This window comes from Micromonospora sp. WMMD712 (assembly GCF_029581295.1).
Lineage (GTDB): Bacteria > Actinomycetota > Actinomycetes > Mycobacteriales > Micromonosporaceae > Micromonospora > Micromonospora carbonacea.
In genome coordinates this window covers 7,563,211-7,678,553 of the sequence record NZ_CP120743.1, presented here as the reverse complement: position 1 = coordinate 7,678,553, position 115,343 = coordinate 7,563,211, and the positions used below count along the sequence as shown (strand labels likewise).

The 115,343-nt window shown below is 76.5% G+C and carries 79 protein-coding genes (1 of these 79 running past the window's edge); 30 read left to right on the top strand and 49 right to left on the bottom strand.

Translation table 11 applies throughout. The annotated features are described in order from the left end of the window. Nucleotides 1–53 precede the first annotated feature (53 nt). Nucleotides 54–2,153, top strand: coding sequence for a cellulase family glycosylhydrolase (locus tag O7633_RS32490; protein WP_282325141.1), 2,100 nt, complete (start codon nt 54–56; stop codon nt 2,151–2,153). Between the two features lie 124 nt (nt 2,154–2,277). Here O7633_RS32490 and O7633_RS32485 read toward each other — a convergent pair whose 3' ends face one another. Then, entirely contained in the window at nt 2,278–3,105 is an 828-nt protein-coding gene (locus O7633_RS32485) for a PIG-L family deacetylase (RefSeq protein WP_282325140.1), read from the bottom strand. A 73-nt stretch (nt 3,106–3,178) separates the two neighbouring features. Between O7633_RS32485 and O7633_RS32480 the strand changes: the two genes are divergently transcribed. Then, a complete protein-coding gene (locus O7633_RS32480) occupies nt 3,179–3,892 on the top strand; it encodes a hypothetical protein (RefSeq protein ID WP_282325139.1) in 714 nt (237 codons plus the stop codon). A 120-nt stretch (nt 3,893–4,012) separates the two neighbouring features. Here the strand turns inward: O7633_RS32480 and O7633_RS32475 are convergent, their stop codons facing one another. Continuing rightward, nucleotides 4,013–4,831 carry an IclR family transcriptional regulator gene (locus tag O7633_RS32475; RefSeq protein WP_218107437.1) on the bottom strand — a complete coding sequence of 273 codons (819 nt, stop codon included), beginning with the start codon at nt 4,829–4,831 and terminating at the stop codon, nt 4,013–4,015. A 131-nt stretch (nt 4,832–4,962) separates the two neighbouring features. On the opposite strand from O7633_RS32475, the gene O7633_RS32470 reads away from it, so the two are divergent. Together O7633_RS32470 and dmpG are read left to right on the top strand one after the other, a co-directional pair. After that, nucleotides 4,963–5,898, top strand: coding sequence for an acetaldehyde dehydrogenase (acetylating) (locus tag O7633_RS32470; RefSeq protein WP_282325138.1), 936 nt, complete (start codon nt 4,963–4,965; stop codon nt 5,896–5,898). Further along, the gene (dmpG, locus tag O7633_RS32465; protein ID WP_282325137.1) at nt 5,895–6,908 is read left to right on the top strand and encodes a 4-hydroxy-2-oxovalerate aldolase; all 1,014 of its coding nucleotides are present in this window, start codon (nt 5,895–5,897) and stop codon (nt 6,906–6,908) included. The genes O7633_RS32470 and dmpG overlap by 4 nt, the downstream gene beginning before the upstream one ends. Before the next feature lie 26 nt (nt 6,909–6,934). On the opposite strand, the gene O7633_RS32460 is transcribed toward dmpG, so the two are convergent. The 6 genes from O7633_RS32460 to O7633_RS32435 form a co-directional block, all read right to left on the bottom strand. Continuing rightward, complete coding sequence (locus O7633_RS32460; protein ID WP_282325136.1) at nt 6,935–7,765, bottom strand: hypothetical protein; 831 nt, start codon at nt 7,763–7,765, stop codon at nt 6,935–6,937. Further along, nucleotides 7,762–8,271 carry a sigma-70 family RNA polymerase sigma factor gene (locus O7633_RS32455; protein ID WP_074478772.1) on the bottom strand — a complete coding sequence of 170 codons (510 nt, stop codon included), beginning with the start codon at nt 8,269–8,271 and terminating at the stop codon, nt 7,762–7,764. The genes O7633_RS32460 and O7633_RS32455 overlap by 4 nt, the downstream gene beginning before the upstream one ends. A 103-nt stretch (nt 8,272–8,374) precedes the next feature. Continuing rightward, nucleotides 8,375–9,028 (bottom strand): hypothetical protein, encoded by a 654-nt coding sequence (locus O7633_RS32450; RefSeq protein WP_282325135.1) that lies wholly within the window; start codon nt 9,026–9,028, stop codon nt 8,375–8,377. Nucleotides 9,029–9,183: 155 nt separating this feature from the next. Continuing rightward, nucleotides 9,184–10,806 (bottom strand): PucR family transcriptional regulator, encoded by a 1,623-nt coding sequence (locus O7633_RS32445; RefSeq protein WP_282325134.1) that lies wholly within the window; start codon nt 10,804–10,806, stop codon nt 9,184–9,186. Between the two features lie 74 nt (nt 10,807–10,880). Next, nucleotides 10,881–13,613, bottom strand: coding sequence for a molybdopterin cofactor-binding domain-containing protein (locus tag O7633_RS32440; protein ID WP_282325133.1), 2,733 nt, complete (start codon nt 13,611–13,613; stop codon nt 10,881–10,883). Further along, nucleotides 13,610–14,443, bottom strand: a complete 834-nt coding sequence (locus tag O7633_RS32435; RefSeq protein ID WP_282325132.1) for an FAD binding domain-containing protein — start codon at nt 14,441–14,443, stop codon at nt 13,610–13,612. Before O7633_RS32435 ends, O7633_RS32440 begins: the two co-directional genes overlap by 4 nt. A 352-nt stretch (nt 14,444–14,795) precedes the next feature. Between O7633_RS32435 and O7633_RS32430 the strand changes: the two genes are divergently transcribed. The 9 genes from O7633_RS32430 to O7633_RS32390 all read left to right on the top strand — a co-directional run bounded on the left by O7633_RS32430 (nt 14,796) and on the right by O7633_RS32390 (nt 22,962). After that, entirely contained in the window at nt 14,796–15,467 is a 672-nt protein-coding gene (locus O7633_RS32430; RefSeq protein WP_282325131.1) for an NTP transferase domain-containing protein, read from the top strand. Beyond that, nucleotides 15,460–16,569, top strand: coding sequence for an XdhC/CoxI family protein (locus O7633_RS32425; RefSeq protein ID WP_282325130.1), 1,110 nt, complete (start codon nt 15,460–15,462; stop codon nt 16,567–16,569). The genes O7633_RS32430 and O7633_RS32425 overlap by 8 nt, the downstream gene beginning before the upstream one ends. 259 nt (nt 16,570–16,828) lie before the next feature. Further along, entirely contained in the window at nt 16,829–17,335 is a 507-nt protein-coding gene (gene uraD, locus O7633_RS32420) for a 2-oxo-4-hydroxy-4-carboxy-5-ureidoimidazoline decarboxylase (RefSeq protein WP_282325129.1), read from the top strand. After that, the gene (gene uraH / locus O7633_RS32415; protein WP_282325128.1) at nt 17,322–17,675 is read left to right on the top strand and encodes a hydroxyisourate hydrolase; all 354 of its coding nucleotides are present in this window, start codon (nt 17,322–17,324) and stop codon (nt 17,673–17,675) included. Before uraD ends, uraH begins: the two co-directional genes overlap by 14 nt. A 3-nt stretch (nt 17,676–17,678) precedes the next feature. Then, nucleotides 17,679–18,533 (top strand): factor-independent urate hydroxylase, encoded by an 855-nt coding sequence (pucL, locus tag O7633_RS32410; protein ID WP_278134123.1) that lies wholly within the window; start codon nt 17,679–17,681, stop codon nt 18,531–18,533. Between the two features lie 4 nt (nt 18,534–18,537). Continuing rightward, on the top strand, nt 18,538–19,893 hold the full coding sequence (locus O7633_RS32405) for an 8-oxoguanine deaminase (RefSeq protein ID WP_282325127.1): 1,356 nt from the start codon (nt 18,538–18,540) through the stop codon (nt 19,891–19,893). After that, nucleotides 19,890–21,206 (top strand): allantoinase AllB, encoded by a 1,317-nt coding sequence (allB, locus tag O7633_RS32400; protein WP_282325126.1) that lies wholly within the window; start codon nt 19,890–19,892, stop codon nt 21,204–21,206. The genes O7633_RS32405 and allB overlap by 4 nt, the downstream gene beginning before the upstream one ends. Next, the gene (gene alc / locus O7633_RS32395; protein ID WP_282325125.1) at nt 21,203–22,288 is read left to right on the top strand and encodes an allantoicase; all 1,086 of its coding nucleotides are present in this window, start codon (nt 21,203–21,205) and stop codon (nt 22,286–22,288) included. The genes allB and alc overlap by 4 nt, the downstream gene beginning before the upstream one ends. A 125-nt stretch (nt 22,289–22,413) precedes the next feature. After that, a complete protein-coding gene (locus O7633_RS32390) occupies nt 22,414–22,962 on the top strand; it encodes a hypothetical protein (RefSeq protein ID WP_282325124.1) in 549 nt (182 codons plus the stop codon). Nucleotides 22,963–23,100: 138 nt separating this feature from the next. Here O7633_RS32390 and O7633_RS32385 read toward each other — a convergent pair whose 3' ends face one another. From O7633_RS32385 to O7633_RS32375, 3 genes are read right to left on the bottom strand one after another with little or no spacing between them, the layout of a single operon-like run. After that, nucleotides 23,101–24,297, bottom strand: a complete 1,197-nt coding sequence (locus tag O7633_RS32385) for an ABC transporter permease (protein ID WP_282325123.1) — start codon at nt 24,295–24,297, stop codon at nt 23,101–23,103. After that, the gene (locus O7633_RS32380) at nt 24,294–24,974 is read right to left on the bottom strand and encodes an ABC transporter ATP-binding protein (RefSeq protein ID WP_282325122.1); all 681 of its coding nucleotides are present in this window, start codon (nt 24,972–24,974) and stop codon (nt 24,294–24,296) included. The genes O7633_RS32385 and O7633_RS32380 overlap by 4 nt, the downstream gene beginning before the upstream one ends. Next, nucleotides 24,971–26,185: an efflux RND transporter periplasmic adaptor subunit gene (locus tag O7633_RS32375; RefSeq protein WP_282325121.1), complete on the bottom strand. Its 1,215-nt coding sequence runs from the start codon at nt 26,183–26,185 to the stop codon at nt 24,971–24,973. The genes O7633_RS32380 and O7633_RS32375 overlap by 4 nt, the downstream gene beginning before the upstream one ends. Before the next feature lie 178 nt (nt 26,186–26,363). Between O7633_RS32375 and O7633_RS32370 the strand changes: the two genes are divergently transcribed. Further along, a complete protein-coding gene (locus tag O7633_RS32370) occupies nt 26,364–27,053 on the top strand; it encodes a response regulator transcription factor (protein ID WP_282325120.1) in 690 nt (229 codons plus the stop codon). A gap of 11 nt (nt 27,054–27,064) precedes the next feature. Beyond that, on the top strand, nt 27,065–28,864 hold the full coding sequence (locus O7633_RS32365; protein ID WP_282325119.1) for a HAMP domain-containing sensor histidine kinase: 1,800 nt from the start codon (nt 27,065–27,067) through the stop codon (nt 28,862–28,864). An 85-nt stretch (nt 28,865–28,949) separates the two neighbouring features. Here O7633_RS32365 and O7633_RS32360 read toward each other — a convergent pair whose 3' ends face one another. Beyond that, the gene (locus O7633_RS32360; protein WP_074478758.1) at nt 28,950–29,555 is read right to left on the bottom strand and encodes a YdeI/OmpD-associated family protein; all 606 of its coding nucleotides are present in this window, start codon (nt 29,553–29,555) and stop codon (nt 28,950–28,952) included. Nucleotides 29,556–29,620: 65 nt separating this feature from the next. Then, nucleotides 29,621–30,037, bottom strand: coding sequence for a helix-turn-helix domain-containing protein (locus tag O7633_RS32355; RefSeq protein WP_178064322.1), 417 nt, complete (start codon nt 30,035–30,037; stop codon nt 29,621–29,623). Nucleotides 30,038–30,114: 77 nt separating this feature from the next. Between O7633_RS32355 and O7633_RS32350 the strand changes: the two genes are divergently transcribed. Beyond that, complete coding sequence (locus tag O7633_RS32350; protein WP_282325118.1) at nt 30,115–30,909, top strand: SDR family NAD(P)-dependent oxidoreductase; 795 nt, start codon at nt 30,115–30,117, stop codon at nt 30,907–30,909. 12 nt (nt 30,910–30,921) lie between these two features. On the opposite strand, the gene O7633_RS32345 is transcribed toward O7633_RS32350, so the two are convergent. From O7633_RS32345 to pcaH, 7 genes are read right to left on the bottom strand one after another with little or no spacing between them, the layout of a single operon-like run. Next, nucleotides 30,922–32,031, bottom strand: coding sequence for a Gfo/Idh/MocA family oxidoreductase (locus tag O7633_RS32345; RefSeq protein WP_282325117.1), 1,110 nt, complete (start codon nt 32,029–32,031; stop codon nt 30,922–30,924). Next, nucleotides 32,001–32,711, bottom strand: coding sequence for a ThuA domain-containing protein (locus O7633_RS32340; RefSeq protein WP_282325116.1), 711 nt, complete (start codon nt 32,709–32,711; stop codon nt 32,001–32,003). Before O7633_RS32340 ends, O7633_RS32345 begins: the two co-directional genes overlap by 31 nt. 41 nt (nt 32,712–32,752) lie before the next feature. After that, entirely contained in the window at nt 32,753–33,139 is a 387-nt protein-coding gene (gene pcaC / locus O7633_RS32335; RefSeq protein WP_282325115.1) for a 4-carboxymuconolactone decarboxylase, read from the bottom strand. After that, entirely contained in the window at nt 33,136–33,933 is a 798-nt protein-coding gene (gene pcaD, locus O7633_RS32330) for a 3-oxoadipate enol-lactonase (protein WP_282325114.1), read from the bottom strand. Before pcaD ends, pcaC begins: the two co-directional genes overlap by 4 nt. Beyond that, a complete protein-coding gene (pcaB, locus tag O7633_RS32325; protein WP_282325113.1) occupies nt 33,930–35,282 on the bottom strand; it encodes a 3-carboxy-cis,cis-muconate cycloisomerase in 1,353 nt (450 codons plus the stop codon). Before pcaB ends, pcaD begins: the two co-directional genes overlap by 4 nt. Then, the gene (gene pcaG, locus O7633_RS32320) at nt 35,257–35,829 is read right to left on the bottom strand and encodes a protocatechuate 3,4-dioxygenase subunit alpha (protein ID WP_282325112.1); all 573 of its coding nucleotides are present in this window, start codon (nt 35,827–35,829) and stop codon (nt 35,257–35,259) included. Before pcaG ends, pcaB begins: the two co-directional genes overlap by 26 nt. After that, nucleotides 35,822–36,577 (bottom strand): protocatechuate 3,4-dioxygenase subunit beta, encoded by a 756-nt coding sequence (pcaH, locus tag O7633_RS32315; RefSeq protein WP_282325111.1) that lies wholly within the window; start codon nt 36,575–36,577, stop codon nt 35,822–35,824. The genes pcaG and pcaH overlap by 8 nt, the downstream gene beginning before the upstream one ends. 279 nt (nt 36,578–36,856) lie before the next feature. Here pcaH and O7633_RS32310 point away from each other — a divergent pair, with 279 nt between their 5' ends. From O7633_RS32310 to O7633_RS32285, 6 genes are all read left to right on the top strand, one after another. Continuing rightward, nucleotides 36,857–38,029: a 4-hydroxybenzoate 3-monooxygenase gene (locus O7633_RS32310; RefSeq protein ID WP_282325110.1), complete on the top strand. Its 1,173-nt coding sequence runs from the start codon at nt 36,857–36,859 to the stop codon at nt 38,027–38,029. Between the two features lie 223 nt (nt 38,030–38,252). After that, on the top strand, nt 38,253–39,215 hold the full coding sequence (locus tag O7633_RS32305) for an ABC transporter substrate-binding protein (RefSeq protein ID WP_282325109.1): 963 nt from the start codon (nt 38,253–38,255) through the stop codon (nt 39,213–39,215). Nucleotides 39,216–39,287: 72 nt separating this feature from the next. Beyond that, the gene (locus O7633_RS32300) at nt 39,288–40,088 is read left to right on the top strand and encodes an ABC transporter permease (RefSeq protein WP_282325108.1); all 801 of its coding nucleotides are present in this window, start codon (nt 39,288–39,290) and stop codon (nt 40,086–40,088) included. Then, nucleotides 40,085–40,909 carry an ABC transporter permease subunit gene (locus O7633_RS32295; RefSeq protein WP_282325107.1) on the top strand — a complete coding sequence of 275 codons (825 nt, stop codon included), beginning with the start codon at nt 40,085–40,087 and terminating at the stop codon, nt 40,907–40,909. The genes O7633_RS32300 and O7633_RS32295 overlap by 4 nt, the downstream gene beginning before the upstream one ends. Beyond that, a complete protein-coding gene (locus O7633_RS32290; protein WP_278134078.1) occupies nt 40,902–41,711 on the top strand; it encodes an ABC transporter ATP-binding protein in 810 nt (269 codons plus the stop codon). The genes O7633_RS32295 and O7633_RS32290 overlap by 8 nt, the downstream gene beginning before the upstream one ends. A 26-nt stretch (nt 41,712–41,737) precedes the next feature. Beyond that, entirely contained in the window at nt 41,738–42,625 is an 888-nt protein-coding gene (locus O7633_RS32285; RefSeq protein ID WP_282325106.1) for a PaaX family transcriptional regulator C-terminal domain-containing protein, read from the top strand. Here O7633_RS32285 and O7633_RS32280 read toward each other — a convergent pair. The 4 genes from O7633_RS32280 to O7633_RS32265 all read right to left on the bottom strand — a co-directional run bounded on the left by O7633_RS32280 (nt 42,549) and on the right by O7633_RS32265 (nt 46,467). Then, nucleotides 42,549–44,075, bottom strand: a complete 1,527-nt coding sequence (locus O7633_RS32280; protein WP_282325105.1) for a long-chain fatty acid--CoA ligase — start codon at nt 44,073–44,075, stop codon at nt 42,549–42,551. The two genes, O7633_RS32285 and O7633_RS32280, sit on opposite strands and share 77 nt — an antisense overlap. Before the next feature lie 87 nt (nt 44,076–44,162). Continuing rightward, the gene (locus O7633_RS32275) at nt 44,163–44,615 is read right to left on the bottom strand and encodes a MaoC family dehydratase (RefSeq protein ID WP_278134070.1); all 453 of its coding nucleotides are present in this window, start codon (nt 44,613–44,615) and stop codon (nt 44,163–44,165) included. Nucleotides 44,616–44,632: 17 nt separating this feature from the next. Continuing rightward, complete coding sequence (locus O7633_RS32270; RefSeq protein ID WP_282325104.1) at nt 44,633–45,514, bottom strand: amidohydrolase family protein; 882 nt, start codon at nt 45,512–45,514, stop codon at nt 44,633–44,635. Nucleotides 45,515–45,540: 26 nt separating this feature from the next. After that, nucleotides 45,541–46,467 (bottom strand): SDR family NAD(P)-dependent oxidoreductase, encoded by a 927-nt coding sequence (locus O7633_RS32265; protein ID WP_178064307.1) that lies wholly within the window; start codon nt 46,465–46,467, stop codon nt 45,541–45,543. 82 nt (nt 46,468–46,549) lie between these two features. On the opposite strand from O7633_RS32265, the gene O7633_RS32260 reads away from it, so the two are divergent. Beyond that, complete coding sequence (locus O7633_RS32260) at nt 46,550–47,029, top strand: MarR family winged helix-turn-helix transcriptional regulator (RefSeq protein WP_178064306.1); 480 nt, start codon at nt 46,550–46,552, stop codon at nt 47,027–47,029. A 22-nt stretch (nt 47,030–47,051) separates the two neighbouring features. On the opposite strand, the gene O7633_RS32255 is transcribed toward O7633_RS32260, so the two are convergent. The 3 genes from O7633_RS32255 to O7633_RS32245 are packed head-to-tail and all read right to left on the bottom strand — an operon-like array spanning nt 47,052 to nt 49,167. Then, nucleotides 47,052–47,792 (bottom strand): IclR family transcriptional regulator, encoded by a 741-nt coding sequence (locus O7633_RS32255; protein WP_282325103.1) that lies wholly within the window; start codon nt 47,790–47,792, stop codon nt 47,052–47,054. A 29-nt stretch (nt 47,793–47,821) separates the two neighbouring features. After that, complete coding sequence (locus tag O7633_RS32250) at nt 47,822–48,127, bottom strand: 2Fe-2S iron-sulfur cluster binding domain-containing protein (protein ID WP_282325102.1); 306 nt, start codon at nt 48,125–48,127, stop codon at nt 47,822–47,824. Then, the gene (locus O7633_RS32245; protein ID WP_282325101.1) at nt 48,124–49,167 is read right to left on the bottom strand and encodes an aromatic ring-hydroxylating dioxygenase subunit alpha; all 1,044 of its coding nucleotides are present in this window, start codon (nt 49,165–49,167) and stop codon (nt 48,124–48,126) included. Before O7633_RS32245 ends, O7633_RS32250 begins: the two co-directional genes overlap by 4 nt. Before the next feature lie 266 nt (nt 49,168–49,433). Between O7633_RS32245 and O7633_RS32240 the strand changes: the two genes are divergently transcribed. Next, entirely contained in the window at nt 49,434–51,122 is a 1,689-nt protein-coding gene (locus O7633_RS32240; RefSeq protein ID WP_282325100.1) for a ricin-type beta-trefoil lectin domain protein, read from the top strand. Here the strand turns inward: O7633_RS32240 and O7633_RS32235 are convergent. The 16 genes from O7633_RS32235 to eccD form a co-directional block, all read right to left on the bottom strand. After that, entirely contained in the window at nt 51,119–52,066 is a 948-nt protein-coding gene (locus tag O7633_RS32235) for a hypothetical protein (RefSeq protein WP_282325099.1), read from the bottom strand. The two genes, O7633_RS32240 and O7633_RS32235, sit on opposite strands and share 4 nt — an antisense overlap. Nucleotides 52,067–52,147: 81 nt before the next feature. Further along, on the bottom strand, nt 52,148–52,789 hold the full coding sequence (locus tag O7633_RS32230; protein WP_282325098.1) for a sigma-70 family RNA polymerase sigma factor: 642 nt from the start codon (nt 52,787–52,789) through the stop codon (nt 52,148–52,150). A gap of 217 nt (nt 52,790–53,006) precedes the next feature. After that, a complete protein-coding gene (locus O7633_RS32225) occupies nt 53,007–56,372 on the bottom strand; it encodes an AAA family ATPase (protein WP_282325097.1) in 3,366 nt (1,121 codons plus the stop codon). Next, complete coding sequence (locus O7633_RS32220; RefSeq protein ID WP_282325096.1) at nt 56,369–58,873, bottom strand: hypothetical protein; 2,505 nt, start codon at nt 58,871–58,873, stop codon at nt 56,369–56,371. Before O7633_RS32220 ends, O7633_RS32225 begins: the two co-directional genes overlap by 4 nt. Further along, entirely contained in the window at nt 58,866–59,927 is a 1,062-nt protein-coding gene (locus tag O7633_RS32215) for a hypothetical protein (protein ID WP_282325095.1), read from the bottom strand. Before O7633_RS32215 ends, O7633_RS32220 begins: the two co-directional genes overlap by 8 nt. Next, entirely contained in the window at nt 59,924–61,006 is a 1,083-nt protein-coding gene (locus O7633_RS32210; protein WP_282325094.1) for a hypothetical protein, read from the bottom strand. Before O7633_RS32210 ends, O7633_RS32215 begins: the two co-directional genes overlap by 4 nt. Before the next feature lie 31 nt (nt 61,007–61,037). Then, nucleotides 61,038–86,222, bottom strand: a complete 25,185-nt coding sequence (locus O7633_RS32205; RefSeq protein ID WP_282325093.1) for a toxin glutamine deamidase domain-containing protein — start codon at nt 86,220–86,222, stop codon at nt 61,038–61,040. Between the two features lie 81 nt (nt 86,223–86,303). After that, entirely contained in the window at nt 86,304–86,636 is a 333-nt protein-coding gene (locus tag O7633_RS32200; protein WP_282325092.1) for a hypothetical protein, read from the bottom strand. After that, on the bottom strand, nt 86,636–87,082 hold the full coding sequence (locus O7633_RS32195; protein ID WP_282325091.1) for a YbaB/EbfC family nucleoid-associated protein: 447 nt from the start codon (nt 87,080–87,082) through the stop codon (nt 86,636–86,638). Before O7633_RS32195 ends, O7633_RS32200 begins: the two co-directional genes overlap by 1 nt. Nucleotides 87,083–87,140: 58 nt before the next feature. Beyond that, nucleotides 87,141–89,159, bottom strand: a complete 2,019-nt coding sequence (locus O7633_RS32190; protein ID WP_282325090.1) for a hypothetical protein — start codon at nt 89,157–89,159, stop codon at nt 87,141–87,143. A 24-nt stretch (nt 89,160–89,183) separates the two neighbouring features. Then, the gene (locus tag O7633_RS32185; protein WP_282325089.1) at nt 89,184–91,304 is read right to left on the bottom strand and encodes a hypothetical protein; all 2,121 of its coding nucleotides are present in this window, start codon (nt 91,302–91,304) and stop codon (nt 89,184–89,186) included. Nucleotides 91,305–91,308: 4 nt separating this feature from the next. Next, nucleotides 91,309–91,689, bottom strand: a complete 381-nt coding sequence (locus tag O7633_RS32180) for a hypothetical protein (RefSeq protein WP_282325088.1) — start codon at nt 91,687–91,689, stop codon at nt 91,309–91,311. 60 nt (nt 91,690–91,749) lie between these two features. Further along, nucleotides 91,750–92,046: a WXG100 family type VII secretion target gene (locus O7633_RS32175; protein ID WP_282325087.1), complete on the bottom strand. Its 297-nt coding sequence runs from the start codon at nt 92,044–92,046 to the stop codon at nt 91,750–91,752. Between the two features lie 30 nt (nt 92,047–92,076). Beyond that, the gene (locus O7633_RS32170; RefSeq protein WP_043962984.1) at nt 92,077–92,373 is read right to left on the bottom strand and encodes a WXG100 family type VII secretion target; all 297 of its coding nucleotides are present in this window, start codon (nt 92,371–92,373) and stop codon (nt 92,077–92,079) included. 66 nt (nt 92,374–92,439) lie between these two features. Next, on the bottom strand, nt 92,440–93,834 hold the full coding sequence (gene eccB, locus O7633_RS32165; RefSeq protein ID WP_282325086.1) for a type VII secretion protein EccB: 1,395 nt from the start codon (nt 93,832–93,834) through the stop codon (nt 92,440–92,442). A gap of 4 nt (nt 93,835–93,838) precedes the next feature. After that, entirely contained in the window at nt 93,839–95,227 is a 1,389-nt protein-coding gene (gene eccD / locus O7633_RS32160) for a type VII secretion integral membrane protein EccD (protein ID WP_282325085.1), read from the bottom strand. 202 nt (nt 95,228–95,429) lie between these two features. On the opposite strand from eccD, the gene eccCa reads away from it, so the two are divergent. After that, nucleotides 95,430–99,407, top strand: coding sequence for a type VII secretion protein EccCa (gene eccCa, locus O7633_RS32155; RefSeq protein WP_282325084.1), 3,978 nt, complete (start codon nt 95,430–95,432; stop codon nt 99,405–99,407). Nucleotides 99,408–99,504: 97 nt separating this feature from the next. Here eccCa and O7633_RS32150 read toward each other — a convergent pair whose 3' ends face one another. Continuing rightward, complete coding sequence (locus tag O7633_RS32150) at nt 99,505–100,911, bottom strand: S8 family serine peptidase (RefSeq protein WP_282325083.1); 1,407 nt, start codon at nt 100,909–100,911, stop codon at nt 99,505–99,507. A gap of 285 nt (nt 100,912–101,196) precedes the next feature. Between O7633_RS32150 and O7633_RS32145 the strand changes: the two genes are divergently transcribed. From O7633_RS32145 to O7633_RS32135, 3 genes are all read left to right on the top strand, one after another. After that, a complete protein-coding gene (locus O7633_RS32145) occupies nt 101,197–102,582 on the top strand; it encodes a hypothetical protein (protein WP_282325082.1) in 1,386 nt (461 codons plus the stop codon). 70 nt (nt 102,583–102,652) lie between these two features. Next, nucleotides 102,653–104,107, top strand: a complete 1,455-nt coding sequence (locus tag O7633_RS32140; RefSeq protein WP_282325081.1) for a S8 family serine peptidase — start codon at nt 102,653–102,655, stop codon at nt 104,105–104,107. Then, a complete protein-coding gene (locus tag O7633_RS32135) occupies nt 104,104–105,306 on the top strand; it encodes a S8 family serine peptidase (RefSeq protein ID WP_282325080.1) in 1,203 nt (400 codons plus the stop codon). The genes O7633_RS32140 and O7633_RS32135 overlap by 4 nt, the downstream gene beginning before the upstream one ends. A gap of 84 nt (nt 105,307–105,390) precedes the next feature. Here the strand turns inward: O7633_RS32135 and O7633_RS32130 are convergent, their stop codons facing one another. After that, the gene (locus O7633_RS32130; RefSeq protein WP_282325079.1) at nt 105,391–106,911 is read right to left on the bottom strand and encodes an endo-1,4-beta-xylanase; all 1,521 of its coding nucleotides are present in this window, start codon (nt 106,909–106,911) and stop codon (nt 105,391–105,393) included. Between the two features lie 343 nt (nt 106,912–107,254). Between O7633_RS32130 and O7633_RS32125 the strand changes: the two genes are divergently transcribed. Together O7633_RS32125 and O7633_RS32120 are read left to right on the top strand one after the other, a co-directional pair. Then, the gene (locus O7633_RS32125) at nt 107,255–107,734 is read left to right on the top strand and encodes a GNAT family N-acetyltransferase (RefSeq protein WP_282325078.1); all 480 of its coding nucleotides are present in this window, start codon (nt 107,255–107,257) and stop codon (nt 107,732–107,734) included. 104 nt (nt 107,735–107,838) lie between these two features. Further along, on the top strand, nt 107,839–108,693 hold the full coding sequence (locus tag O7633_RS32120; protein ID WP_278134056.1) for an SMP-30/gluconolactonase/LRE family protein: 855 nt from the start codon (nt 107,839–107,841) through the stop codon (nt 108,691–108,693). Nucleotides 108,694–108,713: 20 nt separating this feature from the next. Here the strand turns inward: O7633_RS32120 and O7633_RS32115 are convergent, their stop codons facing one another. The 4 genes from O7633_RS32115 to O7633_RS32100 form a co-directional block, all read right to left on the bottom strand. Beyond that, nucleotides 108,714–110,246: a bifunctional 3-(3-hydroxy-phenyl)propionate/3-hydroxycinnamic acid hydroxylase gene (locus tag O7633_RS32115; protein ID WP_278134054.1), complete on the bottom strand. Its 1,533-nt coding sequence runs from the start codon at nt 110,244–110,246 to the stop codon at nt 108,714–108,716. 159 nt (nt 110,247–110,405) lie between these two features. Further along, nucleotides 110,406–113,609, bottom strand: coding sequence for an efflux RND transporter permease subunit (locus tag O7633_RS32110; RefSeq protein ID WP_282325077.1), 3,204 nt, complete (start codon nt 113,607–113,609; stop codon nt 110,406–110,408). A gap of 162 nt (nt 113,610–113,771) precedes the next feature. Further along, nucleotides 113,772–114,446, bottom strand: coding sequence for a response regulator transcription factor (locus O7633_RS32105; protein ID WP_282325076.1), 675 nt, complete (start codon nt 114,444–114,446; stop codon nt 113,772–113,774). Beyond that, nucleotides 114,443–115,343, bottom strand: partial view of a histidine kinase gene (locus tag O7633_RS32100; protein ID WP_282325075.1) — the 3' portion only. Its footprint extends 296 nt past the window's final position; 901 of the gene's 1,197 nt are visible here — the last part of the coding sequence; its start codon lies off the right edge, out of view — the gene reads right to left on this strand; it ends in the stop codon at nt 114,443–114,445. Before O7633_RS32100 ends, O7633_RS32105 begins: the two co-directional genes overlap by 4 nt.

The following is a 115,343-nucleotide window of genomic DNA, read 5'->3' as shown; positions in this document are numbered from 1 at the left end:
CCGGCGCGCCCCGTGTACCCCCTCACACGCGCCACCATGGCGAGGAGTCCCTGATGAGTTCGCAATACCTCGGAAAGACACGCCGACGCATCGGCCTGATCGCCGGCGCGGTCGCCGCGCTGATGATGGCGGGCACGATGGTCGCCGGCAACGCCCAGGCGGCGGCCGGCTGCCGGGTGGCGTACGCGGTGCCGTCCCAGTGGCAGGGCGGCTTCACCGCCGACGTCAAGGTCACCAACCTCGGCGACGCGGTCGACGGGTGGACGCTGGGCTGGACGTTCCCGTCCGGCCAGCGGGTCACCCAGGCGTGGAACGCCACGGTCACCTCGTCGGGTGACCAGGTCACCGCGAAGAGCATGAGCTACAACGCGGCGATCGCCACGAACGGCTCGGTCTCCTTCGGCTTCAACGGCTCGTGGTCGGGCAGCAACACCGCACCGACCTCGTTCACCCTCAACGGTGTGGCCTGCACCGGCAACGTGGGCGGCACGCCGACCCCGACCCCGACCAGCACCCCTCCCCCGTCCCCGACGCCCACCACCTCGCCGTCGCCGTCGCCGGGTGGTGACCCGATGGCCACGGTCGCGGCGATGCAGCCCGGCTGGAACCTGGGCAACACCTACGACGCCATCCCCGACGAGACCGCCTGGGGCAACCCGCCGGTCACCCAGGCCCTGCTCCAGAAGATCCGGTCCCAGGGCTACCGCAGCATCCGCATCCCGGTGACCTGGAGCAACCACCACGGGCCGGCGCCGACGTACACGCTCGACCCGGCCTGGCTGGCCAAGGTCCGGCAGGTCGTCGACTGGTCGCTCGCGGAGGGCCTCTACGTCCTGGTCAACCTGCACCACGACTCCTGGCAGTGGATCAACACCTACCCGGGCGACCGCACGAACGTGATGAACCGCTACACCGCCCTGTGGACCCAGCTCGCCACCACCTTCCGGGACTACTCCTCGAAGCTGACGTTCGAGAGCATCAACGAGCCGCAGTTCACCGGCACGTCCGGGGACGCCCAGAGCGACGAGCTGCTGCGCGAGCTGAACGTCGCGTTCGTCCGCCTGATGCGCCAGTCCGGCGGCAACAACGCCACCCGGCTGCTCGTGCTGCCCACCCTCTACACCAACTCCAACCAGGAGCGGCTCGACGCGCTGACGGCCACGATCGACCAGCTCGGGGACCGCAACATCGCCGCGACCGTCCACTTCTACGGCTGGTGGCCGTTCAGCGTCAACATCGCCGGCGGCACGCACTACGACGCCAACGTCGAGCAGGACATCGTCGACGGCTTCAACCGCGTCCAGCAGACGTTCGTCTCCCGGGGCATCCCGGTGATCGTCGGCGAGTGGGCGCTGCTCAGCTACGACTACACCCGGCCGGGCATCATCGAACGCGGCGAGCTGCTCAAGTTCTTCGAGGCCGTCGGCTACCACGCCCGGATCCGCAAGCTCACCACGATGCTCTGGGACGCGGGATCGTTCCTCAACCGCAACACGCTGCAATGGCGGGACCAGGGCATCTACGACATGATGAAGGCGAGCCTGACCACCCGCTCCGCCACCGCCTCCTCCGACCAGGTCTACGTGCCCCGCACCGGCGCCATCACCAGCAAGTCGCTCACCCTGAACCTCAACGGGGCGACGTTCCAGGGCCTCCGGCAGGGCAGCACCAACCTGGTCAACGGCACCGACTACACCGTCTCCGGCAGCACCCTCACCCTGACCGCCTCGGCCCTGACCCGGCTGGTCGGCAGCCGCGCCTACGGCGTCAACGCCACCATCGAGGCCCGCTTCTCACAGGGCGTGCCGTGGCAGATCAGCATCATCACCTACGACCCGCCGACCCAGGCGGCAGCCACCGGGACGACCAGCTCGTTCACCATCCCCACCCAGTTCCGCGGCGACCAGCTCGCCACCATGGAGGCCACGTACGCCGACGGCAGCCCCGCCGGTCCGGCCAACTGGACCCCCTACAAGGAGTTCTGGTCCAACTTCCAGCCCGACTACCCGGCGAACACGATCATCATGAAGCCCGAGTTCTTCGCCGAGGTGAAGGACGGCCCGGTCACCCTGACGTTCCACTTCTGGAGCGGCACGAAGATCAAATACCAGGTGACCAAGTCCGGGACGTCGGTCTCGGGCGCGCCCGCCTGACCCGCGCCCGGCAACAGGCGGGGCCCGCAGCCAGGCGGCTGCGGGCCCCGTCGCGTCGGACGGCAGTGGGGTCCGTCGCGTCGGGGCGGCAGTGGGTCCGGCCGCCGGCCTGGCCCGGGAAGAGTCAGCGCAGCCCGGCGAACAGGTCGTCCTCGGGCGTCGGCGCGCCGGTGGTGTCGCGCACCCGGACGAAGGTCTCCACGCCCATCAGCTCGGTGAACCGCTCCTGGCCCAGTTGCAGGAAGAAGATGTTCTCGGCCTGGCTGGCGTGGGTGGCCAGCGACGCGAACTTCTGCGCGCCGTAGGCGCTCGTGTCCACCCAGGTGGTGATCTCCTCGTCGGGCAGGCCGAGCGGCGGCAGCTCCGCCTGCCCCTCCGGCTGGGGGAACTCGATGCCCATCTCCGCCATGACGCGGCCGAACTCCTGGAACGCGCTGCGCGGCACGGTGGTCCAGTAGACCTTCGCGGGGATGCCCGTGCGCTCGACGGCGGCCATGGTGATGCGGTGCGCCTGGATGTGGTCCGGGTGGCCGTAGAAGCCGTTCTCGTCGTAGGTGACGACGACGTCGGGCCGGTAGCGCCGCATCAACTCGGCCAGCCGGTCGGCCGCCTCCGCCACCGGCGTGTTCCAGAACGCGTGCGGCGCGTCGTTGGCCGCCCAGCCCATCATCCCGGAGTCGGCGTAGTCCAGCGTCTCCAGGTGCGTGATCTTCAACGCCTCGCAACTGGCCGCCAGCTCGGCCCGGCGCATCGCCACCACGGCCTGCGGGTCGTGCCCCTCGTCGCCCGGCTTCACGCCGCCGGGGCCGTCGCCGCACCCGCCGTCCGTGCAGGTCACGAGCACCGTCGTGACGCCCTCCGCCGCATAGCGGGCGAGGACGCCGCCGGTGCTGGTCGCCTCGTCGTCGGGGTGCGCGTGCACCGCCATCAGGGTCAGGGTTCGCTGGGCCACCCCACCACGATACGGGGCGGGCCCCGCCCACTAGCATTGCCGCGGTCCACGACGTCTGCTGAATCGAGGCGAGATGCGTTGGCTGCGGCAGTTGCTGGGTGGCAACCGGGTCCAGCTCGACCCGGAGCGGCAGCAGACACTGCTGCGCGACGTCCGAAACCGCTACGGCGCCCGCTCGCCGCAGCGGTTCCCCGAGCAGGCCGAGGCGATCGCCCGGCTGCTGGACGACGACGACGGGCTGGTGGTGGCGGCCCGGATCCTGGGCGAGGCCGCCGACGAGGCCCATGCGGCGCTCCAGGCCCAGGTGCACGACGTGCACCGGCGCACGGGCCGGCGGCTGCTGTTGCACCGGCGCAACTACCGGCCGCTGTGGAAGGAGGCCGGCCCCTCGCTGCGGTGGCCCCTGTTCGCGCTGCCGTCCGGCCTGCACCCGTACGCGCAGGTGGCCGCAGCCGCCACGGTGGTCGGCAGCCGGGCCGCCCGGCTCGACCGGGTGACCGACCCGACCCCGCTGGTGACCCACGTGTTCGAGGTGCTCGACCTCACCACCGCCGGCTGGGAGTACGGCCGGGTGCGGGTGGACACCGACGCCGCCGCCCTGGCCGAGCGCCTGATCTCGGCCGCCGGCCGGGTCCTCGCCACCATGGACGACCCGCCCCGGCTGCCGCCCGCCGTGCGCGAGCTGATGCGCCGCAACAACACCCTCGACGTGCACGACCCGGCCGGGCCCCGGGTCGTCGCCGGGTTCAACCCGGGCGCGCGGATGCGGGAGGTCCTGCTCGCCTGAGCCGCGCGTCGGCCCCGGCCGGGCCGCGTGGCGCGGCACCGAGCCGGCGCGGTCGGCCGGGGCGTCCGCAGTGGCCGCCGGTGTCCGCAGTGGCCGCCGCGCGCCGGGGCGGCGGCCGGCTCACCGGCGCGGGCCGGCCCGGGACAGGACGCGGGAGAGGGCGAGGCTGGCGGTGCGCACCGCCGGGGCGAGCCGGGCCGGCGGCGCCTGGTGCGCGGGCACCGAGATGGACAGCGCGGCGACGATCCGGCCGTGCACCAGGACGGGCGACGCCACGCAGGACAGCCCGGGGGCGGCCTCCTGCCGGTCGTAGCCGACCCCGCAGCGGCGGATCCGGGCCAGCTCGTCGGCGAGCCGCCCGGGGTCGGTGACGGAGTGCGCGGTCAGCCGGGGCAACGGCTGCGCCAGCACCTCGTCGATGAGCTCCTGCCCGGACCAGGCGAGCAGCACCTTGCCGACGCCGGTGCAGGTCAGCGGCAGGCGTCCGCCGACCCGCGCCGGGGTGTCGATGCCCGTGTGCCCGCGGATCCGGTCGGCGTAGACCACGTCGAGGCCGTCACGGACGGCGAGGTGGATGGTCTCGTGGGTGGCCTCGTAGAGGTCCTGGAGGAACGGCAGCGCGGCCTCGCGCAGGCGCAGCTTGACCGGCACCAGCTCGCCCAGCTCGAACAGCCCGATGCCGAGCCCGAACCCGACCGGGGCGCGTTGCAGCAGCCCCAGCCCGACCAGTTGCTCGGCCAGCCGGTGCACGGTGGCCTTCGGCAGGCCCGTGCGCCGGGACAGCTCGGTCAGGCGCAGTGCCTCCTCCCCCGGGCGGAACGCGCGCAGCAGCCGTACCCCCCGGTCGAGCACGTTGCCCCGGCCGGGGCCCGCCGGGCCGGGCGGCGACGCCCCCGGGCCGTCCGTGTCGGCGAATCCCGCCGTGTCGTTCCGTGGCATGGAACACGAGGTTGCCAGCCGGCCGGCGCGGCGTCTACACCTGGAGGCCGGATGCCGGGCACCCCGGCAGGCCGTTCCGCCGGGGGCGACGGCCGGGTGTCCGTTTCGTCCCAGGCCAGGGAGCAGGAGACATGCCCAAGACGAAGGTCGCCATCATCGGCTCCGGGAACATCGGCACCGACCTGATGATCAAGATTCTGCGGGGGTCGGAGACGATGGAGGTGGCCGCCCTCGTCGGCATCGACCCCCGCTCCGACGGACTGGCGCGGGCGGCCCGGCTCGGCGTGCCGGTCGTCCCGACCGGCGTGCGGGGGCTGCTCGACCACCCCGAGTTCAGCGACGTCCGGATCGTGTTCGACGCCACGTCGGCGCAGGCCCACCTCGCCAACGACGCCGCCCTGCGCGGGGCCGACCTCACGCTCGTCGACCTGACGCCGGCGGCGATCGGCCCGTACGTGGTGCCGCCGGTCAACCTCGACGAGCACCTCGACGCGCCCAACCTGAACATGGTCACCTGCGGCGGCCAGGCCACCATCCCGATGGTCGCGGCGATCTCCTCGGTCGCCACCACGCACTACGCCGAGATCGTCGCGTCGATCTCGTCGCGCTCGGCCGGGCCCGGCACCCGGGCGAACATCGACGAGTTCACCGAGACCACCGCGCGGGCGATCGAGCGGGTGGGCGGGGCCCGGCGCGGCAAGGCGATCATCGTGCTGAACCCCGCCGAACCGCCGCTGATCATGCGCGACACCGTCTTCTGCATCGTCGACGACTGCGACCGCGACGCGGTCACGGCGGCCGTGCTGGCCATGGTCGGGAAGGTCCGGGAGTACGTGCCCGGGTACCGGCTCAAGCAGGACGTCCAGTTCCGCAGGATCACGGCGGGCAGCCCGGAGGCCGACCTCGTCCCGCACGCCCCACCCGGCGACCGCTGGGTGGTCAGCGTGTTCCTGGAGGTGGAGGGGGCGGGCCACTACCTGCCCACGTACGCGGGCAACCTGGACATCATGACCTCCGCCGCGCGGCAGGTCGGCGAGCGGCTGGCGACGGCGGTGACGGCCCGATGAGCACCCGGATCTACGTCCAGGACGTCACCCTCCGCGACGGCATGCACGCCATCCGGCACCGCTACACCCTCGACCAGGTCCGGGCCGTCGCCGCGGCCCTGGACGCGGCCGGCGTCGCCGCGATCGAGGTGTCGCACGGCGACGGGCTGGCCGGCAGCAGCCTCAACTACGGCCCCGGGGCGCACACCGACTGGGAGTGGATCGAGGCCGCCGCCGAGGTGGTCGGGCGGGCGACCCTCACCGGCCTCCTGCTGCCCGGCATCGGCACCGTGCGCGAGCTGCGGAAAGCCTGGGACCACGGCATCCGCTCGATCCGCATCGCCACCCACTGCACCGAGGCGGACATCGCCAACCAGCACATCGCCGCCGCCCGGGAGCTGGGCATGGACGTCTCGGGCTTCCTGATGATGTCGCACCTGGCGCCGCCGAAGGTGCTCGCCGAGCAGGCGCGGATCATGGAGGCGGCGGGCGCGCACTGCGTCTACGTCACCGACTCCGGCGGCCGGTTGACCATGGACGGCGTCCGGGAGCGCGTGCGCGCGTACCGCGACGTGCTCGCGCCGCAGACCCAGATCGGCATCCACGCCCACCACAACCTGGGCCTCGGCGTGGCCAACTCGGTCGTCGCCGTCGAGGAGGGGGTGCACCGGGTCGACGCGTCCCTCGCGGGCCAGGGTGCCGGGGCCGGAAACTGCCCGATCGAGGCGTTCGTCGCCGTCGCCGACCTCACCGGCTGGGAGCACGGCTGCGACCTGTTCGCGCTCATGGACGCGGCCGACGACCTCGTCCGCCCGCTCCAGGACCGCCCGGTGCGCGTCGACCGCGAGACGCTGACCCTGGGGTACGCGGGCGTCTACTCCAGCTTCCTGCGCCACGCCGAGGCCGCCGCGGCCGAGTACGGCCTCGACACCCGCAGCATCCTCGTCGAGGTGGGGCGGCGGCAGCTGGTCGGCGGCCAGGAGGACATGATCGTCGACATCGCGCTCGACCTGCGACGGCAGCGCTCGTAGCGGCCGGCGCGGCCCCGCCGGGCGGTTCAGTCCGGCGCGGACCCGTTGTCGACCAGGCGGAACCGGTCGGTCACGGGCGCGTCGCCGGCCTCCTCCAGGATCAGCCCCCGCGTCGGCGAGTGTTGCAGGTACGCCGACTGGCTGCTGATCGCGTACGCCGACCCGTCGCGCACGACGGTGAACCGCTGCCTCGGTTCGTCCGGGGCGCATGCGGCCGCCTCGACCCGCAGCGGCTCGCTGCCGGAGGACCGGACCTCCCAGCAGGTGTCGGTCCCGTCGGGGCCGGGCTCGGCGGCGCGGATCTGGTAGCCGTCCCCCTGCGGCGCGAACACGAACAGCTGGCGGCCCTCGTCGCCGTCGACCTCCGCCAGCCGGCCGTCGTCGAGCAGCGACACGCCGCCCTCCGCGGCCACCCGCACGACGGTGACCTGACGCTGTCCCGACAGCACCCGGTCGCCGGCCGGCGGGCCGGACGATCCGGTGGGCGGGTCGGACGTGCCGCCGGTCGGCCCGGACGTCGTGTCGTCCTCCGAGCTGGGCGACGTGCGCTCCGGCGTGGGCGAGAGGCGGTCCGGCCCGGGTGACGTCGGGTCCGGCCAGGGCGACGCGGCCGGGGCGGAGGTGGGGCCCGCCGGACCGATCGGGACGGGCTGCGGCGGGCCGCCGGACCCGGCGAGGGCGACACCGGCACCGAGCGCGACGACGGCGAGGGCGGCGAGCGACACCGAGGCCGCCCGGCGTCGCCGGCGGCGGGCGTCGCCGCGCCGCCGGACGTCGGCGGCGGCGGGGACGCCCCCCTGCCCGCCGTGGCCCGCCAGCGCCCGCAGGGCGTCGGCGAGCTGGTTGTCGGAACTCATGACCGCGCCCTTTCGTCCACCCCGTGGTGCTCCGGTTCGGTCAGGTGCGCGGCGAGGGCCCGCCGGCCCCGGGCCAGCCGCGTCTTGACGGTGTTCTCGTTGGCGCCGACCTCGGCCGCGATCTCGGCCACGCTCAGCCCGACCAGGTGGTGCAGCACCACGGCCCGGCGCTGCTCGGCGGAGATGTGCCGCAGCGCGGCCACGATCGCGACGTGGTCGACCGAGGCGGCGTCGACGCGTTGCTCGGTGGCCTCCCGGCGGTGGGCACGCATCCGGTTGACGGTCTTGCGCCAGGCGCTCACCGCCACCCGGTACGCCACCCGGCGCACCCACGCCTCCGGGCTGTCGCACCCCCGCACCACGGCCCAGCGGTCCCAGGCCCGGGCATAGGCCTCGGCCACCGCGTCCTCGGCCTCGGCCCGGTTGCCGACCATCGCATACAGCTGTCCCAGCACCCGGTGGGCGGACGCGGAGTAGAAGGCGTCGAACTCCGCAGCGTCACGCATCGGTCAAAGTCTCCACCAGACCTGGTCGGTTCGGTAAACGGGGTCCTCCCGGGTGACGTCGGCGGCCCGGCCGGTGAACGGCCGGCCGGGCCGCCGACGGTGGTCACCGGCGCGGGGCCGGTCCGGTGTCGTTGAACCGGAAGCTGCTGGCCGGCGGGGCGTCGCCCAGCTCCTCCAGGATCAGCCCGGAGCGCGCCGAGTCGCGCAGGTACGCCCACCCGTTGCTGATCAGGTACTCGCGCGCCCCGCCGCCGGGGGCGGGCGCGATGGCGAACCGCTGCGCCGGGTCGTCCGCCCGGCAGGGGGCGCCGGCGACGTACAGCGGCTGGCCGTTGTCCGGATTGCGCGCCTGCCAGCAGACCGGCTGCCCGGTGCCGCCGCCGTAGTACGCCTTGATCAGGTATTCGCCCGCGCCCAGCGGGGTCGGCACGAACACCTGCCGGCCACGGTCGTCGTCCACCTCCGCCAGCCGCCCGCCGTCGAGCAGGGACAGCCCCGACTCGAACGACCCCACCCGGACGATCGTGACCCGGCGCTTGCCCGACAACAGCGGGTCCTTGCTCGCCCGCGGCGCCGGGACCGCCGGGGCCGCGGCACGGGGCGCCGCCTGCGGCGCCGCCCCGGCCGCCACCGGCGCCGGCGCCACCCCGGACGGCGCGGCGTCGCCCGCGGACGCCGACAACGCCCCGTAGAGCGTCGCGGCGGCACCGGTCAGCACCACCAGGCCCGCACCGGCGAGCCACCTACGCACCAACACCGTTACCTCCCCACCGCCCCGGCTCCCCGGGGCCCAGGCCGAGACCGGCCAGCCCTGCCGGCTGGCGGTTCTCACTCGACTCGACCTGATGACGCGTGCGGGGGCCGGCAGGTTTCAGCAGCCGGCGCGGAAAAGCGTCGGCGGCCGCGCCGGGGTCAGGAACCGGACGGCCCGCCCAGCCGCAGGGCCAGGAAGAGGTCCACCCGGTCGGCGAACCGGTCGAGGTCGCGGCCGGTGAGCCGCTCGATCTGGCCGATCCGGTACCGCAGGGTGTTGACGTGCACGTGCAGCGACTCGGCGCACCGCCGCCAGGCCCCGTTGGCGGACAGGAACGCGTTGAGGGTGTGCACGAGGTCCGTGCCGTGCTGCCGGTCGTAGCCGGTCAGCGGGTCGAGCAGCCGGGACCGGAAGGCGCGCTGGGTGTCGGCCGGCACCCCGGCGAGCAGCATCAGGTGGGAGGCCACCTCGTCGGAGCGGACCACGGCCACCGGCCCGGGCCGGGCCGCCGCCGCGCGCAGGGCGTGGGTGGCCTCCTGCACGAGACCCGGCAGCGCCGTGGCCGCCCGGCCGGCGGTGCTGATGCCGACGGCGAGCCGCCCGGGGCCCAGCCCGGCCGCCAGGACGTCGAGGGTGTCGCGGAGCGCGCCGGCCACGCTCGCGGCGGTCGGCCCCGACGCGGCGTCGCCCACGACCGCCAGCACGGGCGCGTCCGGCGCGCCGCCGGGCAGCGCCGCCGTCACGGCCGCCGGCAGGCCCGTGGCGCGGACCGCCTCCCGCAGCACGGCCAGGGCGAGCGCCGGGGGCGTCCGCAGGCCGGTCAGGGTCGCGGCCAGCGCGACGAAGCCCCGGTCCGGCGACAGCCCGCAGGCCCGCAGCCGGGCCCGCAGGTCGGCCTCGTCGCCGTCGCCGGCCAGCGCCCGCCCCACCTGGTCGGCCAGGCGTTGCTCGACGCGCTCGGCCTCGTCGGCCTGGGTCCGTTCCAGGGCGACCACGTCGACCAGCTCGGCCAGCGCGTCACCACCGGGCTCCGGCCCGGCCGGCGGCTCCGACCCGCTCGGGGCGCACCCCTGCGGGACGGCCGGGGCGCAGGCGAGCAGCCAGGACGCCATCCGGTGCTCCGGGGACCCGGTGATCGCGGTGACCGACACCGGGACCCCGTCGACCCGGGTGGTGAACGGCAGCCGGGTGGCCGTCAGGAAGGCGGCGCACAGGTCCCGGGCGGCCGGGGCCGGCAGCGGGGCGGTGCCGGCGATCCGCCGGCCGGCGGGCGAGAGCAGCCAGCAGCGTACGCCCAGGTCGGCGGCGATGGCCGGCAGCAGGTCGGGCAGCCGGGCCCCGGCGGTCATCGCCGCGACCACCCCGCGCTGCCGGCCGAGCACGGTGGCCAGCCCGTTGGCCCGTTGCTTCCACACCGACGGCGCGAACGCCTCGATCACCTCGCGGAAGGACACCTCCACCGGGACCTCGAACAGGGGCACGCCGTGCCGGCGGCACGCCTCGACCAGGTCGGCCGGCACCCGGCCGAGGGCCGCGTGGCCGGCGCCGATCGCGGCGACCCGGGCCGTGGCGCAGGCCCGGACGAAGTTCTCGGCGTCGGTCGCCCCCCGCCGCCACATCAGGCCGGTGAGCACCACCTCGCCGCCGCAGAGGTAGCGGCGGGGGTCGGGCAGGTCGGTGACGAAGACCTGGGTCACCGGCCGGTCCAGCCCGTCGTCGCCGGTGAGCAGGGTCAGCCTGAGGGCCGGCAGGGCCAGGGCGTCGCGCAGCAGCATCGTCATCCCCGTCGTCGAGGAACCCGATCGGAAAACGGTAGGACGGTGAGGTTTCCGTTTCGTATCGGATCCTCGCCGGTTCACGGCGGAACGCGCCGGCCGTCCTGCCCGGACAGGCGTTGCCAGACCCGGTCGCGGGTGAACGGCAGGTCGGTGAAGCGGACCCCCGTCGCGTCGCGCAGCGCGTTGGCCATGGCCGCGGCGACCGGGTTGAACGGGCTCTCGCTCATCGACTTCGCCCCGGCCGGCCCCAGCGGGTCGGCGGTGCGGGCGAAGTGCACCTCCGTACGCGGCACGTCGGCGAAGGTCGGCAGGTGGTAGTCGCGGAAGCCGGTGGTGGTCACCCGGCCCTCGGCGTCGAGGCGGACGTGCTCGGCGAGGGTGGCCCCGAGCGCCTGCGCCACGCCCCCCTCGACCTGGGCGCGGCACTGCATCGGGTTGAGCACGGTGCCGGCGTCCGCGGCGTGCACGCTGCGCAGCACCCTGATCTCGCCGGTCTCGGGGTCGACGGCGACGCGGAACCAGTGGACGTTGAACGCCACCGACCGTTCGGCCCCGTCGGCGTGCCCGGTGGCGGTCGGCGGGACGCCCCGGGCGGCGGCCAGCCGGTGCAGGTCGGCCAGGGGCAGCGGCTCGCCACCGCCGTGGACGGCGTCGGGGCCCAGCCGCAGGCCGCCGGGTCCGCCGGGGCGGGCCCCGGCGGCGAGGTCGAGCAGCAGCGCGCGCAGGGCGGTCGCCGCCCGGAGCACGGCGGTGCCGGCCACCGTCGTGGCGGTCGAGGCGAACGCGCCGGTGTCGTGCCCGACCAGCGCGGTGTCCGACTGCCGGACCCGGATCCGGTCCACCGTGGTCCCCAGCACGTCGGCGGCGATCTGCCGGTGGACCGTGGTGGAGCCGTTGCCGAACTCGGCCGTCCCCACGTCGAGCTGGTAGCCGCCGGCCGGGGTGAGGCTCAGCCGGGCCCGGCCGTGGTGTCCCCCCGGCGGGCCGGTCGCGATCATGGCCAGCGCGGATCCCTCGCCGACCTGCCATCCCGCCGGCGCGCCGGCCCCGGTGTCCGGCTGCGCCGCCGCCGAGCGGACGACGTCGAGGCACTGGTCCAGGCCGTAGCTGCGGATCGCGAGGTCGTCGGGGTGCCCGGCCGGGGTGATCAGGTCGTCGCCGTCGCGGACGACGTTGCGGGCACGGAACTCCGCCGGCGCGACGCCCAGCCGGCGGGCCAGCTCGTCGACGGCGGACTCGACGGCGAAGGAGACCTGACCGAGGCCGTATCCCCGGAAGGCCCCGGCCGGGACCGTGTTGGTGTAGACCGCGTAGGCGTCGATCCGCTTGGCGGGGCACCGGTAGACCGCCACCGACTCGGCGCAGCCGTGGAAGAGCACCCCCGGCCCGTGGTTGCCGTACGCGCCGGTGTCCGAGACCACCCGCAGCCGCAGCGCGGTCAGCGTCCCGTCGCGTCGGCCGCCGACGCGGACCCGGACGGTGAACGGGTGCCGGGTGGTGGCCGCGGTGAACTGCTCGGCCCGGGTGAACTCCAGCTTCACCGGCCGACCGGTGCGCAGGGCGGCGAGCAGCGCCACGTCCTCGACCAGCATCTCCTGCTTGCCGCCGAAGCCGCCGCCGACCCGGCCGGCGACCACCCGGATCCGCTCGGGCGGCAGGTCGAAGATGCCGGCGAGGGCCCGCCGGGTGAGGAACGGCGTCTGGGTGCTGCTGCGCACGACGATCCGCCCGTCCGGGTCGAACGAGACGATCGCGCAGTGCGTCTCCAGGTGCGCGTGCTGCACCCGCTGGGTGCGGAACGTCTCCTCGTAGACCACGTCGGCGGCGGCGAACCCGGCGGCCACGTCGCCGCACTCGCCGTGCAGCTCGGCGGCCACGTTCCCGGCCGGTCGGGCGATGCGCGACCGCGCGTCCTTGTCGCCGTGGATCGCCGGCGCGTCCGCCCGCATCGCCTGATCGGGGTCGGTGACGGCGGGCAGCGCCCGGTAGTCGACGCGGACCAGGGCGCAGCCCTGCTCGGCGGCGGCCTCGGTCTCGGCGACCACGGCGGCGACCCGCTGCCCGACGTGCCGGACCACGTCGTCGAGGACGCGGGTGTCGGCCGGGTCGTCGGCGGCGTTCTCGTGCTGGGCGGTGGAGAAGAGCGCCGCCGGGGCGTCCCGGTGGGTGAGCACGGCGAGCACGCCGGGCACGGCCAGGGCCGCGCTCGCGTCGATGCCGACGATCCGGGCGTGCGGCACGGTGGAGCGGACCAGCCGGACGTGGGCGAGGCCGGGCACCGAGACGTCGGCGGTGAACCGGGCCGCGCCGGTGACGATGTCGGGCCCGGCCGGGGCGGGCAGGTTGCGGCCGACCGTCTCGCCCGCCGGCGCGTCCTCGGTGGTGCGGACGCCGTGCAGCGCGTCGGCGATCGACCGGTATCCGGTGCACCGGCACAGGTTGCCCTTGAGCGCGGCGGGCAGGTCGGCGCGCTGCGCCTCGTCGAGGGCGACGGCGGTCATGATCAGCCCGGCGGTGCAGAAGCCGCACTGGAAGCCCTGGGCGTCGAGGAACCGCTGTTGCGTCTCGGCCCCGCCGGGCACCGCGGCGACGCCCTCGATGGTGGTCACCTCGCGGCCGACGGCCCGCACGGCGGGATAGAGGCAACTGTGCACGGGCACGCCGTCGACGTGCACCGTGCACGCCCCGCAGTCGCCGGTGTCGCAGCCCTTCTTCACCCCGAACCAGCCCTGTTCCCGCAGGTAGCCACGCAGGCACTGGCCGCCGGCCGGCGCGACGGCGCACGGCTGGCCGTTCACCCGCACGCTCACCGCGCCGCCACCTGCGCCAGCTCGGCGCGGACCTGCTCGGCCAGCCGCAGGGTCATCCGCCGCCGCCACGCCGGCAGGCCGTGCACGTCGTCGTACCAGTCCCCGGCGGGGATCCGGGCGTCCAGCAGCTCGGCCAGCTCACCCGGCCGGGGCGGGCCGGGCAGGGCGACGCCGACCGGCCGCCGGGTGGCGGCGGTCACGGTGAGGGTGACCGCGCCGGTGTCGGGGTCCCGGTGGCCGACGACGAGCGCCGCCGAGCGGCCGAGCGGGTGCAGCGACGCCCGGCGCAGCGCGAACCGGCCGCCCAGCACCCGCGCCGGCAGGCGGATCGTGTGCAGGTACTCGTCGGGGCGCAGCACCGTGACGCCCACGTCGCGGACCAGCTCGGCCGCCGGCACGCGTCGTCGCCGCCCGGCCAGGTCCCGGATCAGGCAGCTCCCCTCGGCGGCGGTGACCAGCGAGATCATCGGCCCGGCCGGCAGCGCCGCGCAGAGGTTGCCGCCGACCGTCGCGACGTTCCACACCTTGAACGAGGCGAGGAACGCGTCGCAGCAGCCGCGCACCAGCGGGCCCAGCGACGGCCAGCGCGGCGGCGGCGCGTAGCGGGACAGCTCGGCGACGGTGCAGGTCGCGGCGATGTCGAGGCCCGGCTCGGCCGGGTCGGGGCTGAGCCGCAGCGGGGGCCAGGCCAGGGCGGTGAGGTCGCGCAGCCGGCGCGCCTGCGGCTGCGGCTGCGCGAAGAGGTGGGTGCCGCCGCCGAGCCAGCGGTCGCCCTCCCGCCACGCGTCGGCGTCCGCGGCGATCACGTCCTGCACGGTGAACAGGTCCACAGGCTTCGCGCTTTCGTTCGGGGCGGATGCCGCCGGCGGGCGTCCACCGCCGGGTGGGGCGGGCACGGGCCGGTGGCGGTGGCCGTTCAGGGGAATCCAAGCAATCCGGCCGCCGGCCCGACAATGCGCGCCGGGGACAACGCGACCGGGGGCCGGACCGTCCGCGTTGGACGAAGCTCCAAACCGGGGCTGGCCGCGCCCCACCCGGGGCGGACGCCCTTGACAGCCGCCGGGCCCGCTCCGCATGGTGGGCCGGTCCGACGCCCGCGGGCCACGCCGCGACGAGGCGGCCCGCGACCCGACGCGGGCGTCGGCGGGCGGGGGCGCTCCACCCGGCGTGAGGGGAGACGTCGTGCAGCTGTCCCGTACCCCCGGTCCGTCCCCCGCGGCCGTCGCCGGGCTGGTGCTCGCCGCCGGCGCCGGCCGCCGCTACGGCAGGCCCAAGGCGCTCGTGCGCCACCACGGTTCGCTGCTGGTGGAACGCGCGGTGCGGACCCTGGTCGAGGCCGGCTGCGGGCCGGCGCTGGTGGTGCTCGGCGCGGCGGCCGACCGGGTCCGCGCCGACGCCGACCTCTCCGCCGCCCGGGTGGTCGGCAACCCCCGGTGGGCCACCGGGATGGGCTCCTCGCTGCGGGTGGGGCTGCGGGCGCTGGCCGGCACCGAGGCGGTGGCCGTGGTGGTGCTGCTGGTCGACATGCCGGGCGTCTCCGCCGAGGCGGTGCGACGGGTCGCGGCCGACGCCACCCCGGCGTGCCTGGCCACGGCCGGCTACGGGCCGGGCCGCCGGGGGCATCCGGTGCTGCTGGGCCGGGAGCACTGGGCCGGCGTGTGCGCCTCGGCCGTCGGCGACAGCGGCGCGGGCGGCTACCTGCGGCAACGGCTCGCCCGGGTGCGGATCGTGCCGTGCGCCGACGTGGCCGACGACGCCGACCTCGACGTCCCGCCCGCCGGGGCCACCGCGCCGCCCGCCGCCGGGGCCACCGCCGCCGCCCCGGACGCCGACGGGCGGCCCGGCCGTGGATGAGGTGCTCGCCGAGCTGCTCCGCCGCTGCGCCGACGGCGACGCCGTCGGCCTGGCCACCGTCGTCGAGACCTGGCGCAGCGCCCCCCACCCGGCCGGCACCGCGATGCTGGTCGGCCCGGACGGCGCGGTCACCGGCAGCGTCTCGGGCGGCTGCGTCGAGGCCGCGCTGCACGACGCCTGCCGGGAGGCCGTGCGCACCGGGCGGCCCGCGCTGCTGCGCTTCGGGGTGGCCGGCGCCGACGCCCTCGCGGCGGGCCTGACCTGCGGGGGCACCATCGAGGTGTACGTCGAACGGGTCGACCGCGCCGGCTTCGCGGAGCTGCCGGCGCTGGCCGGGGCCGTCCGGGCGGGCACGGCGGCGGCGGTGCTGACCTGCGTGCAGGGGTCGCCGGGGCGGCTCGGCCGGCGGATCGTGGCCGGGCCGGACGGCCACCAGGGCAGCCTCGGCGACCCCGGGCTGGACGAGGCGGCGCTGGCCGCCGGCCGCCGGCTGCTGGCCGAGGGCCGCAGCGGGCCGGTGCGGCTGCCGCCCGCCGGTCCCGGCGCGGCGGGGCCGGTGCGGGTGCTGGTGCGCTCCTATCCCCCGCCGCCCCGGTTGATCGTGTGCGGCGCGATCGACGTGGCGGCCGAGCTGGCCCGGGTCGGCGTCGTCCTCGGCTACCGGGTCACCGTCTGCGACGCCCGCCCGGTCTTCGCCACCGCGCGCCGCTTCCCGCAGGCGCGGGAGGTGGTGGTCGACTGGCCGCACCGCTACCTCGCGGCCGAGGCCGCGGCGGGTCGGCTGGACGGGCGCACCGCCGTCTGCGTGCTCACCCACGACCCCAGGTTCGACGTGCCGGTGCTGCGGCTGGCCCTCGGCCTCCCGCTGGGCTTCGTCGGGGCGATGGGCTCCCGGCGGACCCACCACGACCGGCTCGGCCGGCTCCGCGAGGCCGGACTCACCGACGCGGAGCTGGCCCGGCTGAGCTCCCCCGTGGGCCTGGACGTGGGGGGCCGCGACGCCGCCGAGGTCGCGGTCAGCATCGCCGCGGAACTCGTCGCCGTGCGGCACGGCCGCGCGGGCGGGCGGCTGCGCGACGCCACCGGCGACCTCCACGGCTGACATCCATGGGAGATCCCGCCCCGCCGGGGCCACGGCTGCGCACCTGCCACGACTGCGCTCCGGCTGCTGGCTGCGGCTGCGGCCACGAGCTGCGGCTGCGGTCGGGGCCCGGCCGGGGCGAGGCGGAGCCGGTGGGCGCTGGACGAACGTACAACGGCGGGGCCGGCGGGCCCCGCGGTTTTGGTCATCGCGGCGCTGTCGACCCCGCCGGTCGGCCTGTTTGACTGCTCCTGCCAGGCGGGGCCAGGGGAGGCGACCGGTGGGACGGATCGAGGAGTTCAACGCGCTCGCCGCGCAGCGGGCCGAGGACGACCTGCTGGCCTGCTGCGCCGTGCCCCGCTGGGCCCGCGAGGTCGCGGCGGGGCGGCCGTACCCGGACCTGGCCGCGCTGCTGGCCGCGGCGCACGCCGCCAGCGCCCGGCTCACCTGGCCGGAGGTCACGCAGGCGCTCGCCGCCCACCCGCGCATCGGCCAGCGTCCGACGGGGCAGCGCCGGGAGGACGGCTGGTCGCGCGGGGAACAGTCCGGCCTGGACGCGGCGTCCGACGGCACCCGGGCCGCCGTCGCCGAGGCCAACGAGGCGTACGAGCGCCGCTTCGGGCACCTGTTCCTGGTCTGCGCGGCCGGCCGCACCGACGCGGAGCTGCTGGCCGCCGCGCGGGCCCGGCTGGCGCACGACGAGGCCACCGAGCGGGAGGTGGTACGCGGGGAGCTGGCGAAGATCGCCGCGCTGCGGATCAGGAAGCTGCTCGATGAGCCGGCCTGACGCGGGGGCGGCCGCGCCGCTGTCCACGCACGTGCTGGACACGGTCGTCGGCGCGCCCGCGCCGGGCATCGGCGTCCGGCTCGACCGGCTCGACGGCACGCGGTGGCGGCAGGTCGCCGCCGGCCGCACCGACGCCGACGGCCGGCTGCGCGACTGGGTGCCGGCGGCACAGTGGACGGCCGGCCGCTACCGGCTCGTCTTCGACCTCGACGCCCGCCCCGGGCCGGACCCCTTCTTCCCGGAGGTGGTGCTCACCTTCACCGTCGGCGACCCCGCGGCGCGCCTGCACCTGCCGCTGCTGCTCAGCCCGTTCGGCTACACGACCTACCGAGGGAGTTGACAGATGGGAATCGTGCTGGGGCCCAACCGGTACGGCAAGGCCCAGGTGCGCGTGGTCCACGTGGTCCGCGACGGCGACCGGCACACGCTGCGGGACCTCGACGTGCGCACCGCCCTCGCCGGCGACCTCGCCGCCACCCATCTCACCGGCGACAACGGCCAGGTGCTGCCGACCGACTCGCAGAAGAACACGGTGTACGCGTTCGCCCGCAGACACGGCGTCGCCTCGCCCGAGGCGTTCGCGCTCCTGCTGGCCCGGCACTTCGTGCACGCCCAGCCGGCCGTCCGGCGCGCCGAGGTGGCGGTGCGGGAGTTCGGCTGGCAGCGGCTCGGGCAGCACTCCTTCCAGCGCGGCGGCGCGGAGACCCGCACCGCGACGGTCAGCTACGACGGCGAGACCGCCCGGGTCGTGTCCGGGCTGACCGACCTGGTGCTGCTGAACACCACGAACTCCGAGTTCCACGGCTTCGTGCGCGACGAGTACACGACGCTGCCGGAGACCACCGACCGGATCCTGGCCACCGCCGTGGACGCCCGCTGGCGGCACCTCGACGCCGACGCGGACTGGGACGCCGCCCACCGGCAGGTGCGCGAGGCGCTGGTCGCCGCGTTCGTCGAGACGTACAGCAGGTCGTTGCAGCAGACGCTGTACGCGATGGGCCGCCGGGTGCTGGAGACCCGGCCGGAGGTGGCGGAGATAAAGCTGTCGCTGCCCAACCGGCACCACCTCCCGGTCGACCTGTCGCCGTTCGGGCTGGACAACCCCAACGCCGTCTTCGTCGCCACCGACCAGCCGTACGGGCTGATCGAGGGCACCGTCGGCCGCGACGGCGTCGCCCCGGCCGACGGCGACTGGTGACGCCGTGCTCGTCATCGACAACTGCGCCGTCGCCACGGTCGACGCCGCCGGCACCGAGCACCACGCCGGGCACCTGGTGATCGGCGACGACGGGCGGATCGCCGCCGTGGGGGCCGGGCCCGCCGGCCCGGTGGACCCGGCGGCCCGCCGGATCGACGGCACCGGCTGCCTGGCCACCCCGGGCCTGGTCAACACCCACCATCACCTCTACCAGTGGGTGACCCGGGGGTTGGCCCAGCAGTCGGACCTGTTCGGCTGGCTCACCACCCTCTACCCCGTCTGGGCGCACCTGGACGCCGACATCGTGCACGCGGCGGCCGCCGCCGGGCTGGGCTGGCTCGCGCTGTCCGGCTGCACCACCAGCACCGACCACCACTACGTGTTCCCCCCGGGCCGCGACGACCCGCTGGCCGCCGAGATCGAGGCCGCCCGGCTGGTCGGGCTGCGCTTCCAGCCGTGCCGGGGGTCGATGGACCTCGGCCGGTCGGCGGGCGGCCTGCCGCCGGACTCGCTGGTGGAGGACACCGAGGCGGCGCTGCTGGCCACCGAGGCGGCCATCGACCGCCACCACGACCCGTCCCCCGGCTCGATGCTGCGGATCGCCGTGGCCCCGTGCTCGCCGTTCTCGGTCACCGGCACCCTGATGCGGGAGTCCGCCGCGCTGGCCCGGCGGCGGGGCGTCCGGCTGCACACCCACCTCGCGGAGACCGTCGAGGAGGAGGAGTACTGCCGCGCCACGCACGGCTGCGCCCCGGTCGACTACGCCGAGCAGCTCGGCTGGCTCGGCGACGACGTGTGGCTGGCCCACGGCGTACACCTGGACGACCCGGCGGTGGCGAAGCTGGCCGCCACCGGCACGGCGGTGGCGCACTGCCCCAGCTCCAACGCCCGCCTCGGCGCCGGCACCGCCCGCGTGCCGGACCTGCTCGCCGCCGGGGTGCCGGTGGGCCTCGGCGTCGACGGCGCGGCCTCCCAGGAGGCCGGCCAGCTCGGCGCGGAGCTGCGCCAGGCGTTGTACGCGGCCCGGCTGCGCGGCGGCCCGGCTGCGCTGACCGCCCGGCAGGCCCTCGCCCTGGGCACCATGGGCGGGGCGCGGTGCCTCGGCCGCGCCGACGAGATCGGCTCGCTGGAGGCAGGCAAGCTCGCCGACGTCGCGCTCTGGCGCGTCGACGGGCTGGGCCACGCCGGCATCGACGACCCGGTGGCGGCCCTGGTGTTCGGCCCACCGGCGCCGCTGGCGCTGCTGCTGGTCGGCGGCCGGGCCGTCGTCGAGGACGCGGAGCTGCGCACCGCCGACGCCGACGCCCTCGCCCGGGCGGCCGCCGGGGCGCACCGCCGTCTGCTGGAGCGGGCCCGATGAGCTACGACCTGGTGCTGCGGTCCCGCCGGGCGGTGCTGCCGGACGGGCAGCGGCCGGCGGCGGTCGCCGTGACCGCCGGCCGGATCGCCGCGCTCGCCGGCTACGACGCGCCGCTCGACGCCGTCGTCGACGAGGACCTCGGCGACGTCGCCCTGCTGCCCGGCCTGGTGGACACGCACGTGCACGTCAACGAGCCCGGCCGCACCGAGTGGGAGGGTTTCGCCAGCGCCACCCGGGCCGCCGCGGCCGGCGGCGTCACCACCCTGGTCGACATGCCGCTCAACAGCGTCCCGCCGACGGTCACCGTGGCCGCGCTGGAGGCCAAGCGCGCCGCCGCGCGGAGCCGCTGCCACGTCGACGTCGGGTTCTGGGGCGGCGTCGTGCCGGGCAACCTCGGCGACCTCGTGGCGCTGCGCCGGGCCGGGGTGTTCGGCTTCAAGGCGTTCCTCGTCGACTCCGGGGTGCCGGAGTTCCCGCCGGTCGACGCCGGCCTGCTGGAACGGGCCCTGGCGACGGTCGACGCGCTCTTCGTCGTGCACGCCGAGGACCCGGGGTCGGTGCGCGGGTCGCCCCCGTCGCCGCGCTACGCCGACTTCGTGGCGTCCCGGCCGCCGGAGGCCGAGCGGTCCGCCGTCGCCACGGTGGTGGCCGCGGCCCGCCGCGCCGACGCCCGCGTGCACGTGCTGCACCTGTCGTCGGTCGCCGCGCTGTCCGAGCTGGCCGCCGCGCGGGCCGACGGCGTGCGGCTGACCGTGGAGACGTGCCCGCACTACCTCGCGTTGACCGCCGAGCAGGTGCCCGACGGGGCGACGGAGTTCAAGTGCTGCCCGCCGATCCGGGACCGGGACAACCAGGACCGGCTCTGGGCGGCGCTGGCCGACGGCGCGGTGGACTGCGTGGTCAGCGACCACTCCCCCTGCCTGCCGGAGCTGAAGCGGGCCGACACCGGTGACTTCGCCGCGGCCTGGGGCGGCATCGCGTCGGTGCAGCTCAGCCTGCCGGTGGTGTGGACCGAGGCCCGCCGGCGGGGGCACGGCCTGGCCGACGTGGCGCGGTGGATGGCCGCCGGCCCGGCCGACCTGGTCGGGCTGCCCGGCAAGGGCCGGATCGCGGTGGGCGGCGACGCCGACCTGGTGGCCTTCGACGCGGACGCCGGCTTCCGCGTCGAGCCGGGGCTGCTGCACCACCGGCACCCCGTGACGCCGTACGCCGGTCAGCGGCTGACCGGGGTGGTGCGGGCCACCTGGCTACGCGGCGAACCGGTGACCGGCGACGCCCCGCGCGGTCGGCTGCTGCGGGCGGACGCGCCGTGAGCGGCCGTCCCGAACCGGCCGCCGGCCGCACCGACCCGGCCGACCTGGCCGGCCTCGCGGCCCTGCCCGACCTGGCCTCGCGCGCCTTCGGCGGCGGCGTGGTCGTCGCCAACGACGAGTTCTTCGCCGCCGCGGACAACCTGGTCGACCCGCTGCCGCCGACCTTCTCGCCCCGCACGTTCGCCGCGAAGGGCCAGGTCTACGACGGCTGGGAGACCCGCCGCCGCCGCGAGCCCGGCGCCGACCACGCCGTCGTCCGGCTCGGCCTGCCGGGCGTGGTGCGGCTGCTGGTCGTCGACACCAGCTTCTTCACCGGCAACTATCCGCCGTTCGCCGCCGTCGACGGGTGCGCCGTCGACGGCTACCCCGGGCCGGACGAGCTCGCCGGGGCGCGCTGGGTGCCGCTGCTCGGCCGCTCGCCGCTGGCCGGGGACAGCCGCAACGTCTTCCCGGTCGACGTGCCCCACCACGTCACCCACGTGCGGCTCACCATCTTCCCCGACGGCGGCGTCGCCCGGCTGCGGGTGCACGGCGACGTGGTGCCCGACCCCCGGCTGCTGCCCGACGTGCTCGACCTGGCCGCGACGGAGCACGGCGGCCGGGTGCAGGCGTGCAGCGACCGGTTCTACGGCGCCCCGCAGAACCTGCTCGCCCCCGGCCCGGCCCGGGTGATGGGCGAGGGCTGGGAGACCGCCCGCCGCCGCGACGACGGCAACGACTGGGTGCTGGTCCGGCTGGGCGTGCCGGGGGTCGCGCACTTCGTGGACCTGGACACCAGCCACTTCAAGGGCAACGCACCGGGCCGGGCGACGCTGCGCGCCGCCGACGAGCGCCTGGGCGACCTCGACGACCCGGCGGCGTGGTTCCCCCTGCTGCCGCAGACCCGGCTGCGGCCGGACACCCGGCACCGCTTCCCGGTCGACGCGCCCCGGGCCGCCACCCACGTCCGGCTGGACATCTTCCCCGACGGCGGGATGGCCAGGCTGCGGGTGACCGGCCGCGTCGACGCCGCCGGCCGCGACGCCCTGGCGGCCCGGTGGCGGCGCACCCGGCCGCCGGCGGCCGACCCCACCGGCGGCTGAGCCGTGCCGGTCACGCGATCGGCGCCGGCGGCACGCGGCGGGCACACAGCTTCCTGACAGTTGGCGGCGATCCTGGGCACCGGCGTGACCGCGTCACGCCGAACGTCCGACAGGAAGGCGTCACGATGAGGAAGTACCCGATGGCCGCGCTCCTTGCGGCCGTCATGATCGGTGGCACGGGGTGCTCGACCACCGGATCCGACCAGGCCGACGCCGCCGAGCCGCCGGAGGTGGCCACGCTGCGCACCGAAACACCGTCCGTCGCCGCGTCGACGCCGGGGGCCGAGCGTCCCCGCGAGCGCCTCGACGACACCGAGGAGGACGCGAAGGCGCGCGTGCGGCCGTACGAGAAGTGCATGGCCGACCACGGCGTCGACGTCCACCGGGAACGGGCCGGCGGCGTCACCACGGGCCGGATCGGGAAGGCGAACAAGGCCTGCGAGAACCTGCTGCCGCTGCCGCCGTGGGAGCTCGACCCGGCCAACCCGGAGGCGCGGGACTTCGCGCGGGACGTCGTGGCCTGCCTCAAGGAGAAGGGCGTGCGCTACGTCGAGGTCAACCCCGACGGCCCGGGCTGGTCGTTCGGCGGCGAACGGAACGACGCGGAGTCGATCTCGAAGGGCATGCGGTTCTCGCCGGAGTGCGAGCGTGAGGTCGCCGCGAAGCGCAAGTGACCACGCGGACCGGAGGCGCCACCCGCAGTGCGGGTGGCGCCTCCGTCGTTCGCCGCCCGCGACGGCGTGGTCGGTCGCTGCCCGCGACGGTGCGGTCGGTCGCCGCCTCCCCCGCGTGCTCCGTCTCCCCCGCGCCGGTCAGGTCGAGGCGAGCGCCTCGGTCGGCGTGAGCCGGGCTGCCCTGATCGACGGGTAGACCCCGGCGACGACGCCGACCACGACGGCGCCGCCGAGCCCCGCGAGCGTCGCCGGCAGCGGGACCACGACCGGCCAGCCCTGACCGATCGCGTACGCGGCGGTGGCGGCCAGGCCCACCAGGGTCCCGGCGACACCGCCGAGCGCGGCCAGGGCGGCCGACTCGGTGAGGAACTGGGCGCGGATCTGGCCCCGGTGCGCGCCCAGCGCCCGACGCAGGCCGATCTCGGTGCGGCGTTCCCACACCGCGACCACCATCGTGTTCGCCACCCCGATCCCGCCGACGAGCAGCGCGACCGCGGCGAGGCCGAGGAGCAGGGCGGAGAAGGCGCCCTCGGTGGCCCGCTTCGCGGCGAGGGCGTCCGACGGGCGGGTCACCACGACCTGCCCGGGCTGCTCCGGCGAGACGGTGGCGGGCAGGACCGCGCGGACGGTCTCGATCGCCGGCTCGCGGCACTGGACGTAGATGACCGTGGGGTGGCCGTCGAAGCGGAGCTGGCTGCGGGCCGCCTCCCAGCCGACCAGGACCGAGCGGTCGATGTCCGGGGAGAGCGGCGTGGCGGCGAGGATGCCGACGACGGTGAACCACCGGTCGCCGATGATCACCATCGGGGCCGGGCCGCCGGCGGCGGGCAGGTCCGCGAACCCGAGCCGGGTGGCGGCGACCGAGCCGAGCACCACGGTCGGGAAGCGCTCGGTGACGGGGTCGAGCCAGCGCCCGGAGCGCACCGTGGCGTTGATGGCCTGCGGCAGGTCGAGGCGCGCGGCGAGCACGGTCAGGCCGGAGCCGTCGCGGGCGTCGGTGCGGTCGTTGCGGCGCACCAGCGTGTGGGTGTTGGCCACGGCGCTCGCGACCGTGACCGGGCCGATGCGCTGCACCATCGCCACGGACTCCGCGGGCAGCCGCGGCGGGTCCGTGCCGGGTTGCGCCATGACCTGGAGGCTGTTGGTGCCCAGGGCGGACAGCTCGCGCAGCAGCGCCGCCTGGCTGGCGGCGGGGACGCCGGTGACCAGGACCGTGGTGGCGATGCCGATCGCGATGCCCAGGGCCGAGAACGCGGCCCGCATCCTGCGGGTACGGATGCCGAGCAGCCCGACGTCGAGCAGGTCGAGCGGGGAGAGGCGGACCGGGCGGATCATCGGACGTCCGCCGTGTCCCGCACGAGCCGGCCGTCGCGGATCTCGACGCGGCGGGGCAGGCTGTTGGCGATCTCGTTGTCGTGGGTGATGACGGCGATGGTGGTGCCCTCCTCGTTGAGTCTGCGCAGCAGGCGCAGGACGGCCTGCCCGGTGCCGGTGTCGAGGGCCCCGGTGGGCTCGTCGGCCAGCACCAGGGCGGGGCCGTTGACGATGGCCCGGGCGATGGCGACCCGCTGGCGTTCGCCGCCGGAGAGCTGGGCCGGGCGGTGGCCGACCCGGTGGGCGAGGCCGACCCGGTCGAGGGCGTCGAGCGCGAGCGCCCGGCGACGCCTGCGCGCGACTCCGGCGTAGAGCAGGCCGGTCGCCACGTTCTCGGCGGCGGTGAGGCCCTCGGCGAGGTGGAACTGCTGGAAGACGAAGCCGAGCCAGCGGCCCCGCAGGGCGGAGAGCTGACGGTCGGAGAGCGCGGCGACGTCCTGCCCCGCGATCCGGATCGTGCCGGAGCTGGGTCGGTCGAGGGTGCCCATGAGGTGGAGCAGGGTCGACTTGCCGGAGCCGGACGGCCCGACGATGGCGAGCAGCTCGCCCTCGGCGATGTCGAGGCAGATCCCGCGCAGCGCGTCGACCCCGCCCGGGTAGCGCCTGCTGACGTCGCGCGCGGACAGGACGGTGTTCACGAGGTGGTCACCACCCGCGTGCCCGCGACGAGCCCGGCTCCGCTGATCTCGACGAGGCCCTTGGCGAACATGCCGGTCTCGACCGCGACCAGGCCGCCGCCCTCGACCTGGACGGCGTAGCCGCCCTCGGCGAGCGCCAGCAGCGCGCCGACCGGCGCGACGAGGACGTCCTCGTGCGTCTCGGCGACGAAGTCGACCTGCACGCCGGCAAAGCTGATCTTGGAGACGGCGGCGGACCTGTCCAGGGTGACGGTCACGGTGACCCTGGCCGGGCCGCCGCCCGTCGGGTCGTCGCCCGCCGCGGCCTGCACGGCCTGGCCGACGGCGGCGACCTTGCCGCCGACCGCGCTCTCGTCGGGCAGCCGCACGTCGACCACGTCGCCCGGGCCCACCGAGGCGGCGTCACCGACGTCCATCTGCACCGTGACCACCTTCGCGGTCTGGGTGACCGACATCAGCGAGGAGTTCGCGCTGTCGCCGGGCTGGGCGGCGACCGAGTCGACCCGGACCGCGCCGACGAGCACCGCCACGTCCCCGGGCTCGACCGCGCCGGTCGCCGGGACCCCCAGGTCGACCTGCCAACGCTTGACGGCCGCGCGCAGCCCGGTGGTCAGGACGGCCTCGCCCCGGCCCACCGTCACCGCCGGGCGGGACGCGGACGGCGACGGAGCCGGCGACGGGACCAGCCGGGTGCCGGGCCTCGGCTGGTCGCCGATCTCGTAGCCGAGGGCGTCGAGGTTGTCGGCGACGATCCGCACGTCCCGGCCGACCGTGCCGAGGTCACGCAGCGGGCGGTACAGCGGCATCCCGCCGTAGAACAACGGCACCGGCCGGTCGTCGACGCGGTAGAGCTGCTTCCCGCGCCGGACCGCCGCCCCCGGCGCGGGCAGCCACGTCACCGTGCCGTCCCTGCCCCCCTTGACCACCCGCGCGGCGCCGTAGCCGAGCGTGCCCGGCAGCGACTGCGACATCGACATGTCCTGCTGCACCAGCGCCACGCTGCGCACCCCGGCGGATCCGTCGACGGCCGGCGGGGGCCCGGCGTCCCGGCCGGACCAGACGACACCGGCCGTGACGGCCAGCACCGCGAGCACGACGGCGGGCGCCACCGGCCTCGGCAGGCGTCGGCGGCGCTGGGCCGGCTCCGCGCCGACGACGGGGATGACCTGGGTTTCGGTGTCCGACGGCGGCACCGTTCGGGGCAGTGGCATGGCGCGATGGTGGCCCGGGAATATCAGGATCCTGTCAGGCCCGGACGTGACCTGTTCCGCACCGTCGCCACGCGGCCGCGGCGCACCGCCCCTGGGCTGCGCGGGCCCGCTGCCACCCCCGCCGCCGCCGAGGTCACGGCCGGTTCGGGGGCGTCGCGCCTGACCTATAGTCCCCACCATGTGCGCACAGGTGATGCTCGCGGAAGACGACCGGCGGCAGGCCGAGGCGCTGCGCCGCTACCTCACCGCGGAGGGGCACGAGGCGACGGTCGTGCACGACGGCGAGGCGGCGCTGCGGCAGGCCCGGCAGCGGCCGTTCGACCTGCTCGTGCTCGACGTGATGCTGCCGGGGCTGGACGGCATGCAGGTCTGCCGCATCCTCCGGCAGGAATCGGACGTGCTGATGCTGATGCTGACCGCCCGGTCGAGCGAGGACGACCTCCTGCGCGGCCTGGACCTGGGCGCCGACGACTACATGACCAAGCCGTTCAGCCCTCGGGAGCTGGTGGCCCGGATCCGGACGCTGCTGCGGCGCGTCCGGACGACGGGGCAGGAGTTCCCCGTGCACCGGGTCGGGCGGCTCACCGTCGACGAGCCCCGGCACACCGTGACCGCCGGCGGCGTCCCGGTCGACTGCACCGCCGGCGAGTTCGCGATCCTGGCCGCGATGACCCGCCAGCCGGGGCGGGTGTTCACCCGGGGCCAGCTGCTGGAACACACCCGGGGCGTCGAGCGGGAGTCGACCGAGCGCACCATCGACGTGCACGTGATGAACCTGCGCCGCAAGATCGAGTTGAACCCCCGCCGGCCCCAGCAACTGCTGACCGTCTACGGCGTCGGCTACAAGCTCGGCCCCGGCGCGCCGTGAGGCGGCAGCGGGTGCCGCCGCACCGGAGCCTGTTGGTGCGGCTGCTGGCCACCTCCCTGCTGGTGGCGGTCTGCGCGATCCTGGCGACGACCTGGCTGGCCGTGCAGTCGACGACCCGGGCGATCCGGCAGGAACAGGGCCGCTCGCTCGCCGACGACAAGAGCATCTACGACACGATGGTGGGCTACGCCGCCACCCACCGGGACTGGTCGCAGGTGGCCCCCGTGCTCGCCGAGCGGGCCGGCAAGCTCGAACGCCGGATCACCCTGATGACCCCCGACCGGCAGGTCATCGCCGACTCCGCGCCGCAGGGCCCGTCGCTGCACGGGGCGCGGCCGTCGGCGACCGTCGACCCGTTGCAGGTGGACCTGGGCCTGACCGGCGGGACCGAGCGGATCGACCCGCGCGTGCTCGGGCCGTACGTGCTGACCGCGCAGGAGAGCGCCTTCAGCCGCGCGCTGGCCTCCCGGTGGCTCGGCTGCATCCGCGGCGAGTCCACGCTGGACGGCAAGGTCGTCGTCGGCCCGGGCGGACGGGCGGCGGTGCAGGTCACCGGGCCGGACGTGCGCGACGTCGCCGGCTTCTGCCTGCCGACCGAGCTGGCCGAGCCGATGCCGAGCGAGGCCAAGGGGATCGCGCAGCTGACGACCGCGACGAAGACGTGCCTGCGCGAGGCGGGGCTGCCCGACCGGGTCACGATCCGGGCGGACCGCAGCATGGTCCGCAGCGGCGACGCCCGCGTCGACCGGCAGGCCGACGCCTGCTTCCAGAAGGCGCGGCTCGCCCAGCTCAGGTCGTACGTGGCCCCGCCGGCCCTGCTCTTCGTGACCGACGAGGCCCAGGGCTCCACCGGGCCGGTGTTCAACCTGTCCCGGGGGAACCTGGTCCGCATCGCCCAGGTGACGGGAGCGGTGCTGGCCGCCACCGTGCTGATCACCGTCCTGGTCGGGCGGCGGCTGGTCCGGCCGCTGCGGGCCCTGACCGACGCCACCCGGCAGCCGATGGACGAGCAGGCCCGGGTGCCGGTGACCACCCGCGACGAGATCGGCCTGCTGGCCACCGCCCTCAACGACCTCGCCGCCCGGCGGGAACAGACCGAGGAGCTGCGCAAGAGCATGGTCAGCGACGTGGCGCACGAGCTGCGGACGCCGCTGAGCAACATCCGCAGCTGGCTGGAGGCCGCCCAGGACGGCCTCGCCCAGCCCGACGCGCAGCTGCTCAGCCTGCTGCTCGACGAGGCGCTGCTGTTGCAGCACATCATCGACGACCTGCGGGACCTGGCCGCCGCCGACGCCGGGGACCTGCGCATCCACCGCGAGCCGCACTTCGTGGCGGACCTGCTGGAGCAGGTCGTCGAGGCGCACCGGGGCGCCGCCGAGGCCGCCGGGGTGCGGCTGGGCACCGAGCTGCTCGCCGACCCGGAGCTGCCGGTCGACGGCCCCCGGCTGCGGCAGCTCGTCGGCAACGTGGTCGCCAACGCCGTCCGGCACACCCCCGCCGGCGGCTCGGTCACCGTGCGCTGCGCCGTCCACGACGACCAGGTCGCCATCGCCGTGTCCGACACCGGCACCGGCATCGCACCCGCCGACCAGGCCAGGATCTTCGACCGCTTCTGGCGGGCCGACGACTCGCGGGCCCGCAGCACCGGGGGCAGCGGGCTCGGCCTGTCGATCGCCCGCAAGCTCGCCGAGGCCCACGACGGCACGATCGGCGTCGAGAGCGTCCTCGGCCGGGGCAGCACCTTCACCATCCGGCTGCCGGTCGCCGAGCCGGCGGCCGCCGGTCACCGCCGCCCGGCCGCGCGGCGATAGCAGCGGGGCGGGGCGGCTGGGCGGGGCCTGTCGGGCCGCCGTGCCGGCCGTCGGGCCGGGCGCGGCGACGCCACGGGCGGACCGGTCACGGCGGGTCGAGCGGCCTGGCCTTCTGCGGGTGGAGGGTCTCGTGGCGGGCCAGCATCGCGACGAACTCGGCGATCTTCCGCTCGCGGGTCTGTGCCCGCTTGACGGCGTTGAGGCGGTAGACGAGAGCGAACCGGTTGGTCCTGGTGAGCACGTCGAACATGGCCTGGGCGGCGGGGTCGGCGGCGATGGCGGCGAGGAGGTCGGCCGGCACCTCGGCCTCCGACGACGGGGCGTAGGCGGCCGTCCACCGCCCGTCGGCCTTGGCGGCCTCCACCGCCGCGCGGCCCGGGGGCAGCATCCGCCCGTCCGCCTCCAGCCGGGCCACGTGGGCGACGTTGCGCTGCGACCAGACGCTGCGGGGCCGGCGCGGGGTGAACCGGATCCAGGAGGTCTCCTGGTCCCGCTTGCGGGCCTGCCCGTCGATCCAGCCGAAGCACAGGGCCTCGTCGACCGCCTGCTGCCAGGTCAGCGTCGTGACGGTGCCGCCCTTGCGGGTCAGGGCGAGCCAGACGCCGGGCGACGTGGCGTGGTGGGTCGACAGCCACGCGCGCAGCGCGTCCGCGTCGGCGACGATCAACTCGTCCAGCTCGGCAGTCGCCATGAGGGCAGGTTAGCCCGCCGAGGCCGGGACGGTGGCCGCACCCTCCGGGTCACCGTGCCGCCGGGTCAGACCCGCTCCCGGGCGGATCGCCGACGGGCCGCGGCGATCTCGGGATGGTGGCCGACGGCCCAACCGGCCAGCGCGGAGAGCGGCTCCAGCAGGCTGACGCCGAGCGGCGTCAGCCGGTACTCGACGCTCGGCGGCGACGTGGGGAACACCTCCCGCTCGACCAGACCGTCGCTCTCCAACGTGCGCAGGCTCCGGGTGAGCATCCGCTGGCTGATGCCGTCGACCGCCCGGTGCAACTCGTTGAACCGGTGCGGCCGCTGGTCGAGCAGGGTGAGCAGCAGCAGCGTCCACTTGTCGCTCACCCGCCGCAGCACGTCGGTGACCGGGCAGTTCTCGTACTCGCCGGCCGGCACGGGCTGCGGCAACCGGTGGCCGCCCAGCCCGGCACGCACACCGGTGTTCCCTGTGGCCATGAAGGTGCCTTCTTTCGCTCGCGCCGGTCGACTGCCCAGGATGGACCCGGTCGGTGAGGAACCGTAGTGGAGGCGGCATGGGGTTCGTGGTGGTCAGCGGCGGCACCAACGGAATGGGACGGGCGTTCGCCGTCGGGCGGGCCGAACGCGGTGACCGGGTGCTGGTGCTCGGCCGCAACCGCGAACGCGGCGAGGCGCTGGCGGGTGGGTCCGTCGCGTTCCTTCCGGTGGACCTCTCCAGCGTGGCCGAGACCCGGCAGGTCGTCGCGCACATCCTCACCGAGCACCACGTCGTGGATGCGCTGACGCTGTTCGCCAACGCGGTGGCGCCGCGTCGGGTCGTGACCGCCGAGGGGCTGGAGCAGACGTTCGCGCTCTACTATCTCAGTCGCCATCTGCTCAGCTTCGGCCTGCGTCCCGCCCTGGACCGGGCCGCCGCCCCGGTGATCGTGAACGTCGCCGGCGTCGGCGTCACGCGGGGCGGGGTGCGCTGGGCCGACCCGCAGCTGACCTCGGGCTACTCGGCCGTCGCCGCCCAACTTCAGGCCGGTCGCGCCAACGATCTGCTCGGCGTGGGCTTCGCCGCGCAGTCCGGCAGCCGAGCCCGTTACGTGCTCTACCATCCCGGTTTCACCCGCAGCGGCGACCGTGGGTCGCTGCCGCTGCTCGTGCGCGGGCTGCTGGCGGCGGCGTCGGTGGCGGCCCGCCCCGTCGCGGACTCGGTCGCCCCGATCCACCGGTTCCTCGACGCGCCCCCGGCCGAGCCGCTGACGGCCGTCGACCGCCACAGGCGGCTTCCGCTCGACCTTCCCACGCTCGACCCGCAGCACGCCGCACGTCTGATGCAGCTCACGGAGAAGCTGCTCGACTGACCGCGCGCGGCGTCACGCCCGGTGTGCCCGCCACTGCTCGGCCGGGGTGAGCGGCACGAGCGGCGGCCGCTCCACGGCCGTGGTCAGCTCGATCCGCCGCCCCTCGGCAGCCGAGCGCAGCAGGGCGGTCATCGTGTCGAGCACGTGCAGCGCCACGTCGCCGCCGGCCCGCGGCGCACGCCGGCCGTCGGCGGTGACGGCGTCGATCAGGCCGACGCCCCGGGCGCCGTCGACGTAGCCGGCCCCCGGCGGCAGGGCGCGCCACCCGCCGCCGCCGAGCGCGAACAGCCGGACCTCGCCGTCGAAGTTGTTCGGGTCGGGCACGGCGAGGGTGCCGGTCTCCCCGTGCACCTCGATCGGCGCGGCCGTGGTCGCGACGCCGTCGAAGCTCGTGGTGAGGGTGGACAGCACCCCGTCGGCGTGTTCGAGCACGCCGGTGACGTGGGTGTCCACCCGCACGGGCACCCGCTGACCGAGGCGCGGGCCCGAGCCGATGACGCGCTCGTCGCGCAGCCGGCTGGCGGCTCCGTGCACCGCCCGGACCGGCCCGAGCAGGTGGACCAGCGCCGAGATGTAGTACGGCCCCATGTCCAGCAGCGGCCCCCCGCCAGGGGCGTAGTAGAAGTCGGGGTGGGGGTGCCACCGCTCGTGCCCGGGGGTGACCATGACGGCCGACGCGGACAGCGGGCGGCCGATGAGCCCGCCGTCGATCGCGGCGCGCGCCGTCTGGGTGCCCGTGCCCAGGACGGTGTCCGGCGCGCACCCGACGCGGACGCCGGCCGCCGCGGCCCGCTCGACGGTCGCCCGGCCGTCCGCGAAGGTGGCGGCGAGCGGCTTCTCCACGTACACGTGCTTGCCGGCGTCGATCGCGGCGCGGGAGACCTCGGCGTGCGCCGCGGGGATCGTCAGGTTGAGCACCGTCTGCACGTCGGGGCGGTCGAGCAGCCGCTCGACGCTCACCGCCTCCGCGCCGGGCAGCCGGGCGGCGGTCGCGGCGGACCGGGCGGGGTCGAGGTCGGCCACCGCCACGACGCGCACCGCCGGATGGTCCGCGAGCGTGTCCAGGTAGGCGCGGGAGATGACCCCGAGCCCTACGACGCCGACGCGGTGCGGGTCGCCCACACCATGCCCCTCTCGATGACGGTGCGGATGCTCGGGTGCTCCAGCACGTCGAGGCTGTGCCCCGGGGTGGTCACGACGACGCGCCCGACGCCCCACCGCCGGGTCCAGATCGCCGGCGAGGTGACCGGCCGGTGCCACGGCTGCCACGGCTGCGCCGGGTGGGTGGTGGTGGCCAACACGTCGATCAGGTCGTCGTGCAGCACCCAGTACTGCTCGGTGACCAGCTCGACGTCGCCGATCCCCGCAGTGATCGGATGCTCCCGGCCCAGGTCGGTGAGGCGGATCGTGTGCGGCAGGAAGTTGTCCTCCGCCCCGCGGTGGCGCTCGCACGGCTCCTTGCCCGGGTGGGTCGCGAACTGGCCGCCGACGAGGTGCAGGTAGTCCGACGACATCCGGAACGAGTCGACGATGCCGCCGTGCCAGCCGGTGAACCCCGTCCCGGCGGCGACCGCCGCACTGAGGCCCGCGACCTGCTCCGGGGTGATCTGCGACATCGTCACGCACTGCACGACGAGGTCGGTGGCGGCCAGCTCGTCGGCGTCGGCGTAGACGTCCGTCGACTCCTCGATCCGTACGGCGTAGCCGCTGCGTTCGAGGAACGGCAGGAACAGCTCCGTGGCCCGGACCGGCTCGTGCCCCTCCCATCCGCCCCGCACCACCAGTGCTCTGCGCTGCGCCACCCTCGCTCCCTTCCTGGCCCGTGCGCCGAGGCCCACCGGGCTCACGCTCCGCCGGGCGCCTGCCGCAGGGCCTCCCGGGCCACCCTGAACGCCCGGTTCGCCGCCGGTACGCCAGCGTAGACGCCGACCTGGAGCAGGACCTCCGCCACCTCCTGCGGGCTCAACCCGTTGCGCAGCGCGGCGCGGACGTGCAGGGCCAGCTCCTCGTCGTGGTGCAGGGCGGCGAGCACGGCGAGGGTCACGCAGCTCCGGGCGCGGCGGTCCAGGCCGGGCCGGGTCCACACCTCCCCCCACGCGTAGCGGGTGATGAAGTCCTGGAAGTCGGCGGTGAACGCGTCCGTGCCGGCGATCGCCCGGTCGACGTGCGCGTCCCCCAGCACCTCCCGGCGCACCGTCATGCCTGCGTCGTGCCGCTCGCGGTCGTTCATCGGTCACCGGGTTCCTCGTCGACGGGGTCGGGCGGGAGGAGGTGGTCCCGCAGGAGCCGACCCACCCGCCCGGGTTGCTCCACGTTGGCCAGGTGCGCCGCCGCGTCGACCACGGCCAGCCGCGCCCCGGGGATCCGTCGGACGATCTCGCGGGCGTGCGCGACCGGGGTGGCCGGGTCGTCGGCACCCGCGACGACAAGCGTCGGCGCGCCGATCCGGCCGAGATCCGCGCGCAGGTCCATCGTGGCGATCGCCTCGCAGCAGGCGGCGTAGCCGGCCGGGGAGGTCGCGGTCAGCATGGCGCGGCAGCCGGCGACCACGTCCGGCCGGGCCGCGGCGAACGCCGGGGTGAACCAGCGGGCCACCACCGCGTCGGCGATCGCCGCCAGGCCGCCGGCGCGCACCGTCGCCGCCCGCGCCCGCCACTGCCCGGGCGGGCCGAGCGACGCCGAGGTGCACAGCAGCGCCAGCCGCCGCACCCGCTCGGGCGCGTGCGCGGCGAGCCACATGCCGACCATGCCGCCGAGGGACAATCCCGCGTAGTGGACCCACGGCACGTCGAGGTCGTCCAGCGTCCGCAGCAGCTCCCGGCCCAGCAGGTCCATCGTGTACGGCCCGGCCGGCACCGCCGAGCGGCCGTGGCCCAGGTGGTCGTACCGGATGACCCGGAAGTGCCGCGCGAGCGCCGGGACCTGGGGTCCCCACATCGCCCCGGTGGTGCCGAGCGAGCCGCCGAGCAGCAGCACCGGCGCGGCGGCCGGGCCGTCGACGGCGAGGTGCAGGCGGGCGGTCACCCGTGGCCGTCCCGGGCGGCGGCCAGGGCGCGGTCGACGAGCCGGCCGGCGGAGCCGAGCCAGCGGCGCGGGTCGAGCGCCTCGTCGACGTCGGCCTCGGACAGGTGGGCGCGGACGTCGGGGTCGGCGAGCAGCGCGGCCCGGAACGCGGGCGCGGCGGCGGCGCGGGCGACCAGGTCGTGTGCGACGCCGCGGCCGACGGCCGGGGCGAGCCGCGCGGCGACCGCCTCGGCGAGCACGAGGCCGCCGGCCGCGTCGAGGTTCTCCCGCATCCGCCCGGGGTGGACCCGCAGCCCGGCCAGCATCCGGGCGCAGCGGGCGGCCGCGCCGCCGGCGCAGCGCAGCAGGTCGAGCAGGGGTTCCCACTCGGCGTGCCAGGCGCCTGCGGCGCGCTCGTGCTCGTGCACGGCCGCGGCGAACAGGGTGGCGACGAGGCCCGGGCCGCGGCGCGCCGCGGCGGTGACGAGGACCGAGTCCACCGGGTTGCGCTTGTGCGGCATGGCCGAGGAGCCGCCCCGCCCGGCGTCGCCCTCGGCGACCTCGCCGACCTCGGTCTGGGCGAGCAGCCCGACGTCGAGCGCGGCCTTGCCGGCGGCCGCGAGGAGTCCGCCGCAGGCGGCGGCCAGGTCGAGCCGGGGCTGCCGACGGGTGTGCCAGGGCAGCGCGGTGGCGGGCAGGCCCAGGTGCGCCGCGAACCGCTCGGCGACCTGCGGGCCGGCCGGGCCGAACGCGGCCAGGGTGCCGACCGCGCCGCCGAGCTGCGCGGGCTGCGCCGCGGCCGCCTGCCGCAGCCGGTCGCGGGCGTCGGCCAGGCCGGTCAGCCAGCCGGCCGCCTTGAGTCCGAACGTGGTCGGCGCGGCCTGCTGCCCGAGGGTCCGGGCGACCGTCACCGTGTCCCGGTGGGCGGCGGCGAGCCGGGCGGCGGCGTCGACGGCGGCGTCGAGGTGCCGCCGCAGCGGGTCGTGCGCCCGCACGGCCACCAGGGTCAGCGCCGTGTCCAGGACGTCCTGGCTGGTCGCCCCGACGTGCACCCAGGGCCGGGCGGACGCCGGCACGGCGGCGGTCAGCTCCCGCACGAGCGGGACGACCGGGTTGCCGGCGGCGTCGGCCGCCCGGCCGAGCGCCACCGGGTCGTACCGCCCGGCGTGGCAGTGCGCGACGATCGCGTCGGCGGCCGCCGGGGGCGTCACGCCGGCGTCCGCCGCGGCGCGGGCGAGCGCGGCCTCCACGTCGAGCATCGCCCGCAGCAGGGCCGGGTCGCCGAGTTCCGCGTCGACGTCCGGGGCCCCGGAGAGGCCGCCGAGCAGCCCGCCGGGCAGGCCGTCAGACGGCGAAGAAGACGGTCTCACGGTCGCCCTGGAGGCGGATGTCGAAGCGGAGCCCGTCCGGCGCGGGAGCCGCCAGCAGCGTGTCGCGGCGGTCGGCGTCGACGCCGCGCAGCACGGGGTCGACGGCGTTGGCCGCCGGCTCGTCGGGGAAGTAGAGCCGGGTGACCAGGCGGTGCAGCAGCCCCCGCCCGAAGACGGACAGGGTCAGGTGGGGGGCCTCGGTGCCGCCGTCGGGGTCGGGCAGCGGGCCCGGCCTGACGGTCAGCAGCCGGTAGCAGCCCTGCCCGTCGGTCTCGCTGCGCCCGAAGCCGCGGAAGCCCGCGAGCGCCGGCGGCCGGGCCCCGCGCGGGTCGTCGGGGTGGTCGAACCGGCCGTCGGGGTCGGCCTGCCAGCTCTCCACCAGGGCGTCGGTCACCGGCCTGCCCGCGCCGTCGGTGATCCGGCCGCGCACCCAGAACGCGCCCGGGGTGCCCTCGGGCACGACGTACGGGCCGTCGGGCCAGCGCAGGCCGATGTGCAGGTACGGCCCGACGGTCTGCGCGGGGGTGACGCCCAGCCGCTCACCCATCGCCGTCGGCCCCGTCCTCGAAGGGGGTGCCCTCCCGGCCCCGCAGCACGATGTCGAACTCGTACGCCAGCGCCCACGCGGGCATCGTGGCGGCGTGGTCGTAGCGGGCGACCATCCGCTGCCGGGCGGCGGGGTCGCGGACCGACTGGGCGATCGGGTCCCGGGCGAAGAGGGGGTCGTCGGGGAAGTACATCTGCGTCACCAGCCGCTGGGTGAAGGCGCGGCCGAAGAGGGAGAAGTGGATGTGCGCCGGCCGCCAGGCGTTGTCGTGGTTGCGCCAGGGGTAGGCGCCGGGCCGCACGGTGACGAAGCGGTACCGCCCGTGCCCGTCGGTGAGCGCCCGGCCGACGCCGTCGAAGTGCGGGTCGAGCGGCGCCGGCCAGGTGTCGCTGGCGTGGCGGTACCGGCCGGCGGCGTTGGCCTGCCAGATCTCCACCAGCGTGGCGGGCACCGGCCGGCCGTCGCCGTCGCGGACCCGGCCGTGCACGACGATCCGCTGGCCCTGCGGCTCCCCGTCGTGCTGGCGGGTCAGGTCGTGGTCGAGGTCGCCGAGCCGCCCCGGCCCCAGCAGCGGCCCGGTGACCTCGGTCAGCCGCTGTGGCAGGTGGGCCAGGGGCCGCCCCGGCGCGCGCGCCACGGTGGCCCGGTAGCCGGGGCTGAGCAGGGGCGGGTGGGCGTCGACGTCGTCGCGCCGGTAGCGCGGCAGCGGCAGGCCGCCACCTACCTGGTGGACGGTGTCGTGGGTCATGGTCCTCCCGTCGGGCTGTCGGCGGTCGCGGCGACGCGCCCCGCCAGAGGTCTCCCGCCGGCCACGGGAACCCGGGCGACGCCGGACGTTCGCCATGCGGACCGCCGTACAGATGTCGAACGTAGGCGCGGCCGACGGCATCCGTCAACGCCGGGACCACCGTCCACCGGGGAGGGCCCCGCGCGCGGGCCGCGCGTTGACGCGGGCCGGGGACGCGTGCCAACGTTCCACAGGAGAACACCCGTTCGCTGAGCGAACACTCCCGGGAGGATGCCGCTGATGCGTACCCAGGTCGGGATCGTCGGCGCCGGGCCGGCGGGGCTCATGCTGTCGCACCTGCTGCACCTGCGCGGGATCGAGTCCGTGGTGCTGGAGAGCCGCAGCCGCGACCACGTCGAGCACCGGGTCCGGGCCGGGGTCCTCGAACAGGGCTCGGTCGACCTGCTCTGCCGTGCCGGGCTCGGCGAGCGGCTGCTGCGGGAGGGGCTGCGGCACGAGGGCATCGAGCTGCGCTTCGCCGGGGAGTCGCACCGGGTGCCGATGACGGAGCTGACCGGGCGGGCGATCACCGTCTACGGGCAGCAGGAGGTGGTCAAGGACCTGATCGCCGCCCGGCTGGCGGCCGGCGGCCGGATCCTCTTCGAGGCCGACGCCGTCCGCCTGGCCCATCTGGACTCGGACTCACCGGTCGTCCACTTCCGACGCGACGGGCGCGGGGAGGAGCTGCGCTGCGACTTCGTGGCCGGCTGCGACGGGTTCCACGGGGTCAGCCGGCGCGCGGCGCCCGAGGGGGCGCTGACCACCTACGAGCGGACGTACCCCTTCGCCTGGCTGGGCGTCCTCGCCGCCGCCGCGCCGGCCGTGACGGAGCTCGTCTACGCCCACCACGACCGGGGCTTCGCCCTCTACAGCATGCGCTCGCCCGAGATCTCCCGGCTCTACCTCCAGGTCGCGCCCGACGAGGACGTCGCCGCGTGGCCGGACGAGCGGATCTGGGCGGAGCTGAGGGCGCGGCTGGAGACGGTGCCGGGCTGGTCGCTCACCGCGGGGCCGATCCTGGAGAAGTCCGTCACCCCGATGCGCAGCTTCGTGGTCGAGCCGATGCGCTGGGAGCGGCTGTTCCTGGCCGGCGACGCCGTGCACATCGTCCCGCCCACCGGCGCGAAGGGCATGAACCTGGCCCTCGCCGACGTCGCGCTGCTCGCCGACGCCTTCGCCGGGTGGTACGACCGGGGGCGCGCCGACCTGCTGGCGGGCTACTCGGCCACGGCGCTGCGCCGGGTCTGGCGGGCGCAGCACTTCTCCTGGTGGATGACCTCCATGCTGCACCGGCTGGACCGCGACGACCCGTACGAGACGAAGGTGCAGACCGCGACGCTGCGCTACGTCGCCACGTCCCGCGCCTACGCCACGAGCCTGGCCGAGAACTACGTGGGCCTGCCCGAGGTCTGAGGGGAGCGACGCCGCCACAGCGGAGCGTTGTTCAACCTATTCATGACGGGCGTCAGAAATTCTTGACTTTCGATGCCCGGGTGGCCGACCATGGCCAGCACGGCGGCGTGCGCCCCCACGCGGCGGTCGATCCACCCGCAGGCCCGAGGCATCCGCCGGCTTCCGACGCACCACCACCCCGCGCCACCCCCGCCCAGGAAGGGCCCCGTCAATGAAGAAGGTCATGGCTCTCGGGCTGATCGCCGCCGCCGCGATCGCCCTCACAGGATGCACCGACTCCGACGCGTCCGCCCCGTCCGAGCAGACCTCGGGCGACCTGCGCAAGGTCCGGGTCGCGGCGCTGCCCATCACCGAGACCGCCGCGCTGTGGGGCGGCATCAAGGCGGGCCTCTTCGCCGAGCGCGGGCTCCAGGTCGAGGTGCTGCCGGCCCAGGGCGGCGCGCAGGCCATCCCCGCCCTGCTCAACGGCGACATCGACTTCGCGATCGGCCAGCCCTTCGGCGCGTTCCGGGCCGACCTGAGCGACCTCGGCGTCGTCATCATCGGCAACTACGCCTCCTCGTACGCCGACGGTGACGACATCAACGCCGTGGTCGCCTCGGCGAAGTCCGGCATCAGGCGGCCGGCCGACCTCGCGGGCAGACGGGTCTCGGTCAACAGCCTGGGCGCCGCCGGCGACGTGACGATCATGGCGGCGGTCGAGAGGGACGGCGGCGACCCCTCGAAGATCAAGTTCGTCGAGGTCGCCTTCCCCGACGCCCCGGCCCAGCTGGCGGCGGGCAACATCGACGCCGCCTGGGTGCCGGAGCCCTTCGTCACCCAGCTCAGGAGCCGGGGCGACACCTTCGTCGTCGCGCCCTACCAGGCGGTCGTGCCCGGCCTGACCACCCTCACCACGATCACCACCGCCGACCGCACGGAAAAGGACGCCAAGCTGGTCGAGGACTTCTCGGCGGCGATGAAGCGGACCCTGGAGTGGGCCGGGGACCCCGCCAACGAGACGGCCGTGCGGCAGGCCATCAAGGACAACCTCCAACTGCCGCCGCCGGTGGCCGACTCGGTGCGGCTGCCGGCGTTCGGCTGGCAGGTCGACCGGTCGAGCCTCCAGAGGCTCGCCGAACTCGCGCAGAAGTACCGGGTGCTCGACCGGCAGCCCGACCTCGACCGGCTCGTCCGCCAGCGGTGACCGGCGCGCCCGCGCCCTGCCCGGCCACCCGGGCGGAAAGGGCCGGGTCGCCCACGCGAACACGGAGGTGACATGAGCGTCCGCACCACCCGAGCCGCCCGGCCGCTGCGCAGGGGGCTGCTGGGCGTCGCCGGCCTGGCCGGGTTCCTCGTCGGCTGGCAGCTCGTCCCGGCCCTGGGCCTGGTCGATCCGCAGTACCTGCCGTACGTCACCGACGTGCTGGCGCGGCTGTCCGAGCAGCTCGTCGACCTCGCGTTCTGGCGGCGGCTGGGCGCCACCATGACGTCCTGGGCGATCGGCCTGACCGTGGCCACCTGCGCCGCCGTCGTCCTCGGCACGGTCGTCGGCCTCGCCCCGCCCCTGCGGCGCGCGACCCACACGACGGTCGAGTTCCTGCGGCCGGTCCCGTCGGTCGCCCTCATCCCCCTCGCCGTGCTGATGTTCGGCATCCAGCGGCAGGCCGCCCTCGTCATCATCGTCTACGCGTCGTTCTGGCAGGTGTTCGTGCAGGTGATCTACGGCGTCGCCGACGTCGACGCGGTCGCCCGCGACACCGCCCGCAGCTTCGGCCTGACCCGCCGCGAGCGGCTGACGCACCTGGTCCTGCCGACCGCCCTGCCGTACCTGATGACGGGCCTGCGGCTCGCGGCGGCGGTCGCGCTCATCCTCGCCGTGACCGCGGAGATGGTGATCGGCAACCCCGGGCTCGGGCGCATGATCGAGCTGTCCCGCTCCGCCGGGGACGCCGTCGGCCTGTACGCCCTCGTCGTGGTCACCGGGCTGCTCGGGCTCACGGTGAACCTCGTCTTCCGGTTCGTCGAGCGCCGGGCGCTGTCGTGGCACCAGTCCGTACGGGGGGAGGAGGCCGGATGACGACCCACCCGGGCCGGATCGCCACCATGCCGCGCCGTCGGGGCGTCGGGCCCCGGATCGCGGCGGGCCTCGGCCACGCGCTGGGGCTGCCGACGCTGCTCCTGGTGGCCTGGGGCCTGGCGGCGACGAGGGCGACGAACCGGTTCCTCCCCGGCCCGGCGGCGATCCTCGACGCCTTCGTGGACACCTGGGTCGGCCCCGCGTTCGTCGAGGACGTGCTGCCGAGCCTCTACCGCCTCGGCCTCGGCGTCGCCGCGTCGATCGTGCTGGGCGTCGTCGCCGGCGCCGTCATCGGCCTGACCCCCTGGCTGCGCGAGCTGCTCGAACCGTTGCTGGAGTTCCTCCGGGCGGTCCCGCCGCCCGTGCTGATCCCGGTGGTCATGCTCCTGCTCGGCATCACCGACACCATGAAGGTCGTGGTGATCGTCTCCGGCGCGGTCTGGCCGATCCTGCTGAACACGGTCGAGGGCGTCCGGGCGACCGACAGCGTCATGACGGAGACGGCCCGGTCGTTCCGGGTGTCCCGGTGGCAGCGGCTCCGGTTCCTCGTGCTGCCGGCCGCCAGCCCCCGGATCATGACCGGGGTCCGGCAGGCCCTCTCGGTCGCGCTCATCCTGATGGTCATCTCCGAGATGTTCGCCTCGTCGGCCGGGCTCGGCTACCGGATCGCCTACTTCCAGCGCAACTACCTCATCGCCGAGATGTGGAGCGGCATCCTCCTGCTCGGCGGAGTCGGCGTCCTGCTCGCCGTCGCCTTCGGTCTCGTCGAACGGCGCGTCCTGCGCTGGTACCACGGAATCCGGGAGGTCCACCGTGCCTGACCGCACCCTGCTGCGGGTGGAGCACCTGCGCAAGGTCTACGAGTCCACGACGGGCGGCGTCGAGGCGATCGGGGACGTCAGCTTCACGATGGCGGCCGGCGAGCTGGTCTGCGTCGTCGGGCCGTCCGGCTGCGGCAAGACCACCCTGCTGAAGTGCCTCGCCGGGCTGCTGCGGCCCACCGGCGGCGTGGTCGAGATGGACGGCGCGCCGGTGACCGGGCCGAGCCCCGCCATGGCCGTCGTGTTCCAGGAGTACGGCCGCAGCCTCTATCCGTGGCTGACGGTGCGCGGCAACGTCGAGCTGCCGCTGCGGCACAAGAAGCTCTCCCGCGCGCAGCGGCGTCGGCTGGTCGACGACGCGCTCGACGCGGTGGGCCTGGCACACGCCGCGCCCAGCCACCCGTGGCAGCTCTCCGGCGGGATGCAGCAGCGCGTGGCGATCGCGCGGGCCGTCGCGTACCAGCCGGAGGTCCTGATCATGGACGAGCCGTTCGCCGCGGTGGACGCGCAGACCCGGGCGGACCTGGAGGACCTGGTCCGCGAGCTGCACGCCAGCCGGCGGATGTCGATCGTCTTCGTCACCCACGACATCGACGAGTCGGTCTACCTGGGCCAGCGGGTCATCGTGCTGTCCAGCTCGCCGACCCGGGTCCAGGAGGACCTCGCCATCGACCTGCCGCCCGAACGCGACCAGATCGGCACCCGCGCCCTGCCCCGCTTCACGCACCTGCGCACGCACGTCTACGGCGAGATCCAGCGGGCCAAGCGCGGGCGGGCCGTCGCCCCACGGCCCGCGCCGTGACGGCGGACCCGGCGAAGGGAAGGGCCGTGGCCAGCCGTCAGCCGAAGCAACTGCTGCTCGCCTTCTTCGGCGAGCACGTCGTCGACGGCGCCACGGGGCCGATCCGGGCCAGCGTCCTGATCCAGGTGCTGGAGGGCGCGGGCGTCGCCGCGCCGGCGACGCGGGCGACCCTCGACCGGCTCGTGCGCAGCGGCATCCTCGCGCGCAGCCGCCACGGCCGGGAGATCCTGTTCGCGCTGACCGAGCACGGGGTGGCGGTGCTGCGGGAGGCGACCCACCGGGTGCGCGGGCCGCGGCCGTTCGACCCGCAGGGCAGCGGGTGGACCCTGGTGACCTTCTCGATCCCGGAGGACCAGCGGATGCTGCGGCACCGGCTGCGCTCGACGCTGACCTGGGAGGGCTTCGCGCCGTTGCGGGACGGGCTGTGGCTGGCCCCCGGCGAGGTCGACCTCGCCGGGTCGCTGGAGCCGCTGCGGCAGGACCTCCCGCCGCACGCCGTGGTGGCGTTCCACGCCCGCGAGCTCGCCGGGTTCCCGATCGCCGAGAGCGTCCGCGCCGCCTGGGACATCGAGGCGATCCGGCGCGCGCACCTCGCGTTCATCGACGTGTGGGGCGACCCGGCCGCGCCGGCGATGGCGTCGAGCGCCCTGACCGTGCGCACGATGCTGGTGGCCGACTGGCTCGCGCTGCTGCGCGCCGACCCGCGGCTGCCGGCCGAGTTCATGGACGCGCAGTGGCCGGCCACCCGGTCGGTGGAGACCTACCGGCGGGTGCACCGGGCGCTGGCCGAGGCGTCCGCGGCGGAGTTCGCCGCACTCGTCGCGGCCCGGCCCGCGGTCAGCCGGCGAACCGGGCCCGCAGCTCGGCCTTCCGCACCTTCCCCGACGCCGTCCGCGGCAGCTCGTCGACGATGACGACGTTCTTCGGCAGCTTGTAGCGGGCGATCCGGCCGTCGAGGCGCGCCCGCACGGTGTCGGTGTCCACCCGCGCCCCCGCCCGCACGGTGACGACCGCCCACGGCACCTCGCCCCAGCGCTCGTCCGGCACGCCGATGACCGCCGCCGAGACCACCCCGTCGATCTCGGCGAGGAGCTGCTCGACCTCGGCCGGGTAGATGTTCTCGCCACCCGAGATGATCATGTCCTTGAGCCGGCCGGAGATGTAGAGGTAGCCGTCGGCGTCCAGGTGGCCCAGGTCGCCGGAGCGGAACCACCCGTCGGCGGTGAACGCCTCGGCGGTCGCCCCGGCGAGCCCGTGGTAGCCGGCGAAGACGTTCGGCCCGGCCACCTCGATCTCGCCGACCTCGCCGGTGGACGCCGGCCGGCCCGCCGCGTCGCTGACCCGCACGTCGGTGAAGAAGTGCGGCAGGCCGACGCTGCCCTGCTTGGCGCGGGTCATCGCCGGCGGCAGGGCGGTCGCCCCCGGGGACGCCTCCGTCATGCCGTAGCCCTGCGAGAACGACAGGCCCCGCGCCTCGTACGCGTCGAGGATGCGCGCGGGCACGGCCGAGCCGCCGCAGGTGAGCTTCGCCAGGGTCGACAGGTCGGTCGACGCCCAGGCGGGATGGTCGGCCAGCAGCTGGTAGGTGGTCGGCACGCCGCTGAGCATGGTGACCCCGTGCCGCTCGATCTGCGCGAGCGCCCGCCCCGGGTCGAAGCCCCTCTCGACGACCAGGGTGGCGCCCTTGAGGATGACCGGCAGGGCGCCCATGCCGAGCGAGGCGACGTGGAACAGCGGGGAGATCATGAGCGCCACGTCCGTCGAGACGACGTCGTAGTCGACCACGCAGTTGAGCGCGACCCAGGTGAGGTTCCCGTGGGTCAGCACCGCGCCCTTGGCCCGGCCGGTGGTGCCCGAGGTGTAGACGATCGCCGCCGGGTCCCCGTGACCGGTCTCGACCGGGCCGGCGGCACCGGCGTCGGCGGCCCGCGCCAGGTCGGCCAGGCCCGGCCGGTCCGCGCCGCCCGCGCCGGTGACGACGACGTGCGGGGGCCGGGCGGCCGGCCCGACGACGGCCACCGAACCCGCGAGGTCGGGGTCGTGGATCAGCACGCGCGCGCCGCAGTCGGCGAGGACGTGGCCGATCTCGGGCGGCGCGAGGCGGGTGTTGACCGGCACGAAGACCGCGCCGACCTGCGCCGCCGCGAACATCACCTGGAGGAACTCCGGGCTGTTCTCCCCCAGGTAGGCCACGGCGTCCCCCCGGCCGACGCCCAGCTGGCGCAGCGCCGCCGAGACCCGGTCCACGGCGTCGGCGAGCTGCCGGTACGTGACGGTGTCGCCCTCGCCGTGGACGAGGGCCACCTTGTCCGGGGACTTGAGCCGACGCCTGGCCGTCCAGACGCCGATCCCGTGCTGGTGCATCGTCGGTCTCCTGGTGGTGGAGGTGGTGTGCCGGTCCGGCCGGCGGACTCCCGCGCACAGGCGGGGAAGCGGTACGGCCTCCCGCGCTCAGGCGTGGAAGCGGTACAGCCCGCGCGCGACGACCGCCGGCTTCGTCCCGCCCTCGATCTCGATCGTCTGGTCGACGACGAGCTGGTAGCCGCCGCGGACCTCGGTGACCTCGACGACGGTGGCCCGCATCCGCACCCGCGACCCGACCGCGACCGGGGCGGGGAAGCGCACCCGGTCGAGCCCGTAGTTCACCTTCGTGGCCACGCCCTCGACCTCCAGCAGCTCCGTCCAGAAGGGAACGGCCAGCGAGAGGGTCAGGAAGCCGTGCGCGATCGGCGCGCCGAACGGGCCGGTCCGCGCCCGTTCGGGGTCGACGTGGATCCACTGGTGGTCGTCGGTGGCGTCCGCGAACAGGTTCACCTGGTCCTGGCTGACCGTCCGGTAGGCGGTGCAGCCCAGGTCGACGCCGGCGAGGTCGGCGAGCCGCTCGTAGGTGGTGGTCGTCGTCATGGCGCTTCCTCTCGTCGTCACCGGGCCAGGCCCAGCAGCCGGGCCGCGTTGTCCTTGAGGATGCCCGGCAGCACGTCCGGCCTGAGGTCGGTGGCCGCCACGTCGCGCAGCCAGCGGTCGGGGGTGAGCAGGGGGTAGTCGGTGCCGAAGAGGACCCGTCGCCGCAGCGACGAGTTGGCGTGGCGCACCAGCTCGGCCGGGAAGTACTTCGGGCTCCAGCCGGACAGGTCGATCCAGGTGTTGGGCTTGTGCGTGACCACGGACAGCGCCTCGTCCTGCCAGGGCACCGAGGGGTGCGCCAGGATGATCTGGAGGTCGGGGAAGTCGGCGGCGACCGGGTCGAGCAGCATCGGGTTCGACAGGCCGAGACGCAGGCCGTGGCCGCCGCGGGTGCCGGCGCCGATGCCGGTCTGTCCGGTGTGGAAGATCGCCGGGAGGCCGGCCCGCTCGATCAGGCCCCACAGCGGCGCGTACTCGTCGTGGCTGGGGTCGAAGCCCTGCACGGTGGGGTGGAACTTGAAGCCGCGCACGCCCTCCTGCTCGATCAGCCGGGCGGCGAGGTCGAGGGCCGCCGCGCCGGTGCGCGGGTCGACCGACCCGAAGGGGATGAGCACGTCGGCGTGCTCGGCCGCCGCGCGGGCGATGTCGACGCTGGACAGCGGCGGGTGCCGCAGCTGGGTGCGCGCGTCCACGGTGAAGACGACGGCGGCCATGCCGCGCTCGCGGTAGTACTGCGCCACCGCCCCGACCGCGGGCCGGGGCCCATCGGTCCGGAAGTAGGCCGACGCCGCCGCCACCAGCGGCTCGGGCAGCGAGGCGTGGCCGTGGTCGTCGACCTCGATGTGCACGTGCACGTCGATGGCCGTGACGGCGTCGAGGTCGATCGCGGGCTGGTACATGGGGGGGCCAACCTTCGTCGGGCGGGTCAGGAGGTCGCGGGCCGGAACTCCTCGGGCAGCTCCGGGAAGCGTTCGCCGACGCTCTGCGCGGCCCCGGCGAACGTCGTCGGCCACGCCTGGCGCAGCGCGTCGTAGGTCCAGCCGCCCGCGCGGTGGGCCGTCAGCGCCGCCTCGGGGTGGGTCCAGATCTGGAGCCGGTCGCCACCCACCCCGATCACCTGGCCGGTCACCGAGGCCGCCGCGTCGGAGCCGAGGAACGCGACGAGCCCCGCCACGTCGTCCGCCGTGCCGAACCCGAGGTCGTGCCGGAAGAACGCGGGCACCGGCTCCCCGTTCTCCTCGGCCCGCACGGCCGCGGCGAAGTAGGGGATGGTGGCGGTCATCGCGGTCGCGGCGACCGGGACGACGGCGTTGGCGGTGATGGCGGCCCGCCGCAGCTCCAGCGCCCAGGTGCGGACCATGCCCACGATGCCCGCCTTGACGGCCGCGTAGTTGGTCTGGCCGAAGTTGCCCCGCTGCCCGGTGGGCGACCCGACGCAGATGATCCGGCCGCCCTCGCCGGCCTGCCGCATGTGCCGCACCGCCTCGCGGGCGGTGGTGAACGTGCCGCGCAGGTGCACGTCGACGACGGTGTCGAAGTCGTCGTCGCTCATCTTCCACAGCACGGTGTCGCGCAGCACGCCGGCGTTGGTCACCAGGACGTCCAGCCGGCCGAACCGCCCGACCGCCGTGGCGACCAGCTCCTTCGCGGTCTCGGTCGGGCCGACCGGCGCGACCACCGCGACGGCCCGGCCGCCGGACGCCTCGATGGCCGCGACGGCGTCGGCCGCGGCCCCGGCGTCGACGTCGTTGACCACGACGGACGCCCCCCGCCGCGCCAGCTCCCGCGCGTAGGCGAGCCCGAGGCCCCGCCCGGATCCGGTGACGATGGCGACTCTGCCGTCCAGTGACATGGCTGCTCCTTCGCGTCGATGCGATCTGAGCACGATCCATTGATAAAGTCAATTATTGACAGATCTTGCTACCATCGGCGGCATGTCGCCAACTGGGAAGACCCGGCCGACCGGACCCGACCGGCTGCGGGACAGCGTGCTCGCCGGCGACCTGAGCTTCCTGCTGGCCCGCGCCAACGCGCTCACCCTCGCGGCCGCGAACGCGGCCCTCGCCGAGCACGGGCTGAAGGCGCGCTCCTACTCGGTGCTCGCCCTCGCCGCCGACGACACCCGCCCCACCCAGCGGGAGCTCGCCGAGTTCCTCCGCCTCGACCCGAGCCAGGTCGTCGCCCTCATCGACGGCCTGGAACGGCGGGAGCTGGTCGAGCGGCGCACCGACCCCGCCGACCGCCGCGCGAACGTCCTCGTCGCCACCGACGCCGGCCGGGCCCTGTTCGCCCGCGCCCAGGCCTCCGCGCGGGCCGTGGAGCTGGGCCTGCTGGCCGCCGTGCCGCCCGAGGACCACGAGCGGCTGGCCCACCTGCTGCGCACCGCCGCCGGCCTGGCCCGCCCGCTGCCGTGACCGGCCGCGCCCCGCCGCGCGCTCAGCCCAGCGCCCGGGAGAGCACCCGGCCCGCGGCCCGCACCAGCGGGACCAGCGCCACCGGGTCGGCCCGGTCGTGGGCCACCACCAGCGAGATCGCCGCCACCACGCCCTCCGGCGCGCGGATCGGCGCGGCCACCGAGAGGGCGTCCATGGTCACCTGGCGGTCGCTGACCGCGTAGCCGGTCCGCCGCACGTCGGCGAGGCAGCGGCGCAGCCGGCCCGCGTCGGTCACGGTCAGGTTGGTGTACCGCCGGAGCGGCGCGGCCAGCACCCGTTCCTGCACCTGCGCGGGCGCGTGGGCGAGCAGGACCAGCCCGACGCCGGTGGCGTGCAACGCGAAGCGGCCACCGACCCGGGTCAGCACCGGCACCGCGTGCCGCCCGGCGATCCGTTCGACGAAGACGACCTCGAGGTCCTGCCGGACGGCGAGCTGGACGTTCTCGTGGGTGACCTCGTACAGGTCCTCCATGACCGGCAGGGCCACCTCCCGCAGCCCCAGGCCCCTCGGCGCGAGCGAGCCCACCTCCCACAGCCGCAGGCCGATCCGGTACCGCCCGTCGTCGCCGCGCTCCAGCGCCCCCCACGCGAGGAGCTCCGCCGCCCGCCGGTGCGCGGTCGGCAGCGGCAGCCCCGCGCGGCGGGCCAGCTCGGTCAGGGTCAACGCCGGGCTGGCCGGGGTGAACGCGGCGAGCAGCGCCAGCGTCCGCCCCGTCACCGACCGTCCCGGCTGCCCGCGCATCCCGCCATCATCCCGCCCGCGCCGGCCGGTCACAGCTCCAGGACGAGCCGGGGCGTACGGGCCCGGGAGACGCAGATCAGCATGGTGTCCCCGGCGGCCCGCTCCCGCTCGGTGAGCAGGCTGTCGCGGTGCTCGGGGACGCCGTCGAGCACCGGGGTCTCGCAGGTGCCGCAGGTGCCCCCCTCCCGGCAGGACGACAGGACCCCCACGCCGGCCTCCTCCACCGCGCTCAGGATCGACGTGCCCGGCGGCACGGTCACCGTCCGCCCGGAGAGCGCGAGCTCGACCTCGATCGCCGTGTCCGCACCGCCGGCCGGGTCGGGCGAGGCGGTCACCGGGGCGCTCCCGCCGCCCCCGGCCCGACCATCCGGGCCAGCAGCCGCCGGGCGGCCAGGCCACCGGCGTCGATGTTGACGCTCAGCTCCTGGTACCGGTCCGGCTCGGCCGCGATCACCCGCTCCAGGACGTCGAGCGCCGCCACGTCCTGCATGACCACGGTGTGGTTGCTGTGGTGCAGGTACTCGCTCACCGACCCGTCGTCGACCGCGAAGTCACGCGCCACCGCCCAGAAGTCGTACGTGGTGTGCTCGGTCGACGGCGTGATGGCGTACACGATCTCGGCGTGGAACGCCCCGCTGTCCTCGCCCTCGGCGGGCGGCAGGACGCCCCGCGGCGCGATCCGGCTGTGCAGGAGATAGAGGCAGGGCGGGTGGTACTCGATGTCCTGCCACCGGGTGATCCGGCCCCGGATCCCGGTCGAGCGCGCGTAGAACGGCGGGCACTCGGCGTCGTCCATGTGCCGGCTGACGCGGACGACGCCCCGCTCCTCGTCCACCTCGGTGACGATCGGGGTGTCCGCCACCTCCGGCGTGCCGATGTAGCCGCCGTGCAGGTACGTCTCGTGCGACAGGTCCATCAGGTTGTCCACCAGCAGGCCGTACCGCGCGTTCAGCGGCGCCATCCCGCGCACCACCGCGTAGCGGGGGTCGGCCAGCCACGGCGCGCGGGGGATCCCGGCCGGGTCGGCGCGCTCCCGGTCGCCGATCCACACCCAGACGAGGGAGTCCTGCTCCACCACGGGGTACGCGGCGACCCGCGCGGTGCGGGGAATGCGCTGCTGGCCCGGCACGAAGACGCACGCCCCGGTCGGGTCGTAGGTGAAGCCGTGGTACCCGCAGACGATCGTGTCACCGTCGAGACGGCTCTCCGACAGCGGGTAGCGCCGATGCACGCACCGGTCGGCGAGCGCCACCGCCGCCCCGGCTCCGGTGCGGTAGAGCACCAGCGGCTCGCCGAGCACCGTGCGGGCGAGCAGGTCCCGCCCGACCTCGGCACCGTAGGCCGCCACGTACCACTGGTCACGGGCGAACGCCATGCGACCGATCCCCTCCCGAACGAACATCGATGGGGACGAATCGTCCCGTGCGGTGTCCCGGACGGGGAACCGGGGCTTTCACTGAATGGAAACGCGGGCCGAAGTGTTCCGGCACGGCGCACCGGCGGGCACGGCCGTCCGCGCCCGCCACCGGCGCGGTTGCCGCCCACCGACCCGCCGGGCAAACTCCTTCCTGATCTGACTGAACCGTCGACCGGTTCAGCCCGTTGAGGGGTCGAATCCGCAGCCTGCCGAGGAGCGCCACGGTGCCACTGACCTCCAAGCCCTACCGCCAGCGCCTGGGACGGCTCGTCGGCGCGGTGCGGCGGCGGACGCCCCGGCTCCCCGGCCCGCCGCTGGTCACCCGGATCGCCGCCGGCGTCCTCGTGCTGGCCCTCGCCGTGCTGGCCGGCTTCGCGGCCAGCGCCGGCTTCGGCACGGCCACCGCCGAGACCGTGCGCGAGGGCAGGCCGGTCCCCGCCGACCAGGCGCAGATGATCGCCCAGGCCGCGCTCTCCTGCCCGACGCTCACCGCCCCGCGCCTGGCCGGTCAGCTCATGGCCGCGTCGGGCTTCGACGCCGACGCGCGCACCGACGACGGCGGTTCCGGGGTCGCCGGCCTGAGCGACGAGCTCTGGCAGCGCTGGCGTCCGTGGCCCGACGCGCCCCGGCTGGACGTCGCGGCGAACATCGTCGCGCTCGCCCACCACATGTGCGATCTCGTCGGGCAGATCCGGCAGTCCGACATCGACGGCGACGCGTGGGAGCTGGCGCTCGCCGCCCACCGTTCCGGGTTCTCCGTCGTCCAGGCCGACCGGCGCGTCCCCGACGCGGCGGCCCCGTACGTACGCACCGTCGTCGGATACACCACGTGGTACTCCCGGCAGCCCGACTTCGACCGCGACGCGGCCGGCGGGCCGCCGACCGCCGCCCAGCCGGCACCGGCCGCCGGCAGCGCGCCGCGTGCCATCCCCCAGGAGCACCTGGAGCTGATCCTCGCCGCCGGCAAGGTCTGTCCGGCGGTGACGCCGGCGAAGATCGCCGGTCAGCTGATGGCGGCGTCGGGGTTCAACCCGCACCTGCTCGGCGCGAACGGGGCCCAGGGCATCGCCCAGTTCCTCCCCGCGCTCTGGAGCCGGTACGCCACCGCCGGGCAGTCGCCGTGGGAGCCGGCGGCGGCGATCCCCACCCTCGCCCGGACGATGTGCGCCCTCACCACCGACCTGGCCGGCCTGGCCGCCGACCCGTACCCGATCGCGCTGGCCACCTTCCAGTGGGGCCCGGGGGTGCAGACCGGTGGCGCGCCCAACCTGTCCACGGTGGAGCAGCACGCCGGTCGGGTCCTCGCCTACGCCGCCTTCTACGCCCAGGATCCGCGCCTCGGCGGCCGTCCGTCGCCGCGCCCCACGGTCGCGCCGGCCGCGCCCACCGGGCCGGCGCTCGCCCTGCCCACCCGCAGGCCCGCCGCGGCCGGCGACCCGTCCCGCCCGGCCGCCTCCGCCACCAGGACCACCCCGGCGGCCCCCCGCACCACCCGGGCGACCCCCCGGGCCACCACCGCGGCGCCGGCCGCGACCACCTACCAGATCAAGGGGTACGGCGGTAAGTGCGTGCACGCGCCCAGCGCCGCCGACGGCCAGCAGCTCGTGCTCTGGGGCTGCGGCAGCTCGACCCGGCAGAAGTGGACCTTCGGCGGCGACGGGACGGTCCGGATGGGCAGCCTCTGCATGGACCTCGCGGACGCCGCCACGGCCGACGGCACCCGGGTGCAACTCGCGACCTGCAACGGCGGCTGGGCCCAGAAGTTCTGGGTCAACGCCTCCGGTGACCTGGTCAACTCGGTCGTCGGCAGGTGCGTCGAGGTGCGGGACTGGTCCACCGCCAACGGCACCGGCCTGCAACTGTGGACGTGCAGCGGCGGGGCCAACCAGAAGTGGACGAAGGTGCGCGGCTAGCGGGGGCCGCCCAGGCGCGCCGACACCACGGCCGTGCCGTCGGCGTCGGCGACGGCGAAGAACGCCAGGGTGTCGACGGGGACGGTGATCTCGCCGCTGACGTCCTGCGGGCCGGCCGTCGCCGTCCACCGCGCCACCTGGTGCGTCCGGGTGTCGGTGGCGACCGCGTAGAGGCGGTATTCGACCCCGGCGGTCAGGCCGACCACGGTGGCCCGCACGTCGGCGACCGGACCGGGCCGCCCGGCGCGGGCCGAGACGGTGACGGAGAGCCGCGCGGTCGCGCCGGTGCCCTCCACCGTCACCCCCGCGTTGACCGGGTTGACGGTGGCCGAGCCGGTCTCGGGCGGCCCGCCGGCGTAGCGCTGGCCGAGGGAGACGCCGAGGGACACCGCCGCGACCACGGCGAGCCCGCCGGCGACGAGCCACGACCGGCGGCCGCGCCGGGCCCGGCCGGGGGCGTGTCCCGCCGGGCCCCGCGCGGCCGGGCCGGCGGCCCGCGCCGGGCGGCGGCCCGGCCGGCCCCGGTCCGTGACCCCAACGGGCTCCGGCGCGTCGACCGGCCCGGCGGCGGTGGACTCGGGGCCAGCGGTGGGCCGGGAGTCGGCAGTGGACTCGGAGTCGGCGGTGGGCCCGGGGCCGGCGCCGGGCTCACCGTCGGTGCGGGTCCCGGTGGCGGCGGGTGGGGTGTGCGCGCCGACCGGTGCCGGCGCGGACCCGACCGCGAGCAGGTCCGCGGCCTCGTCGCTGGTGAGCCCGGAGAACGCGGTCATCAGCGGGCCCAGCCGGTCGCACTCGTCCAGGCAGATGGCGCAGGTCCCGAGGTGGCGTTCGAAGTCCTGTTCGGCCTGCGGGTCGAGGTCGCCCCACAGGTAGGGGGCGCACGACTCCAGTGGGGCGTGGGCCGCCGGGCCGGGGGCGTCGCTGTCGCTGCGGAGGTCGGTCATGGTCGTCAGCTCTGCTCGGGGAGGCAGCGCCTCGCGGTTCTGCCGCCGCAATCGTATGCCATCGCGGTGGTGGCGGACTCCTCACGCACCGTCGACCCTCCCGATGACGGCGCGCAGCGCACGCAGGGCGTAGTAGGCGCGGGACTTGACGGTGCCCTCGGCGATGCCGAAGGCGGCCGCGATCTCGGCGGTGGACAGCCCCCGGAAGTAGACGGCCTCCACGACCCTGCGGTGCTCGGCGCTGATCTTCGGCAACGCGTCCCGGATGGTCTGCGTGGTCACCACCCCCTCGGCCACGTCGCCGGTCGTCGGCATCCGGTTGAGGTCCAGCGAGCCGACCTCGGTCGGGCGGGCCTGCCGGGCCCGCGCCACGTCGATGGCGACCCGGCGCGCCACGGTGAACAGCCAGCGCCGCTGGGTCTCCGGGTCGACGGCCAGGTTGTCGATGTTGCGCCACGCCCGGACCATCGTCTCCTGGAGCAGGTCCTCGGCCAGTTGCCGCTCGCCGAGCGCCAGCCGGAGCAGGAAGCGGAACAACGGATCGGCGTGGGCGTCGTGCAGCGCCCGCAGCCGCGCGTCGGGCGGGAGGTCCGCCGCCGACGACGTGGCCTCGACGTCAGCCGGAGACGGAGCCCGGTCGTCGACCCGGGTGTCGCCTGCCGCCACCTCGATGCCGGCCCCGCCCGGCGCGTCCGCGTCCGGCACGCGAGAAAGACCTGCCACCCGGCGCCTCCCCAGCACACTCACCGTCCGCGTGACCGGCTGCGCAGGCGCATTCGGACAATCAGCCACACGGCGACCCAGGAGAGCATACGGGTAGCCGGCCGGCGTCCTGTCGCTGCTGTCGCCCCGGTCCGGGCGGCGGGGTCGGCGCCGGCGGGAGCGGCCGGAGCGGCGGGCCCGTGACCCGGTGGTCACGACGCCCGCCGCCCGCGCCGGGCTAGCCATGGACGGCCGCCGCGGGGGTGACGTCCTCGGCGCGCAGCGTGCGCAGGTCCGCGACGGTCGGCCCGGTCAGGCCGCGCAGCCGGCCCGCCTGCCGGGTCACCGCCTCGTCGAGGACCTGGCGGGCGTACCGGCCGTTGCCGAAGGCCCGGCCGTGGGGCACCTGCTCGAAGTGCCTGCGCAGGGCCGTCAGGGTGTCCCCGGGGCAGTCGTAGCCGCCGGCCCGGGCGATGCCCTCGAAGATGGCGACCAACTCGTCGGCGGTGTACGGGGCGAAGTGGATCCGCCGCGAGAAGCGGGACGCCAGGCCGGCGTTCGCGGCGAGGAACTGCTCGATCTCCGCCTCGTAGCCGGCGACGATCACCACCACCTCGTCGCGGTGGTCCTCCATCAGCTTGACCAGCGTGTCGATCGCCTCCCGGCCGAAGTCGTTGCGGGCGTCGGGCGGGGCGAGGGTGTACGCCTCGTCGATGAACAGCACCCCGCCCCGGGCCCGCTCGAACGCCTCCCGGGTGCGCTGCGCGGTGTGCCCGACGTACTCGCCGACCAGGTCGGCGCGGGCGACCTCGACCAGTTGCCCGCCGCGCAGCACGCCCAACGCGGTGAGCAGTTGCCCGTAGAGGCGGGCCACCGTGGTCTTGCCCGTGCCCGGCGGGCCGGAGAAGACCAGGTGCCGGGAGACCGACGGGGCGGGCAGGCCGGCCCGGACCCGCGTCCGGACGGCGGCCAGCAGGTCGATCAGCTCGGCCACCTCCTGCTTCACCGCGTCCAGGCCGACCATGGCGTGCAGCCGGGCCAGCAGGGCGTCCACCGCGGCGGCGGGCGGCTCGTCGTCCACCGGGCCCGTCCCCACCTCGCCGAGGTCCTGCGGCAGCAGCTGCGCCAGTTCCACCCCGGACGCGGCGCCGCTGCCCGACAGCCGGAACGCCTGCCGGCTGACCATCTCCTCGAAGGTCTGCCGGGCCACCCGGGCGTTGCCGAACGAACCGGTGCGCGGCATCGCCTCGAACAACGTCTCCAGGGCGAGGCGGGTGTCGTACTCCAGGGCGTAGTGGTGGCTGCTGCACAGCCGCTCGACGATCTGCACCAGCTCCGGCGTGGAGTAGCTCTCGAACTCGACGGTCTTGGAGAACCGGGAGGCCAGCCCCGGGTTCGCCGCCAGGAACGTGCGCATCTGCGCCGAGTACCCGGCGACGATCACCACCACCTCGTCGCGGTGGTCCTCCATCAACTTGACCAGCGTGTCGATCGCCTCCCGGCCGAAGTCGTGCCCCGAGCCGCCGCCGTCGACCGGCGCGAGGGTGTACGCCTCGTCGACGAAGAGCACGCCGCCGACGGCCTCGCGGAACCGCTCGGTGGTCTTCACCGCCGTGCCGCCGATGTGTTCGGCGACCAGGTCGGCGCGGGCCACCTCGACCAACTGCCCGCCGGGCAGCACGCCGAGGGCGGCCAGGATCCGACCGTAGAGCCGGGCGACGGTGGTCTTCCCGGTGCCCGGCGCGCCCGCGAAGATCATGTGCCGGGACATCGGCGGCGCGGGCAGCCCCGCGGCCGCCCGGCGCTGGCTGATCCGGTGCAGCCCGACCAGGGTCGCCACCTCCCGTTTCACCCCGGCGAGGCCGACCAGCGCGTCCAGCTGGGCCAGCAGCGGCGCGACCGGGTCGTCGGCGGCGGGCGTCGCCGGCGGCGTGGGGGCCGCCACCGCGCCGGTGGCCGCGGGTGCCGGCGGGTCGCCGTGGACGGGCGGCTGCGGCGGGCGTTCCCGGCCCGGCCCGGCCCCGTCGGCGGCTGCGACGGGGACGACCGGTGGCGCGCCGTCGTCGCCGCCGACGACCTCGACGGCGGCGTCGGCGACCGTGGTGAGCACCGGCCCTCCCTCGTTGCCGCGCAGTTCCGTGCGGACCAGCCGCACCGGCCGGCGCGTCTCGACCAGCACTCCGGCCCCGGTGTTGCCGAACACCTCGCACCCGGTCAGTTCGCCCTGCGAGTCGCCCGCGAACCGCACCCCCGGCCCGCCGCTGCCGCGCACCCGGCTGCGCCGCAGGTGCACGCCCGACCCGCGCTGCGCGGTGACCCCGACGCTCCGGCTGCCGAGCACGTCCACGCCGGCCGCCCGCAGCCGCCCGTCCGCCACGACCAGCCCGCTCGCGCAGTCGCGCAGGGTGACGCCGTCCAGGACCAGTTCGCCGCCGCCGACCGCCGCGCCGGCCGCCCCGGCCCCCGTCACCTCGCCCCGCCGGACGCTGACCCGGGCCTCCTCGGCGACCCGCAACCCGTCCTCCGCCGGCCCGGTGACGGTGAGGTCCTCCAGCTCGGGCCGGGAGGTGCCGCGGGCCAGCAGCCCGCAGCGGGCCCGGGCGACCGTCACCCCGTGGACGCTGCCGCTCGCCGCCCCGGCGAAGAGAAGTCCCGCCCCGTCGGTGGCGGTCAGCGTGCCGCCCTCGATCCGGGGCGCCGCCGCGCCGGTCACCACCAGGGCCGCGCCGGTCGCCACCTCGACGCTGAGCCCGCGGTAGGTGCCGGTGGCGGTGGCCTGGACGCTGATGCCGTGCCCGCTCTCGACGCCCACGACGCAGTCGCGCAGCGTCGGGTCGGCGTGCCCGTCGACCAGCACCGCCGGGCCGGTCGCCGCGCGGATCTCGCAGCCGGCCAGCTCGGGGCTGCCGCCGGTCACCAGCACCGGGTGGCCGGCGGTGTCCGCGATCCGGGTGCCGACGAGCCGGATCGCGCCGTCCTCGACGACCAGCCCCGGGCCGTCGACGGCGGTGATCGTGCACTGTTCCAGCAGCCCCCGGCCGCCGGCGGTGCACAGCACCGCGCTGCCGCGTACGTCGGTGAGGGTGCAGTCGCGCAGGACCGGGTCGCCGCCGGTGACGGCCACGGCCACCGTGCCGATCCCGGCGATCTCGGTCCGGGTGACCTGCCCCGTGCCGGCGCGTTCGAAGAGGAGGCCGGCGCCACCGGGGTTGCCGATCCGACCGTCCCGCATGGCCAGCTCGCCGCCGGGCACGTGCACCGCGACGATGCCGCCGGCCCGCACGGCGCACCGGGTGAGCTCCAGCCGCCCGGCCCGGATCTGGACCGCCGGGAGCTGCCCCGCGCCGCCGACCAGCTCGATCCCGTGCAGCGTCACCGACCCGCCGCCGACGAAGAGGGCGACGCCCTCGCCGCCGTCGATGGTCACCGTGCCCGGCCCCTCCTCGGCGATCAGCGTGACGTCGCCGCCGAGCTGGATCTGCTCGCGGTAGCGCCCCGGCTGCACGACGACGGTGGCCCCGGCCGGGGCGACGGCCAACGCGCCCGCGATCGTCGACTGGCAGCCCGGCTCCGTCTGGGAGACCGCCATCACCGTTCCGTTCACCCCGCACCACCCTCTCGTCCTGTCGGTTGCGCCCACCCCGGCGGGCCCGCCTCGGGCGTCGGCGCGGCCGCGCCCCGCCGGTCGCCCGGTCCGGCGCCGTCGGGCGGGGCGAACAGCCGTCCGGCCGGGTCGAAGCCGGGCGCCACGGCCAGTGGCGCGGTGGTCGCTGTCGCTCCGGCCTCGGCCCCGGCGGCCGACCGGAGCCGGGCCAGGGTCTGTTCGCCGGCGGTGGCCGCCCGGCCGGGCGGCAGTTCCCGGAGGAAGACCCGCCGCGGGTCCCGGACGCCGGTCGGTTCCAGGGCGAGCACCTCGAAGCAGGTCCCGGCGGGGAAGACGGCCGGGGACCCGGCGTCGGCGCGGGGCGCGGCCCGGTTGGCGGCCGGGCCGCCGCGCGCGGCGACGCCGGCTGCGGCGAGGCCGCCGAGCCGGCGGGCCCCGGTGGACCAGATCACCAGCTCGGCCCCGCCGTCGGGGACGACGGGAGGCACGGGGTCGACGTCGAGGAAGGCCGGCTCGACCAGGACCGTGCCGGGCCGGTAGCCGGGCTCGGGCAGCGCGGTCACCGCACGGAAGACCGGGCCGAAGACCGCCGGCAGGCGGCGCAGCCCGTAGGCGATCCAGCGGGCCAGCAGCGCCGGGTCGGCGGCCGGGTCGGGGTCTACTCCGTCGCGCAGGGCCGCGTTCACCGTCGCCCGCTCGCCCGCGCAGTAGGCGCGGACGGCGACCAGGCCGGCCGGCAGGTCCGGGGCGCTCATCGCGGCCACCCGCAGCCCCGGCTCCTCCGCCAGGGTCCGGGTCACCACCTGGGTGTACGCGTCGTACCGGCCGGCGAGGATCCGGCGCAGCGCGGCCCGGTCGTCGGCGGCGAGCGCACGCCCGTCGGGCCGCCACGGCGTCGGAACCCGGGCCGGGCCGGTCGGCGGGGCGGGCGCACGCCCCGGCGCGGGCTCGCCGTCGCCGGCCGGCGGCGCGGCGTCGACCGCCGCACCGGACGCCGCCGGGGCCGTCGGTGCCGGTGGTGCCGCCCCGGCACCCGGGTCCGGCCCCGGCGGTCCCACCTGCGGGCCCGGCTCCAATGGGTCCGTCCCGGCGCTCGCCCCGGACGGGGCCGAGGCCGGGCCGGGCTGCTCCACCCGAGGGTCCGCCGCCGGGCCGGGCGGGTCCGCCGGGGCCGGTCCGATCCGCAGCAGGTCGAGGCCGGGGGCGCGGAACCCCTGCCACCGTCGGGCGACGTCCGGCGGCACGAGCGCCGCGTCGACGGCCGCCGCGGACCCGCCGGCCGCGAGCACCGGCGCGGCGACGGTACTCGCGGGCGGCGGCGCGGCGACGGTACTCGCGGGCGGCGGCAGGACGGGGCCGAGGTCGTGCACCAGCCGGGCCGTGCCGGCGGGGCCCCGGGGATGCCACCGGCGGAACGTGCCCGGGGTGGTGAGCAGCCCCGTCGCGGTGACCTCGACGCGGTCGTCGCTGGCGATCACCGGACGGGCGAGCGCATCGGCGAGGGCCCCGAACAGCATCCCGGCCACGGCCGGGTAGGGCCCGCCGCCGCGCAGCGCCACGGGCCGCCCGTCGAGCCACCCGGCGGCCAGGTGGCCGGCGAGCACGCCGGGCGGCACCGGACGCCCGTCGACGCGGAAACCGCCGGCACCGATCGCCACCTCGACCAGGAACACGTCGAGGGGCTCCGGGTCGGACCGGCGCGGCTCCTCGACGTCCAGGAAGGACCAGCCGCCCGGAATCGCGCGGCCCGGCGGCGGCCCGGCGGCGGCCGGCGGGAGTGGCGGCCGACCGGTCGCGGCCCCGGCGGCGGGCCGGGGCGGGCCGGGGCGGGCGGGCTCCGGGTCGGGGCGGGCGGGCTCCGGGTCGGCGGTCGACGGCACGGGCAGCCAGGTGTACCCGTCGCCGACCCGGGTCACCTGCCAACCCTCGGGCGTCCCGGCCCGGGACGGGCCGGGGGCGTCGACAGGGCGGGATGGACCGGGGGCGTCGACAGGGCGGGACGGGCCGGGGGCGTCGACAGGGCGGGACGGGCCGGGGGCGTCGAGGGGGCGGGGCGGGTCCGGCAGCGGGGCGCGCCAGGCGGCCGGCGGCTCCTCCGGCCGGACCGGGCCGCCGGCGGCGCGGATCCACCGCCGCGCCACCGGGACGGCCCGGGTGGACACGGCCGGGGCGTCCAGCGGCACCGACCCGTCGATCCCGAGGTCCGTGGCGAGCCCGGCCGCCAGGCCGGGCACCGCGTCGGGGTCGGCGTAGCGGCCGAGCGGGACCAGCCGGACGCCGACCGCCGAACCACCGAGATGGCGGGGCAGCAGGTCGGCGAGGAGGCCGAACAGGTCCGGCCGCTCCGAGACGGCCGACGAGCAGAGCACCGGGGTCCGGTCGGGGTCGGCCGGCAGGCGGGCGGCGACACCGGTGAGGGCGGCGAACGGCTCGGCCCCGCCGTGGACGAGGAGCACGTCGCCGACGAGAACCGCGCGGACGGTCGCGGACGGGTCACTCATCGCCGGCTGCCCCGTCGCCCACGCGCCGCAGGGACGCGGGGCCGTCGGGGCCGCCGGCGGCCCCGGCCAGCGCCGCCCGCGCCCGGTGCACCGCCACCGCGTCCACGTCGGGCACGGTGTAGTCGGCCGCCCGGATGGTGGCCAGCAGCCCCGGGTCCGGCGCGATGCGGTACCGGGTCAGGTAGTGCCCGGCGGCGGCCGACCAGATCCACCGGCCGTCGGCGCGCAGGTCCGTCGGCACCCGGCGGGTCGGCTCGATGACGTCGGGCACCCGCACCGGGCTGGCGACCAGGCAGCACCCGGCGGCCAGATACCCGGCGACCCGGTCGGCCTCGGCCGCCGGCAGCCGGGGCCGGTCGGCGGCGAACGCCGGGTTCCCGGCGGCGTCGAGGGCGTCGAAGGTCGCCGCGATCCGCACCGGCCCGGCCGGCCGGGCGGCCCAGAGCAGGACGGCCCGCCTCAGCGCGCGGCGCTGGTAGGACGGCAGGTCGGCGGCGTCCGCGAAGACCTCGACCAGCGGGTCGTGTTCGCCGGCCGCCACCAGCGCGGCCTGGATCCGCCCGGCGAGCGCGACCGCACCGGCGCGGTCCTGCGCCAGGTAGACGCGCTTCGCCGGCGGGTACGGCGTCGCCATGACCGGGTGCCGCCAGACCCGCCACAGCCCGGTGGGTCCGGCGCTGCCGTCGACGCCCGCGACGGCGGCGACGGCGGCCCGGTCGACCCGGTCCGGTCCGGCCCCGCCGGCCGGGTCCGCGGGCCCGGCGGCGGGACGCGTCGGGGTCAGGGCGTAGGGCGGCGGGTCGTCCCGCCCGCTGCGGGGCACGTCGGCGAGCAGGTCGGCCGGGCCGCCGGCGGCGGCGAGCGCCCCGGTGAGCAGCAGCGCGTCGGCGTCGGTCAGGTGGACCTGCCGGGCCAGGGCGGCGAAGGCCAGCGCCCGGGCGGCCTCGGCCGCCTCGCCCGTGGCCAGCCAGCCACGGGCGGCGGACAGCAGCGGCGCGGGGGCGTGCCCGGCGACCCGAAGCAGCACCCGGTGCAACGCCGACGGCAGGGTCATGCCCCCACAACGGGGGGCCCGCCCGGTCGGTTCAACCCGATCCGCTCCGTGCCGCACATCGCGGCGAACAGGAACGACAGCGAGCGGTGCACCGCCACCGCGTCGACCGGCGGCGCGGCGTAGCCGGCGGCCCGGATCTGCGCGAGCAGGCCCGGATCGGGGGCGAGGCCGTACTGGTCGGTGTAGTAGGTGACCGCCTCCGACCACAGCCACCGCCCGTCACCCCGGATGCCCGTCGGCACCCCGGCGGCGGCGGAGTCGGGGGCGAAGACGTCCGCCGACCGCTGCGGGCCGGCCAGCAGCGGCGCGCCCGCGCTCAGGTACGCCACGACCCGTTCCGCCTCGTCGTCGGCGAGCGCCTCGGGCGGGGCGGCGGGGTCGGGCGGCGCGGCCATCCGCAGCGGCTCTGCGGGGCGGGTCGCCCAGAGCAGGGCCGAGTAGGCCAGCGCCCGCCGCTGGTAGGGCGGCAGCTCCGCCGGGTCGGCGAAGACCTCGACCAGCGGATGCCGCTCACCGGCGGCCTCCAGGGCGGAGCCGACCCGGGCGGCGAGGGCGACCGGCTCTGCGGCCTGCACGAGGTAGAGCCGCTTCGGGGGCGGGTGCCGCGCGTCGACGGCGGGGTAGCGCCAGGCCCGCCAGAGACCCATCGGCCCCGGTGGCCCGGACACGGCGGCCACGGCGGCCCGGTCGAGGTCGTCGGGCCCGCCGAACTCCGCCCCGCCGGCGGTCAGGTCCAGGCTGTACGGGACCCGGACGCCGGGCTCGGCCAGCACCTGCGGGCCCACCGGGGCCATCCCGTACGGCACCGGCGGGCCCGGCTCGCCCGGGGACAGCCCGGCCGCGACGCCGTCGTCCGTGCCGAGGATCCCGGCGAGCAGTTCCGCCTCCGCCCCCGTCACCTGGACCCGCCCGGTCAGGCAGGTGAACGTCAGCGCCTGGGCCACCTCGGCGAGCTGGCCCGCCGCGAGCCACTGGCGGGCCGCGCTGACCAGGTCGTCCGGTGCCTGTCCGGCGAGACGCAACAGGAGCCGGTGCACGGCGGCGCCCCGGTCGGTGGCCGGATCGGTCGTCGCAGTCATGCCACCACAACGGGCACCGGGGCGGGCCGGTTCACCCCCGGTCCGGCACGGGGCGGGGGGTGCGGTTCCGCCGCCGGGGCGGGCTGCCGGGGCGGTCCGGTCCCGGTGCGGGTGTCGCCGGCTGCGCGCCGGGCGGGTATACCGGCAGGCCGGTGCCGCCGGCCACCAGGACGTCGCCGACGCCCGGGACGACGACGGTGTCCGGCACGACGACGGTGTCCGGCGGTGCCGGGTCCGGCGCGACGTCCCCGCCCGGCACGACGTCCCCGCCCGGCGCAACGCCCCCGGGCGGCGTGGCGTCCCGCCGGGCGGCGGTGTCGGGCACGGTGTCGGGCGCGACGACGGCGGCGGCCGGGGCCGGCTCGGGGCGCGGTCGGTGGCGGGCGTTCGGCCCGTCCGTCGGCAGCATCCGGCTGGCCTCCTCGACGCTGACGGCCGGGGTGCCGGCGGCGAGCGCGTCCAGGGCACGGGCGCGCCCGTCGACCGTCTCCGGGTCGGCCGCGTAGCTGGCCAGCGAGCCGGGTTCGGCCCGGTCGACCAGGGCGGCGAAGTCGCGGGCCGGGAAGACGTACACCCGCGCGTCGGACGGGGCGGTGAACGCGTCGGCGTCGACCACGAACTGACGCACCACCGGGCCGTCTCCGGGGGGCAGGCCGAGCTGCGCGACGTGGTCGGCCATGCCCCGGGCCACCGCGTACGCGGTCTCCGGCCGGGCGAACACCGCGACCGGGGAGTGGGGGTCGGCGGTCGTGACCAGGATCCGCCCGGTGGCCGGGTCCGGACGCAGGTCGGTCGCCACCGCCCCCGCCGGTCCCCGGGGGGCTTCGACGACGAGGTGCAGCCGGACCTGGCCGGGTCGGGGCCGCGCCGGCCCGGGCGCGCCCGCGCCCGCCGCCGGCCGGTCCGGGGCGGCCGGTGCCGCCGGCCGGTCGTCGAGGAGCCGGTTCGAGACGTCCCTCGGGTCGCCGCCGACATCGTCCCGGTTGACCAGCCGGACGAAGTCGGCCCGACCGGCGGCGATGCCGTCGCGGACCTGTCGGGCGAGGTCGTGCATCGCGCGCAGGCGGGGCCGGTCCGGCTCGCCGCCGTCCCAGAGCACGGTCATCCGCTGGAGGGTGCGCACCAGCGTCATCCAGTCGGCGAGCGGGCCGGGCGCGCCGGGAATCCCGGCGAGGCCGGACCGACCGGGGTCGCGGCTGATCCGGAACGTGTCCAGGGCGGCGGTCGCCGCGTCGACCAGGCCGTCGATCATCGCCTCGCGGGTGTTCGACCGCAGCCGGTCGAGTTGCGGGTCGGTGCGCAGACCCACCACGGCCAGCGCGTCGTCGAGCCTGGCGAGGGCGTGGTCGACCGCCGCCTGGTCGAGGCTGGGGCGCATCCCGCGGGCCAGCACCCCGACGGCCTCGGCGGCCCGGTCGAACGCCGCGAGGTCCGGGGTCGCGTCGCCGAGCCCGCGAACCACCTCGTGGTACGCGTCGAGCGCCGCGACGACGGCCCCGAAGAGGCGTCCGCTGGCGATCGGGCCGGGGCGCTCCGGCTCGCCGAACCACAGCGCCCCGAGCGTCTGGGTCAGCAGTTGCCAGCCGTACACCTGCATGACGGGCGCGTCCAGCGCGGTCCCGGTGGCGTCCCGCAGTCGGGCCAGCTCGGCGCGGAACCGGGCGAGCGCCGCGGCGTGGTCGGTGTCGCCCGGTTGGTGGCCGTCGACCAGCGGCGGCAGGTCGAGGTCCCGGTGGGCGGCCGGGGCCAGGTCGATCAGCGGCACCAGGTCGGCGAGCGCGTCGAGCGCCCCGGCGGCGCGCGTGACGAGGGCCGCGCCGTCGGCGTCCCCGGTACGCCAGTGCCGGGCCCACTGGCCCACCAGCCAGCCGAACTCGCCGAGCACGCCGGTCACCTTTTCGGCGCGGGCCGTGAACGGGACGGCCAGGGTCGGCGTGGCGAGCACCGGCAGCAGCCGGACCAGGACGGCGGCGAGCTGGTAGACGACGACCGCCGCGGTGGTCTCGGTCCCCCCGGCGGGCAACGCGGCGACGGCCTGCCGCGCCTCGGTGATCCGCAGCAGCATGTCGCCCCGCAGGTCCCGACCGTCGTACACGCCTCCGACCGCGCCCCGGGGCAGCGGGGCGTCGGCGGACGCCGGGCCGGGGACCATCCGGCGCAGGGAGAGCTCGACCTGCAGCTCAGCCCGGTCGCGGAGCCCGTCGACGACCCCGTCGAAGGCGGTGACCTCGACGAGGACCCGCACCGGGGGGATCCCGACGGGCAGCCGGGCGTCGAGCTGGCCCCGGAGGAAGTCGGCGGCGGTGTCGGCGACGAGGCGGGCCACCGCGCCGTCCCGGGAATCGTCGAGCATCTCCTGGGGCACCCGCAGCGTCAGCCCGAACTCCAGCGCCGTGCCGGGCGCCACCGGCGACGGCGAGCCGGCCAGCCAGGAGGTGACCAGCGCGGCCCGCCGGGCGATCATCTCGCGGGTCTGTGCGGTCAGGACCGCCCAGTCGCCGACCGGTTCGGGCGGGGTGGCCCGCTGGTGTCCCTCGGAGGTCGCCGCCGGCAGGGTGTCGTCGAGCGTCCTCAGGTCCCACGGCCGCCGGACGAACTCCACCCGGTCGAGGACCGCCCGGACGGCGAAGGCGGCACCGACGCGAAACGGGTGCTCGAACCCGGAGCGCTCGGGCAGGTCCTGCCACGTCCGGTCCAGCTCCGTCGCCGTGGTCGACGCCGTCGGCCCGGCGGCCGGAGGCTGCTGCCCCGCCCGGTCCGTGGCCCGCTTCGGCGCGAACGGGGCGACGCCGATCCGCCGGACGGCCGGGTCCACCCCCCGGTACTCCCCGGCGGCGTCCGGCTCCCCGATCAACGCCGCCAGCAGGTGCAGGTGCCGCGAGCGCAGCCCGGCCCACTGCATCCCCCGGAGCTCGGCCCGCTCCTCGTCGGACAGCGCTGCCCGCTCCTCGTCGGTGAAGGCGTCGCCGGGCACCCGGGCGAGGTCGCCGGGGAGGCTGCCGGGCACGTTCGCGCGGTGCGGGGCCGTGTCGTCCTGCGACTCCTCCCGCAGACCGAGCTGATGACCCAGCTCATGCGCCACCTCCTCCTCCAACGCGTCCCGCCGCCAGTGGACCTGGTCGGTCGGCCCCTCGTCGATCACCTCCACCCGCAGGTGCGCGTCCTCCGCGGAAGCCGCCCGCGCCACCGTCACGTGCAGCCGATCACCACGCCCGGTCGGCAACACGTACGCCGAAGCACCCGCGAAACCACCACCGTTGAACACCCGCTCCACCCCCCGCTGGAGGGTGGCCAACAGCTCCCCGTCACGATCACCATCGAGCCACACCCGCACCGTCAGATCCGTCACCGGCCCACCGCCGAACCGGAACCGGCGAGCCTCGAACCGCGACACCACCTCGTACCGGTCCCCCGGCTCCGGACCGGGCCGACCCACCGGATCGGACCAGTGATGCTCACGCACCGCCACGGACGCCATCCCCCGCCGCACCGTCCACTCCGGCGGCTCACCCACCCCCCGCACCACCGCACCCGGATCGGTGCGCAACCGCACCCAGCCCGCACCCGCGGACCCCCGGCCCGCCGGATCCGACCCGCCCTCGGACTGCGCCGCCTCCACGCTCGGACCCGCGATCACCGCACGGAGCTCACCCGGGACCGCGCCCGCCCGGCCCGCGCCCTCCGGCCGGAACACCCGCCAACCACCCGACTCCGCGCCCTCGCCGTCGACCGGCACCGTCCTGACCGCACCCGTTCCCACCGACACCTCGACGTCCCCCACGTGAGTGAGCACCACCGGCGCGAGGAGGAGCCCCGGTTGCTCGGCCACCCGCTGACCGAGCAGGTCGGCCAGGCTCTGCGCCGCCAGGTACGGCCACGGGTGCCCGACCAGCAGGATCCCCTCCACCGGCGCCGCCTGGGCGGTGATCACCTGGACGACGTCCGCCGCCCAGCCGGGCACGTCCGTCGACGCGTCGAGGCCGGCGAAGACCAGCAGGTAGCCCGGGGGGCCCTGGATCAGCGGCACGAGGTCGAGCACGTCCGGATCCTGGGTGCCGATGACGGTGGGCAGGCTGTGCTCCTCGCCCGGCGGCAGGACGTTCAGGTGGACCGTCACCGGGGGCAGCAGGTCGACGCCGGCGCGCACCGGCGTGAGCACCCCCTCGGGGCCGGTCGCCCAGCGCGACGTCGTGGCGCTGCCGTCGTCGTACGCCGCGGGCAGGAACTCCAGCCAGGGCCGCACGTCGTCGGGCGCGTCGACCCGCACGTCCTCCAGGCCCGGGTCCCAGCTCGCCGTCGCCTCCGCCGCCAGCGCGTAGACGGGGCGGCCGGTGAGGTCCGCGAGGCGTTGCAGCACGACGACGTGCTCGGGGCTGCTCGCCCGCTGCACGACGCGGATCGCCGTCACCCCGTCGTCCACCGGCAGCAGCGGACGCAGCGACCAGTCCGACTCGTCCAGCGGCAGCTCGACCGTGAGCAGACCCGGCGGGCCGTCGATGCGCCACATCGGCCAGAGCCGCTGGTCCGAGGGCAGGGCCAGCTGGACGCCACCCGGCCGGTGCACCGCCGTGCCGGTGGCCCGCAGCGCCTCGTCGAAGGCCGCCCCCGCCGCCCGCCGCAGCGCCTCGGCCTCGGCCTGCGCGGCGACGCCGTCGACGTGCTGCGCCCCGAAGTACCGGACCTCCAGCACCATCAGCGGCAGCGCGCCGTTGGAGTCGTCGAGACTGCTGAGCACGGTCATCCCGCCGTACCCCACATGCTGGCCGACGAGTCCGCCGAGGTAGTCCATGATCGAATAACGCTTGCGCCTGTTCTTCTTCTGGTGGACGAGTCCCTGGCGATCGAAGAAGTCACCTGCCAGCTTGCCGCCCGTCGTCAGCTCGTAGCGCTCCTCGAGATCCGGGAAGCGGGCCGTGAACACCGCCCGGAACAGCTGCGCGATCTCGGGGAAGTGCTCCCTGAGGAACGACACCGTCGGATCCGACAGCTCCCCGAGCAGCGACCCCATGTCGTGCCGGGACAGCGCCGCGACGTTCTCCTTGACCAGCCCCGGGTGCAGCCAGCGCCCGGTCACGCCCGCCGTGTTGGCGTAGAGCACGGTGGCGACGCCGCGCAGCTCCGCGACGTCCGCCGGGCTGCCCCCTTCGGCGGCGAAGTGCTCGGCCACGACGTCGCCGAAGTACAGCGCGTCCTCCAGGTGCGGACGGGCGTGGGAGGGCGCCACGCTCGTCGGGCTGCGCCAGGTGTGCCGGGCCACGTAGCTCAGGAACGAGTGCGCTCCGGCGAGGGGGACGCCGACGCTGTGGTGCACCCGGGCGCCGGGCTCGCTGTCCGACGGCCGCGGCCCGATCAGCACCCGCTCACCGAGCGGCGTCAGCGCCACCTGGGAGAGGTGGCCCGCGGCCTGCACCTCGGCCAGCAGTTGCCCGAACGGGACGGGCCCGGTCAGCCTCGACAGGGCCTCCCCCAACGCGGTCATCGACGGGAACAGCGACTCGTCGCCGCGGTGCACGTCCGCCTCGGCGTCGGTGTCGGGCACGACGCCGACGATGACCTCCAGGATGGCGACCTTCTCCGGGACCCGTAGCGGCAGCGACGGGCCGCCGGCCTCCTCGTCCGTGCTGTCGGTCCGCTCGGCCGGCACCGGCTGACGGTAGAGCTGGCCGTCGCGGCCGTCGCGGTAGTAGGTCTTGGTCTCCACCTCGATGACGATCGTCTCCGCGGGGTCCGCCGCGAGCTGGCTCGTGCGGGCCAGGTCGGGAAGGGATACCCCGCCGGTGTCGTCGAACATGTCGGCGGCGGCGCTGAGGTCGAGGGTCTCGAAGAACTCGAACTCCCCGCCGTGCCCCAGCACGGTCCGGTCGACCGGCGCGTCCACGATGGCGCGGGCCGTCGAGGCCGAGGCGACGGGCCCGGACGCCGCCGCGTCGACCAGGGCCGCCGGGTCGACCAGGGTCCCCGGCACGACCAGGGTCCCCGGGACGACCGTACCGTCGGGGTCGACCAGGACCGCGCGGGCCGCGACCTCCGGGCCGAGCGCGTTGAGCCGCGGCAGGCCGTTGCGCGCCGCGGCCTGCGGCAGCAGCACCGCGCCCAGCTCTCCGCCGAGCTGGACCCAGCGCACCGGGTCGGTGTCGCGGTCGAGCCGGTAGCCGGCGAAGGCGTGCCCGGGGGCGCGGCCGGGGCGCTCCAGCAGGACGAAGGCCGAGGTGCCGGGCGGGGCGGCGACGAGCGCGGCCTCGACCTGCGCCCAGGAGTCCAGCACCACCCAGTCGGACCGGTCACCGGCGAACCCGCCGGCCCAGCGGACACCCACCGTGGCGTCGTCGCGGGTCCGGCCGACCCGCAGCCCCGGCCGGGTGAAACCGTCGCCGCCCGGGTGCAGGACGGCGGCGAACCGGCGGGCCAGCGCCAGGCACGACTGCGGGTCCTCGGGCGGGTTCCAGGCCGCCGTCGACGCGGCCGGGTCGACCGGTCGGACGGCGGCCTGCGCGTCGAGGGTCGCCTGCACGGCCGTCTCCAGCCCGGCCAGGGTCAGCGGGTGCCGGCCCTGGCCGCCCCGCCGGGGCCGGGGCACGTCGACCGGCTCGCTCCCGGCGTCGCCGGGCTCCGCGTCGCTGGTCTCGACGTCGCCCTCGGCGTCGCTGGACCCGGCAGCGGTGGACTCGGCGTCGCCGAGGAGCACGTCGGCGTCGGTCAGGGTGATGCGGCCGACGGCGGTGCCGGCGTCGTCCCGCCCGAGGCGGGCCGACGGCGGCGGCGCGACCTCCTGCTCCCGGGCGCGGGCCAGGTCGAGCACCACGGGCTCCGGGAGCCACGCCTGGTAGTGGGCGTCCGCCAGGACGAGCAGCACGGGGGAGTCGGCGACCCGGGCCTCGGTGCCGTCGAACCTCGGGTGGTAGACCGTCCGGGTCGACCAGCCGCGGGTCACCGCGCCGTCGGGACCGACGGCCGGGAGCGCGGTGGCCACCACCACCGGCCGGCGCAGGGCCGCCCCGAGCAGCAGGACGAGCAGGTCGCCGCGGTCGCTCGCCCAGTCCGACCGCCAGCTCCTGATCGTCCGCACGAGTTGCCGGCGCACCAGATCCTCCGTGCGGACGCCCTCGCCCAGCAGGCCGTCGGCGGCGATCACCCGCTCCACCTCGACGAGCCGGCCGTCGACGGCCAGGGCGAGGATCCGGGCACGGAGCCCCTCGGCGACCCGCACGACCCGTGCCTGGAGGCGGGTGGGCAGGGTCACGTCGCCGCCGGCGCGGGTGTCCCGCCACGCCTGGATCTCGTCGAGGTCCGCGCGGTGCGCGTCGGGCAGCACGGCCCGCACCTCGGGCAGGGCGCTGAGGACCACGGATTCGAGCAGGCAGAGGCCGTTGCGGTCGACATCCACGATCTCCTGCGCGGTGGGCGGCGGCAGGGCGGTGAACCGGTCGCCGGCGACCGCACCGGCCGGGGCAGGTGGCGCGGGCGGGGCAGGTGGCGCGGCCGGCGGCACCGGGCGTTCCGGCGGGGCGGGGGCCGGCTCGGCCGGAGCGCCGCGCCGGGCCGCCGCCGGGGCCGCCGGGTCGGGACGTCCACCGGGGGGCGTCGGGTCGGTGTCGTCGACCGACGGGAGGCGGCGCGGCGCGGCGACCGGGTCCGCCGTGGAGCTCCGGTCAAGGTGCCCGGCGGCCAGGGCCACCAGCCGTTCGACCTCGGCGCGCGCCTCCAGCCACCGGCGGCGCGCCGCGGCCTCCGCCGCGGCCCGTTCGGTCGCGTTCGTGGCGGCGGCCCGGGCGACCGTGTCGGCGGTGGTGCCGGCGGTGCCGGGGAACTCGGCGACCAGGGCGATCCGTTCCAGCTCCTGCCAGGTCTTCAGCGCCTTCTGCGCCTGCGTCGCGGCGTGGATGGCCTGCTCCAGGAGCCCGGCCACGACCACCCGGTCGACCCCGGTGGCCCCGGCCGCGTTACCGGCCAGCAGGTGTTCCAGGGCGTCGGCCTGGTCGATCAGCACCGGCTGGGAGTCGGCCAGGCTCAACTGCACGGCGGTACGGCGGGTGCCGGTGAGGTCGGTGTGCTCGGCGACGACGATCGTCTCGGTGGTCCACCAGACCTTCGCCCGTCCGCCCTCGTCGTCGAGTCCGCCCCGCATCACGTCCGTACGGTGGCTGGTGCTCTCCTGCTGCGCCGAGTTGCCGGGCACCGTGACGCCGACGGCCGGCACGTACCCGACCGAGGTGCCGAGGGTGTCCGGCAGCGCGGTGTCGGCGCGGGCCGCCAGCCGGGCGTCGCCGTGGCGGCCCGCCGTGCCGCCGCCGCGGAGCCCCTCGGTGGGCACGAGCACGGTGTCCAGCCGCACCGAGACGACCCGGGTGTGCAGGACGAGGCGGTACCCGTCGGCGAGGGCGATCTCGTAGGGGCCGGCCAGCCGGTGCGGGGTCGCGGCCCACAGGTGGGTGCGCGCCAGCAGCGTCATGAGCTGGTAGCTGATGGTCGACCCGGGTACCCCGACCAGCGGATCCACCCCGACGATCCGCAACGCCCGCAGCGCGGCGGCCTGGAGGGCGGCTGCCCCGTTGAAGCCGAGCGCCACGAACTGGCCGGGCAGGCTGACGGCTCCGGTCCGCCAGGCCAGCCAGTCGTCGGCCGGGATGGCGACCAGCCGCAGCGGCCCCGTGCCGCCCAGGGTCAACGGGGCGGCGGCCACCTCGGCCGGGTCGGGCAGCCCGACGGCCGGGCCGGTCGGCCGGTAGGTCAGGTTCAGGTGTTCGGCCGCGGTCTCGACGCGCAGCGGCACGGTGATCTCGTGCCGGCCGATCTCCTGCCGGCGACGGTAAGCCGTGAACACCAGGCGTTGCGGACCGTAGTCGACCGGCAGCCACGGGCCGGAGGTCTCCACCGAGGTCACCGCCCGGCTGGCGGTGACGTCGCTGGACCGGCCGCCCTCGGTGCGGCCGAGCGTCCCGAGGGCGTTGAGCGCCGCCCGTTCCCCGACGTGCGCCACCGGGACCACCTCGTCGGTGACGGCCTCGCCCGACTGGCGGCCGCCGCCCACGTCGCTGACGGTGCTCACCTCCAGGGTGCTGGTGCCGGCGCGCAGCTCACCGACCTGCGGCGGGTCGGTGGCGGGCACGGCCCGGACGACGATCTGCACCGCCGGGCGGCTGAGCAGCCGCGGATACCGCAGCACGAAACTGCGGCCGCCGTCGAAGAGGTCGTCCAGGTGCGCGGCGATGGTGACCGGATCGGTGTGGTGCAGGACGGTGCCGACGTTCATGCCGGCGTTGCGGTCCTGGCCGACCAGCTCCAGCCCCTCGTCGCCGCCGAGGCGCAGTGAGCGCAGCCAGCCCAGCAGGGCCTGGCCGATGGCCGGTGCGTCCACCAGCCGGCGGGTCTGGTGCATCAGCTGCGCCGCCGGCGGGGTGACCTGGCGCGGCAGCCGCCAGCCGCCCGGGGCCGTGCCGAGGGCCTGCCGGTATTCCTCGGCCGACATCTGACCCAGCAGCGACACGTCGCTGACCTGCCGGTACCGGGTGAAGACGCGGTCGGGCAGCACCCACTTCGGTTCGGTGAGCACCACGGCGAGGTGCACCCGCAGCCGGCCGTGCACGCCCAGCAGGACCGTACGCGTGCCGGAGTGCTTGATCGTGCGTTCGACCTCGGCCGCGGCGAGGACGGTGTCGCCGGAGGTCCACTCGATCTGCCGGCGGCCGAAGGCCCGCAGCGCCACGGCCGCCGGCGGCTGGGTGGGGGTGCGGGCGGCCGGCTGGGTGGGGTTCGGGGCCGGCGGCTGCCCGCCGGGCGTCCCCGCGTCCGGGCCGGGTTCGGCGTGCGCGGCGTGCTCGGACGCCCGCCACGCCGCGCCGCCCCCGCCGACCTCCAGCCGGGCCTGCGCGCCCCGTTCCATCGCCGAACGGCGCACCGCGAACCCGGCGACGGCGCTCTCGTACCCGTCGCCGGTGAGCGCCCCGGACGGTAGCTGGTCGTGCCCGGTCACCTCGGCGAAGACGAACACCGTGACCGGCACGTCGTCGCCGAGGACCACGCTGGGGGCGTGCACCGGCTGGGGTTGCTGGGTCGCGGGCGCCAGCAGCGCCGCCAGGTGGCCCTGGTCGACGAAGGCGTTGAGCCACTGGTGCAGGGGGGTGCCGGGGATGTCGCCGCTGAACGCCGTGCCCCGCCGGCGGCCGTCCGCGCCGGAGGGCAGGTGCCCGGCGTCCATGTAGTCGGCGGTGGCGGCCCGCAACGCGTCGAGCAGGTGGTCGCGCAGCTCGGACATGCCGTGGACGTGCTGGGTGACGGTGTGCTGGGCCAGCGCCGCGCCGAGGGTGCGCAGCCGGTGCCGCTGCGGGCTCACGGTGGCGGGCGGCAGCTCGCCGAGCGCCTCGCGCAGCACGATGCCCGCGCTCGGCGCGCCGGTCGGCGTCGGCAGGGCGACCGGCTGCGCCTGCCCGGCCGCGATCGTCTCGGTGAACGGCACCGAGAAGCCGAGCCGCAGGTCGATGGCGCCGCCGCCGGCGAAGCTCAGGGTCCGTGCCTGCACGGGTTGGTCGGCCAGCCACCGCCAGGCGTCGGCGAGGTAGCCGCGGTACTCGACGACGACGGAGGCCGCCAGCTCCAGCCGGACGTCGTCGGCGAAGACGGCCACCGCGCCGCCGCCGATGCCGACGACGCCGGCCTGGCTGCCCTGGGTCACCTCGATGACGTCGCGCCAGACGCCCTGGAGCCGCAGCCCGATCCCGGCGGACCCGCCGATCGCGTCGCTGCCCACCGTGGCGCCCAGTTGGAGGCCGGGCGCGACGCTACGGACCGCCCGGTTCGTCGCCGCCTGACCCCGGCCCTGGCTGGTGCGCAGCTTCACCGTCGGCTCGTCGTCCTCCGACTCGCTCGTCTCGCTGTCGCCGGGATCGGGGACGTCGGCGGTGACCGGGTCGGGGTGGGTGCCCCGCCGGCCGAGGTACTGCGGTGCCGTGTCCGGGTGCCGACGCCGCAACCCGATCCGCACCTCCAGGGTGCGGCCGGAGAAGATGTCGCGTACCCGCAGCTCGATCAGCAGCGCGCCGTCGGCGGCACCCAGCAGCCGGGCCGAGTAGCGGTTGGGGCTGTTCTGCGCCGACAGGCGTTCCTCGTTGCCCAGCCGCTCCAGGGCCTGCCGGATCCGGGCGGTCTGCACCCGCGGGTCGTCCCAGTCGGGCAGGTACCGCCGGTACACCGCGTTGCGGTCGTCGTCGAAGAGCTGCCGCAGCCGGGCGGCGACGAGGCGGGCGACCAGTTCCCCGCCGTGCAGCAGGCCGCGCCCGATCCGCAGCCGGTCGCCCCGCCACAGGTGGTCGGGCAGGGTCCGCGCGTCGTCCGGGTCGTTCTCGACGGTGTCGGCCAGCAGGGCGACGAGGTCGCGGTCGGGCCGGTTGGACGGGCTGGCCTCGGCGAGCGCCGTCACGTACCGCTGCGGCACGACCAGCAGCGTCCGCACCGACACCGGCTGCGGCCCGTGCCGCAGCCCCCGGTAGGCCAGCGACCTGCTGATCGACCGGTGCATGCTCCACTGCAACGTGCCGGTGTACTCGGCCAGGTAGAGCCCGAGGGTGTGGTCGCCCGTCTCCGCCCCGGCGGCGGTCTCGAACTGTGGCGCGAGGACCTGCGAGCGCCGGTCGACGACCGAGACGTTCGGCCCGGCCGAGAGCCGGAACAGACCGAACGCCCGGCCGACGAGCACCGCGAGGAAGCCGCCCCGGTCGGACGCGGACTGCACCGACTGACCGGCGGTGACGGTGGCCAGCGAACGCAGCGCCGCCGACTCGGGCAGCTCGCCGATCGGGGTCAGCCGGGTCAGCCGCAGCGCGGGCCGGACCCCCTGGGCGTAGCCGGGTCGCCGCAGCCACGACGAGCTGGTCGCGGTCAGGCCCGTCGCGCCGGGCTGCACCGCGTCGAGGGCCCGCTGGCCGCCCCAGAGCCGCCACACCGTGCTGCGGCGTCCGCGGTGGACGACGTCGGGGATGCCGGCGAGCGCGGCGGTGGCCAGCGCGCCGTCGTCGACGACGTGCGTCGAGTAGGCGGCGTCCCGCAGGAAGATCGCCCCGGCGGGACTCACCGTGAGCTGGTTGCCGTCGCTGATCGGCCGCATCGTGGCCAGTGCCTCCGGGGTACGGAACCAGAAGCGGTCGCCGTCGCCGGGCAGCCAGGTGGCCGGCACGGCGGCCCAGGCCGGCGGGACGGACCGTTCGGTGATCTCCACCTGGACGAACACGGCGCTGCGGGTGAGGAACGAGTCGGGCGCGCCGATCATCATCCCGGCGTCCCCGGTGGTGACGGACTGCCCGATCGCGCGAACCGCCCGGCTGCTCATCACGCCGCCCAGGACGGTCACCCCGACGGCTCCGGCGGGGATCGGCACCACGACCCGGGCGGTGGTGGCCTGCGGCTGAGCCCACGTCGACGCCGAGACGGCCACGGTGCGCCGGTCCTCGATGCCGCCCAGTCCGGGGGCGAACCGCACCTCGTCGGTGTCGCCGGGGCGGGGCACGAGCCGCACCCAGGCGAACCGCCGGTCCCGGCCCACCCGGACGGGGTGCCCGGAGCCGTGGTGCAGGAACTCGGTGGGGTCGGCGGCGAGCGCGTCCAGCAGGGGCCGGGCGGTGGGCATGGTCACGCCCAGGGCGCGCAACCGCCGGGCCACCCGGGCCCCGAGCACGGTGGCCCAGGCCGGGTGGCCGGTGTGCGGTGCCCCGATCAGCAGCGGCTGCGCGGTGATCGCGGCACGGACGGCGGTGACCTGCTCCGCGGTGGGTTCCCGGCCCGGCACCCGGCGGGCCGCGCCGGTCGGGTCGAGCAGCAGCACCTGGGCCTTGCCGGTGGAGAGCGCCTGGGTCAGCTCGGCGTCGCCGAGCTCGGCGGCGTCGACCCCGACGATCCTGAGCTGGGCGGGCACCGTCACCAGTTCCGGCTCCACGACGAACATGAGGAGCCGGCCGGGTTCCTCGGTGCCGGGCAGGTGGGCCAGCGCCAGCGAGCCCGGCGCCGCGCGGAGGGCGTCGACGGTGGCCGCGACGTCGTGCAGGGGTTCGAACTGCCCGCCCAGCGCGGCGGTCAGGGTGCCGGTGACCGTCTCCGGGGTCACCGTCAACTGCGCGCCGAGCGGGCGGGGGGACCGCCCGAAGTAGCCGTCGACCAGCCGCACCACGGCCCGGACGAGGTCGGTGGCGTCGGCCACGACCAGCGCCGGGTCGTCGATCGCCCGGACGATCCCGGCCGGCGACGGCGTCAGGAACTCGGCCAGGTCCATCGCGTCGCCGCGGGCGTCCACCGCCAGCACAGTGGTGCCGGGGCGGGTCAGCGCCCCGGCGGTGACCGGGTCGGCGGCGGCGGGTCCGGCGAACGCGCCGGTGCGGCCCGGGTCGACCACCCGGGGCACCACGGTGCCGTCCCGGTCGTCGGCGACCAGCCAGAACACCCGGTCGGGCGCGCCCACCGGCCGTTCGTGGACGAGGACCATCGCCCCCGGGCGGCGCGTCAACGCCTGGATGAGCGAGCCGGGGTGGTCGAGGTCGAGCGACGCCGGTCGTCCGCCCAGCGCCTGCTGGAACCCGGGCAGGCTCGACCCGGTCACCGTCGCGGCGGTCACGCGCAGGCCGCCGACGTGCCCGTGCAGGGCGAGATAGGCGGCGACCGCCCGCAGCCGGGAGCTGGCCGCGGTGGCGGTGGCCTCGTCGACCTGCACCGCGTCGACCCACTCCGCGAGCCGGGGCAGCGACGGCCGGCGGGGCTGCCCGCTGGCGACGAGGCGGGCCGGCGGCAGCCGGCGCAGCGCCTGGCGTACGGCGTCGACCGCCGACGGCGACGGCCCGGCCCCGGCGGGGGCCGGTGGCGGGGTGTCGGCGGCGGCGTCGGCGGCGGGCGGGGAAGCCGGCTGGCCGGGCGGCGGTGGGGCCGGGTCCGGGGCGGCGTCCCGGTCCCGCCGCGGGTTCCGGTCCGGATCCGGGCCCCGCCCCGCAGCCGGGTCCCGACCCGGCTGCTGGTCCTGGTCCGACGGCGGGTCCGGGTCCGGGTCCAGGTACGGGTCCGGATCCGGCTCCGTGGACGGGTCGGGCACGGCCTGGCCGCCGAGGACCCGCTGCCCCGTCGCGACGCGCACGGCCACCGTCCGCCCCTGCGCCAGCAGCATCGACACCGGTCCGGTCAGCTCGTCCAGCTCGAACGCGACCAGCCGGGCGGCCGGCTCGGCATCCGGTCGCAGCAGCGTCAGCCCGCCGTCGGGGGCGCGGTGGACCAGCGCCACGGCGTCGTCGACCCAGACGGGGGCGACCGTGTTGTCCGGCAGCAGGCCCAGGGTGGCCGCCGCCACCGGGGTGCGCGTCGCGTCGAGACGCCGGGCCAGCGCCAGTGGGCCCTGCCCCACCGGACCGGGCAGACCGAGCCGGGCGAGCACCTCCCCCACCGACTGCCCGGCGCGGTGCCCGTCGACGGCGACCCGCAGCCGGTCCATCCCGAACAGGGCCGAGGCGAGCCGGTCGGCCCGCTCCGCCCGGCTGCCGGCCGGCAGACCCGGCAGGCGGCGCAGCAGGTCGACGCCGCCGAGCCAGGTCGGCGAGCCCCACACGCGGGCCCGGGTGTTGACCGCGCCGGCCAACTCGGCCAGGTCGGCGGCGGCCGCCGCGACGACCTGGTTGACCAGCCGGAACGCCTCCGGCCCCACCATGACGTCGACTCCGCCGGTGCTCGGCCACGGGTGGTGGGCCCGCCACCGGCCGTCGTCGGCCCGCACCAGCGCCACGGCCCCCTCCCCCGCGAGCGCACGGGCGAACGTCTGCGCCGCCTCCCCGGTGTCGAGGAGCACCACGACGGGCGGGCCGGCGAGGGTGTCGGGCAGGATCATCCGGTAGGCGGCGGCGGTCAGCGCGCCCCGCCCGTCGGGCCGACCGGTGGTCACCCCGTCCACGGTCACCACGCCGGGCTCGACGAGGACGCCCCGCTCGCCCAGCAGCGGCCCCAGCCCCCACGCCCAGACCTGCTCCGGCATCGCCAGCAGCAACGGCCCGTCCCGGTACGGGACCGCCACGAGTTGCGGCGGCGCGGTGTCGTTGAACGCCGGCCCGGCGGTGTCGACCTCGAACGCCAGCGTCCGGCGGGCGGGGAGCCGGCCCGCCGCGGTCGAGGTGATCTCGGTGGCCCGCACGCCCGCCCCGAGCCACCACGCCGGGCCGGCCGGCGCACCGGACGGCACCTGCCAGTCGGGCACGTACGTGCGGTCGGTCGCCCGGGGCCCGTGGCGGCGCAGCGGGTTGTCGGTGACGGGCTGCCCGACGCCGACGAGCCGGGCCAGTTCCAGCAGCGCGGCCCGCTCCGCCCGGGGCAGGTCCCGGTCGAGCAGGGTGGGCAGCACCGCGCCGACCGGCCCCTGGTCCGTCGCCACCAGGTCGGGTCGCAGCCGGGGGAACGCCGTCGCGTCGACCACCCAGCCGTGCAGGACGGCCTCCCCGCCGGGGCCGGGGGCCACCACCCGGTGGGCCGAGCCGGCGGGCAGGGCGAACACGTGGTCGGCGGCGGCGATCCCGTCGGCGGTGACGAAGACGACGCTCGCCGACGCGCCGGCCGCCATGTCGGCCAGCGCCCGCACGGCGGTCGACGGGAGCGCCAGCAGGGGCCCCGCGGGCTGAAGGTGCGCCTCCCGCCACGCCGGGTCCGTCCCGGCGACGCCGGCCACCACCGACGCGAGGTCCGGCCCGGTCAGCGAGGCGACGGCGTCCTCCCCCACGGGACGCCAGTACGCGGCCCACTCGGACGGGTCGTCCGGCGAGGGCATCACCACCGCGTGCACCGCGTCGAAGAACTCCACCACCGAGTCGAGCAGGTCGACCTCCTCGGGCACCACGACGATCCGGGTCCCCGCCGGCAGCGGAGCCACCAGGTCCGCGATGCGGGCGGTCGGCTCCACTCCCCGTAGGGCCGCCCGGACGACGGCCTCGACGGGGGCGGCGGGCAGCACCGCCACGCCCGCCGCCCGGCGCAGCGCGGCCGGCAGCCCGGAACGACCGGTCGACCAGAGGACCGCCCCGTCGCCGTAGCGGTCGACGGCGACGGCGGCGTTCTCCGGCATGCTCACCACGACCAGGGACGCGGCCGACGCCACCGAGAAGCTCATGGTGTAGGCCTCCGGCGTCAACCACACGGTCGCCGGGGGCGTCCGGTCCGGGGACAGCTCCACCGACCAGGCCAGACGCCGCCACGACGGATGCTCCCGGGCCACCCGCACCAGGTGTTCGACGTCGGCCCGCGCGATCGGCTGTCGTCTCTCGTCCGAGTGCGGCAGGGTCCAGGTCACGCCGGCCGCCATCGCCGCCAGCTCCAGGTCGGTCGTCCAGCGCACGACCGGCGAGTCCCCGGTCAGCCGCGTGTCGACGAAGCGTTCGACCGGCGCGACCTCGGCCGTCGCCGGATCCACCCGGACCAGGTAGTGCTCCTCGGTGGACCACCGGACGAGCTCCCGGACGTCGTCGACGGGCACCCGGACGGTCAGCCGGTGCTCGTGCGGCGGCCGGTCACCGAGGTCGCCCAGGTCGCTGAGGTCGCCGAAGAGCTGCACGGGGTTGAACCGGGCGTCGGCCATGAACCGCTCGGTCGACTCCCACCGGCCCAGGTGGAAGTGGACCTGGCCGTCCACGGCCGGCGCGGAGTAGGGCCGGCCGAGCACCTCGAACATCGCCCGGAGCACCTCGGCCCCGGCTGCGGTCGCCGGCTGGGCCGTGGCCACCTCCAGCAGCTTCGCGTCGAACTCCTGCCGCAGCAGGCTCACCAGGCCGGCGCTGTCCGGGCCGGACAGTTCGACCCGCCAGCCGGCCAGCCGGTAGACGAGGGTCCAGCCGTCGAGGTCGGGGGTGGGCGCGATCACGCCGACGCCCCGGTCCAGCAGCCGCTCGACGAACGGGCTCTGCGCGGGCGCCGGCCGGTCGAGGACGACGGCGCGGGGGTGCGCCCGCAGCGCCTCGCTCGCGACCACCTCGTCGACGCCCACCCGCCAGCCGTCACCGACCAGGTGGTCGCCCTCGATCCGGCCGGCGGCGACGACCAGCCCCCTGCCCGCGTCGTTCGCCGCCGGGACCGTCACCGCCGCTCTGGGCTCGACGGGGCGGGGAAGGAAGAACGCCTGCGGCTCGCCGGGGACGAACCTGGCCGACTCGTCGACCAGCAGCAGGTGCGCGCTCCCCGCTCGGGGAGCGTGCGTCCAGGACACGCCCGGCTGCGCCGAGCGGCCGGTGAGCAGTTCCCGCACCGGCGTCAAGGCGGCGGCGGGCACCGGCACGAACCGGTGGCTCAGGCCGGGCCACGGGCCCGGGGTCGGTGTGACGGGCCACAGCCTCTGCTCCGCCGCGGCGTGGGCGATGGCCTGTGGTTGCCATCGACGCAGGCCGGGGTTCGCGGACAGCAACCAGGCCGAGGTGCCCGGCCACCCGTCGCCGGCCAGCCGCCAGGTCTCCGGGTGCGCGAGGGCGTACTCCCCGTCGAGGAGGTACCACCGGCGGCGCGTCCCCTCGTGGTCGACCTGGACGGACCGCACCAGCTCCGGACGCGGCTGGAGGATCTCGATCGTCAGCCCGCGGGCGGGCGGCAGGTAGGGGTCGGCGATCCAGATGCCGGTGGTACGCAGCAACCGGTGCAGGTCCAGCTCGTCGCGCACCTGGTGGTGGAACGGCAACGTCAACGGGCCCTCCGGCACGGGCAGCAGCCCGCTGTCGAAGATCTCCCTGAGCCACTCCCGGTTGCGGTCGTCGGCGAGCTGGCGGACGTTGGCGGAGAACATGGCGTCGACCAACCGGCCGCCCTCGACGGGGTCCGCGGCGTGCATGACGGCGCGGGCCAGCGCCTCGGGCAGGGACCCGACGGTCAGCGTCACCGGCGCGTCGAACGGGACGCTGCGCCCGACGACGGTCCACTGGGTGTGGTTCGGCCCGCTGCGGGGCAGGACGACCAGCGCGACGGCCGCCACCGCCTGGACGAACGCGGATTCGGCGGCCGTGGCCTGGTCGAGGTCGGGAAGGAGCAGCACGCGGGTGCCGCCGTCGGTGGCGGGCAGGCGGGCCAGGTACTCCGCCGGGGTGAACCGGGTGCCGTCGGGCGTGACCAGCGCCGTTCCCGGCCCGGTGGGCCCGGTGGCGGCGTCGAGCCGGCCGGGCTGCACGACGATGCGGTGCGCGCCCTGCCACCCGAACCGGTGGACGTAGGCGGCGAGGTCGGTGGCCATCCGCTGCCACGACAGCGCCATGATCAACTGCCGGAGCTGCGGGTCGCGCCAGTAGGCGGTGGGCGGCGTGGCCTCCGGCGTCGCGGCGAGCGCGGCCAGCCCGGCCGCCTGCTCGGGAATCCCCCCGAGCTCCCTGTCGAACAGGTTGCGGACCGTGCCGACGACGCGCATGCGCAGCAGCTCCCGCTCCTCGGAGGAGAGCGGGGAGCCGTCGAGCCGGTCGGTGCGCTGCCCCATGATCTCGGCCGTGACGGACTGCTCGGTCTCCTCCACCAGGAGCGCCCAGGCCACGGCGACCAGCTCCGCCGGATCGGTGATCGGCTGGGCCACCGGCCCGTCGACGAAGTCGTTGCGCCACAGCGGCACCACCCGCACCAGCCGGGAGTCGGCGCCGGCCATCGGGCCGAGCGGAAACTCCAGCAGGGCCTGCACCTCCATCGCCGGGGCGGGCCCGGCCGCGGCCAGGGCCACCCGGACCGGTCGGCCCGGACCGGCCGCCGACGCCAGGGTCAGCTCCACCCCGGCGGCCCCGGCGGTCGCCGGCCACACCCCGCGCAGCAGCCAGCCCCGGTGGCCGCCGAGCCCGTCGGCCAGGCCGGAGTCCGGCACGCTCACCACCCGGGCCGGCTCGCCCCGCTGCCGGTCGAGCTCGGCCTGCACGCGGTCGCCCTGCGCGGCCGTCGCCGCCCGGAACTCCGCCTCGCGCCGCACCCGCCCCTCGTGCCGGCGTTCGTCCCCCTCGGACCGCTCGTACGACGGGGGCGGGCCGTCGATCGGCGGCGGCCCGGCCGGGTCGGTCGCGGCCCGGCGGGCGTAGCCGGGCAGGCCCGCGCGCCAGCCGGCGTCGCCGAGCAGGGCTCCCTCGGTGTAGCCGGGCGTCGCGGCGTACGCCTCCCGCACCCGGTCGGGAAGGTCGAGCAGGTGTGCCCGGGGAAGCTCGCCGGGTGGCGGCACCGGGAACCGGTGTACGACGGTGGGCATCCGCACCGGTTCGTCGGGCACCCGGTCGTGCGGCATGACCACGACGCTCAGCCGGGCCGGCACCGGGAGTCCGGCGGCCAGGCGGCGACGCAGCTCCCGCTCGACGGAGCCGGCGAACGCCCAGGCGACGGCGGGGTCGGCGTGGGGAATGGTGAGCACCATCGGCGCGCGGGGGTCGACCGCCACGGTCGCCATCCACGGCGCGACGGGCGGGGCTCCGGCGAGCACGGCGTCCAGCACCGACGCGGCCGGCACGCGCTCGCCGCGCACCCACGCCAGGCGGGCGTCGGCCACGGCGACGACCAGGTGCCAGCCCGGCAGGTCGACGGCGTCGACCTGCCGGGACAGCCTCGTGAGGGCGGTGGACCGCGTCCCGTCCGCCCAGGGGGACAGCACGATCCGCCCCAGCGGGGTACTCAGCACCCCCCGTCCCTGCGGCGGCTTGCCCAGGGGGACCGCCGCGACGGCCCGGTCGCCGTTCGCCGCCGGGTCGCCCGCCGCGGCCGGGACCCAGGCGTCGTAGTGGTCGCGTCCGTTGTAGAGCAGCTGCACCGGCTCCCCGGCACCTTCCGGCCACAGCACCGTGGCCGACGGCGGGTCGAGCCGCCCCTGCCACACCGGCCGGCCGAGCGCCGCGCCGATCACCAGGGGCAGCACGTCGCCGGCCCGGCCGCCGGTCGCCGGGTCGTCCTGCCCGGGCAGCAGCCGCTGCCAGTCCCAGGTGTCGATCACGTCGAGCAGGGTGGCCTGCACGTCGTGTCCCGGCGGGAACAGCCAGGTCGTCGCCACGTGGTCGAACAGCTCGGTCATCGTCGGCGACGGGTCGGCCACCCGCCGCCAGATCTCCTCGCGCAGCGCCGCGTCGATGTCGGTCAGGTCGACGTCGTGCGCCCGCGAGCGGCGCACCCGGTGCAGCCGGTCCACCGCGTCCGCCGGCATGCCCGCGATGCCGGCCATCGCCTCGGGTGTCGCGACGGCGACCGCGCTGAGCAGGCAGAGCCCGTCCCCGACGATGCGGATCCGGTCCCACTGGGTCGGTGGCAACGGGGCGTTGGTCAGCCGCACGTCGGCCGGGTCGGCGACCCCGGCCCGGCTGGCGTACCCGGCGAAGGGCGTCACGACCGGCGCGTCCGGCGCGTCGGGGTCGACGATCTCGTCGTTGACCACGTCCCACGCCCCGGTCGCGTCGGGCACGAACAGCGCCCACGGCCGGCCGTCGACCGACAGCGGCAGGCGGCCCGCCGGTCCGGCCGCCACGACCAGGTCGCCCTCGGGGGCGACCACGTCGGTGTCGCGCAGGTCGGCCAGGCGCTGCACGGACCGCGCGCCGATCCGGCCGGCCGCGCAGGAGAGCAGCGCCAGCCGCCGGCCGTCCCGCTCGGGCGACTCCAGCAGGGTGTGCAGGTCGTCGACGGTCAGCTTCGCCTCGCTCGTGCGGCCGCCGGCGTGGCGCAGCGGCACCCGGAACCGCTCGCCGGCCCCGTGCACCAGCACCGTCACGGTGTCGGCCGGGTCGGGCAGCCCCGGGCCGCCGGCCAGCCGGTGCCACTCGCGGTCCGACAGCAGGGCGATGCTCCCCGGTCGCCCGGGGACGTCGTGCGTCACCACCTGACCGTCGCCGACCCACCAGGTGCCGTCCGGATCCCGCCGCAGCCGGCCCGGGGTGGGCCGGCCGGCCGGGGCGGAGGCGCGCAGGCGGCGACGGTCCCGGCCGGGGCGGTCGGCCCGCGCGGTGTCCGGGCGGGGGCTGCGGCGGGTGAACTCGGGCCCCGGCTCGGTCCAGAGCACCGCCCGGCGGCGCTGCTGCGGGGTCGTCGGGCGGCGCGGGCCGCCGGACATCCCGGACCGGCCGGCGCCCCGGCTGGTCTGCTCGACCCGGACCATCCGCAGCGGAATGCCCTCGGCCTTCAGCCGCGCCGCCACCTCCCGGCCGACCAGCTCCGCCAGCGAGGCGGCCCGCTGCCGGCCGGTCCGGCCGGCCCGCAGCCGCAGCCGCCCGGCGCCGTTGCCGCCGCCCTCGACCCTGATCCGCACCACCCGGGGCCGCTCGCTCTCCCACGCGCGGCGGACCTGCTCGACCACCTGGTCGACGAACGGGTCCAGCTCGGCCCGCCGGCCGTTCGCGACCACCCGCTCGCCGGCGGCGAAGTCGACCGTGACCGGGTCCGGCGGGCCGGCGTCCTCGTCGGTGCTGGTCCGGACCGGGGTGACCGTCCGGTCGAACCGGCCGCCGACCGCCGCCGCGACCGAGTCCAACCAGCCCTGGACCTCCTGCGGGGCGGCCGCCGGCCGGGCCGCGCCCATGAACTGCGCCGACCGGTCGTTGACCTGCCACCGCCGGGCCGACTCGTTCCAGGCCAGTTCGCCGCCGACCCGCGCGTGCCGTTCGATGGCCCGGCCCCGCGCGTCGAAACCGACCGCGAGGCCGGCGTGGCCCTGCCCGCCGAGCTGCTCCCGCAACCGCGTCGCGGTCAGTTCCGGATCGTGCTGCCGCATCCCCGCCAGCAGGGCGCGGAAGTCCGGTTGCCGCATCGCGGTGGCGGCGTCGGCGGCGCCGAGGTAGACCTCGCCGTCCTCGGCGACCACGTAGAGCCAGGTGCGGGCCCGCGCCGGGTCGAGCAGGTGGGCCGGGAAGTCCGCCAGCCGGTACCAGAGCGGATTCAGCCGTACGTCGCCGGCGTCGTCGCGCTCGCCGGGCGTGATGCGGGCCGACCGCACCGCCGGCCCGAAGACGCCGTCGAGATCCGTGTCGGGCGGATCGGAGCGGACGGAAGGGTCGGGGACGTCGGGCAGGTCGGGGAGGTCCGGGACCGCCGGGTTGGCCGACGAGGCGTCGTAGTGGTCACCGTCGTTGTGGTAGATGGTCACCGGGGCGACGTCCGTCGGCCCGTACCCGGCGCGCTCGCGGCCGTCCCTGCGGCTGCGCACGCTCAGCGGCAGGTCGAGGGCGTACGCCAGCAGCGGCAGCAGGGCCGTGCCGACCGGTTGTTGCCAGGAGGTCGACCAGGTGGCCACCGCCTGCTGCAACACGTCGATCTCGTCGGCGGTCAACGGCCCCGGTTGCGTGGCGTACCAGTCGAGGTAGGTGGCGAGCAGCTCGTCGTCGGCCAGCCCCGTCAGGTCGCCCAGCCCGTGCCGGCCGAGTTCGGCGAGCCGGTCCGCACGGGACATCAGGCCCGGGTCCTCCCGGTGCCGGTCGGCCAGCGCGAAGCGGACCGCCGGGACCAGGGCCGGCGGGATGTCCCGCTGGGCGGCCAGGTAGCGGCCGACGAGCGTGGCCAGGGCAGCGGCCACGAGGTCCGGCGGGGAGCCCGTGGGCAGCGGCGTGAGGTCGGTGGAGTACGCCTCGGCGTGCCGGCTCATCGTCGCCCGGACCTCGTCGGTGTCGGCCAGCCAGCTCCGCAGCGGGGGCGACAGCAGCCCGGCCCGGGCCAGCCGGTGCGCCACCAGCCCCGGCGACGAAGCGAGGACGGCGTAGAGCAGGCAGCGCCCGTCCGCCGGCACCTGCACCAGGTCGGCCGGCAGCTCCGGCCCGGAGGCGGCCCGCTCGACCGGCGGCACGGGGTCCACCACGACCGGCGGCACAGGGTCCACCACGGCCGGCGGCACAGGGTCCACCACGGCCGACGGCGGGGTGGCCGCCTCCGGGCGCGACCTGCCGTACCGGGCGCTGGTGGCGGGGTCCACCAGCGCCCGCACGGCCACCGTGTCGTCCGGTGCCGCCGGCACCGGAGCGCCCTGCCCGTCCAGCACGATGACCCGGGCGCCCACCGGCAGCTCCGGCGGCCGCGTGACCGGCCGGACCCGCCGGTGCGGCGTCGCCTGGGTCTCCACCCAGAACAGTTCGCCACCCTCGTTGACCAGGGCGAAGGCGTGGCGCGGGGCGTTCGGCGGCTCCACCAGCACCGCCGCCACCGCGTTCGGTCCGCCCTTGCTGACCCGATCGACGACCTGCGCCCAGTCGGCGACCGGCTGCCAGTCGACGCCGAGCCGCTCGGCGAGTTCCCGCTCCGGGCGCACCGGGTCGAGCGTGGCGTCGTCCCGGGTCACCCGGGCCACCCGGGGCGCTGCCGAGAACTCACCGACCACGGCCGCCAGCCGGACCACGCAGTCCGCGGCCGTGCCGTCGTAGGGCGGCAGCACCCTGGTCAGGCGTTGCTCCAGGGCCGCCCGGCGACCGACGACGGGGACGCCGGCCGTGGCCGCCTCGTCCACCGGGGCCGGCCGCGGCCCGGCCGCCGAGCCGCCGACCGGCTGCGCACCGACCGCCTGCGAGCCGACCGGCTGCGGTCCGCCCGCCCAGGAGCCGGACGCGGATCGGCCCGGCGCGGCGGGCTCGGCCCCGGACGTGCGCCCGGCACCCGCCGGCCCGCCGGCCCCGGCGTCCGTCACGCCGGCCGGGACCGGACCGGGTCCGCCGGGCCGGACGCCGGCGAGGGCACCGCCGGCCGCGCCCGGGGCGCCCGGTTGACCGGCGGCCGCGCCGGACGTCCCGGGCAGGGCGGGCGAGGACGGGGGCAGGCCCGTCGACGCAGACGTCCCGGGCGGCGTGGACGGGCCGGGCGGGATGGACAGGCCGGGCGGGGCGGCCGGGCCGAGCGGGCCGGGCGGGGTGGACAGGCCGGGCGGGGCCGGCAGGTCGGCCACGGTGGGCAGGCCGGAGAGGCCACCGGTGGCGAGGGCCGCCGGGTCCACCGGCTCCGGGCCGGTCGGCTCCCCGGGCGGCGTCGATCCACCGTCGGCCCGCCCGGCCGCGTCGGCGTCGACCTCGGCGGGGCCGCTCCCGGTGCCCGTCCGGGCCGCCGGGCCGGTCCCACCGCTTCCACCGCTCCCACCGGCCCCGGCCCCCGCCCCGCCCCGGCCTGCGCCGCCCGGCGTCGTGCCGCCGGTGCCGGTGCCGCCCGCCCCGGTCGGTGCGACACCCACGCCGGCCAAGCCGGCCACCGCCTCGCCGTACGACGGTGGGTCGTCGTAGGCCGGCAGACGGACCGGGTCGTACGCCGGCAGCGGCTCGTCGACCGCCGGAGCGGCGGACGTCGGCTGCGGCTCGGGAGGCACCGACGCCTTCGGCGTCCGCTCCCGGTCGCCTCCGGTCGCCCTGCGCAGCTCGTGCCCGATGGCCGAGCCGGCGACGCTCGCCAGCCCCGACATCGCGCCCGCGACGACGGCCGCCCCGTCGGCCTCCCACTCGCCCTCCTTGACGCCGCTGTAGAGGAACTCGGTGAACCACTCGCTGACGCCCTCGTTGAGAACCTCCTGCGCCGCCTCCCCGGGCCGGAACCCGGGGGAGTCCGGGGTGGCCGACGTGGCCGACAGCCCGATCCGCCGGCCCACGTTCGTCGACCGGACCAGCCGCTCCAGGCCCTGCATCAGCCCGCCGAGGCCGACGCCGACCGCGCCGCCGAGCGCGCCGACCTCGGCGGCGGCGCGGGTCAGCTCCTCGTTGAAGCCGTCGCGGGTGTGGTTGCGGATCTGGTAGAGCTGCACCAGCCGGTCCATCACCGTCTGGAGCCCGATGCCGACGGCCTGCGCCACGGCGACCTGGAACAGGACCCGGGTGGTGACGTTCTGGAAGATGATCCTCATGATCACCCTGCCGATCGCCAGCCGGGCCAGGGCGGCGGCCGGGTTGATCCACGCGATCGCCAGGGCCGCCAGCAGCTCCAGCATCAGCGCGAGCAGCGAGGCGATGATCATCAGCTTGGCGTACTGCACCTCGGTCGCGGTGCCCCGGTAGCTGTCGCCCATCCGGCTGGTGTACTTCGACACCAGGCCGAGGTAGCCCGGGCTGTGCAGCACGTAGCGCTCCATCGTGTCGACGAAGGAGTCCTCGGCCTGCCCGTTCACCCCGGCCCGGTACGCCCGCACCCCGTCGCCGAACGTCTCGCCCGACGCGGCCACCTGCTCGGCGGCCCGCCGCAGCGCCTCGGCGGTGGCGAAGAGGTTGGTCTCGTCGGCCCGGGGGAACTTCTCCCCGATCAGGAAGCGCAGGAAGTTGGCCAGTTCGGCCGAGACCTCGATCGCCACCGGAGACCGCCCCTCGTCGTCGTGCCGTTGTCAGGTGTCACGGAACCGCTGCCCGCCCGCGGCGGGAACCGCTGCCGGCCGCTAGGAGTGCCGGCTGTTGTTGACCCCGCCGGCCAGGTCGGCGTTGGTCGCCTCCACGGTGGCCAGGATCTGCCCCAGCTTCCGCAGGTCGTCCTGGTAGCCCTGCGGCACCGCGCCCAGGAGCTTGATGAGGTCCGCGCCCAGCCCCGCCTTCGGCAGGTTCGCCACGATCTCGTCGATGTCGGCGTACGGCTCGCCGACGAGTCCGGGATGGTCCGTGTCGCTGCGCCGCAGCGCGCGCTGGATCCGGTCCAGTTCCTCGGTGAACGGGTCGAAGTTCGGGTTGGTCAGCCGGCCGGTGTCGGCGCCGAGCGGCCCGGTCGCCGGGGCCATCAGCGGGCTCCCGCCGCGGGCGGCGGCGTCGGGGCGTCGTCCGGCTCGGCGACGCGGAACACCTCGGCGAGCAGCCGGTCCATCGGCAGCGGGCCGTGCTCGGGGTCGGCGTCGCCGGTCAACAGGTCGATCATCGGCAGCCCGGCGGGGAGCAGCGACTCGAACGCGGCGACGGTGCGGGCCAGCGCCTCGTCCCGGGCCGACGCGATCGTGTCGACCAGCAACTCGCCCAGCTCCGGGCCGGGCATCGACCGGTACGCCGAGGTCGGGAACTTGATCGCGGTGACCGCGCCCCGGCTGTCCACGGTGACCGCCACCGCCCGGTTCTTCGCGGTCACCGTGCTGTACGTGGTGTGCAGGCCGCCCTGGATCTCGTCGATCGCGGCCTTCTGCCGTTCGAGTTCGGCGAGCGCCTGCTCGACCTGGTTGGACAACGGACTCGACATGTCTCACCTCACGGTTCGCGTGCTTCGTCTCTGCTGCGGGGCCGGCGGCGGTCAGGGATCAGCCCTGGCCGCGCGCCTGTTCCCGGCCGTGGACCACCGGGCCGGGGGCCGGCGCCTGCGCCACCTCGACGGGCGCCGCCACCGGCCGCCGCCTCGGCGGATCGGTCCGGCCGACGACGGCCGCAGTGCCCGTCGGGTCGGCTCCCCAGGACTCGTCGTCCTCGGTCAACCGGATGCTGCGCCGCGCGTCGTCGCCGCCCGTCCGGCTCACCGGCGCGCCGATCGCCGGCAGGATCGGGGGCCCGCCGGTCCGGCCGGCACCGGCTGCACCGGCCCCGCCGCCCGTCGCGCCGGGTGCCCCCGCGCCTCCGACGCCGCCGGAGAACCCCGTGCCACCGGGCAGGCCCGCGCCGCCCACGCCACCGGGCGGACCGGCGAGCAGGGCGGCCAGCTCGCGGCCGACGGCGGAGCCGCCGACGGCCGCGCCGGGCGCGGCCACGACGGGCCCGTCGGTCAGGTCACCGATGTCGGCCCCGCCGTCGGCCCAGTTCCCCAGCGCCCCGCCGGAGCGGCGGTCGGCGTCCGGCACGCCGCCGCCGGCCCGTGCGCCGATGACCGGGCCGACGCCGCCGGCCAGGCCACCCACCCCGGCCAGCGCCCCGCCGCCCCACCCGCCGACGCCGGTACGCCCGACCGCGCCGAGCGCGCCGGCCCCGACACCGGCCACGCCCGAGGCGTCGAAGCCGCCGGAGCCGCCGGCCAGGCTCGTCGCGCCGAGCGCCGACCCGACGCCCGCCCCGCCGAACCCGCCGCCCGGCGCGCCGACCGCGCCGCCGGCCGCCGGCCCGCCGGCCAGGAGGTTCCCCGCCCCGCCGGCCCCCGAGGAGGAGAACGTCAGGGCCGACCCGCCGCCACCGACGCCGCCGGGGCCCGTCCCGTCGAACCCGGTGCCGCCGAACTGGGTGCTGGTGAACCGCACCTCGTCGCGGGGCGGCCCGTCGGCGGGCCCTTCCGGGGAGCCCTGCGGCGGCGGGGACTGCCCGCCGCCGGCAGGCCCGGTGAACCGGTTGACGATTCCGCTGGTCTGGCGCAGCGCGGCGACGAGCTGGCCCAGCGCGGTCCGCATCTGGATGTCGAGCAGGACGAGCTGCCGCAGCCAGGCCGAGCGCAGCAGCACGTCGAGGTCGGCCCACCCGGCGGCGGTGGTGAGGTCGTACGTGCCGCTGACCGAGCCGGTGCCGTAGGTGTCCGGGACGGTGATCAGCACCGCGTTCAGGCTGCCCCGGTCGACCTGTTCGAGGATGCTGCGGACCGTGCTGAACAACGCGGCCGGGTGGTACGTGTTGTACCACTCGTGGGTGTGGTCGCTGAAGACCCGCCAGGCGTCGTTGATCCGCTCGCGGAACATCAGCAGGTCGTTCGACTGCTCGAAGACCCGGTCCGACCAGGCGTTGGTGTCGTTCGTCGCGTTCATGTCCCGGGTGAGCCGGTCGATGTCCGCGTGCAGGGTGTCCAGGGCCGCCACGAAGACCGCCGAGGCCGACCCGGCGAACCCGGAACCGGCCCCGCTGATCCCGTCGCGCAGCGCCCGCAGCTCGGCGGCGGTGGTGAGCAGCGTCTGCTCGACCCGCCAGAGCAGGTTGCCGGCGTCGGTGAAGCTGCGTTCGCTGAACCAGCCGTTGGTGCCGGCGTACAACCGGGTGAGGGCGTTGACGCTGGCCCGGTAGAAGCTGTCGAACGCGCTGCTCGGCGGCGGTCCGCCGGCCCCCTCCCAGAAGGTGACGTGGCCCCGCACGATCTCCCAGAGGTCCCGCTGCGGGTCGTCCACCCCGGGGCCGACCCGGCGGAAGCCGATCAGCTCCCGGTCCCCCGGGTCCACCGTGGGGCGGGTGCCGCGGTCCAGCTCCTGGGTGCGCCGTTCGACGAACCGGACCCAGGTGACCCCGTGGCCGGCGACCAGGTTGCGGTCGATCAGCGTGCCGCTGAACTGGTCGGTGCCGTCGCGGCCCTCGTTGAGGACGTCCCGCAGCATCCGTTCCCAGGTCCAGCCGGCGAACTCCTGGTTCGGGGCGGTCACCGCGCGGCCCGCCCGCATCGACGGTCAGCCACGGCGACGTCCCGTCGCCCGGGTGGGGCCAAGCGGCCCGCCGGGTCGGCGCGGCGCGGCCGGAACCGTGGTGGCCGGCTCCTCGGACTGCTCGGCCCGGCCGATGACGGCCATCCCGCAGTCCGGGTCGGTGCCCCAGACGTCCTCTTCCTCCTCCAGCCAGGTCTTGCGCTCACGGTCCTTCTCCCCCTGTTGGCCGCCCCCACCCATGCCGCCCATGCCGCCCATCGGCGGCATCATCGGGAACCCGCCGGCGGCCGAGGCGGCGGAGTCCGCGCCCCGCGCCCCGGTGCCGGCGGGCGCGAGACCCGCCGGCTCGCCGAGCAGCGCAGCCAGTTCGCTGCCGAGGGCCATCCCGCCCGTCGTGGACCCGCCCGGCGCGCCGCCGCCCAGGCTGCCGACGTCGACGCCGTCCACATCGGTCGGGAACTGCGCCGACGGGTTGGTCGTCTCGTCGTCGCCGAGGCCGCCGCCGGCCCCGCCGCCCCTGCCGCCGCCCAGGCCGCCCGAGCCGCCGGGGCCGCCCAGGCCCGGGGGCAGGCCGGGCAGGACGCCACCGCCGCCGATCCCCCCGCCGATCCCGCCGCCGGCCCCGCCGCCGAGGCCGCCACCGCCCGCGCCGGAGCCGGTGCCGCCGCCGGGCAGGTCGTCCCAGTCGACGTCGCCGCCGATCCCGCCCAGCCCGCCCGTGCCGAGATCACCGCCGCCGCCGACGCCCAGGCCGCCCGACCCGCTGCCCCCGCCCAGCCCCAGGCCGGAACCGCCACCCAGGCCAAGTTCGCCACCGCCCAGGCCGAGGCCCGAGCCGCCGCCCAGGCCCAGGTCGCCACCGCCGCCCAGGCCCAGGTCACCGCCGCCACCGAGCCCGAGGTCGCCGCCGCCCACGCCGAGGTCACCACCGCCGCCCAGACCGAGATCGCCGCCGCCACCGAGGCCGAGATCGCCGCCGCCGTTCAGGTCGGGGCCACCGCCGCCGTTCAGGTCCGGCACGCCGACGTCGGGGACGCCCCCGGGCGGCGGGGTGCCGGTGTTGCCGCTGGTCGGTGGCGGCGAGATGACGCTCACCAGGTGGGTGACCGACCGCAGCCGGGTCGTCAGCCGCGCCAGCTCGGCACGCATCGTGGCGTCCAGCTCCCGCAGCTGGCCGAGCCAGGCCCCCTTGACCAGGTTGTCGACCGCCTGCCAGCCGGCCTCCGTCATCAGGTTGAAGGTGCCGGTGTTCACCGTGCCGTTGCCGTACGCGTCCGGCAGGGTGATCGTGACCTGGCTGAAGTTGCCCGTCCTGACCTCGGCGACGATCTTCTTCAGCGAGTCGATCAGCGTGGTCGGGTTGTAGCCGTTGAACCACTGGAACGTGTGGTCGCTGAACTCCCGGAACGAGCTGGCGATCTTGTTGCGGAAGGTGGTCATGTCGTCGACCACGTCGTCGACCTGGTCGGACCAGGCCCGGTCGGCGCTGTTCGCGTTCATGTCGACGGCGAGCCGGTGCACGTCCCGGCGCAGGTTGGCCAGCAGCCCGATGAAGACCCCGGAGGCGTTGCCCTGGAACCCGGACGCGTCGTCGCCGACCCGGTCCAGGATGGTCTTCAGCTCCCGCTCGGTGCTGACCAGGTTCTTCTCGACGTCGTTGAGCATCAGGGCGGCGTCGGTGAAGCTCTTCCAGCTGAACACGGGGTTCGCGCCGCTGGTCAGCCGCTGCAACGCCCCCTCGCTGGCCTTGTAGAAGGTCTCGAAGGCGCCGCGCGGGGAGGGCGCTCCCTCCGTCTGCGACTCACTGAAGACGATCTTGACCTGGATGTACTGGGTCCGGGTGGTGTAGTGGGGTTTCCCGTCCCGCAGCGAGCCGACCGTGCTGACCCGGAAGAGGAAGAACTCGTTGCCGTCGAGCGAGTCGATCCGGTTGGTGTAGTCGCTGGTGTCGGGCGGCTCCGAGGACTCGGTGACCGCGTCGGTGTGGTCGACGAGGCGCAGCCACCGCACGTCCGGGCCGGCCACCAGCTTGCGGTCCAGCAGGGTGCCGCTGGCGCCGTCCGGCCCGTCCTTCCCCTCGCCCAGGACGTTCTGGAGCATCGATTCCCAGGTCCACTGGGACATGTCCTGGTACGGCGCGGTCACCGGGTCACGCCGTCTGGCCGGTGCTGCCGGTGCCCGTGCCGCCGCTGGTCGGGAGGTACTCCAGGAACCGCTCGGCGGTGATCGAGTTGAGCGACTCGATGTAGTCCGAGTTCGCGAGCAGCTCGGTCAGCCCGACCGCGAGGCTGTTCATCGTGGTCCGGTGGCCGGTCATCCGGGTCAGCAGCGTGTCGCCGGTCTTGTTGACCTGGTCGCGGATGGTCTTGCCCGGCTCGAAGTTGCTCGTGCCGGCGGAGACGGTCAGGTCGCGCAGCGTCTGCGACACGTACTGGCCCTGCCCGGAGGTGGCGGTGTCGACCGCGTCCCGCAGGCTGTTCAGCTTCGCGATGATCTGGTTGATGTACGGCTCGTCGATGACGATCGGCATCGGGTGCTCCTTTCCGCGGGGTGGGGGCGGGCGGCCCGACGCCGCCCGCCGCACCGAAGGTCAGACGTTGCCCTGGAACAGCGCCGCGCCCCGCGCGTCGCCCAGCCGGTAGTTGTCGTGGATCTGGTCGAGCCGGGACGACGCGGCGGCGAGCGCCTGACGCATCTCGTTGATCCCGGTGTTCCACTTGGTCTGCGCGGCGACGAACGACTCCCTCGTGTCACCGGAGTTGGCGTTGACGTACGTCTGCACGACGGTGTTGAGCTCGTCGATCGCGTTCTGGATGCTGTTGGTCACGCCCTGCAGCTCGGCCGAGCTGTCCAGCAGCCCGTTGGGGTTGAGTCCGTACGACGGCATGGTCGCCCTCCGTGATGGGTCGGTCGGTGGTCAGGTCCAGCTCGCGGAGAGGGCGTTGTCCTGCTCCACCTGCGCGCTGGTCTGGTAGTGGCTGGTCATCGCGACGTTCAGGTCGAGCAGTCCCTGCTTCACCTTGCTCAGCCCCTCCAGCCACTGCTGGATGGAGTTGGTGAAGACGGTCTTCGCCTCCCCGCGCCACTGGGTGTCCAGGAAGCTCGCGGTGTTGTCGACGGCGCGCTGCGCCGCGTCGCACTGCGCGTCCGTCTGGTTCATCGCCGAGATGGTGCTGCGGATGGTCTGCTCGTCGACCTCGTTGCCGAGTGGCATGTGCGCTCCTTTCCGGTTCGGGCGCTCGCGGCGGATCCGCGACGCCGGCTCCCTGCCCGGCCGGCCTCATCCGACGACCCCGCTCGGGTCGAGGGCGGGACCGGTCGGCAGCAGGTCGATCAGGTCCGGCGAGACGACGGTCGCGTTCGCGGGTGGGTAGCCCAGCCGCTCCGCCACCGCGCCACCGGCGAGGGGGTACTTCACCCCGGCGTCGGTCACCAGGTAGTAGCCGGTGCCGGGCTGCCCGCCCCGGCCGGCGACCAGCAGCCCGCCGAGCCCGGGGGCGACCGCCACCGCGTCGGCGGTGCGCCCCGTCCGGGTCACCCCGACCCCGCCCCGGACGATCCCGGACGCCGCCACCGGCCGGGCCGCGACGACCCAGGGGCGGCCGCCGGCGTCGAATCGCAGGCACCAGGCGAGGCCGGGGCCGTGGGACGCCGCCGCCGGCGCCACCTCCGGCAGCCCGTCGGCCAGTGGCGACCGCGCCGCGACGGGCAGCCGGGCCAGCGCGGCCGGGCTGAGCGGGGTCGGGACCACCGCCCGGCCGCCGTAGCCGGCGACGGTGGCCGGGTCGGCGGCCAGCAACGCGTACGCCAGCGGGGTGAGCCGGACCAGCCCGTCGCGGCGCAGCAGGTAGTGGCGTTCCGCGCCCTCGGCGGTCCGGGCGGTGAAGAGCTGGCCGACGCGGGTCGGCTCCCCGTCCACCTCCGGCCCGGCCTCGCCGCGCCCCGGCACGGCCACCGGCCCCAGGTCCGGCCCCGCCGGCAGCAGGTCCAGCCAGGCCGCCGGCACGGTGGCCGCCGGCCCGTCGTGGCCGAGCACGGCCGGCAGCCACGGGGCGGTGAGGCGGAACCGGTGGCCGTTCCAGATCAGGTGGCCGGCGGCCGGGTCGCCCGCCGGCCGGGCCAGCAGCGCCCGGTCGGCCGGCAGCGCGGTGCCGTCGGCCGCCGCCGCGACGGCCAGGGTGAGCGCGGTCGTCTCGGTGCCGGCCAGGTCCGTGGCGGCGGGCGCGCAGGCGGTCCAACGGGCGCCGGCCAGCCCGCCGGCCGGCAGCACGTCGGGGGCGCCCACGATGCCGACGGGCTGCCCGTGCGCCACCCCGCGCAGCGACTTCGCCGACACGGTGACGACGGCGAGGTCCTCGCCGAGCAGCAGCCGCGCCGAGGCGTAGTTGAGCACCGGGCGCAGCCGGCCGTCGAGGTAGAGGTAGCGCGACCCGGTCTCCTTCTCGACCACCAGCGCCCCGGCCCGCCGCCAGGCGGTGGCCGCGCCGGGGGCGAAGAAGCCGTACAGGGTGAAGCCCCCCGCCACCAGCGCGGCGACCAGGATCCCGGCGAGCAGGCCGACGGTGGTCCGCCGGTGGGGCGTCTCCAGACCGTCCGGCTCGCCGGCCACCAGCGCGGCGCTGAGCCGGCCGAGCAGGTGGGACTGGGCCTGCACCTGGTCGCGTCGGGACTGCACGGCGTCAGCCCCCGATCGCCCGGAAGAAGCCGTACCCGCCGAGGACGGCGAGCAGGATCGGCAGCAGGGCCACGGCCGCCGCGGTCAGCGTGAGGTCGCCGACCCGCCCCCAGTACGGCGTCACCCGCCGCTCGGCCAGGCTCCGCGCGGCCAGCAGCAGGGCCGGCACGGCCACCGGCAGCACGCCGAGCGCCGCGATCCGGCCCACCGGCCCGACGCCGGCCAGCGTGTCGACGGCCGCCGCGGTCAGCCCGGACAGCGCCGGCACGGCCTGCGCCAGCCGGTGCCAGGCGCTGGTCATCGGCCTGGCGTTCAGCGACCAGACCAGCGCGACCAGCGCCACCAGGGTCAGCTCGGCCCAGCCCGCCCGGTGCGCCACCACCAGCAGCGCCACGGCGGTCGCGGTGGCCGCACCGGCGTACAGGGCGGTCATCAGCCGGTCGACGGCCCGCGCCCGGTCCATCAGCGGGCCGGCGGGCTCGGGGGCGATGTCCTCCTGGAGGTGCTCGGGCCGGGTCGGCAGCGGGGCCAGGCGCAGCCCGGCGAGCCGGAAGGCGAGCAGCGGCACCGTCAGCACCAGGGCGGTCGCGGCCACCGCCACCACCGCGGCGGCCTGCACCCCGGTGAGCCCGCCGGCCGTCGCGGCGGCCCCGCCGAGCACGCCCAGCAGCAGCGCGGTGGCCAGGGCGACGAAGATCGGGGTGGCCGCGCCGAGCAGCCCGGCGGCGAGCACGGCGACCGCCGCCGCGGTGGCGGTGCCGCCCAGCACCTGCGGCACGGCCAGCGGCCACGCCGCGCCGGCGTCCCCGGGCAGCACGAGCCCGGCCGCCGCGGCGTAGCCGGTCGCGGCGACCGCGAGCAGCACCCCGAAGCCCTGCTCGCCCGCGGCCCGGACCAGGGCCGCCCCGGCGGCCAGCGCCAGCACCGCCACGGTCAGCGCCGCCACCGCCCGCAGCGTGACCGGGCCGGGCATGAGCAGGGCCAGCAGGCCGACCGCGAGCAGCGGCACGGCCAGGGCCAGCGCCACCGGCCGGTTCAGCTCGGGACGCCAGCGGCCGGGGCGGTCCCGCACCCCCGTCGCCATCCCGTCGACGAGGTCGTCGAAGTCGACCTCGGGCAGCTGGTCGGCGCGCGGACGCAGGTACACCAGGTCGCCGTCGCGCAGGTCGAGGGCGGCGACGCTGCTCTCCTCGTCGAGCGGGGCCGCGCCGGCCCGTTGCAGGACCCAGCCGCCGTGGCCGAGCCCGGTGTCGGCCAACCCGTCGCCGAGGTGGTGCAGCAGCGCCGGCAGCAGGTCGGCGACGACGACCCCGGCCGGGACGGCCACCTCGATCTGCCGACTCGGTCCACGCACGACCAGCCGGCACATCTGCTCGGTCACGGTGCCAGTCATGGCCCCTTCAACGGAGCCGTCGGCGGACGGTTCAACGACGACCCGGATTTTCTTTCCCGCCGACTGCCGGCCACGGCCCGCGCCGCCTCCGGGCCGCTCCCGGGCGGACCGGCCGGCCGGCCGGCCGGAAGAACGATCGACCCGGACGGGCCCCGGCTCCGTTGTGGGGGGCGGAGCGAGGCCGGTGTGGAGGGAGACGGGTATGGGTACGGTGCTGTTCCGGCGACCGGCGCGGCGCGGCGGGCCGGAGATGCCCACCGGCGAGCTGACCCTCCAGGAGCCGCCGGAGCTCAGCGAGCCGCAGCGCAACGGCGCCCGGCAGGCCATGATGGTGCTGCCGATGGCGCTCATGACCGGCGTGATGATGCTGATGTTCATGGGCCCGTCGCGCGGCCCGCTGACCTGGGTGATGGCCGGCATGATGGCGGTGGCCATGGGCGGGGTGATGATCGGCTCGGTCATCGCCAGCGGCGGGGAACGCAAGCAGCGGCACGGCGGTGACCGCCGCGACTACCTGCGCTACCTCGCCCAGCACCGGCGGCGGGTCCGCCGGTACGCGGTCGAGCAGCGCGCGTCCAGCCTCTGGCGGCACCCCGACCCGGCGTCCCTGTGGTCGCTGGCGATGACCACCCGACGCTGGGAGCGCCGACCGACCCACCCGGACTTCCTGGAGATCCGGGTCGGCACCGGCGAGCAGCGGCTGGCGGTGCGGATCGCCCCGATGCAGACCAAGCCCATCGAGGACCTCGAACCGGTGGCCGCCAAGGCGCTGCGCCGGTTCATCAGGGCGTACAGCACCCTGCCGGAGCAGCCGGTGGCGCTCTTCCTGCCGGGCTTCGCCGAGATCCGGATCACCGGCGAGCGGGCGCTGACCCGGGCGCTGCTGCGGGCGCTGCTCGCCCAGCTCGGCACGCTGCACGCGCCCGAGGAGGTCCGGGTGGCGTTCTGCGTCGGGCCGGACGGGCGCGCGGCGTGGGAGTGGGTCAAGTGGCTGCCGCACGCCCAGCATCCCGCCGAGCAGGACGCCGCGGGCGGTCTGCGGCTCGCCGCCGACGGGATCGAGCGGCTCGAACGGCTCCTCGGCGCGGAGTTCACCGGCCGCCCCCGGTACGAGGCGGGGGCCACCGCCGACCGGGACGAGCCGTACGTGGTGGTGGTCCGCGACGGCGGCCGGGTGCCGGCCGGACACCGGCTCACCGCCGGCGGCTACCGCAACGCGGTCTTCGTCGACCTGGACGACCCGCCGGTCGCCACCGGGAAGGGAATTCTCAACCTGGAGGTCACCGCCGACGCGCTGACCATGCTCGGGCGGGACCGGGTCGGCCAGGAGACCCGGCAGGTGCTCGCCGTCCCCGACCTGCTCGGCCCGGCGCGGGCCCGGGCGGTCGCCCGCCTCCTGTCGCCCTACCGGCTGGCGGTCAGCACCGAGCTCGCCCCCGAGCCGATGAAGGCCGACTTCGACCTCGGCACGCTGCTCGGCATCCCCGACCTGGAACGGCTGGACCTGGCCGCGCTGCGCGGACGGCGCGGCCCCGACGCGCGGCTGCGGGTGCCGATCGGGGTCGACGCCACGGGCGCCCCGGTGGAGCTGGACATCAAGGAGTCCGCGCTGGGCGGGATGGGGCCGCACGGCATGCTGATCGGGGCGACCGGGTCGGGCAAGAGCGAGCTGCTGCGCACCCTGGTCCTGGCACTGGCCGTCACGCACTCCTCGGAGACACTCAACCTCGTCCTGGTCGACTTCAAGGGCGGGGCCACGTTCCTCGGCCTGGACCGGCTGCCGCACACCTCCGCGGTGATCACCAACCTGGCCGACGAGGCGTCGCTGGTCGGCCGGATGCGCGACGCCCTGCACGGCGAGCTCGTCCGCCGCCAGGAGCTGCTGCGGGCGGCCGGCGGCTACAGCTCGGTGCTCGACTACGAGAAGGCCCGCGCCGGCGGAGCGCCGCTCGACCCGCTGCCCACCCTCTTCGTGGTCGTCGACGAGTTCTCCGAGCTGCTCGCCGCGCACCGCGACTTCATCGACCTGTTCGTCATGATCGGGCGGCTCGGCCGGTCGCTCGCCGTGCACCTGCTGCTGGCCAGCCAGCGCGTCGACGACGGCCGGATCGGGCAGTTGGAGTCGCACCTGTCGTACCGGATCGGGTTGCGGACCTTCTCGGCCATGGAGTCGCGGTCGGTGATCGGGGTGCCCGACGCCTACGAGCTGCCGGCCGCGCCGGGCAACGGTTACCTGCGGATGGACGTCTCCACCCTGATCCGGTTCAAGGCCGCCTACGTCTCCGGGGAGTACCGCCCGCGCCGCGCCCGGGCCCGGCAGGACGTGGTCCAGCGGCAGGTGGTGCCCTACGGCCTGGAGCACGTGCCGGTCGAGACGCCGGCCCCGCCGCCCGAAGGGCTTGTGACGCCGCCCGACGGGCCGGCCCACGCCGACGAGCCGGAGCCGCCCGCCGCGCGGGCCGTCTTCTCGATCGTCACCGACCAGCTCGTCGACTCCGGGCCGCCGGCCCACCAGGTGTGGCTGCCGCCGCTGGCCGACTCCCCCACCCTCGACAGCCTCCTGCCGGCCCTCGCGCCCGACCCCGACCTCGGGCTGGTCGCGACGGACTGGCCCGGCAACGGCCGGCTGGTCGTCCCGCTGGGCTTCATCGACAAGCCCTACGAGCAGCTGCGCGACCTGCTCACGGTGGACCTGTCCGGGGTGGGCGGACACATCGGGGTCGCGGGCGGCACCCGCAGCGGCAAGAGCACCCTGATCCGGACGTTGGTCTGCGCGCTCGCGCTGACCCACCGCCCCACCGACGTGCAGTTCTACTGCCTGGACTTCGGCGGTGGCACCCTGGGCACCGTCGCCGGGCTGCCCCACGTGGGCAGCGTCGCCGGCCGGCTCGACACCGACCGGGTCGGCCGGACCGTCACCGAGGTCACCGGCCTCATCACCCGCCGGGAGCGGCGCTTCGCCGAGCAGGGCATCGACAGCATCCAGACCTACCGCCGGCTGCGGGCCGAGGGCCGGGTCGCCGACGACCCGTACGGCGACGTGTTCCTGGTGGTCGACGGCTGGTTCACGCTGCGGCAGGAATTCGAGGCGCTGGAGGTCTCGCTGCGGGAGATCGCGGCCCGGGGCCTCAACTTCGGGGTGCACCTGATCGTCAGCGCGGCACGCTGGTCGGAGGTGCACCACAGCATGCGCGACCAGCTCGGCATCAAACTGGAGCTGCGCCTCGGCGACGCCGTCGACTCCGCCATCGACCTGCGGCTGGCGGCCACCGTGCCCCGGGCCCCGGGCCACGGGCTCACGCCGGAGAAGCTGCACTTCCTGGGGGCGTTGCCGCGCATCGACGGCAACCCCGACCCGGCGAGCTCGGCCGAGGGGGCACGGGAGCTGGCCGCCACGGTCGCCGAGTTCTGGCCCGGGCCGGTGGCGTCGCCCGTGCGGACCCTGCCGGCGGTGCTGCCCGCCGCCGACCTCCCGCCCGCCGAGGGCGACCTGTGGGTGCCGCTCGGCCTGGACGAGACCGACCTGCAACCGTACTGGCACGACTTCGCGGAGCTGCCGCACCTGACAGGGCTCGGCGACAGCCAGAGCGGCAAGACCAACCTGCTGCGGCACCTCGCCCGGATGATCGTCGGCCGGTTCACGCCGGCCGAGGCGCGGATCCTGGTCGTCGACTACCGGCGGCAGCTGTTCGACACGATCCCGGCCGACTACCGCCTCGGCTACTCGGTCTCGGCCGACTCCACCCGGGAGACCATCGCCGACGCGGTGGCCGGCCTCAAGGGACGGCTGCCGGGCAAGGACGTCAGCCCCGAGCAGCTACGCCGCCGCGACTGGTGGACCGGGCCCCGGCTGTTCGTGCTGGTCGACGACTTCGAGATGCTCGCCGGGCAGGACAACCCGCTGCAACCGCTGATCCCGTACGTGCCGCACGGCACCGACATCGGCCTGCACATGGTGGTGGTGCGCGGCACCGCGAACCTCATGCGGATGTCGATGGATCCGCTGCTGCGCCGGCTCCAGGAGGCCAACAGCCCGGACCTGGCCCTGTCCTGCCCGCCGACGGAGGGGCCGCTGCTCGGCGGGGTGAAGGGCCGGCACCTGCCGCCCGGCCGGGCCATGGTGCTGACCCGGCGCGGGCACCGGATGATCCAGACCGGGTACGTCGAGCCCGCGCCCTGACCCCGGGCCGTGGCGCCCGCGCCGGGCGGAACGGCACCGGGGCGGCGACGGTCCGGGACGGAACTTGTCAGGAGCGGCGGCGGCCAGCCGGCACCGGTCAGGGGCGGCGGCGCAGGCGCAGGCCGACGGCGAGGGCGGCGAGCGCGAGGATCGCCACCAGCGCGGCGATCGCGCCGGCGGGGCTGCGCCGCTCGACGGTGGCGACGGTCCCGGCCGGCCTGGCCTTCACCGCCGCCGCCGGGTTGATCATGCCCCAGCCGTACTCCCGGTCGCGCTGGCTGCGGGCACCCGCCGCCGCGCCGTCGGCCGTGGCCATCACCCGGGCCGCCGCCTCGGCCGCGCCGAGCCGCGGCTCGCTGGAGCGCACCAGCGCCACCAGCCCGGCGACGAACGGGACGGCGTAGTCGGTGCCGCTGCCCTCCACCTCGCCCGAGCCGATCCCGAGGCTCACCACGTCCACGCCGGGCGCCACCACGTCCACCTCTCCCGGCCGGTACACCTCGGTCAGCCGGTCGTCGGGGCCCACCGCGCCGACCCGCAGCACCCCTTCGGGCATCCCCGCGCCCTTCGCCGCCGTCGCCGCCGGGGCGGCCACCACCACGGTGGTCCCCCGGTCGACGGCCGCCCGCAGGGCCGCCACCACCCGCTTGTCGGTCGTGTCCACCGACGCGCCGACCATGGCGACCCCGACCCGCTCCGCCGCCGCGAGCCGCAGCGCGGTCACCAGGTCCGCCGAGTCGGCCACCCCGCCGGACACCCCGATCCGCACCGGCACGATGGTGGCCTCCGGGGCGACGCCGACGAAGTCGGTGCCGCGCTGCGCGGCGGCGGCGACGATGCCGGCCATCGCGGTGCCGTGTCCCGTGCAGTCCCGGTCCCCCCGCGCGCCCCCGCCGGCGGCGACGTCCGCCCCGGGGCGCACCCGGCCGCCGAGGGCCGGCAGGGTGCCGTCCACCCCGGAGTCGATGACCGCGACGGCGACCCCCGCCCCCCGGCCGCGCGTCCACGCGACCTCCGGGGTCAACCGCAGCTGCGCCCAGGGCACCCCGCTGACCCGCCGCCGCGACGCCACCGTGCAGACCACGTCGCCGTTCGGCGCGACGGTGGGCCGGACGTCCGGCGACGGCGTCGGGCTCCCCGGGCTGAACACCGGCAACGGGCCGTAGCCCACCTCGGCGCCCACCGCGTCCCACGGCAGCACCAGGATCCACCCCGGACGCAGCACGCCGGGGTCGGTGACGGGGGTGCCGTCCGGCTGGACCCGTCCCTTGTTCAACGCGAAGATCTCCAGGTAGCGCTGCGCGTCGCCGAGCACCCGCAGCGCGATCTCCCAGAGGTGGTCGACCCGACCCTGATCCGCGCGGACCACCACGTACTTCACGAACCCGCCCGGCGGGGCGTCGCGGGCCGGCGCGGCTGTTGCGGCCGGCGCGTCGCCGCCGGCGGGGGAGGCGGGTGCGGGCGTGGCCGCCGCCGGCACCGCCACGACCACGGTCGGGGCCACGAGGCCGAGCCAGCACAGCAGGAGGCCGGACAGGAGACGGGTCCGCCGGGTCCGGCGGCGCCCCGGGACCGGAAGCGGGCGGGACAGTGTTACCTCCCCGGCGGTGATCGTGACGCCGCCCAGGCTACGGCGTCCATCCCGGACGCCCGATGTCCCCCCGATTGCGATTCGGCAAACCGGCGGGCGGTTCGCGGCAGGCCCCGCTGAACGGATCGCCGGCCGCCGCCGTTGTAGGCCCGCAGGCCCACGACGGGCTCCGCCCGGCCCGGATGGAGGAAGGTGCGCGTGCGTTTCCCGACCGCTGCCGGCGTCAGCCGGCCACCGGAGAATTCGGCCACCCGGCGCGGCGACGGCGCCCGCCCCACCCGGCGCGGCGTCCTCGTCGCGGCGGTGGCGCTCCTGGCCTCGCTCGCGCTGCCGGCCGCCCCCGCCGGGGCGGCCCCCGCTCCCGGCGCGACGCCGACCGGGAGGTACTATGTGGTCGGCCCGCCGGTGGCCGGGCAGCGGGAGTACCTCTACCAGATCGCGGCCCGCACCCTCGGCAGCGGCAACCGGTACCGGGAGATCTTCGACCTGAACCGGGACCGGCCCCAGCCCGACGGCGGGCGGCTGACCGACCCCAGCGAGCTGCGCCCCGGCTGGGTGCTGGAGCTGCCGGCCGACGCCCGGGGGCCGGGCGTGCGCACCGGCGCGGTCCCGACGGTCGTCGCCACGGCCACCCCGGCGCCGTCGGACACGGCCCCGCCGCGCCGGTCCGGCCACCTCGCGGGCGTCGCCGGGGTCGCCGCCGTCGCCCTGCTCCTCGCGGCCCTGCTCGTCGCGGTCCGGGCACGCCGACGGGCCGGACGCCGCCGCGCCCTGCCCGCCCGCCCACCCAGGCTCGCTCTTCCCGCAGCCCCGGCGTCGGCCGGCAGGGACGCGGCCCACGCCGCGGCCACCGACGCCGCAGCGGCGACCGAGCCAGCGGCGGCAGCCGACGGCGACGTGGCCGGGCCACCGCGGGACGCGGCCGGGGCGGCTCCGCCCCCGGCGGGGTCCCCGCCCGCCCCGCCGGCCTCCCCGCCCACCACGGGAGGCGACCTGCGCACCGAGGTGACCTCGCCCGCCGGCACCCTGGCGGTCCGGGTCACCGGCGCGGCATCGGGCGTCGGCCGGCCCCCCTACGCCTGGTACGCCCCGGCGCACCCCCGGCCGGCGATGCGGCTCCCGGTGCGGCTGGGCGACCGGCGGGGCTGGTCGCTCTGGGTCGACCTGGCCGGCGTGCCGGACGTGTTCACCGTGACCGGCCCGCCCGGTGCCGCCAGCCGGCACGCCCGGGCGCTGGCGGAGCAGGTACGCGCCGCCGGGCACACCGTCACCGTCGTCGGTGACCTGTTCGGCGCGGACCTGCCCGACGGCTGCGTACGCCGGCCGGACTTCCCCACCGACGAGGCGGACCTCCCCGCGGGCGTCGGGGTGGTGTTCAGCGGCGGTCTGTCCGGCCCCGCGCTGGCCTTCGCCCGCCAGGTCCCCACCCTGACCGGGCACCGCCTGGTGCCGGTCGTCGTCGGCCGGGCGCTGCGGGCCCGCTGGTCGGTGACGCACCGCGCCGCCGCCACCGGCGAGGTCGCCGCCTCCGGCGGCGACGGGGGCGACGGGGGCGAACTTTCCGCCGCCGACGGTGAACCGTGACCGGCGACGGGCCGTTGTCGGCCCGAGGCGCCCCACCGGCCGGCGCCCGTCCGCGGTGAGGAGACGGTAGATGATCCGGGTGCTGGGTTCCTGGGCGGGATCCTCGTGGGCGCGCTCGCTGGCCTGCCTCGTGGCGGCCGGCGCGCTGGTCGTCGCCCCCCTCGCCCCGGTCGCGGCGGCACCGCCCCCGGCGTACGTGAAGTACTACGCGGTGACCGCCGGGCCGCGGGGCACGGCGGAGGACCTGACCGGACTCGCCACCAGGTTCCTGGCCGATCCCGACCGGGCCGACGAGATCTACCGGCTCAACGAGGGACGCCGGCAACCGGACGGCCGGACCCTCACCGCCGTCGGGCAGCGGCTGGCGGCCGGCTGGGTCCTGGTGCTGCCCTGGGACGCCGTAGGCGACGGGGTCCGCTACGGCCTGCTGCCGGCGGACGCCCCGAACGGCCCGCCGGCCCGGTCCACGGCGGGCACCTCGGCCTGCGTCGTCGCCGCCTCCGCCGGCACCGGCGCCAACTGGGCCGACGCGGCGCTCTCCCCCGCGCGGGCCTGGCCACGCAGCAGGGGGGCCGGCACGCTGGTGGCGGTGGTCGACTCCGGTGTCGACGCCGGTCTGCCCGCGCTGGCCGGCCGGGTCGCCCCCGGCTCCGACATCACCACCGGCAAGGCCCGCGCCGACACCGACTGCCTGGGCACGGGCACCGCCATGGCGAGCGTGATCGCGGCGGACCCCGGTGTCGGTTCGCGCGGGCCGGTGGTGGGCGTGGCCCCCGGGTCGCGCATCCTGCCGGTCCGGATCGTCTCCGCCACCACCGACGCCGACCCGGCGCGGACCGCCCTCGGCATCGAGGTGGCCGTCTCGGCCGGCGCGCGCGTCGTCGCCCTGGGCGGGCACGCGAGGCTCACCGACTCCGCCGTGGCGCAGGCCGTACGCTCGGCCGTGGCGCACGACGTGGTGGTGGTCGCCCCCGCCGCCACCGTCGACGGCGTCGCCGCGCAGGCGCAGGACGGGCTGCTCCGGGTCGGCGGGGTCGGCCCCGACCGGCGGCCCGTCGCGGCGTACCCGGCCGGCGGGGTCGACGTCACCGCGCCCGGCCTCGACGTGCCGACGCTCGGCGTCGGTGGCACCGGTGCGCACGTCCGCAGCGGCACCGAGTACGCCGTCGCCTACGTCGCCGGCACCGCCGCCCTCGTGCGCGCCGCGCTGCCCGGGGCGGACGCCGCCGGGGTGGCCAACCGGATCAAGGCCACCGCCGACGCGGGGGGCCGGTCGAGCCCGAGCCCCGAGAACGGCTGGGGCATGATCGACCCGCTGGCGGCGGTCGGCCCGGCCGGCACGGCAGCGCCGGCCTCCCGTGGGGCTGGCGGCCCTCATCCGCTGGCGCTCGCCGGCCTCGGTCTCCTGCTGCTGGCCGCGGTGGGGCTGCTCGCCTGGCGGGCCCGCCGGTTCGCCCGGCAGGTCCCGGACGCCGCCGCGCCGGTCCGCGCCGCGACGACGTCCGAACCGGCGTCGTTGCCGTGAGCGCGGTGGCCCGCCGGGCCGGTGTCGGTGTCGTCGGGCTGCTGGTCTCCGTCGGGGTCCTCGCCACCGTGCCGGCCCGTGCCGCCGAGGCCGACCAGCCGCCGCCGCTGCCCCAGGCGGCGGGCACCTGCGTCGGGCCGTCCCCGGTGACGGCGCGGGAGACCCCGTGGGCGCTGCGCCACCTCGCCCCGCAGGCCAGTTGGCCGCTGACCCGGGGCGCGGGGGTGGTGGTCGCCGTGCTGGACACCGGGGTGAGCGCCGCCGCGCCCGCCCTGGCCGGCTCGGTGCGCGCGGGCGCCGACGTCACCGGCGGCCGGGCGGACAGCGACTGCGCCGGCCGGGGCACGGCGTTGGCCGGCATCGTCGCGGCCCGTCCGACGGGCGACGCGGGCCCCACCGGCCTCGCCCCGGACGCCGAGATCCTGCCGGTCCGGGTCACCGACGCGAACCGTCGGATCAGCTCCGCCCGCCTCGCCGCCGGTATCCGGCTCGCCACCGCTGCCAGGGCGGACGTGATCCTGGTCGCCACCGGGGTCGCCACCGGCACCGCCGAGATGGCCCGCGCGGTGCAGGCCGCGGCCGACCGGGACATCCTGGTCGTCGCGGCCGTCGACGACCGGGGGCAGGGCGGCGGCACGGGCCCCCGGGTCGGCTATCCCGCCGGCTATCCGACGGTGTTGGCGGTGAACGCGGTCGGCGTCGACGGGGCGCCCGGCCCGGTGGCGGCCGACGCGGGTGTCGACCTCGCTGCCCCGGGTGCCGGCCTCGGGATCGCCCCACGCGGCTCGGGCCACTACACCGTCGGCGGGGCGGCCGTCGCGGCGGCCTACGTCGCCGGCGTCGCCGCCCTGGTGCGGGCGTACCATCCCGACCTGTCGCAGGCCGAGGTCCGCGCCCGCCTCGAACGGAGCGCGCTGCCCGCCCCGGGCGGTGGCCCGGACCGCGGCAGCGGGGCCGGCGTCCTCGACGCCTACGCCGCCGTGGCCGCCCTCGCTCCCCGCCAGGCCGACGTCCCGGTGCCGGTCGCCGCCGGGCCGGTCGCCGTGCCCGCCCGCCCCGCCCCGTCCCGGGCGGTGCGGGTGGCCGGCCTCACCCTGCTCGGCGCGCTCGTGGTGACCGTGCTCGTCGCCGCCGCCACGCTCACCCGGCGGGGCCCGGGGCGGCCGGCCCGGACGACGCCACCGGCCGGCGCCGGGTGAGTTCCCGGGGCCGGCCGGTGGCCGATCACCGTCCCGCCCGTCCCGGGCGGGTGTCGCGCGCCCGTCGGGGACGGGCGGTGGTGCTCAGGAGGCGGTGCACACCGGGGTCAGGCCGGTGGCGGTCCCGGTGCCCTGGAAACCGAACTCGGTGGACTGGCCGGCGTTCACCGCGCCGTTGTAGCTGACGTTGGTGAACTGCACGCTGCCGCTGGTACCGCTGGCGGTGGCGCTCCAGGTGCCGGTCACCGTGGTCCCGGCCGGCAGGGTGACCTGGACGGTCCAGCCCCTGATCGGCGAGGTGCCGGCGGTGACCCGGACGGTGGCGACGAAGCCCCCGGGCCAGGAGTTCAGCGAGACCGTGGCCGAGCAGCCCGCGGCGGGCGGGGGCGTAGTCGGCGGCGGGGTGGTCGGCGGGGGCGTCGTGGGCGGGGGCGTGGTCGGCGGCGGGGTGGTGGGCGGCGGCGTCGTGGGCGGGGGCGTGGTCGTCGGCGGCGTGGTGGTGCGGCCCTTGTTCAGCTCGTCGAGGACCGCGTGGTAGGCGGCCTTCTTCTGGTAGTTGCCGTTGCCGCCGGTGAACAGCAGGCCCCGCTCGGAGGAGCGCCACGACTCGCTGTCGGAGATGCCCCAGACGGTGATGCCGGTGCACTTGGGGACGTTCAGGCAGGCCCGCACGACCTTGCGGTAGTTCTCCGCCTGACCCGCGCCGATGTCGTTGTTGCTCAGGTCGTCGTCGATGTCCACCTCGGAGAGGTGCACCTCGACGCCGAGGTCGGCGAAGCGCTGGATGTTGGCCTGGAGGTCGTTGGTGATGATGCTGTTCGGGTTGTCGTTGAAGTGCGACTGGAACCCGACGCAGTCGATGTACTGCCGGTAGGTGCGGACGATGTCGTACAGGGCGTTGGCCTTGCGGTTCGGCCCGCCGCCCTGGACCGTGAGGCCCTCGACGTCGTAGTCGTTGATGCAGAGCTTGGTGGAGTATCCGCCGGCCTGCACGACCTGCTTTGCCCGGATGAACGAGTCCCGGATGACGTCGGTGTCGCCGGCGTCGAAGTAGTCGCCGTCGCCGTTGGCGTCGCGGTTCATGGTGTGCGGCCACTGGTTGCGCCGCCGGCCGGTGTTGTTGTCCTCCAGGGCCTCGTTGACGACGTCCCAGTAGGCGATCTTGCTGCCCCAGCGGTTGATGGCGTTGCCGATGAAGGTGTTCAGCGTCGCCTGGCTGGCGCCCTGCAACGCGCCGGCCTGCGAGTGCCACACGAGCGTGTGCCCCCGGACCAGCATGTTGTTGCTCTGGGCGTGGTTGACCAGGGTGTCCGCGCCGCCGGTGTTCTGCAACCCGCCGCTGGACGTGGCGATCCGGTCCGGCTTCATGTCGTTCTCGGGGGTCAGCTGGTTGAAATCCTGACCGACGATCGGGTAGAGCCGGTTGGGTGAGGCGGCGACGCCGAAGAACAGCCCCGCCTTGGCCGCCGCGGCCCGCAGCGTGGTCTCGGCCGCGGCGGCGGGGGCGGTGGACTGGACCGCCACCGCGCCGCTCACCACCAGCAGCACCGCCGCCGGCAGGGCGGTTCTCGTCAGTCGCTTCCGCTGTCTCAGGCTGCCGGTCACAGACCCTCCTTGAGGCATGCCGCCAATAATCGAAGTTCATGCATCCTTATCGGAGGGCCAGTATCGATACGGGTCAGCCACAGTGTCAACAACTTCCGGAAATGTTTCGGAAACCTCGCCGCAGGCCCGGCGTGCCGGCGGGGGCACGTCGGCGCAGGCAGGAGCGGGGCGTCGGCGACCAGCCGGGCCCCGGAGGAAGGGCACCGCCCGCCCGTCGTCCCCAGTCCACGCACCCGGTACCGAAACATTCGGAACCACCGCCGCCCGGAGCGCCGTGACTGCCGCCCGGCCGCGCCGGGATATTGCGTTGCCCACCGCCGCGCCGACCGCAAGGCTGCGCAGGATGGGGACAGAGCCCGAACCCGAGCGCCCGGTCCGGCCGGCCACCGCGTCCGACGCCGACCTGGTCGCCGAGCTGCTGGACGCCTTCAACCGCGAGTTCGACACCCCGACGCCGGGGCCCCGGGTGCTCGCCGCCCGGCTGCGGCGACTGCTCGCCGGAGAGCACTTCCTGGTGCTGCTCGGCGGCGCGCCAGCCGTCGGGGTCGCGGTGCTCTCCTTCCGGCCCAGCCTCTGGTACGCCGGCCCGGTGGCCACCCTCGACGAACTCTACGTGCGCCCCGAGATGCGCGGACAGCGCTACGGACACGCCCTGCTGGACGCCGCCTGCCGGCTGGCCGGCGAACGCGGCGCCGGATCGCTGGAGATCAACGTCGACGGCGAGGACGTCGACGCCCGCCGCTTCTACGAGGCGCACGGCTTCACCAACGTCGAGCCGGGGGCACCCGAGCCGATGTTCTACTACTATCGCGAGCTGGACTGACCCGGGGCGATCCCGACGCCGGCACGCCACCGCCCGGGCCAGGGCGGCCGATCCCCTGCCGCGACTCGACGTGACCGGCGAACGGATCGACTGAGGAGTGTCGGATGGTCGACGTCGAGCAGGTCACCCCGAGCGTGGCCGGGCACGGGGAGGGGCCGGTGTGGTGCCCGGCCGACCAGCGGCTGCGCTGGGTCGACATGCTGGCCGGGGACGTCCTGGCGCTGGACCCGGCCACCGGCACCATCACCCGCCGACACGTCGCCCCGGTGGTCGCGGCCCTGCGCCCCCGGTCCGCCGGTGGGCTGGTCGTCGCCGTCGAGCGGGGCTTCGCGCTGCTGGGGGACGACTCGGTCGAGCTGCTGCCCGAGGTCTGGTCGGACCCGTCGATCCGCATGAACGACGGGGCCTGCGATCCCCTGGGGCGTTTCTACTGTGGCTCGATGGCGTACGACGCGGCGCCGGGCCGGGCCGCGTTGCACCGGCTCGCCGCCGACGGGACGGTCGAGACGGTGCTCACCGGGCTCACCGTCTCCAACGGGCTGGCCTGGACCCGGGACGGCGGCACCGCCTGGTACGTCGACTCGGCCACCCAACGGGTGGACGCCTTCGCCTTCGACCCGGCGACCGGCGAGCTGCGCGACCGGCGGCCGGTGGTGGAGGTGCCGCCGGCGGTGGGCACCCCCGACGGGCTCTGCGTCGACAGCGGGGGCGGCGCGTGGGTCGCCCTGTGGGACGGGGGCGCCGTCCACCGGTACGCGCCGGACGGCCGCCTCACCGCCGTCGTGGAGCTGCCGGTCCGGCGGCCGACGGCGTGCGCGTTCGGCGGCCCCGACCACGCGGACCTCTACGTCACGTCGTCCCGCCTGGGCCTGCCGGACGACGACCGTTCCCCGGCGGGCGCGCTGTTCCGGTTCCGCCCCGAGGTGCCCGGCTTCCCGGCCCATCCCTTCGCCGGCTGAGCCGCGCCCCACGGGGACGGTCACACCCGGCCGGTCGGCGGGTGCCGCGCCGGCGGCAGCCCGGGCACGGCCCGGCAGAGGTCGGCCAGCGTCCCGCCGGCGGCCAGAACGGTGCCGTCGGGGCGGACGACGGCCGCCCGGGCGCGGCCACCGGCCAGCCACCGGCGCAGTTCGCTGCCCGGTGGGGCGTCGACGACGACCGCTCCCCGGCGGGTCAGGTCGGCCCGCTGCTCGGCCGACGGCGTGACGGAGGTGACGACCGCGAACCGGCCCGCCGCCACGTCGTCGAAGCGGACGTCGCCGTCGAGCACGGCGTTCGGGCACAGCCGGCCCGCGACGCCACGGCCCAGCGGGGGCCGCCGCACCAGGGCGGACCGCCGCAGCGCGGGCGTCTCGCTGTCCGTGGCGAGGCGTTGCAGGCCGGGCACGAGGCGCAGGCGCGGCGCCACCACCCGGCGGACGGCGTCCCCCCACCGGCCGCCGGCCGTCATGGCGACGCCGACCAGCTTCGCCAGCCTGATCATGGCGTGGGCGTGCCGCCGGCGTTCGGTCTCGTAGGTGTCGAGGACGCCCTCGGGCAGGCTCCCGTCGAGCACGCCGGCGAGTTTCCAGGCGAGGTTCATCGCGTCGCGCAGCCCGGCGCCCAGGCCCTGACCGACGAACGGCGGCGTGAGGTGGGCGGCGTCGCCGAGCAGGAAGATCCGCCGGTCGCGCCACCGGTCGGCGACCTGGGCGCGGAAGGTGTACTCGGCCGCCCGGACGACCTCCAGCTCCGCGCGGGGCACGGCCCCCGTCCACGGGGCGACCAGCGGATACAGCCGGGCCGGGTCGCGGAAGTCGGCGGCGGCCTCGCCGGGGGCCAGCAGGAACTCCCAGCGGTGCCGGGTCGGGCCGACCCGCAGGTAGGTGCCGGCGCGGACCGGGTCGCAGAGCTGGTGCACGCCCTCCCAGTGGCCGAGCTCGGCCTCGGTGACCACGTCGACGACGAGCCAGCGCTGGGTGAACCCGAGGTCGCGCATGCCGGCGCCGATCGCGGCCCGGGTCGACCCGTTGGCGCCGTCGCAGCCCAGGACGTAGCCCGCGCGGACGACGCCCGGCGCGCCGGTGACCGTGTCGGTGACGCTCACCGCCACGCCGTCCGCGTCCTGGGTCAGGGCGGTGACCTCGGTGTCGCCGCGCAGGGTGGCGTTGTCGTGCCGGCCGAGGTTGCGGCGCAGGATCGCCTCCAGCTCCGGCTGGTCGAACAGGCTCCCCTGCGGGTAGCCGTGCCGGCCCGGCGTCACGTCGCGGGGGAACTCGGCCAGCACCCGCAGGCTCCGGTCGACCAGGCGCAGGCCCCGGTGCGGCCGGGAGATGGCGGCGAACTCCTCCCGGAGCCCCAGCCGGGCGAGGATGCGGTGCACCTCGTCGTCGAGGGCGACCGCCCGGGGCAGCGGGTAGATCTCCGCCCACCGGTCGAGGACCAGGCACTGCACGCCGTGCTGGGCGAGCAGCGTCGCCGCGGTGAGCCCGGTGGGACCCGCGCCGACCACGACGACCGGGACCACGGTCACCGTGCCGCCCGCCTCATCATGGGGAGCTTACCGACGGCGACGACCCGCGGCCGGCCGAGGACCGGCGCGGGTCCCCCGGCCGACCGACGTGCGGCTGCCCGGCCGACCGCCCCCGGCCGGCACGCGCGGGCCGCGTACCGGCCGGGGGCGGTGCCGGCCTCAGGCGACCGGGACCGGCTCCTCGGCCACGGTCCCCGGCTGCGGCGCGGGGCTGCTCCGGCGGGCTTGGCGGCGTTCCCGGCGGCCCTCGACCATCGTGTAGAGAACCGGGATCAGGACCAGGGTGAGCAGGGTGGAGGTGACGAGGCCGCCGATGACGACGACGGCCAGCGGGGTGGAGATGAACGCGCCCGCGCCGGTGATGCCCAGCGCCATCGGCAGGAGGGCGAAGATGGTCGCCAGGGCCGTCATCAGGATCGGGCGCAGCCGGCGCTGACCGCCCTCCACGACCGCCTCGGCGACGCTCATGCCCCGCTCGCGGTACTGGTTGATCAGGTCCATCAGCACGATGGCGTTGGTGACGACGATGCCGATCAGCATCAGGATGCCGATGAGCGCGGCGACGCCCAGCGGCGTGCCGGTGACCAGCAGCAGGGCGAACGCGCCGACGAACGCGAACGGGATGGACACCAGCAGGATCAGGGTCTGGCGGATGCTGCGGAACACGCCCACCAGGATCAGGAACACCAGGGCGACGGCGGCGGCCATGGCCAGGATGAGCTGCGAGAACGCCTCGCTCTGGTCGGCGGTGACACCGCCGATCTCGTAGCTCGAACCGGCGGGCAGGGTCAGGGCGTCGAGCCGGTCGGTGACCGCGCTGCTGGCCGCGCCGGTGTCGTCGCCGACCGGGGTCGCGGTCACGGTGTTCGTCCGCTCGCCGTCGACGTGGGTGCGCTGCACGGGCCCGTCGACGCGGCTGACGGTGGCGACCTGGTCCAGGCGTACGGTCGCGGTGCCAGCGGGCAGCACCAGCGCCTTGACCTCGGCGAGGCTGTCCGGCGTGGCGTCTGCCGTCCGCACGAGCACGTCGCGCGCCGCGCCGTCGAGGGTGACCTGGGTGACGGTGCTCCCCTCGACGGACTGCCGCAGCGCCGAGACGATCGCGGTGGTGCTCAGCCCGTAGCGGGCGGCGGCCTGACCGTCGGGCACGATGCTGATCTGCGGCGCGCTCTCGCTGAGGTCGCTCTCCACGTCGGTGACCTGCGAGACGCCGGCCAGGGCCTCCTGCACCTGCCGGGTGGCCTGGCTCAGGGCCTGGTCGTCGTCGGCCCGGATCGACACCGAGATGGTGCTGTCGCCGCCGGGGCCGCCACCGCCGCCGAGTTTCAGCTCACCCGCGTCGGTGATCTCCGCGAGCCGGTCGCGCACCGCGTCGCCGACCGTGGCGCTGTCCGCGTCGTCGGCCAGGTTGAGGGTGTACGAGACGTTGCTGGCGCTACGCGAGCCGAAGAACCCGCCGGACGAACCGATCACCACCTGGTACGACTCCACGCCGTCGACCGAGGCCAGGGCGGTCTCGACCTTCTTCGCCGCCGCGTCGGTCGTGGCCAGGTCGGTGCCGGCCGGGAGGGTCTGGGTTACCCCGATGGAGTCCTCGCCGGAGTCGCCGATGAAGGTGGTCTTCAGGCTCCCGGCCAGCACGACCGTGGCGGCCAGCAGGGCCAGCGCCCCGGCCAGCACGGTCTTGCGGTGGCCGACCGCCCAGCGAATGACCGGCAGGTAGACGCGCGGCAGCAGGCCACGCCGCTCGTGTTCCTCCACCCGGGCGCGGTACTCGTCGGCCGGCACGCCGGCAGCGTCTGCGGGTGCCTTCAGGAACCAGTACGCCAGCACCGGCACGACGGTGAGCGACACCAGCAGCGAGGCGAGCATCGCGGCGGAGACGGTGATCGAGAAGGATCCGAACAGCTCGCCGACGAACCCGCCGACCAGTGCGATCGGCAGGAACACCGCCACGGTGGTGAGCGTGGACGAGGTGACGGCGCTGGCGACCTCGCGGACGGCGGTCAGCACCGCCGCGCGCCGGTCCTCGCCGTAGCCGAGATGGCGTTTGATGTTCTCCAGGACCACGATGGAGTCGTCCACGACGCGGCCAACGGCGATGGTCAGGGCGCCGAGGGTGAGGATGTTCAGCGAGTAGTCGCGCTGCCACACCGCGATGAGCGCGACGAGCAGCGACAGCGGGATGGACACGGCGGTGACCACGGTGGCGCGGGCCGAGCGCAGGAACAGCACGATGACGAGGATCGCCATGAGCAGGCCCAGCGCGCCCTCCTCGACGAGGCCGTTGACCGCCTCCTTGACCCCCGGCCCCGAGTCGGAGACGACGACGAGGCGGGCGTCGTCGCCGAGGGCGTCCTGCAGCTGCGGCAGCTGGTCGCGGACCTCGTCGGAGATGTTCGGGCTGCTGCCGCCGTGGTCCATGGTGAGGGAGATGCCGAGACTGGGCTTGCCGTCCGTGCGGGTGATCGACGTGACGGGGGCATCGGTGAGAGCCACGGTCGCGACCTGCTCGAGCTGCACGGGCTTGCCCGCAGCGGCGCCGGACGGGGCCGCCGGTGCGGGTGCGGCGCCGCCCTGTCCCGCCCCCGGACGGCCGACGGCCGGGCCGGCGGCGGACGCGGTCGGCGACAGCCACAGGCCCTGGATCTGGCTCAGCGAGGTGACCGGCCGGCCGACGGCCAGGCTGAGGTTGCGCCCGTCGGAGGTGATCTGCCCGGCCGACGAGGTGCCGCCGAGGGTGCCCAGCGCGGTGACGATCGACTGCGTGGTCAGCCCGGCCCTGGTCAGGGCGGCGGTGTCCGGCGTGACGGTCACGACCTGGTCGCGTACGCCGGAGATGGCGACGTCGTTGACGCCGTCGACCGCCCGCAGCGCCGGCACGACCTTCTCGTCGAGGGCGGCGGCGAGCGCGTGCTGGTCGCCGTCGGAGGTGGCGGCCAGGACCATCGTCGGCAGGTCCGCCGTGCTGCCGGTGAGCACCTGCGGGTCGACGCCGGCCGGCAGCGTGGAGGAGATCTTCGAGACGGCCTGCTCGACGTCGGTGGCGGCCTGGTCGATGTCGCTGTCGAAGGAGAACGAGATCATCACCTGCACCGAGCCCTGCTGCGAGGTCGAGGTGGTGCTCTCCACCCCGTCGATGCCCTCGACGGCCTTCTCGATCGGGCCGGTGACCTGCTCCTCCACGACCTCCGGCGGCGCGCCGGGGTAGCCGGCGACCACGGTCACGGCGGGGAAGGACAGGTCGGGCAGCAGCTGCTGCTTGAGCGACGGGATCACGTAGATCCCCAGGGCGACGAGGAGGGCGGTGAGCAGAGCCACCAGCCTCCGGTTCGCAAGACTGACCCGGGACAGGAACAACACCAGCGACCTCGCTCGCGGCTAGACGACTCCGTGGCGCGCGGGGCGCCTGGCGAAAGTCTCCGGGCGGACGGGGCCGGTCGGCATCGTCCAGCCGCGGTCGGTCCACTACCACAAACGTGGTATTCCCACCCATCGCCGTACCGCCGGCTAGGCCCCCGCCCCCTACGGGGTGGCGTCCCCGGGCCTGACCAACCCGCTCTGGTAGGCGACCACGACCAACTGGGCCCGGTCCCGCACGCCGAGCTTGGTCATGGCGCGGTTGACGTGCGTCTTGGCGGTGGAGGACGCGAGGTGCAGCCGGGTGGCGATGTCGTCGTTCGACAGGCCGAGGGCGACCAGGGCGAGGACCTCCCGCTCCCGGTCGGTGAGCACGTCGAGCACGGTGGTGTCCGGCGGGGCGGGGTCGCCGCTGGTGAGGAACCGGGCGATCAGCGCCCGGGTGGCCTTCCCGGACAGCAGCGCGTCGCCGTTGGCGACGGTTCGGATCGCCTCGATCAGTTCGGTGGGGGTGGCCCCCTTGCCGAGGAACCCGCTCGCCCCGGCCCGCAGCGCCCCCAGGACGTACTCGTCGAGCTCGAACGTGGTGAGGATGAGCACCCGCACCCCCGCCAGGTCCTCGTCGGCGGTGATGAGCTGCGTCGCCTGGAGGCCGTCGACCTCCGGCATGCGGATGTCCATGAGCACCACGTCGGCACGCGCCGACCTGGCCAGCCGGACCGCCTCGCGGCCGCTGGCCGCCTCCGCGACCACCTCGAGATCGGGCGCGGATTCGATGATGCCGCGCAGGCCGGTGCGGATCAGGGCCTGGTCGTCGGCGAGGAGCACGCGAATGGTCACGGGGTGCCTCCGGGGCGTGCCGTGCTGGGCAGCACGGCTCGGACGTGGAAACGGCGCGGGCCCGCGGGCCCGGCGGCGAGGCTGCCGCCGACGGCGACGGCGCGTTCACGCATGCCGATCAGGCCGTGGCCGGTGGCGTCAGGCCGCCGGCCGCCGGAGACGGTGGGGTTGCCGACATCGACGACCAGGTCGTCGGGGCGGTACTCGACCCGCAGGCCGGCCACGTCACCGGTGCCGTGCTTGTGCGCGTTGGTGAGCGCCTCCTGCACGATCCGGTACGCGGCCTGGTCGATCGCGGCGGGCAGCGGCCGCGCCTGGCCGACCTGCTGGTGCTCGACCCGCAGGCCGGCGGCGGCGACGGAGTCCAGCAGTTCCCCGAGCTGCGCCAGGCCGCGCACCGGTTCGGTGGGCGCGTCGGCGTCGCCGTTCTGCCGCAGCAGGGCGAGGATGGTGGCCAGTTCGTCGAGCACGGTCCTGGCCGCCTGTCGTACGTGTGCCACCGAGGCCGCCGCCTGGTCGGGACGGGTGTGCACGCTGTGCTCGGCCAGCCCGGCGTGCACGTTGATGACCGCGATGTGGTGCGCGACGACGTCGTGGAGGTCACGGGCGATCCGCACCCGCTCCTCGGCGACCCGGCGGCGGGCCTCCTCCTCGCGGGTCCGCTCGGCGCGGCGGGCGCGCTCCTCGACGGCGGACACGTACGCGCGGCGGATGCGGGCGGCGTCGCCGATCGCGGTGGCCATGCCGATCCAGGCGGCCACGCCGAGCGGCGGGCCGAGCCAGCCCTCGCCGGTCCAGGCGACGGCCGCGCCGTACACGACGGTCGCCGCGCCCCCGCCGGCGAGCCAGGCCGTGGGTCGGTTGGTGTGCGCCGCGACGGTGTAGGCGGCGACGGCG

Coding starts and splice junctions, on each gene's coding strand:
- O7633_RS32195 (WP_282325091.1), bottom strand. CDS start 87,082: ATGTCGAGTCCGTTGTCCAACCAGGTCGAGCAGGCGCTCGCCGAACTC.
- O7633_RS32460 (WP_282325136.1), bottom strand. CDS start 7,765: ATGAGTTCCGACAACCAGCTCGCCGACGCCCTGCGGGCGCTGGCGGGC.
- O7633_RS32140 (WP_282325081.1), top strand. CDS start 102,653: ATGATCCGGGTGCTGGGTTCCTGGGCGGGATCCTCGTGGGCGCGCTCG.
- O7633_RS32350 (WP_282325118.1), top strand. CDS start 30,115: ATGGGGTTCGTGGTGGTCAGCGGCGGCACCAACGGAATGGGACGGGCG.
- O7633_RS32480 (WP_282325139.1), top strand. CDS start 3,179: ATGCGTTGGCTGCGGCAGTTGCTGGGTGGCAACCGGGTCCAGCTCGAC.
- O7633_RS32300 (WP_282325108.1), top strand. CDS start 39,288: ATGAGCGTCCGCACCACCCGAGCCGCCCGGCCGCTGCGCAGGGGGCTG.
- O7633_RS32255 (WP_282325103.1), bottom strand. CDS start 47,792: ATGCGCGGGCAGCCGGGACGGTCGGTGACGGGGCGGACGCTGGCGCTG.
- O7633_RS32125 (WP_282325078.1), top strand. CDS start 107,255: ATGGGGACAGAGCCCGAACCCGAGCGCCCGGTCCGGCCGGCCACCGCG.
- O7633_RS32390 (WP_282325124.1), top strand. CDS start 22,414: ATGAGGAAGTACCCGATGGCCGCGCTCCTTGCGGCCGTCATGATCGGT.
- allB (WP_282325126.1), top strand. CDS start 19,890: ATGAGCTACGACCTGGTGCTGCGGTCCCGCCGGGCGGTGCTGCCGGAC.
- eccCa (WP_282325084.1), top strand. CDS start 95,430: ATGGGTACGGTGCTGTTCCGGCGACCGGCGCGGCGCGGCGGGCCGGAG.
- pcaC (WP_282325115.1), bottom strand. CDS start 33,139: ATGAACGACCGCGAGCGGCACGACGCAGGCATGACGGTGCGCCGGGAG.
- dmpG (WP_282325137.1), top strand. CDS start 5,895: ATGAGCACCCGGATCTACGTCCAGGACGTCACCCTCCGCGACGGCATG.
- O7633_RS32175 (WP_282325087.1), bottom strand. CDS start 92,046: ATGCCGTCGTACGGACTCAACCCCAACGGGCTGCTGGACAGCTCGGCC.
- O7633_RS32210 (WP_282325094.1), bottom strand. CDS start 61,006: ATGACTGCGACGACCGATCCGGCCACCGACCGGGGCGCCGCCGTGCAC.
- O7633_RS32475 (WP_218107437.1), bottom strand. CDS start 4,831: ATGCCACGGAACGACACGGCGGGATTCGCCGACACGGACGGCCCGGGG.
- O7633_RS32265 (WP_178064307.1), bottom strand. CDS start 46,467: ATGTCACTGGACGGCAGAGTCGCCATCGTCACCGGATCCGGGCGGGGC.
- O7633_RS32235 (WP_282325099.1), bottom strand. CDS start 52,066: ATGACCGACCTCCGCAGCGACAGCGACGCCCCCGGCCCGGCGGCCCAC.
- O7633_RS32270 (WP_282325104.1), bottom strand. CDS start 45,514: ATGTACCAGCCCGCGATCGACCTCGACGCCGTCACGGCCATCGACGTG.
- O7633_RS32180 (WP_282325088.1), bottom strand. CDS start 91,689: ATGCCGATCGTCATCGACGAGCCGTACATCAACCAGATCATCGCGAAG.
- pucL (WP_278134123.1), top strand. CDS start 17,679: ATGGGAATCGTGCTGGGGCCCAACCGGTACGGCAAGGCCCAGGTGCGC.
- O7633_RS32455 (WP_074478772.1), bottom strand. CDS start 8,271: ATGCGTGACGCTGCGGAGTTCGACGCCTTCTACTCCGCGTCCGCCCAC.
- O7633_RS32295 (WP_282325107.1), top strand. CDS start 40,085: ATGACGACCCACCCGGGCCGGATCGCCACCATGCCGCGCCGTCGGGGC.
- O7633_RS32360 (WP_074478758.1), bottom strand. CDS start 29,555: ATGGCGACTGCCGAGCTGGACGAGTTGATCGTCGCCGACGCGGACGCG.
- O7633_RS32375 (WP_282325121.1), bottom strand. CDS start 26,185: ATGCCACTGCCCCGAACGGTGCCGCCGTCGGACACCGAAACCCAGGTC.
- O7633_RS32305 (WP_282325109.1), top strand. CDS start 38,253: ATGGCTCTCGGGCTGATCGCCGCCGCCGCGATCGCCCTCACAGGATGC.
- O7633_RS32220 (WP_282325096.1), bottom strand. CDS start 58,873: ATGAGTGACCCGTCCGCGACCGTCCGCGCGGTTCTCGTCGGCGACGTG.
- O7633_RS32170 (WP_043962984.1), bottom strand. CDS start 92,373: ATGCCACTCGGCAACGAGGTCGACGAGCAGACCATCCGCAGCACCATC.
- uraH (WP_282325128.1), top strand. CDS start 17,322: ATGAGCCGGCCTGACGCGGGGGCGGCCGCGCCGCTGTCCACGCACGTG.
- O7633_RS32385 (WP_282325123.1), bottom strand. CDS start 24,297: ATGATCCGCCCGGTCCGCCTCTCCCCGCTCGACCTGCTCGACGTCGGG.
- O7633_RS32280 (WP_282325105.1), bottom strand. CDS start 44,075: ATGCACCAGCACGGGATCGGCGTCTGGACGGCCAGGCGTCGGCTCAAG.
- O7633_RS32310 (WP_282325110.1), top strand. CDS start 36,857: ATGCGTACCCAGGTCGGGATCGTCGGCGCCGGGCCGGCGGGGCTCATG.
- O7633_RS32470 (WP_282325138.1), top strand. CDS start 4,963: ATGCCCAAGACGAAGGTCGCCATCATCGGCTCCGGGAACATCGGCACC.
- eccD (WP_282325085.1), bottom strand. CDS start 95,227: ATGACTGGCACCGTGACCGAGCAGATGTGCCGGCTGGTCGTGCGTGGA.
- O7633_RS32275 (WP_278134070.1), bottom strand. CDS start 44,615: ATGACGACGACCACCACCTACGAGCGGCTCGCCGACCTCGCCGGCGTC.
- O7633_RS32200 (WP_282325092.1), bottom strand. CDS start 86,636: ATGGCCCCGGCGACCGGGCCGCTCGGCGCCGACACCGGCCGGCTGACC.
- O7633_RS32260 (WP_178064306.1), top strand. CDS start 46,550: ATGTCGCCAACTGGGAAGACCCGGCCGACCGGACCCGACCGGCTGCGG.
- O7633_RS32215 (WP_282325095.1), bottom strand. CDS start 59,927: ATGACCCTGCCGTCGGCGTTGCACCGGGTGCTGCTTCGGGTCGCCGGG.
- O7633_RS32355 (WP_178064322.1), bottom strand. CDS start 30,037: ATGGCCACAGGGAACACCGGTGTGCGTGCCGGGCTGGGCGGCCACCGG.
- O7633_RS32370 (WP_282325120.1), top strand. CDS start 26,364: ATGTGCGCACAGGTGATGCTCGCGGAAGACGACCGGCGGCAGGCCGAG.
- O7633_RS32445 (WP_282325134.1), bottom strand. CDS start 10,806: ATGACGATGCTGCTGCGCGACGCCCTGGCCCTGCCGGCCCTCAGGCTG.
- O7633_RS32245 (WP_282325101.1), bottom strand. CDS start 49,167: ATGGCGTTCGCCCGTGACCAGTGGTACGTGGCGGCCTACGGTGCCGAG.
- pcaH (WP_282325111.1), bottom strand. CDS start 36,577: ATGACCCACGACACCGTCCACCAGGTAGGTGGCGGCCTGCCGCTGCCG.
- O7633_RS32120 (WP_278134056.1), top strand. CDS start 107,839: ATGGTCGACGTCGAGCAGGTCACCCCGAGCGTGGCCGGGCACGGGGAG.
- pcaG (WP_282325112.1), bottom strand. CDS start 35,829: ATGGGTGAGCGGCTGGGCGTCACCCCCGCGCAGACCGTCGGGCCGTAC.
- O7633_RS32490 (WP_282325141.1), top strand. CDS start 54: ATGAGTTCGCAATACCTCGGAAAGACACGCCGACGCATCGGCCTGATC.